Genomic DNA, 113988 nt, shown 5'->3' with positions numbered 1-113988 from the left:
CCCATGAAACACCTCCTCCCGAAAGTGAATCATAGAATACCGCTTTTGGGAATCCCGAAACCGATTCAGATCAAAAGAAAAACGCTTTAAAACTTCCTGCTTCGTTGGCATATAGCAGTTGAAAAAACGCGTTTTATTCAAAACAAGACCGTGAACTTGCCTTAAAAGAGCGTTACATTGGGCAATCAGAAAACGAACAAAGTTTCTCCTTACTCTATACACCTGCCCCAGACGCCCAGAAGAAAGAACAATCAGTCATATGTCACTCTCAACAGCTCTCCCCAAACCAGTAGTCCTCTGCATTCTGGATGGCTGGGGCTTCCGCAAGGAAGACGATCATAATGCCATCAACCTTGCCAAAACTCCGCTGGTGGACAGATTGAGTAAAGAAGTTCCCCTGGGATACCTTGCGACCTGTGGCCGGGATGTCGGCTTGCCCGACGGGCAAATGGGGAATTCCGAAGTCGGGCACATGAATATTGGCGCTGGCCGGGTTGTGATGCAGGATCTGCCGCTCATTGATACCGCAATCGAAGACGGCAGCTTCGCCCGGATCCCTGCCCTGCTGGATACCATCCGCAAGCTGGAAGACACAGGTGGCACAGCCCATGTACTTGGCGTGATTTCAAATGGGGGCGTTCACGGTCATCAGGCACAAACTTCGGCCCTGGTGCGTATTCTTCAGGCGGCCGGTATTCCCGTTGTTGTCCATGCCATTCTGGATGGCAGAGATACAGCACCACAAAGCGCCATTGAGTTTATCAAAACATTCGAAAGCTCAACCCCCGGCGTCGTTATCGGCACCGTCCTGGGACGGTACTATGCCATGGATCGCGACAACCGCTGGGAACGCGTAGAAAAGGCTTACGATGCCATTACCCTGGGGCAGGGCGAACAGGCATCCTCGCCAGAAACCGCTATTTCCCGCAGTTATGAACAAAAGATCTGGGATGAATTTGTTCTGCCCTGTGCCATTGCCGACTATCAGGGAATGAACGACGGTGACGCACTGATCATGACCAACTTCCGCGCGGACCGGGCCCGGCAAATCCTTCATGCTTTCATTGACAAGGATTTTGCGGGCTTTACACGTCAAAAACATCCCGCCTGCAGCGCTTACCTCGGCATGGTTGCCTATTCCGATGAACTTGCCCCGAAAATGGGGGTTATGTTCCCGCCCAAAGACCTGACAAAAACACTGGGAGAGATCGTCTCCGCCGCCGGTTTGTCCCAGTTCCGTATTGCTGAAACAGAAAAATATCCACACGTCACCTACTTCTTCAATGGTGGTCAGGAGCAACCTTTACCGGGCGAACACCGTGTCATGGTGCCCTCCCCTAAGGTCGCAACATATGACCTGCAGCCAGAAATGTCCGCCCGGGAAGTTTGTGACAAACTCTGCCAGGCAATAACCAGCGGTACCTATCAGCTGTTAATCTGCAATTTTGCCAATTGTGATATGGTCGGTCACACAGGCAGTCTTGAGGCTGCGATCAAAGCCGCAGAAACCGTTGATAATTGCCTGCAGGAGATTCACAAGGCAGTTCTTTCCGTTGGGGGCCGGTTGCTGATCACAGCCGATCATGGCAACGCTGAAGAAATGCTCGACCCCGTCACAGGACAGCCACATACAGCCCATACACTTAATCCTGTACCCATTTTATTAGTAAATGGCCCTGATAATGTTACCAGGATCGAGAACGGACGGCTGGCCGATATTGCGCCGACTATTCTTGATCTCCTTCATCTTGATCAGCCTTCTGAAATGGATGGCAGGTCATTGATACATCGTAACGATACCGAGTAGAGGAACATCTTGGCGCGTTCTTTTCCCCCAGAGTTCAAGAAAGATGACGTCTCCCTATGGCGGTCGCTCTTTCTTGCCTGTGCGGGTTTTGTGCTGTTCAGCCTTTTGTTCCAGCCTTTACCAGCCCGGGCACAGGATGTCGGTCAGGAACTGAAAAAACTTGAGCAAAAAGCCGCTCAAGGAAAAAAAGAAGCGGAAAAACTCTCTCAGACAGCAAAAAAACTGGATCGGGAACTCTCCGGTTTGCAGGGACAACTCATTGCAGCCGCCAGCAAAATCCAGAATTATGAAAGCGACCTCACAGCGATAGAAGAGACTCTTTTTTCTCTGGTGGAGGAAGAAACACTAAAAAGCAAAAAGCTGCTCCAGGACAAGGAAAGACTGAGCAGCACACTCTCTGCTTTGCAAAGAATCGCTCTCCTGCCTCCAGAAGCCCTTGCCGCGGCACCCGGCTCTCCCGTCGATACCGTCCGCAGTGCCATGTTGCTCCAGGTTGCTGTCCCGGAAATCGAGAAACGGGTTCTGAGCTTGCGGCAGGATCTGAACGAACTGACAGATCTGAGGCAGCGAATCGAAGAAGAACGCACGGCCCTGCTGACATCCCGTGAGGATCTCAATCGGGAACGCGACGGTTTGAATATTCTGATCAAGCGAAAACAAACTGTACAAAGCCAAACACTATCTTCGCAAAAATCGGTTGATGGGCGCGTCAAACAGCTGGCCCAGCAGGCAAAAGATATGAAAGATCTCGTCGCCAGGCTGGAAGAAGACAAAGCCCGACTTGCCGCCCTGGCCCCTCGCCCTAAAGCAAGGCCGGCCCCACCACCTGTGATCGAGGAATCTGCTCCCCCGTCCCAGGCTTCGGCTCAAGGCACTGACCAGATACAAACAGAAAAACCTGCTGAAGCAACAGGGGATTCTGTCCCCACGCAACTAGCGGCAATCCCTGACCCAACACAAATCCGGGACTTTCCTTCTCGCCAGAAACGTGTACTTTTACCCCCGGCTCGCGGAAAGATGATTAGCCTTTACGGGCAAAAAAAAGGGACAAATATAACATTCGACAAGGGTGTGGTGATTGCGACACGCCCCGCTGCCCAGGTTATTGCGCCTTATGATGGCCGCATCGCCTATGCCGGAGATTTTCGGGGCTACGGGAGAATCTTGATCATTGAACACTCGGGACGATATCATACACTCTTGGCCGGAGTAGAAAGGATTGATGTGGCTGTTGGACAATGGGTTCTTGCTGGTGAACCTGTCGCCCGTATGGGAGACGGAACGAACGAGCAGGCAGAAATCTATTTCGAACTGCGCAGCAGCGGACAGCCAATTAATCCCTCGCCCTGGTTATTATCAGACTCAAACACTTCTAATCTCAACAAGGTGAACGGTTGATGCTCAGTTTCAGAAAAGTGCTTTTAACAACGGCTTTTGCCCTTGCACTCCCCAGCGTTTCCATGGCGGACGAAACCGTCGATCCACGCCGTGACACCTATAGGCAACTGGAACTGTTTGGTGACGTTTTTGACCGTATCAGAGCCAACTATGTCGAAGAAGTTTCTGATGAAGAGCTGATCGAGTCAGCGATTCAGGGAATGCTGTCCAGACTGGATCCTCACTCCAGCTACCTGACACCTGATTCATTTCAGGACATGCGGGTTCAGACTCGTGGAGAATTTGGTGGTCTTGGTATCGAGGTCACAATGGAAAACGGCTTTGTAAAGGTTGTCTCACCCATTGATGACACCCCTGCTGATCGCGCCGGAATTCAGGCAGGAGATTTCATCACCCACCTTGATGGCGACCCCGTGCTTGGATTAACCCTGCAGGAAGCCGTCGATAAAATGCGCGGCAAGGTCGGGAGTGATCTGAAAATCACCATCAGCAGAGAAGGCCAGGACCCCTTTGACGTAACCTTGCAACGCGATGTTATCAAAGTACGCTCGGTTCGCCACCGGGTGGAGAACAACGTCGGGTATGTCCGGGTTTCCTCTTTCAACGAGCAGACAACTCCCGGCCTTGAAAAAGCTGTTGAGGAAATCAAAAAAGAACTCGGTGACAAGATGATCGGCCTTGTGCTTGACCTGCGTCTCAATCCCGGTGGTCTTCTAACCGAAGCAATCTCTGTCTCCGACGCTTTCCTCAACCAGGGTGAAATTGTTTCAACGCGTGGACGCGACAATTCAAACGCCCAACGGTTCAATGCCCGCGATGGCGATCTGATCAACGGGAAACCTCTGGTGGTCCTGATCAACAGTGGTTCGGCTTCAGCTTCAGAAATTGTTGCCGGAGCCCTGCAGGACCATCGTCGTGCAATTATCATGGGAACCAAATCTTTTGGTAAAGGGTCAGTCCAGACGATCATGCCCCTGCTCGGAAATGGTGCCATGCGCCTGACCACCAGCCGATACTACACGCCATCTGGTCGCTCCATTCAGGCAGAGGGGATCGTCCCGGATATCATTGTTGAGCAGTCCAAGCTAGAAACACTTGAACCCCAGAGCCAACGCCGGGAAGCTGATTTGCGAGGCGCGCTTGAGAACAAGGGTGGCACCAACAGCACAGGTGAAGCTGATGGAAGTGAAGCAGGTGAAGAAGAAAAAGCACCACAGGACTATCAGTTGCTGCGCGCCCTTGACCTGATCAATGGTATTAATCTTTACAGCGTCAACGCCAACGCAAGTAACTAGCAGATCACCGGGCCTAATCATCAACGATTGAGATCGCTGTGAACTGGAACAAAATACTGTTAACGCTAAGCTGGGTGGCACTGATCTCTCTGATCAGTGCCACAGCAGGCTATATGGTTTACGGACCCCATGTCCCCCTGCCTTACGTTTATCAGCCGGAAACTGCAACGCACGAGACAACTCAAAAACCAGAGGACGAACACTCTGGCGAACCGGAAGAGCCGACACATGAATCGCTCCTCAAGCCGGAAGCCCCCCCCCCGGAACAAGTAAATACTGATCAACACCCCACCCTAATACCACCTGACAATGCTCGGGAAACTGCTTCAGCAGAAACTCCGGCAGGGGCCGCGGCCCCCAGCCCGGATAATACAGTAACATCTCCTGAAAAGACGGCCCCTGACGCTGCATCAGAACATAAAGAAGAAGCGGCGCCCGAAAATCATTCGGCAGCCACCGCCCCGGAAGTTTCCCCAGAAATTTCCCCAGCAACTTCACCCGAAACATCCCAGGAAACACTGTCACAAACCAATAATCCTGAGCCTGCTGTGACCGGGCCGACAGAGACAACTGAAACGGCTGCGCTCTCACCAGCTCAGCCTGTGACGTCTTCTCCCGTACAGGAAAGATCTCCTGACCTTCACCAGCCGAACTGGCAGCGGTACAGCCAGCAGCAGCCGGCAGACGACGGGCGCCCCCGTATTGCAATTGTTCTCACTGGACTAGGCCTGTCCAGAGCGGCAACTGATGCGGCCATTCGCCAGCTCCCCGGGGCCATAACCCTCTCCTTTACCCCTTATGCCAAGGATCTTGATAGCTGGATTGCCCTCGCGCATTCCCACAATCATGAGGTCCTGATTGATCTTCCCATGGAACCCCTGACCTATCCATCGGATGACCCGGGCCCCCAGGCCTTGTTAACGGGGCGGGAACCAGAAGGAAACCTGAGGTATCTGGCCTGGATTGCCAATCGGGGATCAGGATATGTCGGGATGAGTGTTTATATGGGGGAACGATTTGTTACTTCCGAACGCCAGATGAAACCTGTTATGGAATATTTCAAAGATCAGGGTCTCCTCTTTTTAGACAATGGTCGAAATGAAGCCAGTTTAGCCCCGCGGATCGGAAGGGAGATGGGCTCCCCTGTTCTGGTCAACAACCGCGCTATCGACGAAGCCCAACTCAGCCGCGTTGCAATTGACTCCCGGCTGGCTCAAGTCGAACAGATCGCCCTTAGAAACGGGTATGCCATAGCGACAGGCCGCCCCTTCCCGGTCACTCTTGAGCGAATGGCCAGCTGGATTCAGGGACTTGACCAACGGGGCTATCAACTGGTGCCCCTGACCGCCGTCATCCCCCAGCCAGATGACCCTGCTTCGGCAAAGATGACCTCACCCAAGAATAAAAACAAACAAGCACCAAAAACAGGAGGCTGAGATCATGGCTAAAGTTCTTAACAACGCTCAGATTGAAGCGCTTCCCTATCGCCCCTGCGTTGGTATCATGTTGCTGAATCAGGAAAACAGAGTTTTTGTTGCGCAACGCATAGACAATCCTGGCGAAGCCTGGCAAATGCCACAGGGCGGCATAGATGATGGCGAAGAGCCCCTTGTCGCCGCCTTGCGCGAACTGGAAGAAGAAACCGGAACAGCAAAGGCCGAACTGCTTGCAGAAAGCAGCAGCTGGCTTACCTATGATCTGCCCCATGACCTCGTCCCAAAGATCTGGAAAGGTCGGTATCGGGGGCAAAAACAGAAATGGTATGCCTTCCGCTTTAAAGGCGAGAATTCAGATATCAATATCGAAACCGATATTCCCGAGTTCTCAGACTGGAAGTGGGTCGAAATGTCAGAACTGCCACAGCTTATCGTTCCCTTCAAGCGTGAGCTCTATCGCAAGATCGTCGCCGAGTTTTCCTACCTGACAGCCTAAAGCCGCCGACAATTCTTCTCAAGCGAGTCCCATCACCTCCGGGAGTGGCGCCAGCCTGTAACCTGCCTGCTCCAATCGTTCTTTGACACGGTGAGCAATGGCGACGGCCTCGGCAGTATCCCCGTGCACACAGATGCTGTGGATCGGCGTCTCAATGCCCTTGCCTGACGGTGTGATGATCTTGCCCGCCTGTACAAAAGAAAGAATCTGTTCAGCACTCTGTTCGGGGTCATGAATCACAGCATGGGGCAGGGATCGCGAGGTCAGGTTACCCTGTTCGTCGTAGGTTCGATCGGCAAATATCTCGCCAGCTGTCGGCAATCCCAATTCAATACCCGCCTTGCACAGGCATGACCCGGCTGTTGCCAACAGTATCAGACCAGGATCCACACTTCGAACTGCCCGGGCAATCGCCCGCGACATCTCCATGTCTTCTGCTGCCATGTTATTCAACGCCCCATGCGGCTTGACATGGCTAACCCGGCTTCCCTGGCTGGCTGCAACCGCCATGAGCGCACCGATCTGGTAGACCATCATCGCTTCCAGTTCGTCGAGTGGCAGAACCATTTTACGACGGCCAAAACCCTGCAAGTCAGGAAAAGCCGGATGCGCACCGATACTCACCCCTTTTTCCTTTGCCAGGCGGGCTGTCGCGGTCATTACAAGAGGATCCCCTGCATGATAGCCACAGGCTACATTTGCCGAACCGATAACCTCCAGCATGGCCGCATCGTTGCCGATTCCGTATTGACCATAGCCTTCCCCCATATCGGCGTTGAGATTAATCAGTTTCATGGGAACCTTCCTCCAGATGTCCGGGGAAATGCCCGGAGTTTTTAGCATTGACAACCCCGGCAATCAGATTGCTCTGATAAAGCGCCTTGAGATCCAGAAAGCCTTCGCCGAAATGTTCTGCAACCGAGTTTTCGACCTGCTGAATAAGTTGCTCTCGCTCATCCAGCGCTGCCCGGGCTTCCTCTGGTGTCACAACCTTGAAGCGGATCGTATTTCCGGGCGTCACTTGCCCCAGATGATGCAGATCAGCCGTAATAACGGTGGCGATCTTCGGATAACCGCCAATCGTCTGACAATCAACAAAGAGAACGATCGGCTGTCCGTTCCCGGGGATCTGGATTGCTCCCGGTACCAGCCCGTCAGAAATAAGGTCACTGCCTTTTTCTGGCAGAGGAGCAAGAGCTGTTCCCTCCAGACGGATACCCATACGGTCAACATCACTGCTGATCTGGTACTCAGAAGCTTCAAATATACCAAGGGTTTCTACAGAAAAATAATCATCCTGCGGCCCCAGCAGAACACGCAAGGGCTCTTCTCCAAATCTTGGTGGATGTTTGACAATCTTTTCAATCATCTCTCTGGGGTGATCAAGCCGGGCTGTGAGGCAATCACCCTGCTGCAGGTTTTTTCCATTCACCCCACCCAGGCCAGCTCTGGCATAGGTAGAGCAACTGCCCAGAACCGGCTCAAGATCAAAGCCCCCTTCAAGAGCCAGGTAACCAGTTGCCCCCTTGGACAGGGGCATCACGGATAGTATATCTCCCTCATCAAGCCTGACCGTCTGCCAGGGAGAGATTTTCACAGCCTCATCATTTTCACTTAGGAACAAATCCGCTGTCGCATCCCCCGCCAGCGCCAGTCGGACCGATCCCCTCTCGATCAGAATCTTTGGTCCTAGAAAACGGAACTCAATTGCCGTTTCAAAAGCATCATTCCCCAGCAGATGATTGCCTATGCGCAAACTGACAGGGTCAGCCGCACCACTGCGCGGGACACCATAGGCCCCGAAACCCAGCCGCCCGCGATCCTGGAGAGAAGAAAATACCCCTGGGGAAAGAATTTTAAGAACGGCTCCCATTTATCCCTCCCCTCCCTCGGCAACAAAGGAATGCGGATCAAGTTTACCACTGGCCAGATCTTGCTGTAACAGCAGCAGATCGTGAGAACTTACCGGTTCAAACTTCACCTTCGCCCCGGTATCAAGAAGACTGGGCCGCGCCCAGAGCGGGTTAAACAGCGGGACAGGACAACGGGCAAGAAGATGCCAGCCTCCCGGGCTCTCCCATGGATAGATCGCAGTTTGTGCATTCGCAATTCCAACAGAACCTGCAGGCACCCTTACCCGCGGGCTGGTTCGCCTGGGGAACCTCAGCCGCTCATCAATCTCTGCCAGAAACGGAAAGCCGGGCAGGAAGCCAATCTGCAACAGCTCGTATTCCCGATCGCTATGAAGCGTAATAACTTCCCGGGCAGTCATCCCCGATCGCGCGGCAACGTCTTCCAGATCAGGTCCATAGTCTCCCTCGTAACAGGCGGGGAGTCGCCAGAGCTGTGAAGCCCCCTTCGTCAGAGACAGTTTTTGTTTTGCCAATGCAGCAACAGCCGTTTGAAGATGTTTAAAATCACCGACAAAGGGATCGATGCAAATGGTAAGTGCGCGGGAGGCCGAGATGATATCCACAATTCCTGAAAGCTGTCCGGCTTTGATTTTCTCCTGCACACGACTGCGCAAGGCAGCAACCTGCCGGGCCCCCGAGACCCCTTCAAGGCCAGGGAATTCAATCGTAAAGGCTGCATCGCCTACGGTCAGTATCCGGATATCCAACTCTTGCCCTCTCAATTTTTGCTTATGAATTATTGCGTCAGGCAGATTACAATAATAAATCGTTATTGTTTTATTGATTATTTGTCAACAAAATGTCACAGTAAATTAATGCGTATTTGTTGGCGTACATTTTGCGGTTGGTCATCACGCAGTTTTTGCTCGTTCTACTCATAAAAAATCCAATGCGGTTTGCGAGCCAATAATATGTTTCGGGCAAAGCCCCTAATCCAGAAAAACCTTTGGGAGGTTTATCAGATGAAAGTACTTCGTAACTTCACCGCGGGTGTCGCTGCCCTTGCTATGGGCGCAACCATGTCCGCTCAGGCCGATACCTGGGACATGCCGACGCCTTATCCGGACAAGACATTCCACACCGAGAACATCATTGAATTCGCAAAGGACGTCGAGACCGCAACCAATGGTGCGCTGACCATCAAGGTTCATTCCGCCGGATCGCTGTTCAAGCACCCTGAAATCAAGAATGCTGTCCGCAGCGGCCAGGTACCAGTCGGTGAGTTCTTCCTTTCCCTACTGTCCAACGAGCATGAAGCCTTTGGCGCAGACTCCCTGCCTTTTCTTGCCACCAACTATGACGATGCAGAAAGACTCTGGGCCGCACAGAAACCTGTGATCACCAAGCTGCTTGACAAACAGGGCCTGATGCCACTCTATTCTGTTCCCTGGCCACCACAGGGCCTCTATACCAACAAAGAGATCAACTCTGTTGCCGATCTCAAGGGGCTCAAGTTCCGCGCCTATAACGCCACACTGGAAAAATTCGCCCAGCTGACAGGCGCGGCTCCAACACAGGTCGAAGTACCGGACATTCCACAAGCCTACACCACAGGCCGTGTCGAAGCCATGATCACCTCCCCCTCTACTGGCGCCAACAGCAAGGCCTGGGATTTTGTTTCCCACTATACCCATATTCAGGCCTGGGTTCCGAAGAACATTGTTGTGATCAACAAAAGCGCCTGGCGCAAACTGGATGAAGCAACACAGGCCGCGGTTCTTGATGCCGCTCAAAAAGCCGAACAACGCGGCTGGGCCATGAGCAAGGCTGAAACCGATGCCCAGATCCAGGTCATGCAGGACAATGGCGTGACCATTGTCAATCCTCCGTCCGAACAGCTGGTTCAAGACCTGAAAGCTGTCGGCGCAGAAATGCTCAAAGACTGGAAGACAGCAGCTGGCAGTGAAGGCGAAGAAATTCTGTCTGCCTACGGCAACTGATCTTTTCTCATCGGGGTGATCCGGGAAACCTGATCACCCCGGTTTTACAAGTGCCTGATCACATCAGGTATAATGGTTTCCTGCGCGTGCCCAGAGGCCCGCAGAATCGTCAACAGAGGGCGTGTAACCATGCGACAGATCCTCAATAAGCTCTATCAGGCCAGTGGCTGGGCAGCCGCCTTTTTCCTTCTGGCAATTTGCATTACGGTTATAGCCCAGGTTCTGCTTAATCTGATTGACCGTCTCAGCACAGCCATTACCGGCGAAGCAATTGGTTTGACCATCCCTTCCTATGGCGATTTTACCGGTTTTTTTCTGGCCGCGTCTTCTTTTCTCGCCCTGGCCTATACCCTGCGCGACGGCAGCCATATCAGGGTTTCGCTCCTGCTACAGAACCTGCCCCAGAACTTGCGTCGGGTGATCGAGATCTGGTGTCTTGTTGTCGCTGCGACGATGGCTCTCTTCTGTACTTACTACACCGGGCTGCTCGTCCATGAAGCCTTTACCTATAACGATCTCTCTACGGGAATGATCGCCGTGCCGATCTGGCTCCCCATGACCCCCATGTTGGTGGGACTGGGCATTTTGGCCATAGCGCTGCTTGATGAACTGGTTACTGTCCTGCGCGGCGGTGAAGCCAGCTATGAAGGCAAGGGAGAGAACCTCCTGCAACAAGATCACGCCGATCTCCACGCGGAATAGGGAAGCACCGTCAAATGTCCGAGATTTATCTTACCGTTTTGTTGTTGCTGACCCTCTTTGTTTTGCTGGGGTCAGGTGTCTGGGTTGCTTTTTCACTCTTTGGTGTCGGCATCTTCGGCATGGCGCTCTTCACGGACGCCCCCGTTGGCAGCGTGCTTGCCACCACCGTCTGGGGCTCCAGCAATTCCTGGGCCCTCGCCGCATTACCTCTCTTTATCTGGATGGGCGAAATTCTGTTTCGCTCCCGCCTTTCCCAGGACATGTTCAGCGGGCTTTCTCCCTGGGTCGGAAAAATTCCGGGCAAACTTCTCCATGTGAATATTATCGGTTGTGGCATCTTTGCCGCCGTCTCCGGCTCTTCTGCCGCAACCGCCGCGACCATTGGCAAAATGTCCATTCCCGAGCTGTCAAAACGCGGTTACCCCGAAAGCCTGATGATCGGCACTCTGGCAGGATCAGCAACCCTTGGTCTGCTGATTCCCCCTTCCATCATTCTCATTGTTTACGGCGTGGCCACCGAACAGTCGATTGCCCGTCTTTTTATTGCCGGGGTCATTCCCGGCCTGTTGCTGGTCGCTCTCTTTATCGGTTTTGTCGTCGTCTGGGCCCTGTTCAACAAAGACAAGCTCCCTGATGTGATCGAACAACTGTCCTTTCGCGAGAAAATCCGTCGGACTCGCAGCCTGCTCCCGGTTATCTTTCTCATCTCCGGGGTGATCGGCTCAATCTATCTTGGTATTGCCTCGCCAACCGATGCTGCGGCTGTTGGTGTTGTCCTTGCCCTGCTTCTCTCCTGGTGTACTGGTGGCTTGACCCGAGAGAGCTTTATGGAAGGGCTCATGGGGGCAACCAAGACCTCCTGCATGATTGCCTTCATTCTCGCAGGTGCTGCCTTTCTGACTGTCGCCATGGGCTTCACGGGTATTCCAAAACTCCTGGCCCTCTGGATCGGCAGCCTGGAACTCAGCCCCTATGCCCTGCTCGCGGCACTTACCGTATTTTTTGTCGTTCTCGGCTGTTTCCTCGATGGCATCAGTGTTGTCGTTCTGACCACCTCTGTCATTATGCCCATGGTCGAACAGGCTGGAATTGATCCTCTCTGGTTCGGAATCTACATCGTGATTGTTGTCGAGATGTCCCAAATCACACCACCCGTCGGCTTTAACCTTTTTGTTTTGCAATCCCTTACCGGACGAAACATCCTGACTGTTGCCAAGGCGGCTCTGCCTTTTTTCGCCCTGCTGTTATTCGCCCTGGGTATAATTATTGCCGTCCCTGAGCTCGTAACCTATCTTCCAAACAACATGTAGGGAATTCCTGTCAAACGCTCCATAGCCATCAGAGGTCTAGCCATGTCCGATCCCGTAGTTCCGCCGCAAGCCCCGCGCCCGATTGTTTCTTCAGAACACCTGGCCAGTGAACAAGGCTGGCAGATGAGCGAATTGGAATACGGGATGATTATTGCTTTCAACGGCTTTTCCCGCTGGATGGTCCGCTGTATGAATGCAACCGGCCTGCATGATTTCAACCCGCTGGATGTGCTGGTCTTACACAATGTTAATCATCGCAAGCGGGAAAAACGCCTCAATGACATCTGCTTTGTGCTCAACATCGAGGACCCGCATACGGTCAATTACTCGCTCAAGAAACTGATCAAGGGAAAGCTGGTCAAAGGCTCCAAAAGGGGGAAGGAGATCTTTTATTCGACCACCGAAGAAGGTATCAAGGCCTGTGCCGAATACCGCAAGATCCGTGACCTCTGCCTGATTGATCCCGCAGTCGCCACGGAAACCAAATTTGACGAGATTGCCAGAACAGCGCAAATCCTGCGCAGTGTATCCGGCCTCTACGATCAGGCTTCGCGGGCTGCCGCTTCCTTCTGAACCGTATAACGTTCCTGAACTAAAGACGAATTTTGATCACAAGTCCTGCGCCCCGGAGGCACTGTTACTCTTCTCCTGGTTGATGTAACTGTACTATGGCAGGTATCTGCATGTTAAGAGATACCTTGTCTGTCAGGATGCTTTGCAAAAGCATGTTCAGAGCACCCTTGGCAGGAAGAACACAGAAATTTCAAGGGAGATAAGAATGAGTGGATTGTTACCAGATGTGGATCCGGACGGACTTCTCGAATTTTCCGTGGTCTATACTGACCGCTCGCTCAATCACATGTCCCGGTCTTTCCAGACGGTGATGACCGATATTTCCCGGACCATGAAAAAAGTTTACAATGCCCATTCTGTCTCGCTGGTTCCTGGCGGCGGCACCTATGCAATGGAAGCGGTTGCCCGACAGTTCGCCACAGGCAAGAAGTGTCTCGTGATCCGGAATGGCTGGTTCAGCTACCGCTGGACCCAGATCTTTGAAGCCGGGAATATTCCAGCTACCTCAAAAGTGCTTAAGGCCCGACAGATCAGTCAAGGCCCACAAGCAGCCTTTGCCCCTGTTCCCATTGCCGAGGCCATCAGCACCATTCTGAGCGAAAAACCTGATCTTGTTTTTGCCCCGCATGTTGAAACTTCATCTGGCATGATCTTGCCCGACAACTACATGCAGCAGATTGCCGAAGCTGTGCATTCCGTGGGCGGTATGTTTGTCCTCGATTGCATTGCCTCTGGTACCGTCTGGGTTGATATGGAAGCCATCGGCGTAGATGTTCTGATTAGCGCGCCACAGAAAGGCTGGAGCGCTTCTCCCGGTTGCGGCCTGGTCATGATGAACAGCAAAGCGACTGAGACCATCGAGAAGACAGCAAGTACAAGCTTTGCCTGTGATCTGAAAAAATGGATGCAGATCATGCAAGCCTATGAAAAAGGCGGTCATGCCTATCATGCGACCATGCCGACCGATGGCCTTGCAGCATTCCGCGACGTTATTCTGGAAACCGAGCAGTATGGTTTTGATAAGGTACGCGACGAACAGTTACTACTGGGGAAAAAAGTCCGGGAGCTTCTGGAAAAGCACCAGTTCAAAAGTGTTGCTGCTGAAGGATATCAGGCACCGGGTGTTGTGGTCAGCTACACAACAGATCCGGACATACAGAACGGCAAGAAATTTGCTGCTCAGGGCGTACAGATCGCTGCGGGTGTTCCTCTACAATGTGATGAACCTTCTGACTTTCAGACCTTCCGCTTTGGACTCTTTGGCCTGGACAAGCTCCACAATATTGACCGGACTGTTGAGCAGCTCGCACAGGTTCTCGGCCAGATCAAATAGGCATCATTTCAGAAAGTTCTGATATTACTTTGAGTGAAGATGAAAAATTCCAGCTCCCGGCTCATTACGTCATGGGCGTATAAACTGGAATTTTTCTCTTTGCCCGATTAAGCGACAAGAGAAGTACTTCTATTTAAAATAGGCTTCTGCCAGATCAACAACCTCTACATTCAACAGGGCCTTGCCCTTTAGCTGCGACTGTTTCACAGCCAACACTGCTTCACCCAGAGCTTTCTTTTGCGCAACAGTCCGTCCCGGCAGCAACTTGATTGTTGTCGTAACAAAGTTCTGTTCCGTCGCACCGGTTTTGAAATACGCCACTTCAATTGCGCGAGCCTTGATGCTGGAAACATCAAACAGCCCGGACTCTGCTGTGGCTGTAAAAACAATATCGACAAGATCTTCAACGGATATTTTGTTTTTAAGAGGGGCAGCATATTCAATAATGCAATGTGGCATTGGTCTGCTCTTTCATGTTTAAAAGATAGAGAAATTCTGTCCAGTCGATCAGATGTCAGGGCTTCATCATTGCCAGGCGAGCGCCAAATCCGATAAAGACCACGCCGGTAATTCCCTTAAGCCAGCGTTGAAAACTCTCATTGCGCGCGGCACCGCTTAATCGGGCAAGAAACACAATCATGCCGGTGAACCAGACCGCATTGATCAGGGCATGAAGACTGACCAGCAGAAGCGAATTGCCAATTGCAGCCTCTCCAGGCGTGATAAATTGCGGGAAGGCTGCCAGATAAAACATCGAAACTTTCGGATTGAGTACGTTGGTCAGAAAGCCCTCGAGAAGTGCAGTAACAAGGGTCCGCCTCCTCGTTGCAGGTTTAATCGCTGGAGCAACCAGAGAGCCTTTCTTTTGCAGGCTCTGCCGTAAAGCCTTAACACCAAGCCAGATAAGGTAAATCGCCCCGACAATTTTAACCAGGGTGAAGAGCTCGGCCGATTTGACAAGTAACACAGAGATTCCGAGAACAGACAGAAGTCCATGCAGATAAAAGGCCGCAACAAATCCCCCGATGTTTGCAAAACCCGCCCCCTTGCCAGACAGGGGGACTGTTTTTGCTATCAGCACCCCGTTCGGTCCTGGCGATATCACCAGAAGAGAAGCCACCAGAACAAAAGAAAGAATTTCCGTGATCCCCATATCTCACGCCTTTAAAAGATGATTTATCGTCTTGTTTAATGGCAGCATGGGCAGATCCAATTGAATGGGCAACTATAAATAAAGTCGGGTTTTATCCACACCCTGACAATCTTGCGATCAAGAACTCCAACTCATCGGGCAGTATCTGACCCCCGCCGTAGTCTGCCACTCTCCCAGTTCCTTGAACCCCTGCTTCAAATAGAACGCATGCCCCCTGGACGAGGCATTGACATAAAGCTCTTTCAGAGCGAGCCCTTCACAGAGCTTTTCAAACAGACGGGTAGCCAAATTCAGACCCTGCGCCTTTTCTGATACGAAAAACAGCAGGATCTGGTTTCCGGAAACCTCGACATAGCCTGCCAGCCTGTCGTCCTCTCCCTGCAACACCAGCCCTTTTGAGCCCGTTGACAGACGGTACAGGAGCTGCTCCGAACTCAGATAATCCTGAAAATCCTCCCAGCCTGCCTCATCAAAATCTTCAATGATGCTGCGCCGGGCTTCTTGCAATACCAGCTTGGACACTTCTTCCAGATCATCAATACCACAGGGACGAATCACCCAGCCGTCGTTCAGAAGAGTGATTTCCATAAAGGGCATATGCAGTCTCCGGCAGAAATGAACACCATAATCTGGCTAGATTAACAGCGCCTATCACAGGGAAAAACCTTTTTTACACGTCGGCTCCTAGTGCTTGATCATGACATGCCGTACGGCAGTGTAGTCTTCCAGTGCATACATGGACATGTCCTTGCCATAACCAGACTGCTTTAACCCGCCGTGCGGCATTTCCGTTGTGAGCATAAAGTGGGTGTTCACCCAGGTGCAGCCGTAGCGAAGGCGCGCTGAAGTTTCCATCGCCCGTCCGACATCCTTGGTCCAGACAGAAGATGCCAGACCATAGTCACTATCATTCGCCCAGCTGACAGCATCATCAACATCCGAGAAACGGGTCACGGAAATCACCGGTCCAAAGACTTCCCGTTGAACAATTTCATCCTGTTGCAATGCACCGGCTATGACTGTTGGTTTGTAATAAAACCCGTTGTCACCATGGGTGTCTCCCCCTGCAGTCACCTCAATATGGCTGAGTTCTCGTGCCCGCTCGACAAAACTGGCGACCCGGTCTCTTTGGCGGCCGGAAATCAGGGGACCGATTTCGTTTTCCGTATCATCTTTCAAATCGTACTTGATTGCATCCGCCGCCGATGAAAGATCGGCAACCAGATTGTCATAGATCTTGTCACTCGCATAAACGCGGCACGCCGCCGTACAATCCTGCCCGGCATTGTAATAACCAAAGGCCTGCAGGCCCTCGACTACGTCAGACAAAGATGCGTCATCAAAGACGATAACGGGTGCCTTCCCGCCAAGCTCAAGGTGTGTCCGCTTTACGGAATAGGAAGCGGCCTGCAACATTTTTTTACCTGTTGCCACGTCACCAGTCAGGGAAATCATATCTACTTTCTTGTGGTTGATCAGCTGATTCCCAACTGTCGCTCCTCGCCCGGGAACAATATTCACCACCCCCTCAGGAAGCTCTTCCGCCAGAATTTTTGCCATCTTCAAAGCAGTTAATGGGGTTTGTTCCGAGGGTTTAAAGACCACTGTATTTCCCCCGGCAATGGCAGGGGCCAACTTCCAGGCCATCATCATCAAAGGATAATTCCAGGGAGCAATCGAGGCGACAACCCCGATGGGGTCACGACGAACCATTGAGGTGAACCCTGGAAGATATTCACCTGCGGCTGCCCCGGTGACACATCGTACCGCCCCGGCAAAAAAACGGTAGGTATCGACAACACCGGGGATTTCATCTTCCGTTACCCGGCTGATCGGCTTGCCGCAGTTCAGGGATTCCAGCAGAGCAAAGTTCACAGCTTCCGCCTCAATCCGTTCGGCAATTCGCAACAGGCATCCTGCTCTTTCCGCCGGGGAAGTCCGGGACCAACTGGCAAAAGCCTTGGCAGCGGAATCGACGGCCGCATCAACTTGCGAGGCCGAAGCCTCTGGCAATTCCAGGATGGTTTCTCCCGTTCTCGGGTTAAGCACCAACTCGGCAGTTTCCGTACCTTCCTCGAACCGGCCCCCAATCAACAGCTTTGTGTCCATGACAAGTATCTCCCTTAGAATTGGTTATTTTCCGGCTCCGGCCGTATCGGTTCCACTCCGGGTCAGGTAGTAGGCACCAAGAATGGGTAAAAAAGTGACCAGAACCACGACCATGGCCACAACGTTGGTTACCGGGCGTTGCCGCGGACGAACCAGTTCCTCCAGCATCCAGATCGGCAAGGTAGCCTGTTGGCCTGCGGTGAACGTCGTTACAATGACTTCATCGAAAGAAAGTGCGAAGGCCAGCATTCCCCCTGCAAGCATTGCCGTGGCGATATTTGGCAAAACGATATAGCGGAAGGTCTGAAAGCTGTTCGCCCCCAGATCCATCGACGCCTCAATCATCGAGGCCGAAAGCCGACGAAACCGGGCGACAGCATTGTTGTAGACAACCACCACACAAAAGGTGGCATGCCCGAGAATAATCGTCAGGGTCGAATAGGGTATATCCGCAAGATTGAAAGCCGAGCGCAAGGAAATCCCGGTTACAATCCCCGGCAGCGCAATAGGCAGGATAACCAGAAGTGAGATGGCTTCCCGTCCAAAAAACCGGGATCTGGATACTGCAGCAGCGCAAAGCGTACCCAAAACCAGCGCTATAACAGTTGAGATCGAGGCCACCTTGACTGACAGGCCCAAAGCTTCCCAGACATCAGCCCGATTCCAGGTCACCTCAAACCAGTCCAGTGTCAGGCCTGGGGGGGGAAACTGATAACTCGTCGCTTCGGTCGTAAAGGCGTAGAGGAAAATCAGTGCCAAAGGCAGATGCAAAAAGAGTAAACCCGCGATCGCCGCCAGCTTGAGCCACTTGGAGGAACGTTGATCAGAGCGCATCAAAAGCTCCCTTCCGTTTGGCCATCCAGAGATAAAAAGCCATGATAATAATAGGAACTACCGCAAAAGCTGCAGCGAGGGGGATATTACCTGCTGTCCCCTGATGGGCATACACAGCCTGCCCGATGAAGAGACGCGATGATCCGACAATCTGGGGAATAATGTAGTCACCAAGGGTCAGCGAGAAGGTAAAGATTGAACCTGCAACAATCCCGGGCAAGGCCAGAGGTAACACGACATATCTGAATGTTTGCCCCTGTGATGCCCCGAGGTCTCCGGATGCCTCGAGTAAATTCGCGGGCACCCGTTCCAGCGAAGCCTGAATAGGTAAAATCATGAAAGGCAGCCATACATAAAGGAAGACCAGAAAAGTACCGATATAACTGACAGACAGCGAGTTCCCCCCAATAACCGGAAGAGCCAGAACAGCCTCAAGTACCGGCATCAATCCCACTGAATCAAAAAACCACGACAAAATACCCTCTTTGGCCAAAATCAGTTTCCAGGCATAGACCTTGACCAGATAGCTCGACCAAAGCGGCAGCATCACCCCCAGATAGAATATCGCCTTCATGCGCCCCCGGGCATAACGGGCCGCAAAATAGGAAATCGGGAAAGCAATAACGACAGAGGCTAGCGTCACAGCCGCTGCCATAAGGGTTGTGCGCAAAATGATGTCATAGTTGGCAGGACGCAACAGTTCCCGATAGGTTTTCAGGGTGAATTCGTACTGTATCAATCCTGAAAACTCGTCGATGGAAAAGAAGCTCTGCAGGAGAAGCGAAAAGAGCGAACCCACATAAATAATACCGAGCCACAACAATGGCGGTGCCAGCATAAGCGCCAGCAACAGCTTTGGCCGCCGCCAGAAAAGATCCGACAATCGCCCTGCCACGCCCGTGTGCACAGAACCGGGTTGCACGGTGAAGGCCCTGCTCATGTGTTCTCTTCCATAGCATAAAGAGCCCCAGGTTTTACCTGCAAACCAACAAAATCACCCCTGGTCCAGTGATCTGCCGTGTTCGACAACAAAGCCGAAAGTTCGGTTTCACCAACCTGTATCATTACCCGGTTTGTCGCCCCAAGATACCTGATGCTTTTTACTGTGCCGACAACCTTCGCCCCCTCCTGCTTTGTCAGGGTTAAGGCTTCAGGCTTCAAACTGGACCAGCAAGACTGCCCGCCCAGGTCAAGACTGATCTGGGGCGGGACAAGGTTAGATGAGCCAACAAAATCGGCGACAAATTTTGTTCTCGGACGATGATAAACCTCTTCCGGTGTACCAATCTGGACAATGCCGCCGGCATTAAACACAGCTATTTTGTCCGCCATGGACAGAGCTTCCGTCTGATCATGTGTGACAAAGACAAAGGTAATACCCAGACGTTGTTGAAGCGCCTTGAGTTCCTCTTGCATCTGCTCGCGCAGTTTCAGATCCAGAGCGCCTAAAGGCTCATCCAGCAGCAGTACCCGTGGTTTGTTGACCAGAGCCCGAGCCAGGGCAACCCGTTGGCGTTGCCCCCCGGAAAGCTGGGCCGGCTTGCGATCACCAAAATTGTCCAGCTTCACCAGCGAGAGCATCTCGTCAGCTTCCTGATGCCGGAGATTTTTTCTCACCCCCCGAACCATCAATCCATAAGCAACATTGTCGCGAATACTCAGATGCGGGAACAAGGCATAGTCCTGAAACACGGTGTTTACTGGACGACGGTTTGGCGGCGCTGTTTCGCAGGCTTCTCCGAAAATATGTATCGATCCCGCTGAGGGTTGATCAAAACCTGATATCAGACGCAAACTGGTAGTCTTGCCAGATCCGGACGGGCCAAGCATGGCAAAAAAACTTCCCTCGTCGATTTTAAGATCAACCTCGTCAACAGCCTTCACAGCGCCAAAATGACGAGAGACTTTCTTAAATTCCACCGCAACAGTCATCGATTAACCAGTCAACTTTCTGGGTCCTGCCCGGCGTCACCGGGCAGGAGTTGTTCAAAGGATATCTGGAAAGGCTATTACCGCCCGCCAATCACACCGATATAATCAGAAACCCATCGGTAATAGGGAACGCATTCTCCCTGACTCTCGCACTTGGATACCGGGGTTTGCCAAAACTTGATCTGGTCAAAATCATCAAAACCGTTCGTGGAACATCCTTCTTTGGTCAACATGCCACTTCCATTGGTACAGGCGGCAGGGACCGATGGATTGGCCCCGAACCAAACCGCCAGATCACTCTGCAGGTTCGATGACAAAGTATGTTCCATCCATTTATAAGCACAGTTCGGATTGGCGGCTTCGCTGTGCATCATGGTTGTATCCGCCCAGCCTGTTGCCCCTTCTTTGGGAATGACGGATGCAACGGGTTGCCCCTCACTTGCAAGGATATTCACCTGAAACGGCCAGGATCCTGAAGCGACAACACCTTCGTTTTTAAAATCATCCATCTGGATAAAAGCATCATGCCAGTAACGTCCGACCAGCTTGCGCTGGTCACGCAAAAGGTTCAGCGCAGCATCATACTGCTCCTGGTTCAGTTCGTAGGGGCTTTTAATACCGAGTTCCGGCTTGTGGAACATAAGATAGTTTGCGGCATCCGCGATATGAATCGGGCCATCATAAGCCTGCACACGGCCGAGATTCGATTTGCCATCCGGTAAGGTCGTCTCTTCAAATACAATCGACCAGCTCTCCGGCGCGGCGGTGAAAACCTTGCTGTTATACATCAACACATTTGGTCCCCACATGTAGGGCGTCCCATAGTGTTTGCCGCCGACTGTATGCCAAGGTGCAGACTTCAGACGGTCATCGACTGTGGCCCAGCTTGGAATAAGATCTGTATCAATCTCCTGAACTCTTTTTCCCGCGATCAGCCTCAGGGAAGCATCCCCCGACGCTGTCACAAGATCAAAGCCACCCTCGTTCATCAGGGCAACCATCTCGTCAGAAGTATTCGCCGTTTTGACATTAACCTTACAGCCACTGGCTGTTTCGAATTTCGTCACCCAGTCAAAGGCTTTATCCGTCTCGCCCCGTTCGATATAGCCAGGCCATGCAACTATGTTTACCTGACCTTCGCTTTCACCGACCGACGCTGCAAAACCCGGACTTGTCGACAAAAGTGACAGAGCCATTACCCCGTATACAATCTTCCTGTTCATGTGAATTACTCCCGTTGAAACACGAATGACGGAGCTTGTGCTCCCATTTTATGATTCGTTTTTTTCCAGTCTCTGCTCACCGGGAATATTCGCAATCTCAAAATACAGATTAGTGATATCTGTTTTTCCGATATCACTAACAACTATTTGAAAGAAAGGGATGTTTGTGCCGTTCTGATAAAATCGCGACTGATATCGCTCAATGGCGCGCCCCGACGCCAGGCCAGGCCAACCTGTACAGCCGGAAGGTCTCCGGAAACATCTCGGATTTCAATGCGATCCCCTTCCAGAGACCAGGGTCTGTACACAAGGTTTGGCAGCAGAGCCACGCCGGCACCCGTTGCCACAAGGCTTCGAACAGCTTCGACTGAACGGGTTCTGAAGGCCACATTGGGGCGAGTCCCGAGAGAAGACAGCAAGGCAGAGGTACTTTCCTCAATCTCATCGACAGATAACATGATCAGGGGTTCAGCCGCGACGTCTTCGATTGAGATGGCTTCTTTACCTGCAAGCTCATGCCCCATAGGCAGCCACAGACGATAGGGAGAAACCTCGAGTGTTTCCACTTGCAGGGCACCGCGATTGTGCAGGCTTGATGTCACCAGAACGGCAACATCCAGCTCTCCACCGATCAGCAGATGTTCAAGATATTCTCCGTTGTCTTCGATTGCCGACACCTCTACCTGGGGGTAAGCCCGGCGAAACCGCGAGAGAATTTCAGAGAGAACATACCCGGCAACCAGAGAGGTGACGCCCAACGACAGCTTTCCGGTTTTTGATTTTGGATCAGCCTCGAACAACAATCGCGCATCAGAAACATCGGCAAGAATTTTCTGGGCATGCCGCAAAAACTGATGCCCCACATGCGTGATTTCCAAACTGCGCGATCGCCTCAGGAATAACTCCACTCCCAGATCTGCTTCCAGGGACTTTACGGCCTCCGTGACGGATGACTGTGAAATTGACAAGGCTCTTGCCGCCCCGGAGACCGTTCCTTCTTCAGACACTGCGACAAAGAACTGAAGCTGTCGTATTGTAAAAGCCATCACCGCCTCAATTTCTAATACGGGTGCAGGTACACCTATCCCCTTTGCCAGTTTTAGAGATCATACTGATATTGATAGAAACTTGGAACTCAAAACCCTTGCCCGGGGTTCGCAATTTCTCCTGATACCACCTCCTCGTTGTTCCACGGGGGAACGACTGTTATGGTGGCCGACTTTTTGTACAACCGATACTGTACACGTCCAACAATAAGAGTAAGTGATCGATGACGACTGAACAGGAATTACACGCACGTAGTGAAACAAAATGTGAGCTCTGCGGCGCTTCTGACAGCCTGACGGTCTACACCGTCCCCCCGACTTCGGATCATTCAGCCGAACAATCTGTTCTTGCCTGTGCCACCTGCCATGGACAAATCGAGAGCGATGATGCGCTTGATACCAACCACTGGCGCTGCCTCAATGACAGCATGTGGACCCCGGTTCCCGCCGTTCAGGTCGTGGCCTGGCGAATGTTGTCCCGTCTCAGCGATGAAGTCTGGGCTCAGGATCTTCTTGCCCAATTGTATCTGGATGATGAAACTCTGGCCTGGGCACAAGCCAATGGCAACAGTGGCGACAATGATACCGATGAAAAGCACCTCGATTCAAACGGCGCAGAACTTCTTTCCGGCGATACCGTCACCTTGATCAAGGACCTTAACGTCAAGGGTGCCAATTTCACGGCCAAACGCGGGACTGCTGTGCGGGGTATCTCGCTTGTACAGGGCAATCCCGAACAGATCGAAGGACGAGTCAGCGGGCAGCAGATCGTTATTCTGACCAAATTTGTCAAAAAATCCTGATCACGACAGAACATAGGGCACTCAAACATCAAACAAGAATCAAACAGGCCGCTGAAGCGGCCTGTTTGATTCTTGAAAGGTCAGGCTATTGTATCCAAGCGCTAGATTTACACTTTTTTGCGCCGTTTACGCGCGAACATATTGAGCATCTCGACAAAGGCAGAGAATGCCATTGCCGCATAGATATAACCTTTGGGCACATGTACGCCGAAACCATCGGCAATCAGCACCATACCGATCATCAGCAGGAACCCGAGCGCCAGCATAACAATCGTCGGGTTTGCTTCGATGAACTTGGCCAGCGGTGTCGCCGCAAATAACATCACGGCGACAGCAACAATCACCGCTATCACCATAATCGGCAAATGAGGCGTCATACCCACAGCCGTAATAATACTATCGATAGAAAACACCAGATCCAGCACCAGAATTTGTCCCAGTACAGCGGTCATTCCGCTCACCGCTTTTCCACCAAGACCATCATCCTTTTCTTCCGGGCTCATACTATGGTGTATTTCGTTTGTCGCTTTCCAGACCAGAAAAAGCCCCCCTGCAATCAGGATCAGATCGCGCCAGGAGAAGGCCTGTTCGAAGACAGTGAAAATAGGCTCTACAAGCTGAACAATAAACGCAATGGTGCCAAGCAATGCCAGGCGGAAAACCAGAGCCAGACTGAGCCCAAAAACCCGAGCTTTTTTACGCTGTTCTTGCGGAAGTTTATTGGTCAGGATCGAGACAAAGATAAGATTGTCGATCCCCAGAACAACTTCCATCACAATCAACGTGGCCAAGGCAATCCACGCCGCAGGATCGAGAAACAGTACCAGCAAGCTATCCATGAAAATTCCATTTGTTTGGCAACCTGTCAGAACAACAGATCGGGGTGAAGTGGATAACGCTCTCCAGGTCATTCAACTCCCGGACAACAAGCATAGAAAATATACAGCAAAGCTGAAAAATCGGCATAAAAAAAGCCCGAGCATCTCAGCCCGGGCTTTTCAAAATCATAATCGTCTTATCAGCCAGCAGCGTTTAGCATGGCCTCAGACAATCCGATCTGTTTTCTTGCGGCGTCACGAGCAGCATCATCCTTAGCATCGGAAAGATCTTCCTTTGCATCCTGGAGCTGCTGCTTGACTGCTGCCTTATCAATTTCCCCAACACGCAGGGCGATCTCGGCTAGAACAGTACAGCGTTCTCCCGTCACCTCGGCAAATCCGCCAGCAACGAAGATACGCTCACTGACCTCTTTACCAGAGTAGATAGCGATCACGCCCGGACGAACCGTGGAGATCATGGGTGCGTGACGCGGCAGCACACCAAAGTCCCCGTCTTCACCAGGGACGACAACCATGTCGACACTCTGGGAAAAAAGAAGCTTCTCTGGTGAAACGAGTTCGAATTCGACCTGCTCTTTGGCCATCAATCTCTTCCTGTTACCGGTCTAATAAAAGTTGACTTGCACAAACCTTAGGCAGCAGCAGCGGCCATTTTCTCGGCTTTGGCAATCGCTTCATCAATGGTACCAACCATGTAGAAAGCTGCTTCCGGCAGGTGATCGTAGTCACCAGCAAGAATGCCTTTAAAGCCGCGAATGGTTTCTTCAAGCGGAACCTGAACACCAGGAGAACCGGTGAAGACTTCAGCCACGTCGAATGGCTGAGACAGGAAGCGTTGGATCTTACGAGCACGCGCCACAGTCATTTTGTCGTCTTCAGAAAGTTCATCCATACCCAGAATAGCGATGATGTCCTGCAGGTCTTTGTAAGACTGAAGCACACGCTGTACGCCACGGGCAGTTTGATAGTGCTCATCACCGATTGCTGAAGGCTCAAGAATACGGCTGGTGGAGTCCAGTGGATCCACAGCAGGATAAATTCCAAGCTCGGCAATCTGACGGGACAGAACGGTTGTCGCATCAAGGTGGGAGAAGGTTGTCGCAGGCGCAGGGTCAGTCAAGTCATCCGCAGGAACGTAAACGGCCTGTACAGATGTAATGGAACCCTTCTTCGTGGAGGTAATACGCTCCTGCATGGCACCCATATCGGTACCAAGTGTTGGCTGATAACCAACCGCAGAAGGAATACGTCCCAGAAGCGCGGAAATTTCAGAACCGGCCTGTGTGAAACGGAAGATGTTATCCACGAAGAACAGAACGTCCTGGCCTTCTTCATCACGGAAGTATTCCGCCTGGGTCAGACCAGTCAGGGCAACACGTGCACGGGCCCCGGGAGGCTCGTTCATCTGGCCATAAACCAGCGCACACTTGCTGTCGCCTTCCAGCTTGATAACGCCGGATTCGATCATTTCATGATAAAGATCGTTCCCTTCACGGGTACGCTCGCCAACACCCGCAAACACAGAGTAACCACCGTGGGTTTTCGCGATGTTGTTGATCAGTTCCATGATTGTCACGGTTTTACCAACACCCGCACCACCGAACAGACCGATCTTACCACCTTTTGCATAAGGGCAGAGCAGATCGATAACCTTGATCCCTGTAACGAGGATTTCAGCATCTGTTGCCTGCTCGGAGAAAGCAGGAGCTGCGCGGTGAATTGGGAAGGTCTGTTTGTTGCCGATCGGGCCACGCTCGTCAATTGGCTCACCAATAACGTTCATGATACGACCCAGTGTTTCAGGACCAACAGGAACGTTGATCGAATCACCGGTACCAACAACTTCCTGACCACGTGTCAGGCCTTCGGTTGCATCCATGGCAATCGTACGAACAGTGTTCTCGCCGAGGTGCTGAGCAACCTCGAGAACAAGCCGCTTGCCGTCATTCTGTGTTTCAAGAGCATCCAGAATATCAGGCAGAGCACCTGAAAACTGAACGTCAACCACGGGTCCGAGAACCTGTGTAATTTTACCGATATGCTTTTCAGCCATTTGTCTAACTCCTTAGCCAGTGCGCTTGCCAGGGCTCTCTAAAAATCAGAGAGCTTCCTTGGCGGAGATAATTTCAATCAATTCGTTTGTGATGTTTGCCTGACGGGTTCTGTTATACTGAATCGACAGACGGTCAATCATCTCGCCGGCATTGCGTGTCGCGTTGTCCATAGCAGACATACGCGCACCGTGCTCACTGGCGTTGTTTTCAAGCATTGCCTTGAAAATCTGAACGGCAATGTTGCGGGGCAACAGGTCGCTCAGGATTTTCTCGTCAGAAGGCTCGTATTCATAGATACCACCTTCAGACAAAGCCGGTGCTTCTGCAGCGCCTTCCGCTTCGAACGGAATCAACTGTTGAGCCGTTGGAACCTGAGAAATTACAGATTTAAACTTGGCGTAAAAAACTGTGCAGACATCAAATTCCCCGGCTTTGAACATGGCCAGTACGCGATCTGCGACGGTAGAGGCCTTGTCAAAGCCCAGGCTTGGCTTTGCAACATCTTCAAGAGTACCAACGATGTTCTCTCTGAAGCTACGGCGCAACTGATCGCGAGACTTGCGACCAACACAGAAAATCTTGACTGTTTTTCCTGCGCGGATCAGAGCATTCGCCTTGTTGCGAGCTTCTTTGACAATGTTGGAATTGAAGCCACCACAAAGACCACGATCAGCAGCAGCAACAATCAGAAGATGAACGTCATCTTTACCCGTTCCGACAAGAAGAGGCGAAGCGCCGGGCTGTTTGCCAGCGGATGCAGCAAGAGAACCAAGCATCCGTTCCATACGCTCGGCGTATGGTCGGGATGCTTCAGCCTGTTCCTGTGCACGGCGCAGCTTGGCCGCGGCAACCATCTTCATGGCCGACGTGATCTTCTGCGTTGATTTAACGCTGGAGATCCTTAGTTTCAGGTCGTTCAAGTTTGGCATGTTGTTACTCGTTTCCCACAGCCATTATACTCTGGACAGCCAGTCTCTTATACAAAGGTCTTGGCGAAATTATCCATGAAAGCTTTCAGTTTGCCTTCTGTATCGGCAGACATGGCTTTCTCTTTACGGATCGTTTCCAGAATATCCTGGCCGGTGCCACGAACTTCAGACAGAAGCTTTGCCTCGAAACGGCTGACGTCTTTAACGTCAATCTTGTCGAGATAGCCCTTCACGCCGGAATAGATAACAACAACCTGCTCTTCAACTGTCTGTGGCTTGTACTGTGGCTGCTTGAGCAGCTCGACCAGACGTGAACCACGGGCCAGCAAACGCTGTGTTGCAGCATCAAGATCAGAAGCGAACTGAGAGAAAGCCTCCATCTCACGATACTGAGCCAACTCAAGCTTGATGCTACCAGCAACCTGCTTCATGGCCTTGATCTGCGCAGCAGAACCAACACGGGAAACCGACAGACCAACGTTGACCGCTGGGCGGATACCTTTGTTGAACAGGTTTGTTTCCAGGAAGATCTGACCATCGGTAATCGAAATCACGTTGGTCGGAATAAAGGCAGAAACGTCACCACCCTGTGTCTCGATCACAGGCAGAGCTGTCAGAGAGCCTGCGCCATGTTCGTCGTTGAGCTTACAAGAACGCTCAAGCAGACGGGAGTGAAGATAGAAAACGTCACCAGGATAAGCTTCACGGCCAGGAGGACGACGAAGCAGAAGAGACATCTGACGATAAGCAACAGCCTGCTTAGACAGATCGTCATAAACGATCACAGCATGCATGGCGTTATCACGGAAGTATTCGCCCATCGCGGCGCCGGTGTACGGTGCCAGGAACTGAAGCGGTGCAGGGTCAGAAGCCGTCGCAGCAACAACGATGGAATATTCCAGAGCGCCGTTTTCTTCGAGGGTTTTAACCAGACGAGCAACAGTAGAACGCTTCTGACCGACAGCAACATAGATACAGAACAGCTTTTCGCTTTCGCTTGCTGCTGCATCGTTGGTTACTTTCTGGTTCAGGATCGCATCCAGAGCAATCGCGGTCTTACCGGTCTGACGGTCACCAATGATCAGCTCACGCTGGCCACGACCAATCGGAATAAGACTGTCGATAGACTTGATACCGGTCTGCATCGGCTCGTGAACAGACTTACGTGGGATGATGCCTGGGGCTTTCACTTCCACACGAGAGCGTGTCACGTCCTTGAGAGGACCTTTACCGTCAATCGGCTCACCAAGACCATCGACAACGCGACCCAGCAGGCCTTTGCCTGTTGGTACGTCAACGATAGAACCTGTACGTTTGACTGTATCGCCTTCTTTAACGCCACGGTCATCACCAAAAAGAACGACACCAACGTTGTCGACTTCAAGGTTAAGGGCCATCCCCTTAATACCGTTTGCAAATTCAACCATCTCACCAGCCTGGACATTGTCCAGACCATAGATGCGAGCCACACCATCACCCACAGACAAAACCTGGCCGACTTCGGCCACATCGGCGTCAGTGCCAAAGTTTTCAATCTGATTTTTGAGGATGGTAGAGATTTCAGCGGCGCGGATATCCATTAGCCAACCCCTTTCATCACCAGTTCAAGTCTCTGTAATTTTGTTCTTAAGGAACTATCGACCATGCGGCTACCAACCTTCACGATCATGCCCCCGATTAGAGATTCATCGACTGTTACGTCAACTTCGACAGAGCCACCGACAGAAGATTTCAATGCGTCTGCAATGGCCTTCTGTTGTGTCTTTGTCAATTCATGTGCAGCAGTAACCTGCGCTCTGATTTCGCCGCGGCGACGCGTCAATTCCGCCAGGAAGGCGTCTGCCATGTCTGTCAGCACAGCCAGTCGGCGGTTCTCAGCAACGGTCAGAACAAAATTGCGTGTCACATCATTGACACCTGATTTGTCCAGAATTGCTGAAAGCCCCTTTACCTGCTGATCGCGAGTATAGAGCGGAGAGCTGAGTAAATTCTGTAGATCTTCGCTTTCAGAAACGATTTGTTTCAGTCCAGCAAGATCTGCAGCAACTGCATCCAGTGCAGTCTTTTCCTCGGCAATATCAAGCAACGCTAATGCATAGCGTCCTGCCAAGCCGTTCAAGCTAGTGTTTTCGCCTGCCAAGCCGGTTGCCCCCAAGATAAGCCAGAAACTGACCCTGCCTGTACAGGTCGCATTTCAGTGAAGCCGAAACTCAATAAGGTTAAGACAGTGTGCCGGGCACAACTCTCTTCAGGCGCGGGTTTGGTATCACAGTCATAACAGGGTTTCAAGCGAGTCCGACGAAAGATTACAGCTTTTAACGCAGTCTTTTTTTCAATAACGACAGAAAGCCCCCCTGATAACGTCAGCGAAGTCCCTGTTTCTCTTTAAAAATAAGTTATTTGGAAGAACATTTGCCGCATCAAGGGTCTGAAAAAAAACTTTCCTCGTCTTCCCCTACATCCGCCTCCCGGCTCCAGAAGACCTGCCAAACAATCAAAGGAAAGAGTAAGGATCAATATCAACGACCACGCGGACCCGCGAAGGAGACTTGAGGCCTTGTAACCAGCTACGTGCCACAGCTTGCGGAGCCACAGAGCGGCGCGTCATTACAAGGAATCGGCGGCGGAATTTCCCTCGCAACAAAGAAAGAGGCGCCGGAGCCGGGCCGAGAATCCGTGCTCCATCAATTGTCGGAATGGCCCGGGCCATGGTTGCACAGAAATTATCCAGCTCGGCTTCCTCTGGCCCCGAGACAATTACCGCAGCCAATCGCCCGAAAGGTGGCAACCCCCCTCGGGACCGGGTTTCGGCCTCGATCTCTAGAAACTTGTCCCGATCTCCGGCTTTGAGTGTCTGCATCACCGGATGCTGGGGATCAGAGGTCTGCAGGATTACTCTCCCCTTGTGCTCGGCTCGCCCCGCACGCCCGGCAACCTGATGTAACAGCTGAAAGGTTCTCTCGGCCGCCCGGAGATCTCCCCCGAACAACCCGAGATCCGCATCAACCACCCCAACCAGCGTCAGATAAGGAAAATGATATCCCTTGGCCACCACCTGCGTTCCGACCAGAAGGTTGACTTCCCTCTTTTCGATCCGCTCGATCATCTCTCGCGTTGCCGCAGGAGACGTCATCGTATCACTGGCCATCAATCCGATCCGGGCTTCGGGGAAAAGCTTCTTTGCCTCTTCCACGATCCGCTCCACTCCCGGACCACAAGGCACAAGAGATCCTTCCGCATCACAGGACGGACAGCTGTCAGGCAGGCGTGTACTGTAGCCGCAGTGATGACATTGCAATCTGGAAAACCGTCTGTGCTCAACCAGCCAGGCGGTGCAATGCGGACATTGCAAACGATGACCACAGGTCCGGCAAAGTGTCAGGGGGGCATATCCCCTGCGGTTCAGGAACAGCATTGCCTGTTCCCCTGCCTCCAGTGTCTGCCTGATTGCTCCGCGTAAAGCCTGAGACAACCATCCCTGCCCGCTATCCAGTCGCTCCGGCTTGTCGAATCGCAAATCAACCAGTTCAACATCCGGCATGCCCGCCCCACCGTGACGGCCGGACAAAACCAGGCGTTCATATCTGCCGTTCTGGACGTTGATCATGGTCTCCAGTGCCGGGGTTGCCGATGCCAGTACCACCGGACAATGACATCCCCTGGCCCGGACCACAGCCATATCCCTGGCGTGATAACAAACCCCTTCTTCCTGTTTGAAAGACGCCTCATGCTCTTCATCGACAATAATCAGACCTAACTTCTCATAGGGCAAAAACAGGGATGAACGGGCACCAACCACCACAGGGGCCTTGCCCTCGGACACAGCACGCCAGGTCTTTCGTCGCAGTGCAGGTGTCAGTTCAGAATGCCATTCCGCCGGGCGTACGCCGAATCGCTGTTCAAATCGGTCGAGCCACTGGCTGGAAAGGGCAATTTCAGGCAACAGCACCAGAATCTGTTGCCCCTCCCCCAGCGCAGCTTCTATGGCTTCGAAATAAACCTCGGTCTTGCCCGATCCCGTCACCCCGTCCAGAACAACCGCGGCAAAATTCCCGGCCCGAACCTTGTTGATCAGGTCATCCGCAGCGGCTCTCTGGTCTTCCGAAAGAACAGGCCCCTTGATACCAGAGGGCGGGAGGGGGAAAGAGAAATCCGGAACCTCAAGATACCCCTCAACAACCCCGGCCTGTTCAAGCCCCTTGATCACCGAGCCTGACACCCCTGCTTCTCTGGCCAGCTCAACGGCGGTCCACCCTCCACTTCCCGCAAGCAGGTCCAGTACTTTCTGCCGGGCTGGCGTTATCCGGAAGGATGTATCTTCGGTATCCGTATCTCCCTGACGATACAGCTTCTGACCTGCAACGGATTCAAGTGCCTGTGGAGCTGAAAGAACCATCTTCAGCACAGATCCTCGTGGAAAGAGCGTATAGGAAGCCACCCACTCAATGAATTGACGCAGTTCATCCTTTAGGGGAGGCAGATCAGTGATTGCTTCGATCTGCCGCAACTTTGCCTGCGGCACAGAGGTATCAGGTTCGCCCCCCCAGATCACACCAGGCAGAATCCGCTTTCCCACTGGCACCATGACAATCTGACCCAGCGGCAAGAACCGCTCCCCCTCATCGCCTCCATCTGGTGCCAGATAGTCATAGGGTCCCTCGACAGGCAAAATCACCTGGACGCGATAGCGGCAGCGTTCCGGTACCGTCTCTTCAAACAACATCAGATCGTCACCGATACCCACTACTGTCCCTAACTTCTTGATGTATTGGTTAATACGCAGGAGTAAGCTTTCTTGCGTCAGCCCTTCCATAGTTTTTGCTTTTACGGCACAGAAAAGCAACCATTTGCCGAACGAGGTGATAAAGTGATATCTGGTTTCTATGAAAACAGATCTGACAGCGTTCTGACAAGAAAGCACCGGACCACTGGCTGAACGGTGTAATCCTGCCCAGAATCAACCCAGAATCAACGAAGATCCGCCGCCAGCTCTACGGCAACAGTACAATCAACTAACGGGGTTATTGATGGAATTCTTTATCGACACAGCGGACATCAACGATATTCGCGAACTTGCAGCAACCGGTCTGGTGGACGGCGTTACAACCAATCCTTCCCTTATCGCCAAATCAGGACGGCAGTTTATTGAAGTCATCAAGGAAATCACCGAAATCGTTTCCGGCCCGATCAGTGCAGAAGTTACGTCTCTCGAATACGATGGCATGATGGCAGAGGGACGCAAACTGGCGGCCCTGGCTGATAACATCGTGGTTAAACTTCCGCTGACCCCTGATGGACTTAAAGCCTGCAAGACCTTCACCAGTGAGGGAATCGCGACCAACGTCACACTTTGTTTCTCCGCGGCCCAGGCCCTGCTTGCTGCCAAAGCTGGTGCAACCTACATCTCCCCCTTCATCGGACGTCTTGATGATCTGGGCCAGGATGGACTTGGACTGATTGCCGATATCGTCGAAATCTACAGCGCCTATCCAGAGCTTTCCACCAAAGTGCTGGTCGCTTCTGTACGAAGCCCGCTTCATGTGGTCGAAGCCGCCAAGATGGGTGCAGACACAGCAACGGTTCCACCATCCGTTCTGCGCGCCATGTTCAAGCACCCCCTCACGGACAAGGGACTCGACGCCTTCATGGCAGACTGGGCCAAAACCGGCCAGTCTATTCTCTGATAGCAGGATAAAGTAGCCAGACCATGAGCATTTCCTCCCAGGACAGCGAGACAACATCAACAGGAGAGCGCCTGATCACCGCCCGTGAAGTGGAAAAATATCTCCGCCAGCACACGGATTTTCTGGTGCAGAATCCCTCCCTGATCGATTCTCTCGAGATTCCCGGAAAAACCGAAGGCCGTGGTCTGGCTGACCTGCAACAGTATGTGATTGAAAAGTTGCGCCGGGAACTTGGCCAGATCACGCGAGAGCGCGACCTTGTCATCACCCGAAGCCACCACAACAAACTGACACAGGATCGGGCACATCGGGCTGTCACCGCCCTGATCTCCGCCCAGAATTTTGAACACCTGATCGATATCATCAGCAGTGAGCTCCCCCTGATAATGGGGTTGGATGCCATCGCGATCGGGGTTGAACAGCCCGTCGAGTCTGATATCGCCGCGCCAGTTGAAGGTATTTCCTGTATTTTTTCCGGAATGGTTGATGGCCTGATCGGCATTGGTCAGCCTGTTGTACTCCGTGACAACATTGTCGGCGATGTCTGCCTCTATGGCACCATGGCCCCTCTGATCCGCTCGGATGCCTTGCTGCGCCTGCACATATCCTCAACAACCCCGCCAGCCATGCTGGCCTTCGGCTCGCAACAGCCCGATCACTTTGAACCCGGACAGGGAACAGAACTGATCCGCTTTCTCGGATCCGTTGTAGAAAACACCATCAGGACATGGCTGAAACTACCGGAATAGATCTCTCAGCCACGCCATGGCAGGGCGATGTTCAGCAGGCCTTTGAAGGTTGGCTGATGTGGCACAGGGTCGAGAAACGTTCTGCAGACAAAACCATCGAAGCCTACCAGCGTGATCTCACATCCTTTCTCTGGTTTCTGACGAAACACAATTCAGAGACTGTTTCTCTGTCACAGTTGAACCAGCTTAAACCAAGAGATTTCCGTTCCTGGCTCGCGTCACGTGTCGCCAGAGATCTGAGCAATACCTCCAATGCACGGGCGCTCTCGGCCATACGTGGTTTTTTCAAATGGCTCAACCGCCAGGCCCTGATAAACAACCATGCTCTCGACCTGCTCCGCACTCCGAAACGGCCACACTCAGTCCCCAAGCCTTTGACCACCCATGAGGCCAACGACGTGATAGAGGAAAGCTTTTCCTGGCAGGAAGACGATTGGGTTGGTTTACGTGATAGAGCCGTTTTTCTACTTCTTTATGGCTGCGGCCTCAGGATTGCCGAAGCACTCTCGCTCAACCAAAAAGATGCCCCCAGCAAAAATCAGGAAATCCTGCGCATTACCGGCAAGGGGAACAAGGAGCGTCTGGTCCCCCTGCTTCCTGTGGTCCGCGACGCAATTGCAGCCTACCAACAAGCATGCCCTCTAATCCGTGATGCGAATGCCCCTTTATTTCTGGGCATAAAAGGGAAACGCCTCTCGGCCCGCATCATCCAGCTCCAGCTGGAAAAGCTTCGAGGGGCTTTAAATTTGCCAGACACAGCCACTCCCCATGCGCTGCGCCACAGTTTTGCTACTCATCTGCTTGCCAACGGCGGAGATCTTCGGGCGATTCAGGAACTTCTGGGACACGCTTCGCTTTCCAGCACCCAGCGCTATACCGATGTAGACACGGCTGAGTTGCTTAAAGTCTATGACAAGGCACATCCAAGCGCTCAAAAATAACCTATAGAAAAATTATATAAATCAGGATGCTATCTGATGCCAAAACACTGCTGTGCAGAAATGACAAAAAGAATATTGCTGGATTGCCAGACACATCATGATCCATTTGAATGCCCAGATGTTCTCATCAACTATATTGAGCGCTTTGAAGAGTATGGAATTATTATCCATGATGGTGGCAGCTCTTCGATCAGTATTTGCTATTGTCCTTGGTGTGGCACAAAGCTACCTAGCTCTAAACGTGACCTATGGTTTGATACCCTAGAAAATATGGGTTTTGACGACCCAGGAGAACAGGATATTCCAGAACAATTCAACAGCAATAAATGGTTGGCTGATCTCAAAGTTAATGTTTCATCCCCTTAGATAAAGGTTCTGTCCGCCCGAGATAACGGATAAAGACCGGACCAAGTAATACGCCGACACCCATGGTAGAGAAAGCCGCCACCCAGGCCAGAGTGTTTTCAGCACCCCCGGCCAAATCAAGGACTGCCCCAAAGACGATCGGCGAAAGAGATCCTGCAGCAAAACCGGCCAGAGACTGTAGCGCCATGGTTGCTCCCTTTCGTGCCGGATCAGAGTTGGCCACAACACCGGATGTCAGCGAAGAAGAATCAGCGGTTGCCGTGATGCCATAAAGGGTAAAGGCCGCGATCACCACAACAAATGGCAGACTGGCAGTAAAACCAATAGTAAAGCCGACAAGGGCTGAAACCCCCATTATCAGTGTCAACAGGCGTCTGCGACCAAAGCGAACAGAAAATTCATTTCCGATAACACTCGCAGGCAGGCCGAGCAGGAAGACCCATGACGCGATCTGGGTCGGGCTCCAGTCATATGCTGTATCCGGTTGTAACGAGAGTGAAAAAACAAAGAACGCGACCAACCAAGCCCGCAAGGCAAAAAGCTCCCACAGATGAGCGGCATAGGCGAGAATATACCCAAGCGCAGGCCTATTTGCGATAACTGGGCGAAAATCTATCAACTGGTGAAGCGGGATATGATGTGAAGGCCTATGCCCCTTTGCCACGAACAACAGAACGACAATCCAGGCAAAAAAGCTGCCGATCCCCGCAACCAGAAACGACCACTGCCACCCCAGGAGTTGCCACACCTCACCTGCGACAAAAACCGACACACCTGTACCGATCGCGAAATGCGCAGTGTAATAGGCCACGGCCCGGCTTTGCTGTTTTTTTTCAGAAATAAGATCTGTCAGAAGCTTCAGCCCGACCATATAGGTTCCAGCCAGACTGACCCCCGCGAATAACCTGAAGGCCATCGCCGACCAGAAGCCCCCGGCAAACCAGGCAAAGCCGACGGCGGCGAAGCCACCCAACGCCATACAGAACAGATAGATTCGTCTGGCGTCTTCCCGATCCGTCAAGGCCACAAGGAAAGGAACCGCGGCTGCATAGCCACCGTAATAAATCCCGCTGATCCAGCCAATTTCAGTATTGCTCAGGCTCCACTGTTTCTGGAACAGGACAATCAGGGCTGAAAAAGTGGCGTTGTCCAGCATTCCCAATACCTGGGACAAACACATGACTGCAATCAGCAGGGTCGCGCCTCTGCCTGTCTGGCCGTCCAGTGCCATCGCCGATTTCCTCCGCCACGGTTTTCAGGGAACGGCGATACTACCCGCCCCCCCTGTTTTGGAGCCAGTAATATTTTCCTGATTCTCTCTTCCCGGCCTGTAGATCGGACGCAAAAAAAGAGGCAGCCTTTCGGCTACCTCTTTTGAAATCCACAGGCATTAAGCCATTACATGTGAATCGCGCGACCTGCTACAGCCAGCGCTGCTTCCTTGACCGCTTCACTCAGACCAGGATGTGAATGGCATGTCCGGGCAATGTCTTCCGCCGAACCACCAAACTCCATCACCGCTACAGCTTCAGAGAGAAGCTCGCCAGCTGCCGGACCGATGATGTGTACCCCAAGGACCTTATCGGATGTGGCATCAGACAGAATCTTGACCTGGCCGTCAGATTCGCCCATGGCCCGGGCGCGACTGTTGGCACTGAAAGGAAACTTGCCAACCTTGTATTCGACACCGGCTTCCTTGAGCGCCTCTTCGCTTTTGCCAACACAGGCGATTTCCGGATGGGTGTAGACCACACCGGGTACCAGCGCATAGTTCACATGCCCCTTCTGTCCGGCAAGGGTCTCGACACAGGCCACACCATCTTCTTCTGCCTTGTGCGCCAACATCGGTCCAGGGATACAGTCGCCGATGGCATAGATCCCCGGGACAGAGGTCTGGAAGTGATCATCGACCTGGATAACACCCCGTTCCATCTTCACACCAAGTTCTTCAAGGCCAAGCCCCTTGGTATAGGCACGGCGTCCAATAGAGACCAGAACCGCATCGACTTCCAGCTCTTCGGTCGTGCCCTTTTTCACAGATTCCATGGTCAGCTTGACCTTGCCTTTGGATTTGGCTGCTCCTGTGACTTTCATGCCGAGCTTGAACTTGAGCCCCTGCTTCGTCAGAACCCGCTGTGCCAGCTTGGCGGTTTCACCATCCATACCCGGCAGCACACGATCAAGGAACTCGACCACAGTTACTGTCGCGCCCAGCCGGGACCAGACAGAACCGAGCTCAAGCCCGATCACACCAGCACCGATAACCACCAGATGCTCGGGCACTTTCTTGAAGGACAACGCGCCGGTAGAGGTAACGATCTGTTTCTCGTCGGTTTCGATACCGGGCAAAGGCGTAGATTCAGACCCGGTAGCGATCAGAATATTCTTGGCTTTGAGAGTCTGCTCGCCGCTTTCTCCTTTAACCAGGACTTCGCCTGTTTTGGGAATGGCACCCCAGCCCTTGATGTAATCAACTTTGTTTTTCTTGAGCAGAAACTCGACACCTTTGGTCAGGTCATCGACCACCTTGTCCTTGCGGGCAAGCATGGTATCGAGGTCAAGTTTGACATCTGCCTTGATGCCATGCGCTGCAAAATGCTTGCTGGCATCAACGAATTTTTCAGACGATTGCAACAGTGCCTTGGACGGCATGCAACCTACATTGAGACAGGTCCCCCCCAGGGTGCCCCTTCCTTCAACACAGGCAGTTTTGAGTCCCAACTGAGCTGCGCGGATTGCCGCGACGTAACCACCCGGACCACCCCCGATGATAACCAGATCGTAGAGAGCCTCACTCATTTTCAAAGATCCTTTCAGTGTCCAAGGGACCAATCCCATCGCCGTGACGTTTCATGCTGATGACTGGTCGGCAATGAGCTATTCGATTGAAGCAATCTGGATAGCATAGGAAACCTGACGGACCTAGTCTTGAAGCAAGAAAAAACGAGAAAAACACGAGCGGGAACATAACAATTCACAAACAAGCCAAGATTAGCTAATATTCCAATGGCAATCAAATATTTCTTATAGGAAACTTATTTCCCAAAGAACGATACAACAATGACGCCCCGTTCAAACAAATAACGACATCAACGGAGCAAAAGGGATGAACAGCAAGAACCCGACCCCGGCAGTCACTGCCAAAGCCACGATTTCCGGCGCGGAACAAAGTCTGGAGCCGCTCAAACTCGGCACACGTCTGAGACAATTCCGCAAACAGCGTGACTGGACCCTGGAAGAGGCCTCACGCAGGACAGGTCTTGCCCGTTCAACTCTATCCAAGATCGAAAATGACCAGATGTCCCCGACCTTCGATGTTGTCCAGAAGCTGGTTAAAGGACTCGAAATCGACATCCCTCAGCTCTTCACCAAGAGCAACCTTCCCCAAAACATTGGTCGTCGCGCCTTGACGCGTCATGGCGAAGGCACACCTCACCCGACTGCAACCTATGAACACGAGTTGCTGTGTACCGAAATCAGCAACAAGCGCATGATTCCTTTCAAAAGCGTAATCCGTGCCCGGGATATTACCGAGTTCGGTGAACTGGTACGCCACAATGGTGAAGAATTTCTCTACGTGCTCGAAGGGGCGATGACCTTCTATTCCGAGTTTTACGAACCCGTTAGCCTTTCAGCCGGAGACAGCCTCTATTATGATAGTGGCATGGGACACGCCTGTGTCTCCACCAGCCCGGAAGACGCCGTGATTATCTGGATTTCAACTCCGAATTCCCATTAAACAGGATTCTGTTTCATCAGGAGACTTTGCCCCGTGGATCATCCGGAACTCAACGCCGACACGGCCTCAATGCGTGGTAACTTCCTCAGGGCCAGTCTCTTCATCTGTGGCCTTACCTGAAGGCAGGTGGATAACAAAACCAGTACATTCCTGATCTGCATAGGGCTTGACCTTTGCAATCAGTCCCTGCTTCAGCAGCTCAACCAGATGTTGGCCTACAGGGCGAAACAGCGTTATACCCTGACCTGGTACCGGGGGATCAAGCCTGATCAACACACTCCGCGTTCCACGGCGGCGCCGTTGCCGGTCAATCATACGCCGGATCGATTCCAGCGTGTGTGCCAGATCCAATCCTGTCAGGTTAAGCTCATATTCAGCATGGCCGCTCCGATCAATCAGGTGATCAAAGTTTAAAGGTACTTCATCCATGCCGCTTCCCCATTTTCATAACTTTACAGAATACAGCCCGCTGTTTTTTGCTGCCTGTATTTTAGAATAGAAACTGTAAAAGCGCCAAATGAAAGCAGCGCTTTTCACAGAAAAGGGAGACCTGATGATATGCAGGTCTCCCTTTTTCACTTATTCAGCCAGACTGAATTACATGTTCAGCAACATCCGCTGGGGATCTTCCATGCATTCCTTGATACGGACCAGGAAGGTAACTGCTTCACGTCCATCAATCAGGCGATGGTCGTAACTCAGAGCCACATACATCATTGGCCGAATAACAACCTGACCGTTTTCTGCAACGGGGCGTTCTTCGATCTTGTGCAGACCGAGAATAGCGGCCTGGGGCATGTTCAGGATGGGTGTTGAAAGCAAAGACCCGAAAACACCACCATTGGTAATGGTGAAGCTGCCACCAGTCATGTCGTCCATGCCCAGCTTGCCATCCCGGCCTTTTTTCGCCAGCTCGCCCAGACTGCCTTCGATTTCGGCAAAGTTCTTCTTGTCGCAATCCCGGATCACCGGAACCATCAGGCCAGAAGGTGTCGAAACTGCCATACCGATATCAAAGAAACTGTTGTAAACAATATCTTCGCCATCAATACGGGCATTTACGGCAGGCACATCTTTCAGGGCCTCGACAACGGCCTTGGCAAAGAAGCTGTTGAAACCAAGGCGGACAGAATGCTTTTTCTCAAAATCGTCTTTGTACTGCTTACGGGTCGCCATTACCGCTGACATGTCAATCTCGTTGAAGGTCGTCAGCATGGCGGCCGTATTCTGGGCTTCCTTGAGACGGCGCGAGATTGTCTTGCGCATTTTCGACATCCGTTCGCGGGTCTCGCGTGGTGCGGATGCTGCTGCGGGAGCTGCCACGACAGATGCGGAAGCCGCAACAGCCGGAGCTGCTGCAGGTGCAGCTGGTGGATTTTTCAGATATTCCAGCACATCCCCCTTGGTCAGGGCACCATCTTTACCCGTACCCTTGATCTTGTGCGGGTTGAGATTGTTTTCGGCAATCAATTTGGCAACAGAAGGAGGCAAGGTCATTGCCGCAGAGGCCGTACTGGCTTCAAGAAAAGCCTGCAGATCGGATGCGCTGACTTTTCCACCGACGCCAGATCCCTTGATTTTGGCGGGATCCAGCCCCTCTCCTGCTGCAACGGACTTGGCGGGTGCTGGTGTGGCAGAGGCTGTCGCTGTTGCTTTTGCTGCGGGCGCAGTGGATACCGCCGCACCGCTTCCGCCTGGTGTGATAACACCAAGGACAGCACCAACCCCGACATCCGCTCCGGCTTCTGCCGCAATAGATGTAAGAACACCAGCAGCAGGCGCATTGACTTCAAGCGTCACCTTGTCGGTTTCCAGTTCGCAGATCGCTTCATCCAAAGCAACACTGTCACCAACTTTTTTCATCCATTGAGCAACTGTTGCCTCGGTCACAGACTCTCCAAGAGTCGGCACCGGAATATCAACCGGTGCTCCGTCGGTCTCCCCGCCCTTACTGGCAGGCGGTGTCGCAGCAGGTTCTTCTTTCACAACCTTGTCTTCAGTCGGCGCAGCTTTGGTCGTTGGCGCGGCAGGTGCTGTTGCAGCTCCGCCAGCAGTGATCGTACCCAGTAGTGCACCGACCTGTACGTCATCTCCTTCATTGGCAACAATTGCCTCAAGCACGCCGGCGGCGGCGGCATTGACCTCAAGCGTAACCTTGTCGGTTTCAAGCTCCACAATCGCCTCATCCAGAGCAACAGCGTCACCCGGTTGTTTCAACCATTTTGCAACGGTTGCCTCGCTGACAGATTCCCCTAGAACCGGAACTACAATTTCGGTGGCCATTTTTGTTCTCAATTTATCTTTATTGTCTGATCATGTTCAGGTGTGGATGGTACAGGTATAAACCATCCCGTGTCGAGAAAGGGTGACCCGGAATCGGGTCACCCTGGATATTACTCTCCGGCCTTAGCAACCGGGCGCATGCTTTCCACTTTCGCAGAGGCTGCATTCCGAGCCTCCAGCTCTTCTGCCTTGCGGGTCTGAATGCGGCTCATGGCTTTCTTGCCAATTGTCAAAGCATCATCCAGCAGGGCAGCCTGCTGCTCAACATGCTTTCTGGCTGACCCTGTTGCGGGAGAAGCCGCGGTTTTCCGTCCGGCATAGCGGGGCCGGAAGTTCTTGAAGCCCATCTCTTCAGCCACCTCTTCGATAAAGGTGGAGACAAAAGACCAGCCCCCCATGTTACGGGGTTCTTCCTGACACCAGACAAGATCACAATGTTCATAGCCTGCCAGATTCTGCGACAGAGCTTCTGCCGGGAAGGGGTAGAGCTGTTCCAGCCGGATGATGTGGATATTGTCAATACCACGGGTTTCTCGCTCTTCGAGCAAATCGTAGTAGACCTTTCCGCTACAAAGAACGACCTGTTTGACCTTGCTTGGCTCGGCAACATTAATCTCACAAGGCAGAACCCGGTGGAATGATGTCCCTGGCAGCATATCTTCCAGTTTGGACACACAGCTCTTGTGACGCAGCAGTGACTTTGGTGTCATAACGATCAAAGGTTTACGGAAACCGCGATGGATCTGACGACGTAACACATGGAAATAGTTCGCAGGGGTCGTACAGTTGACCACCTGGATATTGTCTTCCGCACAGGACTGCAAGAAGCGCTCGACCCGGCCAGAGGAATGCTCTGGTCCCTGCCCCTCATAACCATGCGGCAACAACATCACCAGGCCGCACATACGCAACCATTTTGATTCACCCGAAACGATAAACTGATCGATAATGATCTGTGCACCGTTCACAAAGTCACCAAACTGGGCTTCCCAGAGGACCAGTGCATCAGGCTCAGCCAGCGAATACCCATATTCAAAACCAAGAACCGCAAGCTCACTCAACGGACTGTTGATAATCTTGGCATGCGCCTGGCTTGGCCGGATGTTATTCAGCGGTTTGTATTCATCTTCATTTTTTTGATCGATCCAGGCTGCATGACGCTGAGAGAATGTCCCGCGGTTACAATCCTGGCCAGAAAGACGCACAGGATGTCCTTCGACCACCAGTGTTCCATAAGCCAGGGCTTCGGCTGTTGCCCAATCGATTCCTTCGCCGCTGTCGATCATCTTCTGTTTGGTTTTCAGCTGGCGGGCAATCTTGCGATGGATATTGAAACCTTCAGGAACCTTGCACAGAGCGTTGCCGACTTCCTTCAGCAGGTCGAGTTCAACCCCGGTGTTACCGCGACGGGCATCATATCCACGTGCCGCCCCCATATGAGACCAGACGCCACCGAACCAGTCGGCCTTGTTTGGCTTATAGCTTTCAGCTGCTTCAAATTCTTCTTCCAGCTTTTCCCACCAGGTTTTTGCCATCCCGTCAATGTCAGACTGGGTAACCGCACCTTCGGCAGAAAGACCTGCGGCATAGAGCTCGCGCACAGATTTCTGCTGGGCAATCTTTTTATACATCTGGGGCTGGGTAAAGGTCGGTTCGTCCCCTTCGTTATGGCCAAAGCGGCGATAACAGAACATGTCAATGACAATGTCCTTTTTGAAGGTCTGACGGAACTCGATCGCGATACGGGCCGCATGTACAACAGCTTCAGGATCATCACCATTGACGTGAATAATCGGTGCCTGAATGGCTTTGGCGACATCGGTACAATAAGGACCGGAGCGGGAGTCTACGGGGTCTGTCGTAAAGCCGATCTGGTTATTAACAATAAAGTGGATCGTGCCGCCGACCTGATAACCTTCAAGCTCGGAAAGATCCAGTGTCTCTGGCACCAGGCCCTGCCCGGCGAAAGCCGCATCCCCGTGGAGCAAAAGACCCATGGTCCGGGTAAAGTCATGATCACCCTTTTGGTCTTGCTTGGCCCGCACCTTGCCGACGACCACAGGGTCAACGGCTTCAAGATGGGAGGGGTTGGCTGTCAGCGAAAGATGCACGGTGTTTCCGTCAAATTCACGGTCTGATGACGTGCCCAGATGATATTTCACATCACCGGAACCACCTACATCTTCCGGGTTGGCTGCACCACCCTTGAATTCGTTAAAGATTGCCCTGAACGGTTTGCCCATCAGGTTTGCCAGAATGTTCAGGCGGCCTCGATGGGCTACGCCCAGAACAACCTCGTCAAGACCGAGTGCCGATCCCCTTTTGAGAATTTGCTCAAGGGCCGGAATCATGGTCTCGGCACCATCCAGGCCAAAACGTTTGGTTCCGGTATATTTTTTGCCAAGAAACTGTTCAAAGGTTTCCGCAGCCGTCAGGCGTTCAAGGATCGCCTGCTTGCCTTTGACGGTAAAATCTGTGCGGTTGTGGATGCCTTCAATGCGCTCCTGAATCCAGGCCTTCTGCTCTGGCTCCTGGATATGCATGAACTCAACACCGATCTTGCCGCAATAGGTCTTGCGTACCCGTTCTACGATCTGCCGCAGGGATGCTGTTTCCAGTCCCAGCACGCCGTTGATAAAAATCGGGCGATCCATATCGGCTTCAAGGAAGCCATAGGACAGGGGATCAAGTTCAGGATGGGGGTTGATCGGTTTGAGACCAAGCGGATCAAGATTAGCTTCCAGATGTCCCCGCACGCGGTAGGCCCGGATCAGCATCAATGCGCGAATGGAATCAAGTGTCGCCTTGCGGCTCTCATCTTCATTCATCGGCACAGAAGACTGTGTGGCAGCGGATACAGGGCTTGCACCCTGTATCCCGGCCAGAAGGTTTTTGGCATCGTCTTCAAGGTTGGAGAAAAACGACTGCCAGCCTGCATCCACAGATGCAGTGTCACGTAAAAACTGAGCGTAGAGCTCGGCCAGCTCTCCAGCTTTAGGGCCGAAATAACGGGCCTCATGCCCAGAAACGGTGTTCACCATCAAATATGCTACCGAGCTGGAGGGGTCCAGCCCGGCTCCCTCCAAATAAGGTTATCTATCCTTGAATCGCACGTAACATTGTACTGCCAAGGCTAGCAGGAGAATCAGCAACAAGGAAACCGGCAGATTTCATTGCTTCGATCTTGTCGTCTGCACCGCCCTTGCCACCAGCGATAATCGCACCAGCATGTCCCATACGACGACCTGGAGGTGCAGTCACACCGGCAATAAACCCGGCAATTGGTTTTTTGATTTTGGAAGAGGCAAAGAATTCAGCGGCCTCCTCTTCAGCACTTCCACCAATTTCACCGATCATGATGATGCCCTGCGTTTCCGGGTCAGCCAGGAAGAGGTCAAGGCAATCAATGAAGTTGGTTCCGTTCACAGGGTCACCACCGATCCCGATACAGGTTGACTGTCCAAGTCCGGCAGCCGTTGTCTGGGCGACGGCTTCATAGGTCAGCGTACCGGAACGTGAAACAATGCCGATTTTACCACGCTTATGGATATGACCGGGCATAATCCCGATCTTGCATTCATCCGGCGTGATAATGCCCGGGCAGTTTGGCCCGATAAGACGGGAATTAGAGCCGGCAAGCGCACGTTTGACCCGGACCATGTCCAGAACCGGAATGCCTTCGGTAATACAGATGATCAACTCGACACCAGCATCAACAGCTTCAAGAATTGCATCGGCAGCGAAGGGAGGTGGCACATAAATCACAGATGCGTTTGCTTCAGTAACATGGACAGCTTCATCAACCGTGTTGAAGACCGGCAGATCAAGATGGCGAGAACCACCTTTCCCCGGTGTTACGCCACCAACCATTTTTGTACCGTAAGCAAGGGCCTGCTCAGAGTGAAACGTTCCCTGCGCACCTGTAAAACCCTGACAGATAACGCGAGTATTCTTGTTTACTAGTACCGACATGTTACGCGGCCTCCTTCACGGCTTTGACCACTTTTTCCGCAGCATCAGCCAGGTCGTCCCCGGAGATGATTGGCAGGCCGGATTCCGCCATAATTTTTTTACCAAGCTCAACGTTCGTACCTTCAAGGCGAACGACCAGCGGCACATTAAGCGATACTTCGCGCGCAGCAGCAACCACACCTTCAGCAATCACATCACAACGCATGATTCCCCCAAAGATATTCACCAGAATGCCTTTGACGTTCGGATCAGAGAGAATGATCTTGAAAGCAACGGTAACCCGTTCTTTGGTTGCACCACCACCAACATCAAGGAAGTTGGCCGGCTCACTGCCATAGAGTTTGATAATGTCCATGGTCGCCATGGCCAGACCAGCGCCGTTGACCATACAGCCGATTTCACCATCGAGTGAAATATAGTTCAGCTCATGACGTGCCGCTTCCAGTTCCTTGGCATCTTCTTCGTCTTCATCGCGCATGCCCGCAACGTCTTTATGACGGAACAGCGCGTTGTCGTCGAAGTTCATCTTGGCATCAAGCGCGATAATATCCCCCGCACCAGTCACAACCAGCGGGTTGATTTCAACGATGCTGGCATCCAGATCCAGGAAAGCTTTGTACATGGTGGCCATAAATTTCACGGCTGCGCCTACCTGTTTGCCTTCCAGGCCGAGGCCAAAAGCAAGTTTCCGTCCGTGGTAAGGCATAAAACCTTCAACCGGATCAATCGCGACCTTGAGGATTTTTTCAGGAGTCGCCTCGGCAACTTCCTCGATCTCCATACCACCTTCTGTCGAGGCCATCACCGTCACACGGCTGGTGGCCCGGTCGATCAGCATCCCCAGATAAAGTTCGCGTTTGATATCGCAACCTTCTTCGATATAGAGACGCTTGACTTCCTTGCCGGCAGGACCTGTCTGCTTGGTCACCAGAACATGCCCCAGCATCTTGCGGGCATTTTCTTTCACGTCATCAAGCGTCTTGCAGAGGCGAACCCCGCCGTCGCCTTTGGGGTCGTCGGTAAAACGACCAGCACCGCGGCCACCCGCGTGAATCTGGGATTTGACCACCCAGATCGGACCGCCCAGTTCACGGGCTGCATTTTCTGCCTCTTCCGGTGTGAAAGCAACTGATCCGCGCGGAACAGCCACACCGTATTTTCTCAGCAGCTCTTTAGCTTGATATTCATGAATATTCATGGGACGCCACAAAGCCTCAATGGTTTTATTATTAAAATTGATAGGGGCAAACAGCCCTGAACACCCGAATCATGCTCCTGAATACTACAAGAGCATACGACCTGATGCTTAGCGATAGATTAACACTACGTGCCCGGAGCGCAACCGCACTGCAACAATTTTTGTCGGAAAAATGATAATAACTGCCGCTAATAGTCCGGATAAGTAAAGGCGTCGGGACAAGAGGTCCACAACGCCTTTATTTGTAAATCAATTAGCCTGATTTTTCATTGTGCATCGCACAAAAACACCTCAGGATTTTGACTGAATTTCCTTACAGGCCGCAACCAGGCCTTTTACAGATTCTACTGAACTGGCAAGCAGGGTCGATTCTGTTTTATCCAGCTCGATCTCGACAACGCGCTCAACTCCATTGGCGCCGAGAACAACTGGAACACCAACATAGAGACCGTCAACGCCATACTGTCCTTCAAGATAAGCTGCACAAGGCAGCACCCGGCGCTTGTCTTTCAGATAGCTTTCCGCCATCAAAATCGCGGAAGCAGCCGGCGCATAGAAAGCCGAGCCGGTTTTCAACAGCCCAACGATCTCGGCGCCGCCATTTTTGGTCCGCTCAACAATGGAATCAAGCTTGTCCTGGCTAATCCAGCCCATCTTGACCAGCTCAGGCAAAGCGATACCGGCCACTGTAGAATGGCGCACCATTGGTACCATTGTGTCCCCGTGCCCACCCAGGACAAAAGCCGTTACGTCTTCAACCGAAACATTCATCTCATCAGCAAGGAAATGGCGGAAGCGTGCAGAATCCAGGACGCCAGCCATACCAACAACCTTATTGGTTGGAAGACCACAAGCCTGTTGCAGCACCCAGACCATCGCGTCGAGCGGGTTGGTAATACAAATAACGAACGCATTCGGGCAGTTCTGTTTGATTCCCTCACCAACCGACTGCATAACCTTGATGTTGATGCCCAACAGATCATCACGGCTCATCCCCGGCTTGCGGGCAATACCAGCCGTAACGATAACAACGTCTGCATCCTTGATTTCAGCATAGTCATTTGCACCCTTGAGCGAAGCATCAAAGCCTTCTACCGGGGACAGCTGAGCCAGATCAAGCGCTTTGCCCTGGGGGACACCTTCAGCGATATCGAACAGCACGACATCACCCAAATCCTTCATTCCAGCAAGCAGAGCGAGTGTGCCACCAATGTTGCCAGCACCTACGAGCGCGATCTTTTTCCGTGCCATGATTATGTTCCTATTCGGATTTCTTCGGCCCGACTGGGCCCTCGATCAAAATTATCATCAAATTTGAATTACCCGTCAGCTTCTTGAATTTGAAACTTCTTCAGGCAAAAATTATAGCAGAATTCGTAGCGCGATTGGCCTTTCTGGGCAAGACGGATTGTTGCAATGCACACAAAACTGGTCGCTTTTGGCCCAAAAAATTCTTCTGACTGCCTGTTACAGAGATCTTCTCGATAGAGAACCTCATACAAAAGAGGTCATTTTGCGCAATTCACACAGGTCGTGGCATAGGGCAATGCACGTAACCTTGCCTCAGGAATATCTTCACCACAGCCGGAACAGACTCCATAACTCTCGTTTTCAATCCGGGTCAAAGCGGCACGAATCTGATTTATTTCATCGAGTCCGGCTTCCTCCAGACCTTCCAGCACCTGATCCCCTTCGCTCTCCGTCGCATTCTCGCCCCAGTCTTTACTGTGTGGCTCGCGGAGATCCTGCTCAATCTGATCAACACGTTCCCCAAGATCTTCCATACGGGCTCTCAGATCACTCTCGATTTTTTTCAGATTCAGCATAGGCATCTACTCCCTTCAGACATTACTATTGGGATGCGTCACACAAGCAGACAAAGAGAGGGGGCCAACTCCCGGGCCGACATCCTTGCCTTTTAATCAGGTGACGTGCGTGCGAGGTTTACCTCTGCTTTTAATTCTAGGACGGTTCAGGCAAAAAAGGAAGAGCTTCCTTGGCGCGGCCAATTGTCTCTTCCTCGATATTCACGCCATAAAATCAGCCGTATTCACCCCAAGTGGGGCAAGGCGATATACTCCTGGGAACGCATTTCCTGTAATCGGCTCGCTGTGCGCTCGAATTCAAATGCCCCGTCTCCAGAAGGATAAAGAGCTTCGGGTTCAGCCTCAGCAGACATGACGAGATTGCAACGATGCTCATAGAGCGCATCAATCAAAGACATGAAACGTCTGGCCCTGTCTCTATTCTCCGGCCCCAGAACCGGTACATCAGAAAGAACAAGCGTGTGATACCGTCCAGCAATCGCCAGATAATCCCCCGCCCCCAGAGCAGCGCCACACAACTCCTCAAACCCGCAGAGGGCAACCTTTCGTGCGGCCCGTCGGATAACCAGTTGCCGCCCCTTTACCGGAATAATCTCCTCTACAGCCTGAGCGCCTTCTGTCAGGGCCTCAAAAGCTGCATCCAGAGCCTTGTTGACCTCCTCCCCCGGCGGGGTGTGATAAACAGGCAGGTTCCGCATGCGTTCAAGTCGGTAATCCACCCCCGAGTCCAGCTGTAAAATATCCAGTCGCGCCTTTAAAACATCAATAAAGGGCAGGAAATTTTCCCGTTGCAGGCCATTTTCATAAAGCCGATCCGGCGGCCAGTTGGAGGTTGCAACCACAACAACACCATGCTCGAAAAGACTTTCGAACAACCGCGCCAGAATCATGGCATCTGCAATATTCACGACATGGAATTCATCAAAGCAGAGAAGCCAGGTCTCCTTCGCCAATTCAGCAGCAAGATCCGGCAGAGGATCAGCCTTTGTTCCTTTGTACTGTGCTCTCCAGCGGTGCAGTTTCTCCTGGACCTCCAGCATAAAGGCATGAAAGTGAACCCGCCTTTTTGCCTCTAGCGGTGCGACAGAGAAAAACATGTCCATCATCGTGGACTTGCCTGTACCGACCCCTCCAAAAAGATACAACCCCTGAGGAGGCGTTACTTTTCGACGCCCCAATCCCAAACGCTCTTTCCAACCGGAGAGCCCGGTCGAGGGCTCATAGTTCTTCAAAGCCTGGAAGAGGCTTTGAAGTTTCTCCGCCGCCAACTGCTGGGCCGGATCAGGGCGCAATTCACCCTGATTGCGCATTTCCCGATAGAGAAAAAGAGGACCTTCACTCATCCGTCTGGACACCACCTGTTATAGCTTCATCAACGCAGGACCTGCCTGTACATCTCCCGGCATGATCAGAATCATGTCATGGAGCATGCTTGCTCAATAAGATACTGTTTCAGGACAGAGCCATAACACAGTTGTCGCAATCCCTTCCAGCATCTCTCCATCTTGCGCTCAAGACGGCAATGTTGGATCATAAAAACCTGAATTGATTGAAATTTCAACAGACACATTCCCTCAGGGAAACTTTACACCCCAACCAACCCAAATCTGACCAGGAGACCACATATGAACGAAGACGCCCTCAACATGAGTATCCGCAAGTTGTTGAAAAAGGTTGGCATCACTTCTCAACGTGAAATCGAGATTGCCGTGCGAAAAGCCCTCGAAGAGGGCAAACTTGCGGGTAAATCATCCTTATCTGTCGCGGTTAAACTTCACCTTCCAGAACTGGATCTTGATCACGAAATCAAAGGAAAGATCGAACTGGAATAACTTTCTGATTTTTCTCCGACGGATTTGCTTTTGCCTCGCGTTAAGAGAGCACAAGACATTCACAACCGGAGAAATCTGATGGTCAGTAAAAAGACCCTGTCACTCGTCGGCGCAATCGCTTTTCTGGCTTCAACAGCAGCCTTTGCAGCAGGAAGCGGCAAGTGGGCCAAGGGGATGGAAATGCTGGATGGCAACAAGGATGGTCAGATCACGCTGGAAGAGCTGCAGAAATTTGAAGAAGAACGTTTCAAATTGATGGACAGTAACGGCGACGGTCAGATCAGCTTCGCGGAAATGGAAGCAGAAAAGGCTGCCAAACGCGCAGAAAGGATGAAGTCCCACTTTGACCGGATGGATCTTGATGCTTCTGGTAGCCTTTCAGCTGAAGAGCTGGCGGCACGAGGGAATAAAATGATGGAACGCCTCGACGAAAACAAGGACGGGATCATCACAGAAGACGAGTTTCCCCGTCACGCTGATCACAAAAACTGAGACGACCCCAGTCAAGCGTCATATCAATAATGAAGCGATCGGAACATAGCTTGGCCCTCGAACTGGCACGATCCCGAACCCTCGAAGAGGATGCCAAGCTCATGTCCCGGGTGGCACAAGGCGACCCTCTGGCCTGCCGCAACCTGGTTCAGCATCATACAGGCCCCTTGGTTGGACTTGCCCAGCGGATGACTGGCAACAGTCAGGAAGCTGAAGACATTGTTCAGGAGGCCTTCGTCAGGCTCTGGAAACAAAGTCCCGACTGGACACCTCAAGCGCGAATATCGACCTGGCTATACAGGGTCGTTCATAATCTGGCTATTGATGCAATTCGCCGTACCAAGCGCCAGAACACCATGTCGGACGAAAAGATGGAATTCATAGATCCCGCTCCTGACCAGCAACAGAAGATTCAGCATAAAGACCTGACGAAAAAGGTAGAAACTGCGATTTCGCAGCTACCCGAAAGGCAACGAACGGCCATCACTCTGGTGCATCATCGGGATATGAGCAATAAGGAAGCCGCCTCGGTTATGGAGATATCTGTTGATGCCCTTGAATCTCTGCTTGCCCGGGGCCGTCGAAGTTTAAAAATGTCACTGGAACAACACCGCCACGACCTATTGGGAGCCCAATCATGACAGACCAAACTCTCCTGTCAGCCCAGGACCGGGAAGAACTGACTTTTCTTCTCAACTGTTATGGCGGATATGAACACCACTGGCCGGAGGAAAGTCGCGCCTATTTTCTTGATTTGCTCGAGCGTTCAGAGGAAGCGCGACACCTGCGCCAACAGGCGCTCGAACTCGACTATCTGCTTGACCACGCCCCGGCAGAGCCAGCCTGTAGTCATTTGCAGACAAGGATTCTGGCCGATGCTCCGCGTTTGCCTATCAACCGCGACTGGTCTTTCAAGGGTATCTGGCGCCCTCTGTCTGCCCTGGCGACGGCAACGGCCTTTGGACTTTTTCTTGGAACCACAACCCCTGCCTGGCTTCATGAACAGGATACCAGCGAGTTACAAGAAGCCTACCTCGCCTTCAGCACCACGGACTTCACCGATAACTTCCTGGAAGGAGATCTGAACTGATGCAAGCCCCATCCAGAAAAACCCTGACATTCCTTCTTGTCGGCTCATTATTACTCAACCTGTTTTTGGCTGGTCTGATTACCTCTCATGTCTGGCACGCCCGTTCCTTTGGCCCTTCAGGCGGTCCGGGAGGATCTTACAGTCAAAAAAGTGGCTGGCGTAATCTTCCTGAAGAACAGCGAACACTTTTTCGTAAAATCTGGCGCGAACACAAGGACGAGATAAAAACCGGTTTTCAGGAGATGCGCGGTATCCACGAACGCCTCAGGGAAAACCTTGCCGGAAAAGTAGAACGGGATGAATTTGAAGCAGCCTACCGGGATTTTTTTAATGAGCAAACCACCGCGCAAAACAAGATGTTTGAACGGCTTCTCGATATTACCATGACTCTCCCGCCCGAACAGAGAAGCCAGTTCCTGTCGCTCTGGGGCATGGGACAGCACAGACACCGCTCAGGACATAAACCTGCCCCCGAACCAGTTACCGAGTAAAAAACATAAGGCCATACGGTTACGAAAATCAGTGATGCCGGGAGCTGAACAGGTCTTTTTGGCCATGCTCCAAAACCATCCTGCTCAAAGGCAAAGTAACCGATACTGTCGTCCCCTTGCCTTCTTCGCTGACCAGATCAAGCATACCGTCGTGGAGCAGACAGAGCTTGTTCGTGATCGACAACCCCAGTCCGGTACCCTGACTCTGGCGAGTCATGGAACTGTCCACCTGCCAGAAAGGTTTTGTGACTTCTGATAGCTTGTCCGCCGGAATGCCGATCCCGCTGTCAGCGACTTCTATTTTCACCCCCTGTGCCAGGGTCTTAAGCCGAACCGTTATCCGCCCGCCTCCCCGGGTAAATTTAACCGCATTTGAAAGAAGGTTGATCAGGATCTGCTTGATTCCCCGGGCATCGGCAAGTACAGGTCGCACTCCTTCTTCAAGTTCAAGGTCGAGGGAAAGTCCACTGCTCAGCAAGCGTGGCCGGATGATGATCAAAGACGAATGTATCATCTCTGCCAGGTCGACCGCCTCCTCATTGAGAACAAACTCCCCGGCTTCAATTTTTGACAGATCCAGAATATCGTTGATCAGATTGAGGAGATGATCCCCGCTATTGCGAATATCCGCGATATATTCAAGATACTTTTCCGAGCCCACAGGGCCAAAGACCTCGCGCTCGATCAGCTCTGAAAACCCTATAATTGCATTCAGAGGGGTCCGGAGTTCATGACTCATATTTGCCAGAAATTCAGACTTCGCACGGCTCGCAAGCTCGGCCCGTTCCTTTGCATCCATCAGCTGTGCTTCAGCAATCCGCTGCTGGGATATATCTTCTTTCGTGGCAACAAAATTTGTAATTCTGCCCGTTTCATCAACAACACTGGAAATTGAGGCCCGTTCCCAGAAAAGCTCCCCATTTTTTCGACGGTTCTGGAAGACACCGTGCCAGACCTTGCCGCTGGTGATGGTTTCCCACAGCTTTTTGTATTCTTCATCCTTTGTATGGCCTGACTTAAGAATACTCGGTTTTTTTCCTATAATCTCTTCCGCAGAATAGCCACTGACCGCACAGAAGGTGGGATTCACATATTCAATTCTCCCGGTTGGATCCGTGATTTCGATAGCGACCGGATTTTGTTCCACAGCGGTTGAGAGTTTTCGCAATGTACTCTCGGCCCGTTTACGGAGGGAAATATCATTGATGAAGGTGATACGGGAATTTTTCCCGTCGAGAATACTGTTTTTGGCACTGACATTGATTTCAAAACGTGATCCATCCCGGCGTAAAGCCGAAGCCTCATAAGAATCACTCTCTCCCCGTGTGATCCGCTCCTGAACCAGAGCGATATCTTCCGGGGCAATCAAATCCTCAACCCCAAGGACCAGCATTTCCTCATAGGAATAACCGAACATCCGCAAAGCTGCATGATTGCAGTCAATCATGCGTCCTTGAGAGTGTAAAAAAATGGCTTCATTTGACAGCTCTGACATCCGGCGAAATCGCTCTTCACTAATACGAAGTGCCGTTTCCACCCGCTTGCGAGCGGTAATATCCAGACTAACCCCGATCAGGCCAGCAACCTTCCCTTCGGCATCTCGAAAGCTTGCCTTGTGCATAAGAATGTTCACGACTTCGCCATCACCGCGCGTGATCGTGGTTTCCTGTTCCAGGATCCGGCCTTTTGCAAAAGCCTCCTGGTCAGTCTGCGTGAAAAAATCTGCCTGTTCTTTTGGCACAAGGTCATAGGCGGTTTTACCTAGCAATTCTTCCGAACTGCGCTGCATATTTTCTTGATACATTTTATTGGAACCGATGTACTCGCCCCTGGTATTTTTGAAAAAAACCTGCGCAGGGATCGCATCCATCAAATCCTGAAGAAAATGATTATGCCTTTCCACTTCGGCTTCCGCCTTCTCAAGGCGCACAAGCAGTTTTTCCCGCCCATGCCACAGGGATATTATTTTTCCTGTACCGATCAGCAGAAAGATCAGCCCCGCCAGATATCCACCCGTATGGATCCAGGGCATCAGCTCCTTAATGAACACGTTCTCTTCCACGAACAGGCGACCTGTTACGGTGACAAGACTTACAGCTGAAAAAAGGGCCACAGCTGTTACAAAAAACCGCCAAAGGGAATACACCTCCGGTTTGCTTGGCCGATGGTACAAAACAATTACGGTCAGGATACAGAGGACCACAGCCAATATTATCTCAGCAATTGCGCCCGACATCCGGAATTGTTTCCCCTCATCAAACCTAACCGCCTGCTGTCCTGTCAGGCAAAACGTAACAGACCGATACTGACCACCATAACAGGAAGGAGTAAAAAGAATATATACATCGCCAAAAGGAATAAAAAACAGCGAGTGGATGCAACATTGGAGATACAACAAAGGCCGACCCACGGGCCGGCCTTTGCCTGGATATTCTTTCGAAAATCCTGATCAGACTTTTCTTTCCACCATCAGTTTTTTAATCTCGGCAATTGCCTTGGCCGGATTAAGCCCCTTTGGACAGGTTTTGGTACAGTTCATAATCGTGTGACAACGATAGAGCCGGAAAGGATCTTCAAGATTATCCAGTCTGCTCCCCGTTTCTTCATCACGGCTATCCGCAATCCAGCGATAAGCCTGAAGAAGAATGGCAGGCCCCAGATAACGATCCCCGTTCCACCAGTAGCTCGGGCAGGATGTAGAACAGCAGAAACAGAGGATACATTCCCACAGGCCATCGAGCTTTTCCCTGTCTTCTGGTGTTTGTAGCCGTTCACGTTCAGGCGCAGCTGTGGTTGATTTCAACCAAGGTTCGATCGAGGTGTACTGGGCATAGACATGATTGAGATCAGGAACCAGATCCTTGACCACAGGCATATGCGGCAGCGGATAGATCTTGACCTCGTCACCCTCGGCAACATCAGCACAATACTTGGTACAAGCCAGCGTATTGGTGCCGTCAATATTCATGGCACAGGACCCGCAAACCCCTTCACGACAGGAACGGCGGAAAGTCAGGGATGGATCAATCTCGTTCTTGATCTTGATCAGAGCATCCAGAACCATCGGCCCGCAATTATCCATGTCCACTTCATAGACATCCTCACGCGGGTTCTGGCCGTCATCCGGGTTCCAGCGATAGACCCGGAAGGTCTTCGTCTTGCTTGCGCCAGCCGGGGCCGGGTACTTTTTCCCGTTTTTATTTATTTTTGAATTGGCCGGAAGTGCAAATTCTACCATTTTTTATTCTCTCCTTGACGCTTTTCCCACCACACGATCAGTAAACGCGTGCTTTGGGCGGGAAGGACTGCACTTCATCCGACAACGGCTGCAGGTTAACCGGCCGGTAGTCAAACGTTACAGTCCCGTCGGCGGCACATTTGGCCAGGGTATGTTTCATCCAGGTTTCGTCATTGCGATCCGGGAAATCTTCACGGGCATGCGCCCCGCGGCTTTCTTCCCGATTGGCCGCACCGGACATGGTCACCCGTGCCTGATACATCAGATTGTCGAGTTCCAGCGTCTCGACCAGATCCGAGTTCCAGACCATCGAGCGATCCGCCACAGAAATATCGTCTTTTTTGCTCCAGATCGAACCAAGAAGCTCAACACCTTCTTTGAGGCTCTCGCCTGTCCGGAAGACAGCAGCGTGATTCTGCATGGCTTTTTGCATCTCCAGACGCACTTCGGCCGTTTTCATGGTTCCCTTGGCATAGCGTGCCTTGTCCAGACGATCGAGAGAGTTATCCCCCGCCCCTTCCGGCAATGGCGCCTGCTTGGCCCCGGGTTTCACTGTCTCGATACAATGCAGTGCAGCGCCGCGACCAAAGACAACAAGATCAAGCAGTGAGTTTGATCCCAGGCGGTTCGCACCGTGCACAGATACACAAGCAGCTTCCCCAATCGCCATCAGGCCAGGAACTTCGGCATTAGGGTCCCCGTTCTTGCTCGTCACCACATCGCCCGTATATTTGCAGGGGATCCCCCCCATGTTGTAGTGACAGGTCGGGATTACCGGAATCGGTTCCTTGGACACGTCAACACCTGCAAAAATTCTTGCCGATTCAGCAATCCCTGGCAAACGCTTGTGGATCAGATCCGGGTCAAGATGTTCGATATGCAGATGAATATGATCGTTGCTGGCGCCAACGCCCCGGCCATCGCGAATTTCCATGGTCATGGCACGGCTCACAACATCGCGGCTGGCAAGGTCTTTGGCACTTGGGGCATAACGCTCCATAAAGCGTTCACCTTCAGAGTTGGTCAGATAACCACCCTCGCCACGAACCCCTTCAGTAATCAGACAACCCGCGCCATAGATGCCGGTTGGGTGAAACTGGACAAACTCCATATCCTGGCAATCAAGACCCGCGCGGAGCACCATACCGCCACCATCACCCGTACAGGTGTGGGCACCCGTGCAGGAGAAGTAAGCCCGGCCATAGCCACCCGTAGCCATAATAACCTTCTGAGCCCGGAAACGGTGTAGGGTACCGTCATCCAGATTCCAGGCGACGACACCCCGACAGGCACCATCTTCCATAATCAGATCGATCGCGAAATACTCAATGAAGAACTCGGCATTGCGACGCAAGCTCTGCTGATAGAGCGTGTGCAGCATGGCATGGCCGGTTCTGTCCGCCGCGGCACAGGTCCGCTGGGCAGTCCCCTCGCCATATCGGGTTGTCATTCCACCAAAGGGACGCTGATAGATCTTGCCATCCTCGGTTCGGCTGAACGGCATTCCGTAATGTTCAAGCTCGACAATCGCCGGAACAGCTTCACGGACCATGTATTCGATTGAATCCTGATCACCCAGCCAGTCTGACCCCTTGACGGTGTCATACATGTGCCAGCGCCAGTCATCTTCGCCCATGTTCCCCAGAGAAGCGGAAATGCCGCCCTGTGCTGCAACGGTGTGACTTCTGGTCGGAAAAACCTTGGTGATGCAAGCGGTTTTCAACCCCGCCTCGGCCAGCCCCAGTGTCGCGCGCAACCCGGCGCCACCAGCTCCGACAACAACCACATCATAGGTATGGTCAATAAATTCGTATGCTTTCTTGGAAGAAGCAGTGGTCATGGTTTTCCCTAGCCCCTGAAAAGAATCAACAAAACGGAAAGAACACCTGTCAGCCCCAACACAACATGGACAGACTGGCTCAGGAACAGGGCGACTACCTTGCAGAATTCGCCGTGAATATAATCTTCAATGACCACCTGCATCCCCTGGCTGGAATGCAGCAGCCCGACAGATATCAACAAGACCAGCAGACCAGCAACCACTGGCGAGCGAACCCAGTCGATAAACTCGACATAGTCAGCACCAGCCATCATGGCAACAGAGAAGACAAACCACAGGACCAGAGGCACCAGTGCCACGCTGGTCAAACGCTGGGCCCACCAGTGGGAAGATCCTTCCCGGGCAGAGCCAAGCCCGCGTACACGGGCAAGAGGAGAACGAAGAGACATATCAGGCTCCTCCTACACTATAAGCCAGAACCCAGAGGCCGAGGGTCAGCAAAAGACTGACAACAACCACGGCTTTTCCCGAAGCATGAACACTTGGCAAGTCCATTCCCTTGCCCGCATCCCAATAGAGGTGACGCACGCCATTACACAGGTGGTAAACCAGCGCAAGCGTCCAGCCAAAAAGCATCAGGCGGCCAAACCAGGAACCAAGGAAGGATTGAACCATCTCAAAATATTCAGCACCGCTTGCCGCAGCAACCAGCCACCAGATCAGCACCAGCGATCCGACAGAGGTGGCCACGCCCATGATACGAAAGAGGATGGAGAGGGAGGAAGTAAGTTGAGGACGATATACCTGCAGGTGAGGCGAAAGAGGTCTGTTACCCCTGGTCATATTTTCTTTCCCGATATCGCGCGCCGGTTCCACATTTGTGCTTCGCGCGCATTATATTTTGTAGAACCCAAAGATCCGTCGACGTTAAACCGCATCGCAACATTAGTCAATGCAAGGCGACAAAAACCAATTCAGAAACGACATGGAATAAAAAGTAAAATCAGTCTCGCCCGACAAGATTTTTTTACTTTTTATCTCCTATTAAATTTCAAATAAAACACCCCTGCTGCAGCGCAATAATTCATCAAAACACTACCCTGAAAATTTATTTTCCCAGTGGTTTTTTTCAACAGCAAACTTTTATTTGCAACTTATCCATCCCGGTTTTAACCTGGCTTACTTGTTATTCAACAAACAACCCGGCTGCAGGAATTTATTACTTTCCAGAAACTCTCAGCCCTCGGGAGCAAAGTCACCTCCACACGAGTTCGGCACCACCAGCAGGGGCTCACCTTGGCATCAAAACCGTATAATCCAGGTCAAGAACAACATCTGGATGACACCCCCCCTGCTCATCACGCAAGGGAAAATCACCACAGTCATTATTCTTCGCCGCTACCAGCCGAACACGAAGCGCACCAACATCACTGCGTCCTGACAATTCAATTTTCTCTAGCACTTCGCTCCAGGCATAGATTGTATCCCCGGCGAAAGTAGGCGCCACATGCGTCCCTCCATTAAGGGCAACAACCTTTACAGCATTTTCCATACCATTGAATGACAGGGAGCGGGCAAGCGAGATGATATGCCCACCATAGATCAGGCGACGCCCAAAGCGCCCCTGGCCTTCACTATGCTGGTTAAAATGTACCTTGGCGGTGTTTTGGTAGAGCCGGGTCGCCATCTGGTGTTCAGCTTCCTCAATTGTCATACCATCCACATGGGCAATCCGTTCCCCCACCTTGTAATCCCCCCAAAGATAAGGCGAACCGGACAAAACACTGTCAAAGCCCGCAAAGGTCATCTCTTCAGGAATCGTAAGGTCAGAAGTCTTAACACTGGCGAGTAAATCCGGAACCTCTGCTGCCTTCGTTGGACTTTTCCTCGGGGACAGAGCCAAAGCGGACATACGCACCATTACCCAACGCACATATTCAAGAACCATTTCACCATACTGGTTCCGACCTGTTGACCGGACATAGACCACACCGGTCTTGCCATTAGAATTTTCCTTGGTCCCGATCACTTCACTGGTCGTCGTCACCGTGTCTCCGGGAAACAAAGGCACCCCAAAACGGCCCTCTGCATAACCGAGGTTTGCAACAGCATTCAGGGAAATGTCTGGAACGGTTTTGCCAAACACAAGATGAAAAGCCAGGAAGTCATCGAGCGGCGCCTGCGCCAGACCAACTGAGCGGGCAAACTCGTCGGAAGAAGCAAGCACAAACCTTGATCCGTAAAGAGCCTGGTACAGAGCCTGATCACCAGCAGTTACTGTTCGGGGGGTCGCATGCTTCAAAGACATACCAACATGAAAATCCTCAAAGAAATTTCCCTTGTTGGTCTTGCTGCTCCCAAGGTTTTCATTTTTTGATGGCATTGCCTTACCCCTTATGGTTATCCCGGATATCATTCCGGACGGCATCGGCAACCTTTGATCAAGTCGTCACAACACCACGTCAGCATCCCTGTCAAACAGGGTTAATCAGGCACCCCAATAAGCCTCAAGCTCTCTGATCGCCTCAGCTGTCGCCAGAATGCGCTTCGCCTCGACGGCATGGAGATTTTCAATCAGTTTACCATCAAGGATGGCGACACCCTTGCCGTCTTTCAAAGCAGCATTATAGGCAACGACCACAGCCTGCGCCCATTCTATCGCTTCTTCAGAGGGACCAAATACTTTATTTGCCACATCGACAGTTTTGGGATGTATCAACGTCTTGCCATCAAAGCCCAGTTCACGTCCCTGGCGACAGGATTCCAGCAGGCCCTCATCGTCTTTCAGATCCAGATAGACACCATCAAGAATAGCCAGTTTGTAGGCCCTTGCGGCCAGAAGGCAGAGGCCAAGCGACGTCAGGACCGGCAACCGCATACCTGTATGTTGGGCCTGCAGATCCTTGACCAGATCCGATGTCCCCATCACCAGGCAGGAAATACGTTTCGATGCCCCGGCGATCTGCTTGGCACACAGCATCCCCATCGGCGTTTCCATCATGCACATGATAGACATTTCCCGAGGCGCGCCAGCACCAACCATCATGGCCTCCAGAGCAATCACCTGCTCTGCTGTCTCCACCTTGGGCAAAAGTATGGCATCAGCTTTTGTTTTCGAAATGGTACGGACATCTTCCATCCCCCATTCCGTATCCAGCGGGTTCACCCGGACAATAATTTCCCGGCTGCCATAACCGCCCTTCTTGATCGCCCGGACAACCTCATTGCGGGCTTCAGGTTTTTTGTCCCCCGCCACAGCGTCTTCCAGATCAAGAATCAACGCATCAGCGGCAACAGATCTTCCCTTTTCAAGCGCCCGGGGATTGGAACCCGGCATATAAAGCACGGATCGGCGTGGCCGGTGAGATTCGGTCATTCTAGCCTCCTGGAGTTCAAAAGCCTGTTATTTTCCCACCACTTTTGGGCGGCTAACAGTTATTATTGCAGTGCAGCATATTGCTTTTTCTTCATCGTTACTATTGCCAAACAGAAATAGCACCTGTTCCAAAATGGAACCAGCGAGGCAAAATCAACAACCAGCACAAACAAGAAAAGCCTGCTCCTCGACAAAGAAGCAGGCTTTTCCAACAGCAATCCAGGTCTAGACGATGATCAACAAGTACTCATCGCGTCTGATACTTGACGACCTGCTGATCAATCCGGCCAAAAATTGACTGACCGTTCTTGTCCTGCATCTCGATTGCGACACGATCGCCGAATTTCATAAAGGGCGTAACTGGGGCCCCCTGGGCAATGGTCTCGATCATACGGATTTCAGCCAGACAGGAATAACCAAGTCCCCCCTGAGAAACCGGCTTGCCAGGTCCGCCATCCAGTTTATTGGATACCGTTCCCGAACCGACAATCGCTCCCGCCCCCAATGGCCGGGTTTTTGCGGCATGCGCAACGATTTCCGGAAAACTGAATGTCATGTCCACACCCGCTTCCGGCTTGCCGAACAGCTCCCCATTCAACCAGGACTGCAACGGCAGATGGACCTTGCCACCTGTCCATGACGCCCCCAGTTCATCCGGCGTCACCGCCACGGGAGAAAAGGCACTGGAGGGTTTCGACTGAAAGAAGCCAAAGCCCTTTGCCAGCTCTGCTGGAATCAGGCCACGCAGCGAGACATCGTTTACCAGCATCAGTAATTTGATGTGATCCGCCGCGGCTGCCGCGCTTACCCCCATCGGGGTGTCATCAGTGATGACCGCGATCTCGGCTTCGAAATCAATCCCCCAGTCTTCCGAAGCCAGCGGGATATCCTCTCGCGGTCCAATAAAGCTGTCCGACCCGCCCTGATACATCAATGGATCACTCCAGAAACTCTCGGGCAGTTCGGCACCCCGCGCCTTGCGCACCAGTTCCACATGATTGACGTAAGCAGAACCATCGGCCCACTGATACGAACGTGGCAAAGGAGACTCACAAGCCTCCTGATCAAAGATCATCGCGCCCGCAAGCTCGGCTCCTTTGCGATTAAGATCCTGATAAATCTGACCCAGCGTCAGAGCGGCCTGTTCCCAGTTATCCAATGCAGATTGCAGGGTTGGCGCAATATCTCCTGCGGGGATACAGAGTTCAAGATCACGGCTGACAACAACCAGCAGGCCATCACGTGTGCCGTTTTTATATGTTGCGAGTTTCATCTATAGATTACCTGCCTTAAGAGCTACGTGCTTTTTCATGCATCCAGTCCGCATGCTTTGGTGCCCGCTTGGTTTTTGACCACTCTTCCAGCATTTCCCATTTCACGGCATCGAGCTTCTTGTTCATCTCAGGGGTTCCGACATTCACGGCCAGTTCAATCCGGTGTCCACTGGGGTCAAAGAAATAGATCGACTTGAACAGCGTATGATCCGTTGGTCCCAGGACATTAATACCATCAGCTTCCAGCTTGGCTTTGACCGACATCATCTCGTCCATCGTAGCAACGCTCAATGCCAGGTGCTGCACCCATTCCGGTGTATTCGGATCACGGCCCATCGGGGGTGAATTGGGAATTTCGAAAAATGCTAGAATGCTGCCTTTTCCTGCATCAAGAAAGATATGCATATAGGGATCTTTTGCCTTGGTCGAGGGAACCTCGTCTTCAGCAATCGCAAGAATAAAATCCATATTCAGGTACTTTCCGTACCATTCGACCGTTTCCTTGGCATCCTTACAGCGATAAGCAACGTGGTGTATCTGTTCGATTTTCATCTTCAACCTCATAGGCATGAGGCCATACGGGACCCCGTACAACCGATTTATGACGCATCAATACAATCTGGCCAGAGCAACTCTGGCGAACTGTACAAACACACAGTTAAGACGTTCGAGATTAGTTACAAATGAAACTAATTCAAGGAATATCGTAAATTTCACCATACCACACTACGAATAATTTTCATTGATTTAAATTATATTGTTATAATTCAATAAATTAACTGAACCATAAATTTACCCAAAAAATTAATTGCCAATTTGTTTCATATGAAACTATTATGATCAACCAGCCAATTATGGATTACAAATAGCAAATCCACTGGCTTGATAAAGAGCGACGCTCACTCGCAAATTGGCCTGAACAAACAGGCCACCGCCGTACAGGAAGGCTATTGATCCATGAAACACATACTACTTGCCGCTGCCGCAACACTGGCAACATCACTGGCGACAGCCACGTTAACTCCTGCCCTTGCAGAAACCATCGAGCTCAAACTCAGCCACTTTCTGCCAGCATCACACCCGACGCATACAGATTTCCTTGAGCCTTGGGCCAAAGAACTGGAAGAGCAGACAAACGGACAGGTAAAGGTCACAATTTTTCCCGCCGGATCCGCTTTTGGACATGTCGCCAAGCAATACGATCAGGTCCGTGCCGGTGTTGTCGATATCGCTCACGGCCTGACCGGCTTTCCCCGTGGCCGCCTCCCGCGCACCCTGATTATGGATCTGCCTTTTCTTACCAAGTCAGCCGACGCAGCGTCCCGGGCTCTCTGGGATCTTTATCCTGAATATCTGGCCGAAGAATACGACGGGCTTAAGGTTCTGGCTCTCCATGCCCACAATCCTGGCCTGATCCATACCCGCGACAAACAGGTAAAAACCATGGCTGATCTGGAAGGGTTGCGTCTGCGCACCCCAAGCCTGGCAACATCCATGATGCTTGAACAGCTCAATGCAACGCCTGTCGGCCTGCCTCCGACCCAGGTTTATGAAAACCTGCAAAAGGGTGTGATCGACGGCAACCTGTTCCCGTATGACGGCGTACATGGCTTCAAGCTTGCCGAAGTTCTCGACTACCACCTTGATGCCAAGGCCTACACCACCAGCTTCTATTTCGTTATGAACGAGAAAAAATATAACGCCCTGCCCGAAGATATCCGTGCGGCCATTGATGCCATCAGCGGAGACACTCTGGTCGCGAAGTTCGGTCCCTGGTGGAACAAATGGGATGAGCCCGGCATTGCTGATGTGAAGGCCAAAGGCAATTCCGTTTTGACACTTTCTGACAGCGAACGGGCGGAATGGCGCACAGCCCTTCAGCCCACCACAGAAAAATACCTCAAAAGCATCGAGGAATCTGGTGTGGCAAACGCCCGCGAAATCTATGAGGCGGCTGTAAAAACCATCGCCAAATACGAATAATCCGGCGCCCCGGCTGATTGGAACAAGAACAGTCAGCCGGGTTTTCCCGAAAATTAATACGCCAGAACAACAGGCACAAGCATGATCAAACAGTCCCACAGGATACTCGGCAGCGTGACAAAATACACCGCTGGACTTGGCATGCTTTTCCTGCTTGGAGCCATGCTGATAACCACGTCGGATGTCATTTTGCGCAAGATGGATGGGGCAGGTATCTATGGCACAATTGACTTGATCCAGCTCATGATCCTTTCGGCTGCCTATCTTTCTATTCCCCAGACCTTTATGAGCGGGAGCCATGTGGCAGTCTCCATCATCACGGACCGTTTGCCCTTGCGGCCTGCCGCGCTGTTCCAACTGATCGGGGCCCTGCTCAGTTGCTGTTTCATGTTCGCCATCATGGTTTTTTCCTTTACCCAAGCCCAAATGCAGAACGAGTACGGTGATATCTCCATGACCCTCGGGCTTCCCATGATCTACTACTGGATCCCCCTTGTCATCGGATCCGCCCTCTCGGTTCTGGTTGCGCTTCATCTGTGCATTGCCAGCTTCTATACCCTCGTCACTCAACGGGATGTCCTGTCCCTGCACAAGCCATAGGGCCCAGAACCATGTCTCCGGAAATAATCGGCCTCATCTCCTTTGTCGTTCTGTTGGGTCTAATTGCTTTTCGCATTCCCATCGCCATTGCCATGGGAATGGTTGGGGCCATCGGCGGGCTGATCGTCAACGGATATGATTCCGTTGCCTTTATCATGGGCTCTATCCCTTTTGAGTCTGTCTTCCCTTACTCTCTCTCGGTCATTCCGCTGTTTATTCTGATGGGGGCTTTCTCGGCCCGGGCCGGACTATCCCGCGCGCTCTATGACGGCGTTCATGCCTTTATCGGCCACTATCGGGGCGGCCTCGCCATGGCAACAGTCGGCGCCTGCGCCGCCTTTGGGGCCATCTGCGGATCATCGCTGGCAACCGCCGCGACCATGTGCCGGGTCGCAATGCCTGAAATGCGTCGTCGCAACTATGATGATGGTCTTGCCAGCGCCACCATCGCTGCTGGCGGCACATTGGGTGTGCTGATCCCTCCCAGTGTCATCATGATCATCTACGCCATTCTGACCGAGCAGTCGATCGGGCGCCTTTTCGCTGCCGCGCTGATCCCCGGTCTCCTGGCTACCGGGCTCTACATGCTGGCCATCTGGATCAAGACCGCCAGAAACCCCGCATTCGGCCCGGCTGACACCCGGGTAGAATGGCCTCAAAGATTCTCGGCTCTCTTCAGTGTCTGGCCTGTCATTCTTCTGTTTGGCGTTGTGATCGGTGGAATCTACGCAGGCTGGTTTTCCCCGACCGAGGCAGCAGCTATCGGTGCCATCGGTGCTTTTCTTCTGGCGCTCGCCAAGCGCCAGCTCAATCTGCGCAGCTTCTGGGAAAGCCTGAACGAGACCGCCAACACCACGGGAATGATTTTTCTTATTCTCGTCGGCACTGCTGTATTCAATTATTTCATTGAAACCACAGGCCTGCCTCAGTCATTGGTTTCCTTTGTCACGGAACTGGGTTGGGATCGCTATATGATCCTGATTCTGCTGGTTATCTTTTATATAATCCTGGGGTGCTTCATGGATGCCCTCTCCATGATCCTCCTCACCCTGCCGTTTATCTATCCCCTGATTACCTCACTCGGTTTCGATCCGATCTGGTTTGGTGTGATTATGGTGTCTGTGGTTGAAGTCGGGCTGATCACTCCCCCCGTAGGCATGAACCTCTTTATCATCATGGCTGGCACCCCCGGCCTGACCCTGCAAACAATCAGCCGGGGCGTCGTGGCCTTTCTTTTTGCCGATGTTGCCCGCCTTGCCTTGCTCATACTTTTTCCGGCCCTCTCTCTGTGGCTTCCGGCTATGATTATGGATTAGACCAGACTTTAACCAACAAACTGCACAGCCAAACAAGACCAACCGCAATGATGACACCAGATAACAGGCCCATAACATATGACCCCGCGTAACAACGAGATCGATAGCCTCAATCTCAAGGACTTCTTCCCATACGAAGTCCGGATCTTTTACCGGGCGATCAGTCAATCCGTGGCCACGATCTACACCCACGCCTATGGGCTGACGGTGTACCAATGGCGGGTTATGGTCGTACTGGGGAATTATCCCCCGCTTTCAGCCAGCGAAGTCGTCGACCATTCCAGTCTGGACAAGGTCCAGGTCAGCCGGGCGATCAAAGGATTGCTCAAGGCCGGATATCTGGAACGGGGTGTCAGCAGTGCCGATAAACGTCGGGTCAATCTTTTTCTGACCCGAGAGGGTCGCCGGATATTGAGCGAACTGATCCCCCAGGTCAGGGCGCGGGAACAGGAAATTCTGGCAGGACTTTCTCCTGAAGAAGAACGCATATTGCGCTCCCTTATGACACGCGTTCGAACAAATGCCGAAAAATGCCTGAACACAGAAACCCCTGAAACCCTGTGAAAGTCTAGCCATGGACCTCTATACCTACTGGCGCTCAACAGCTGCCTACAGGGTGCGGATCGCCTTCAATCTCAAGAACCTCCCTTACCAGAGCAGCCCACTCCACCTGGTCAGGGATGGCGGGCAACAGCTGGGAGAGGCTTATCAGCAGATCAACCCTCAAAAGCTGGTCCCCGCCCTTCGTGTTGAAAAGGGGGAAATCCTGACCCAGTCTCTCGCGATTATCGAGTACCTGGAAGAACAGTACCCTGATCCCGCCCTTTTGCCTGCCACAACAATCGAGCGTGCACATGTCCGGGCTCTGGCCCAGAATATTGCCTGTGATATTCATCCCCTGAACAACCTCAGGGTTCTGAAATACCTTACCGGCCCTTGTGGCCTTTCCAAAGAGCAGCAGACTCAGTGGTATCGTCACTGGATTGATGAAGGCTTTGTTGCCCTTGAAGCAACTCTGTCCCAAAATTCTTCTGCTGGCGACTTCTGCCATGGCGACAACCCTGGTCTCGCAGATTGCTGCCTCGTCCCCCAGATCTATAACGCCCGGCGTTTTTCCATTCCGCTCGAGAATTACCCGACCCTCTGCCGGATCGAGAAAAACTGTCTGGCCCTGACGGCCTTTGACAAGGCCCGCCCAGAAAAACAGCCGGATGCAGAAACTGCCAGCTAATTTAAGCGGTGACTTTTCTCCTATGAAACAGTCGCGGGGATAACATCAGGATCCAGTACTGTTTCGTCTTCCGCTTGATCGCACCCGGACTGCATCAGGGTTGTTCTGTGGCAATCCAGCACCAGTTCATCTTTGTTGCGAAAACAGAAATGCTGAAAAGTGACGACCTCCCAGTCCGGGCGACTGCGTGAGCTCCTGACATGAAGGATACGGGTCATAAAATTCAAGGTGTCCCCGATCTGTACCGGTGCATGATAATGCACGTCGTCGATTGAAAGATTTCCGATCAAGCCTTCCATTGTCAGATCATAGACCGAAACCCCCAGCGTCAGGCTCAGGGTGTACATACCGTTGACCAACACACCAGAAAAGCCACTTTCCCGGGCTTTCTCTACATTGATATGCAGAGGTTGAGGATTCCAGGTCAATGAGCAAAAGAGGCTGTGATCCCCCTCATTGACTGTTTTGGTAAAGCGGTGCCGAATCTCCATTCCTGTTACAAATTTCATAATAGCCATTCTCCTGATTGACAATTATTACGGTTTTATATTATTAATATATACACGCATTAGTTGCAATTCATATTTATGGAGGACACTATGCAGCTTATAGACTGGCCGATCTGCCCTCACTACAGCCGGGCGTTTTTTAAAAGCAGACTTGTTGCCCTGGAAAACGAGATCAAAGCCCTGGGCCTCTCCGTGGAAATTTCTACGGATTTTGATCACTACCAGGACATATCCAATGCCATGCCGGATACCAAATATGTAAATCCGGCCTTTGATCCCGCGTTGAATACACTGACACCCGACCGCTGTTTCTGGATCAACGTTTATCTTCAGCAGCCGGATAATTGTGTCAGCTACATCTCTGCCAAGCTTTTGCCCTATACCAGCTTGCGCGAGTCATTGGAGAACCTGCGGTTTTGGTATGAACAGGGTAAAATCCCCGATGGCACAACCATTCGTGAGCTCTCGGTTGATCGAGAAAAAACAGTTCGCGGAAAACTGTCCTATAGCGGGCGCCTCTATACCCGACCGGATTGGCGACGCAAGGGCCTCAGCAGGATATTGCCACATCTGACCCGAAGCCTGATCCTCAGCCGTTTTGATGTGGATTATCACTTCGGGGTTATGAACCATATCCTGCATGAAAAAGGGCAAAATCGGCACTACGGTTTTGCCCATCTCGAAAAGTGGCTGCACCTCGACTTCAGATATCGGCAGGACGTCCCTGTGGATTTACGCCTCTATGTACTCTATATGTCCCGCCACAACATTATCGAGGAAATCAGAGCCGCCGGATCACCACCTGTATCCGATCTCACCGAAGCAGCTATCCCGAGGGTCCCGGAGTTTGTTTTCTGACCCGGTTTTTACGGAAAGGCGATACATGAAAAATCAGAGTATCACCCCTGCTCTGGCAATTCTGATCCCGGAAAGGTCATCCGTCTTTTCAAGACATAAAGTAAAACCAGTGCCAGAAAAACCATCGGGAAAGCAGCCAGTGCAACGGCTCCCCAATCAAAGGTCGAGATCAGCACACCTGACCCAAAAGAAGCCAAAGTCGCGACAAGAGCAACCAGGGTATCATTTGCTCCCTGCACAAGAGCCCGTTCAGCTGGCAGAAGATTCTCGGACAGCATGTTGGTCGCCCCGATAAAGCCAAAGTTCCATCCCAGTCCCAGAAGGATCAAAGAGATATAAAAGTATTCAAGCTCAATTCCGGTCGCGGCCATTCCCCCCGCAAGGCCAAGCAGGAATAGCCCGCAAGCAACAATTCGGGCAGACCCATAGCGGGATATCAGACTTCCGGTAAAAAAGCTGGGGGCAAACATGGCAATAACATGCCAGCGAATGACATCACTCGCTTGAGTTTCACTAAAACCACAGCTCACCATGGCCAACGGTGTCGGCGCCATCAAGAGAACCATCACACCAAAAGATACCGCGGCACAGATGACAGCTGTATAGACTGGCTGACGGCAGAGTATCTTTCCTATCGGGGCCTTTGTCGTGGTTATCTTCGTATTGAGACCAGGCGCTTTTGGGAAAGATAGCGCAATAATCGGCAAGCAACCGATCAGGGATATGACCGAGATTGCGCCGTACCCGCCTGCAAAGGGTACAGGCGTAAAATAATCCCTGGTATAGACAAAAATCTCAGGACCGATAATGGCCGCCACCAAGCCTGAACCAAGCGTGATCGAAATAGCCGTTGGCCGCCAGGATTCAGAAACAACCTCTGCTGCGGCAAAACGAAAGAAGCCGAAACAACTCAAGGCTGCCCCCAGCATCGCGTGCGCCATACACAACAGCAGAAAATTTGAAACAAACAGGCTGTAGGCACCCAGAAAACCACCAAGCCCGGCGCATAGCGCCCCAAGCAAAAAGCCACTTTTTCGACCATACCGTCCCATTAACACTGACATGGGCATGGCAGAAAGCATTCCGGCCAAAAGCTGTAGCGAAACTGGCAAGATAGCCAATTCCGGGGTCGGCGCGAGCATCACCCCGGCCAGGCCGCCCAGAATGATCAACATGGGCATTGGCGCCCCCAGGATCGCATTTCCCAACAAGATCAGGACAAAATTACAGTTCATTCGACTCTTCTCCTGCCTTGCTGTCACAACCTTGTACTCCTTGCCAAATTCATCTCTACAGCAGTTTTATCCCAAACAGATCTTGTCGAAAATGTAATTTCAGCATCATATATTGCCAAACCACCTATTCTTTTTATGCGACCAAGGACCAGACTGATGCCTCAGCAAAGACAGATTGATGTGTTTGTTTTTGAGAATGTGAACCTGCTGGATATCAGCGGCCCGGTTCAGGCATTTCACAGCGCATCTGCCCCTGACCATGTTTTCTATACACACCGTTTTATCAGCCCGGATGGCAAAAATGTCCGAACTTCCTGCGGCATGGAAATTGTTGCACAGGGCAGTATCCAAAACATAAATCCCGTTGCTGATCTCCTCATTCCCGGTGGCGACGGTATTGATGCCTTCCTTGAAGACAGGGAAATATCTACAGCGATCAGGGCCTTTGCCAGCCAAACGAAGAATCAACGCCTGATTTCAATCTGTTCAGGTGCGCTGTTACTGGCAGCAGCAGGTGTTCTTGACGGCAGACGCGCGACAACTCACTGGTCCCGAGCTCAAATAGTCAAAAGCCGCTATCCCAGGGTTTTATGGGAACTGGATACGATCTATACAAAATCCGACCGGATATATACATCAGCGGGCGTATCCACCGGCATTGATCTCGCCCTCGCTATCATCGAGGAAGACTGCGGCAGAACCCTGTCCCTGGAAGTTGCCCAGGAACTGGTGGTTTACCTGAAACGCAGCGGTGGGCAACGCCAGTTCTCTCAACTGCTTCAGGCACAGCAACAGGCTGAACCAGATCTGATCAAACTCATCGACAAAATTTCCGGCAATCCAGCTTACAACTGGACACTCAGTGAACTGGCAAAAGCATCAAACATGAGTCCCCGGACACTGGATAGGAAATTTAATCAATCCCTGGGCATTTCACCTGTCCAGTTTGTCGAGTTGACCAGACTGGAACAGGCAAAAATACTTCTGGCCAAAGGCAGGTCAATGAAGCAGGTCGCGAGCCTTTGCGGCTTTGGCGACCTCCAGAAAATGCGGCGCTGTTTTTCCCGCCATCTGGGTGTAACCACGTCCGAGTACCTGCAACATTTTGGTCGGGAATGAGGCTCAGACTTTCTTCAACACCCGCCCCAGACTTCCGTCAACTTCAAGAAACTCACCATCAGCAATACGTTGTAACGCGCCGGGAATGTTAACAACGGTCGGCAGACCCAACTCACGGGCCACAATGACGCCATGCGACATGGTGCCACCGATTTCCATCACCAACGCCCCGGCCCTTAGAAACAAGGGCGTCCAGGAAGGATCGGTGAAGGGGGCAACCATAATATCACCCTGCATCATACGCCCGCCATCATCCGGAGACCGCAAAACCCTTGCCGTGCCCTGATATCTTCCGGGAAAAGCCCCAAAGCCGACCAGCTCAGCACCGGTGAGGTTCTCTGTGATCTCAAGCGCCCGGGCCTGGCCCTGTTCTTCGATATAGACATCAGAGACACTTTCTCCGGCCCAGGCCGCATGCCGGGCACGCCTGTCACAGACCAGCTGCTTCAACCCCTTGCCATTCCAGCGTCCCGCTAGCAATGCCATGAATTCCTGAAAGGTTATCCAGCAAAGATCATCTGCTTGCTGTAACTGCCCATCGCGGACCATACGACGACCTTTTTCCAGCAACAGACGGCGGACAGGCTCCATCGCCGCAACAATCGCTGACTTGACCCGTTCCCGCAGCGCCATTCCGCCACGGGCCGCTTCTGCAGCCCGTAACAGGGCCTTGCGGTGCCGCCCCGGTAACCGCTCCAACAGCCTGTCCAGATCAGTGTTCACAGAAGCTTGCTCAACCGTTCTTGATTCCTGTGTCATCAGAAAACGGATCTGTTCAAACAAAAAGCGGGGATCTTCACTCCAACGGGGATAAACCATGTCCAGTTCCCCCACCCCTCTGTGACCGTATTGATCAAGATAATGCCGCAGTGCCGTTTCAAAAGCTCCCTCACCTCGTTTTACTGGCAATCCCTCACCTTCCAGAATACGCAGAGCCTCCTTGTCTTCTCTTGCCAGCTCAGCAATGTGGCGCAGGCTGACAGCATGTTCTGCACTATCCATCTGGCCACCCCCGCTCAAAAGAGCATGTGCGATCTTTCTGTCCGTATCATTCCTGAGCTTTCCAACCTGCTGTTCGAACAGGAACAGCTTGATCCCACAGCTGTTCGCTCCCTTGGCAAAGTCGGGCATAAAGCTTCTTGTCACTGACAGCCAACGCCACATTTCCTCAACCAGTTCCCTGTCATCAAGGGCAGCAAGATCCGTTGCTCGAAAAGCCCGGACATCGCTAAAGATCGCCGCACAGGACTGCTCCAGTTTTGCCTCCACCCCTTTCATGAGTTTCATGACCTTCAAACCGCGCCCGAGACGCCGCAACCTGACAAGCCAGTTGGTTTTTTCAGGAATGGTTATGACAGGTTGATGGCCGCCAATGCTGCGATTGGAATCACCCGGATTTTGTCCGAAGCCATCGTACCAGAGCCATTGCAACCCTGATAAATCGCCATAACACCGCCCTTTTATGCGCTTTATAGGGCGAATGCCTGCCGGGATTGGATAACCCGCTGTCCGGGGCAAAACATGCATCAGCTCGGGTATTCCCGTCTCGATAAAGCCCCAGCTTATCGGGCAGGGAATCTCGGCAAGAACTTCTTTCAGGTTCGCGTTACTCCATATGATCGGGGCATTTGAAACCTCTGGGAAAGTGCAGTGCGGCATGGCCGTGACCGGGCGTGCCTGGACAAAAACAATCCGGGTTCCGTCAAACAGCCATTCCGTGTCGTAGGGGATATCACCATCCCCGAGTGACCAGTGTAACCGCACCAGCTCCTGCCCCAGAAGAACAAGCTGGCTGTCGCTCAAAGGCCCCTCTTTCGCCTGGGCTGTCGCAACCTGGTCTCTCGGAATTTCATAGCGGCACCCCTGGACCTGGCCGCTGACAAGATCATCCGCCAGGCCTTCCACGGCCTCGACAACCATAATATCGCGGCGCCCGCTAACCGGGTCAGCTGTAAAGGCAACACCCGAGCGCATTTCTGCGGCGCCCTCAACCATCTCACACAGCGTGATTCCCATGGAAACACCTGTCAGGTCAAAGCCCATATGCAGCCGATAGGCAACAGCCCCTGCTGTCCAGAGAGACGCAAGACATTCCCTGACAGCTGAAAGCAGCTCTTCAGAACCGGTTACCGAGAGCACAGAGCGGTGCTGCCCGGCAAAAGACGCAGCGACCCCGTCCTCTCCGACAGCTGACGATCTGACAGCAAGGTTTGCTCCCTTCAGCCCGGCCTCACGCAGGTTGCTGTCCAGTTCCTGAATAAAGGCCACGGGGATATCTGCTGCAAGAATTGCCCTGTGCAATTCATCAATCAACAGCGGATCGTCCGGATTACATTGCAGACGCTTCAAGCTTGCGGCAACAAGGGGTTGCTTCAGAATTTCCCGATATAGTTCCGTGCCCAGAGCCAGTGTTTTCGGAATTGTAAAGCCATAGCGTGCCAATCTGGCGAGCCCCCAGCTTTTTCCGCCGACGATTTCAGCACCCAGATCAAAAGCTTCTTCCAGTGTGAAAACAAAACGCGTCATGATTTTACGCCCTCCAGAAAAAGTGACACTGTTTGTTCAGCCCAAAGAGGAAGATCTGTTTCCGGTCGCAAAAACCACATGAACAATCCCTGAAACAGCATTCCGATAAACATCAAAGACAAGCTCATGGGGTCGATATCGCTCCGGATTTCTCCCTTTGCCTGACACCTGGAAAAGATCTGGGCCAAAAACCCGCGGAAAGACTGCTGATCTTCCGGGTTAGGTGGAATTGGCAAACCCTTGTCATCATAGGCACTGCTCAAAACAGCCCGTCCCAGATTTGGATAAAGTCGGTTCCAGTTTACAATACCCTGAGCCAGATCTGACAGAACCTCTGCCAGCGGGGTATCCTCGGCCATCCGCTCTTTTGCCCTTGTAACCATTGGCTGCGCTGCCCGGCGTGCCAAAGCATGAACAACGGCATTCTTGCTTGGGAAGTTATAATAGAAGGTGCCTCGGGCAACCCCGGATTGTTCAATTACGGCATCGATCGTGGCAGCGTCATACCCATTCTCATTCAGAATTCTCTCCATCGCATCCATAATCAGATCACGGGATTTAGGGCGATGGGCTGGCTTTGTTGACGTAGTCATGGGACAGAAAACTCCTTTTAGACTTCAGTTCAATTTTGGACTTAAGTCTAAAATGAGTCAAGGGCATCAATGATACTGCCTGAACCCGACTGTGAAGAGATACCAATCTGACAGCCATTGGCCCAAAAAAAGGGGTGTGGAGAATTTCTCTCCACACCCGGCAAGTGCGACAGGGAAGATAAAGGGCCTCTTCGGCTGAAACAGCCTACTTGTTGAGGTGATCCTTTATCAGCAGTTCAGCAATCTGAACCGCATTAAGGGCCGCGCCCTTACGCAGGTTGTCAGCGACAACCCACAAACTCAGACCATGATCAACTGTCGGGTCAGTACGAATACGGCTAACAAAGGTCGGATCTTCACCTGCAGCTTCCTGTGGTGTGACATAACCCTCGTCCTGACGGTGATCGATAACGGAAATACCCGGGGTGTCTTTCAGGGCCTTGCGAGCCTGTTCAACCGTGACTTCCTTTTCAAACTCGATGCTGACGGCTTCCGCATGACCGATAAAGACCGGCACGCGCACACAGGTCGCCGTAACCTTGATTTTCGGATCGAGAATTTTCTTGGTCTCGACCATCATTTTCCATTCTTCCTTGGTGTAACCGTCATCCATGAAGACATCGATATGCGGGATCACGTTGAAAGCGATCTGCTTGGTAAAGCATTCTTTCTTGATCGGATCGTTGACAAAGATTCCACGTGTCTGGTTGAACAGCTCATCCATGGCATCCTTGCCTGCCCCGGAAACCGCCTGATAGGTCGACACCACCACACGCTTGACCACACCCAGCTCATGCAATGGCTTGAGGACATGCACCATCTGGATGGTCGAACAGTTCGGGTTGGCAATGATATTGCGTTTTTTGTACCCGGCCAGTGCTTCAGGGTTTACTTCCGGTACGATCAACGGCACATCCGGATCCATGCGGAAATGGGATGTATTGTCGATAACCACAGCACCTGCCGCGGCTGCCTTGGGAGAGTACTCAGCTGAAACCGAGCCTCCTGGTGAGGAGAGAACAATGTCGGTGCCCTTGAAATCAAAGGTCGCCAGGTTCTGCACGGTCAGTTCACCCACTTCGCCATAAGAGACTTTGGTTCCTGTGGAACGGCTGGACGCCAGAACGGTGATGTCCTTGATATCAAAACCACGCTCGGAAAGCGTTGTCAGGATTTCGCGACCGACGGCGCCTGTTGCGCCCATAACTGCAATCTTGTGACCCATACTCTCGCCTATACTCTTTCAGTTTCTGGCCCAACCGGACCGATTAAAATTCCGTTTCTTTACCGCCATCCAGCGGCTCTGAAGCCCTAAAGAAAAAGGGCCGCCCCTCAATGGGACGGCCCTTAAATCAGCCTTTATTCCCGAGAGGATCTACCTGCAACCGCCCATCTTCACCTTCATGGTGGTGACAGGGGTGGTAATGGTGGTCCAGGTGGTTGTCACGGTTACAACTGGACGCGCAGCAACAAACGCACGGCGAAGAGATTTCGCAGTGTGGGCAGCGCGCTGGGCCAGATATGAACCGGAATTAGACATACAACCTGTTCCACTCGGGGTTAATTCGGAGCTCACCGTAATCAGCTTTATTATGACGGTCAACCGCGAAATAAGCATTTTAACGGATTCGGCCCGGCAAAGACTATTGTACCAGGACAACTTTTTCTCTGACAACTCGGACTCCTCAGAAATTTGACACCTCCTGACAGGTTGTGCCCACATCCACAGGCGCGAGAACTGCTCCATTGATCCGAAGTTCCTGAGCCCCGCTTTGAGTGAGATTTGCCGCCATCCACTTTGAACGTCCACAGGCGGTCGCCGTATCCGTTATCCTGATATCACCCTGAATGTCACTGACATCACCCATCATCCAGAAACCGGCATTTTGCGCATTGCTGATCTGAACATTATCAAATTCGAGATTCTCAACATCTCGCATCATTCTCATCACCTGGATGCCAATGATATCAACATTGCTGATTTCAATATTGTTAAAACTTGAATCTCTGATTTCCTGAAGCATCATGCCGCTGTTTGACGCATTACTTATCTTCAGATTATCAAAATTATAGTTTTTGTTTTCTGTCGAACCGACAATGATCGTTCCATCACTGGAAAAGCCGCTTATATTTACACCACTATAATTACCGAGCTTGTTCATAGCGCCAAGATTGGTGAGAGATGAGTTCCGGTAAGACACATCAGCAGAAACTATAAAAGCCGCACCATCAGCACCCGTTTTATCAATCTCTACGTTATCAAAAGATGCATCGTGCAGATAATGATGCACCATACCTTCTTTCCTCGTCCGTGAAATTGTCGAGTTCGTAACCTTCAGGTCCCGAACATTATTGGACAAAATACCGGTACCAAGATAGTCAGCGTGATATCCGTCCACTTCAACGCCCGTAGAGCTGATAATGCGCAACCCTACCCCCGTTACAGTATTGTTGGGATTGGCATTGGAAAATCCATCCGCATTATCAAAATCCAGATTTGAAACATCCAGTCTGGAAATTTTTAAATTGGTACCGCCTTCAAAATTGACACCAGCTTCTCGCGTGGCACTAATCTGGATATCACTGAGGGTTACGTTGTTTTTACCACTGGAGTGCACCCCGTGGTAACCTCCGGAAATTACCACCCCAGACAGAGATGAATTATCATTCATTGCAAAGACATGCTTCGTTGCATCCGTTCCATGGACACTTGTATTTCCAAAGTTCATCTCACGTCCGGTCGTCGGATGCTTTACCCTGAAATTACCTCGGACTCTCTGTCCTGCTTGTAAAGTAATCGTATCATCGATGTTTAGGACTTGCCCCTTACTGTTAACAAACGCCACTTTTGTCGCTTCAGCCGTTTCAATTCCGGTTTTCAGTTCACTTCCGGTTTTGGCATCAATAACGTTCAGATCCACCAAAGCCTTTCCCGTTTCCATATCAATCGCGGGGACTTCCTCACCAAAGGCCCCTGCTTGCGCAACGACATCAACATCCCGCACGACTGTTTCGGTCATTCTTTTCTCTAACCGCGAAAGTCTGGATTGGCCCCGAGCAGTATCTGGTTGCAGGGGAATACGGAATTTCAGACCAACAAATCCCTGCCGGCCACGGGGACTATCATGCTGAAGCTCCCCATTCAGGCTAATTCTGCTCCCTTCAATAAAAACATCATTCATTCGATACTCTGCTCTGACACGAGGTCCCGTGACATTATCCACCCCTTCTTCCCAAAAATGATATCCACCAAGGTAGACACGCATTTCATCCGATTTATCCGGCATCAGGGACAGGACAGGAAGAGTATGGCCAACCTCACCGTCAAAGCCCTTCAAAGCCCTCTCCTGTCCCTCTTGCATTGTGATCGAGCTGCCGTTGAGTTGAACACTGTCAAACTTGCTTGACGTTTTGGTCGTATCGCCAAATGGCAAATAACCGTTCACCCGCAAGTCCAGGTTTTCGGTTAGGGCTTCTGCCCCAAAGGTCATCTGGTTAAAGTCGTTTCCTTCGGGTGAATGTCGGCGGTCATAGAACCCATATCCACCAACAAGCCAGTCTTCATTGACTATTTGTCGATATCCTAAGCCCACATTGGCTTCTCGGGACTGGTTATTATCCAGTTTCCCCCTTAGGTCGAGGAACACCATACTGTCCTCGTTCTGAAACAGGGGCACAAACAAGATACTTTCCCCGATATGCCGATCAGTTCCGTACTTCCCTTCCACTTCTATGTGTGCCCCCCATTTATCGGTGCTCACATTTTGCTGCTCCTTCACTTCTTCAGCCGAAAGAGAAATTGTTGTGAAAGGTAAATACGCGGTAATCCCCAGAAACAGGGCAACATGAGCGGCCCCTCTTTGTAACAGATGTTTAGCAGGCATTTTACAAACTCTTTTTTGATAATTATCCGATAATGATTCTCATTATCATTTATTTGTTATACTGACAAAAAATGTAAAATGCCAGAGAGAACCTGTTAATTATTTGAAAAGACTATGTTTACGGAGAACACCACCATTTCTCAGATAAAAAAAAGAGGGGCGGCAAAATTGATTTGCCACCCCTCTTAAAAAAACAAGAAAGTCTCTGTAGTTATCTTCAGGCCGCCTGTTCATCCAGCGCCCGCAGCAGGGCATCGCCCATGCCTTTGGTCGAGACAGCTTCACAGCCAGCAGCCATGATATCCCCGGTACGCTTGCCCGAGGCCAGAACCCTGTCGACGCCTTTTTCGATCAGGTCAGCTTCATCACCCATGTCGAAGGAATAGCGCAGCGCCATGGCAAACGACAGAAGTGTCGCCAGCGGATTGGCCTTGTTCTGGCCGGAAATGTCCGGTGCAGATCCGTGGACGGGTTCGTACATGGCTTTGCGGCGCCCCGTGGCATCTGTTGCCCCCAACGACGCGGATGGCAGCATGCCCAGTGAGCCGGTCAGCATCGCCGCGGTATCAGACAGCATGTCCCCGAAGAGGTTATCAGTCAGGATCACATCAAACTGTTTTGGTGCGCGGACCAGCTGCATTGAACAGTTATCAGCATACATGTGCGACAGCTCGATATCATCAAAGCCCTCACCGTGCATTTTGGTGACTTCCTCGCGCCAGAGAAGACCTGATTCCATGACATTGGCCTTTTCAACCGAACAGACCCGGCTGCCACGTTTGCGCGCCAGATCAAAGGCGACCTCGGTCACACGGCGGATTTCCGACGTTGTATAAACCTGGGTGTTGATCCCGCGACGCTCCCCGTTTGGCAGGGTTTCAATGCCACGCGGCTCGCCGAAGTAAACCCCGCCGGTCAGCTCGCGCACGATCATGATGTCCAGACCGGCAATCAGTTCAGGCTTGAGCGAAGAAGCGGCAACCAACGCATCAAAGCACAGCGCCGGACGCAGGTTGGCAAAAAGTTCCATTTCCTTGCGCAAACGCAGCAGGCCGCGCTCTGGCTTGATCGAAAAATCAAGATTATCCCACTTGGGTCCCCCGACAGCCCCCAGCAAAACCGCATCGGCTTCCTGTGCCAGATCCATTGTTTCATCCGCCAGCGGCACACCGTGCTTGTCAATCGCGGCGCCCCCCACAAGGTCTTCGGTAATGTCAAAGCTGACAGCCCGGCGCTTGTCCATCCACTCGACAACACGACGGACTTCGCCCATCACTTCAGGACCGATCCCGTCACCGGGGAGAATCAACAGATTTTTGTTAGATGCCATGTCTTGTCTTCTTCCGAACTATTCCACAAACAAGGGCAGACCATGAGCCACCCCAAATTAAGATCGTCTTACTCTTATGCTTTGGCCATCCCAGCAGGACCCAAAAACGAAGAGGACCTGTTGGTCCCCTTCACATTGCAACGCAAAATTGCTGTTACAGCCAGGGCTGAGTTGCCTTGCGTTTGGCTTCGAACTGGTCGATATGCTCGGCTTTTTCAAAAGTCAGACCAATATCATCCAGACCGTTCAGCAAACAGTGTTTGCGGTGCGCATCCACCTCAAACGTGATCGTGCCCCCATCAGGCCCCTTGATTTCCTGGTTTTCCAGATCAACCGAGACGACTGCATTTGACCCCCGACGGGCATCATCCATCAGCATGTCGACCTGCTCCTGCGGCAAGGCAATCGGCAGAATGCCGTTCTTGAAGCAGTTGTTGTAGAAGATATCGGCAAAACTTGGCGCGATAACACAACGAATGCCCTGATCCAGCAGTGCCCAAGGTGCGTGCTCACGGGATGAACCGCAGCCGAAATTATCCCCGGTCACAAGAATTTTGGCATCCTTGTAGGCTGGCTCATCCAGAACAAAGTCTTTGGGATTGCCCTGCTCGTCCGTGCGCAACTCATAAAACAGTCCGGCTTTCAGACCCGTGCGTTTCACGGTCTTGAGGAACTGTTTGGGGATAATCATATCCGTATCGATATTCACCAGTGGCAGCGGCGCTGCCACAGAAGTGAGTGAGGTAAATTTTTCCATAACCCTGTCTTCCCTTCAGCGCTTATTCGTAGTCGCGGACATCGGCGAGATGTCCCGCAATTGCTGCAGCTGCAGCCATGGCAGGGCTCAGCAGATGGGTACGCCCACCACGGCCCTGGCGACCTTCGAAGTTACGGTTCGAGGTTGACGCACAGCGCTCGCCCGGTGACAGACGATCCGCGTTCATCGCCAGACACATGGAACAACCGGGTTCGCGCCAGTCGAATCCTGCCTCGATAAAGATCTCGTCCAGCCCCTCTTCCTCGGCCTGCAACTTGACCAGTCCCGAGCCGGGAACGATCATCGCATAGACACTTTCGGCAACCTTGCGGCCCTTGGCAATCCGTGCCACTTCGCGCAGATCTTCAATCCGGCCATTGGTACAGGACCCGATAAAGACCTTGTCGATGATAATATCCTGAACCCGCTGGCCTGCCTTGAGACCCATGTAATCAAGCGAACGTTCAATGGCAGATTTTTTGTTCGCATCACGCCCATCAGAGGGCGCAGGAACAAAAGCGGAAATGCCAACCACGTCTTCAGGTGACGTACCCCAGGTCACCTGTGGTTCGATATCCGCTGCCTGAACAACGATTTCCTTGTCGTATTTCGCACCCGCATCAGATGGCAGGGTTTTCCAGTAGGCAACAGCCTGTTCCCAGTTACCGGCTTTTGGTGCCAGAGGACGGCCTTTGATGTACTCGAAGGTTGTTTCATCCGGGGCAATCAGGCCAGCACGGGCGCCGGCTTCGATTGACATGTTGCAGATGGTCATCCGGCCTTCCATGGAAAGCTTGCGCATGGCTTCTCCGGCATACTCGATCACATATCCGGTCCCGCCAGCAGTCCCGATCACACCGATAATATGCAGGATCATGTCCTTCGCGGTTACGCCCGGCAAAAGATCACCTTCAACCGTGATCCGCATGTTCTTGGCAGGTTTCTGGATCAGGGTCTGGGTTGCAAGCACATGCTCGACCTCGGATGTTCCGATACCAAAAGCCAGTGAGCCAAAGGCGCCATGAGTCGCCGTATGGCTGTCACCACACACGATTGTCATTCCCGGTAGCGTGAATCCCTGCTCCGGACCAATGATATGCACCACACCCTGACGGATATCGTTCATCCCAAACAGCTGAACACCAAACTCTTCGCAATTGCGAGAAAGCGTTTCAACCTGAATACGACTTTCTTCATCAGCAATGCCCTGGGCCCGACCGGATGTCGGAACGTTATGATCGGGAACAGCAAGAGTGTTTTCCGGGCGACGCACTTTGCGACCGGTCATCCGGAGTCCTTCAAATGCCTGGGGACTGGTAACTTCATGGACCAGATGGCGGTCAATATACAACAGACAGGTGCCGTCATCCTGACGATGGACAACATGATTATCCCAGATCTTGTCGAAAAGGGTGCGCGGGTTACTCATCCTAACTCAATCCTCGTTTTTTTTCAGCGGCTGTTCCCCACCTCTTCGGTTCTGCCAGATGCAAGACCTCAAACAGCGGCCAACGACCATACTACAAGTTCGCGCGGAGCATAACGCTTCCGCATTGCGGCGAAAAGTCTTTTAGAACGAATAATTCCATTTTTTACACTCCGACGATAAGAAAATTACGCCGCATCACATCAACACATTTTTATTCCTGCGCAATCATCGCGAAATGACCTCTGACCACCTCAGATGACGTCATCAATTTTCTGCTCGAAAATGAAACAAAATCAAAATGTTAAAAAACCAATCACAGGATATCCCATTTTGGCCACAGGATTGTTACCAGACGATCACTCACAAAATGGCCCTGTTCTGTCCATATTACCGTTAAAGACATCCGCCATAAATGCCCAATAGCCAAATATTCAATTGGCGCAGCTGTAAGTTACTTTCAAGGAGCCCCCATGACTCGCCTTTTCCGCCGAGCCTCAATAATCCTCGTCGTGGCTGCAGGCTTTCTTGTTGCCGGGATCTCGTCTTTTGAGGCCCTGCTGGCACCAAGCGCCGAACTCCTGCCCCACTGGACCGAGGCCAACTCCGAGAATGATGAAACCATCCCCCACCAAAGCTGGACTCGGTTTCTCGAAAAGTATCGTGAGAGCCACTACGATGGCATTGCCCGCCTGGCCTATCATCGCGTTACAGAAGACGATCAGCAGAAGCTGGCAAGGTACATTAACAAGCTGCAGACGATGCCCGTCAGCACCTTAAACCGGAATGAACAGTTTGCATTCTGGGTCAATCTCTACAACGCCGTGACTGTTCAGTTGATACTTCAGCATCAGCCCGTCGAGAGCATCAAGGAGATCAACATTTCCCCCGGTCTCTTTGCATCAGGTCCCTGGGAAAAGAAGCTCTTGCGTATCGAAGGGGAAAAGCTCTCGCTCAACGATATAGCGCACGGCATCCTGCGCCCGATCTGGAAAGATCCCCGTGTGCACTATGTACTGAATTGCGCTTCTCTCGGCTGCCCGGATATTCCTGCCAGGGCACTGGAAAGCAGCTCTGATCTGGATTTACAGCTTGATCAGGCAGCCCGGAAATTTGTCGACCATCCTCGGGCTGTAAGTATTTCAAAAGACAATGACGCGGTCATTTCCAGCATCTATGTCTGGTTCAAAGAAGATTTTGGCAACAGTGACGCCGCGATTCTTGAACATCTGCGCAGTCATGCCTCCAAAGAAAAACGTGACCAGCTGATGCAGGTCCGAGATCTCACCGATCACCGGTATGACTGGAACCTCAACAGCGTGCCCGTCGTTACCACGGCGTCTTCCGGCTCCTGAAGCTACCCAAGAAAAAGTATCAAGCAACACAAAAAGGGCACCCATGAAGGTGCCCTTTTTGATTCAAACGCTTTTCCGCTGAGGAAATTAAGCTTTTGCAGCAGCTTTGATAGCTGCTTTTTCAGCGCGATCAGTCGCAGCAGCTTTACCAGCAGCACCGGTGGTTTTTTCTGCAATACGTGCAGACTTACCACGACGGCCACGCAGGTAATAAAGCTTGGCGCGACGGACATCACCACGGCGAACCAGCTCAATGGAGTCCAGACGCGGGCTGTAAAGCGGGAAAATACGCTCAACGCCTTCACCGTAGGAGATTTTACGAACAGTGAAAGAAGAGTTCAGGCCAGCATTCTTGCGGGCGATACAGACACCTTCAAAGGCCTGGATACGCTCACGTGTACCTTCAACAACTTTAACATTCACACGGATGGTGTCACCAGCGGAGAACTCGGGGTTGCTCTTGCCTTCGACAAGTTTGGCAACCTGATCAGCTTCCAGCTTCTCGATTACGTTCATGTTTCTATCCTCTACCATTCTTTCGGGGCCACAGACCCGTATAGGTTAAAACGGACCTAACGGCCCAGCTTGGTATCGTTACGTTTTACCAGGTACTCGGCCCATAAATCCGGGCGTCTTTCCCTGGTGATTTCTTCCGCCTGTTCCTGGCGCCACTGTTTTATCTTCTCATGGTGACCCGAGGTCAGAACCTCTGGTACCTTACGCCCCTGCCATTCAGCAGGACGCGTGTAGAGCGGATATTCCAGCAACCCAAGTTCAAACGATTCCTCGTCTGCGGATTCCCTGTTACCCATAACCCCCGGCAACAAACGAATAACGGCATCCATCAGGATCAGTGCCGCCGGTTCGCCACCGGAAAGGATGTAGTCACCAACCGAAACCTCTATCACCTCGCGAGCCTCGAGGACCCGCTGATCAATCCCTTCGTAACGCCCGCAAAGGAGAGTTACCCCGGGTCCTGCCGCCAGCTTCTTGACCAGATCCTGATCGAGTAGCCGTCCGCGCGGCGAGAGATAGATTACCGGACTGCCATTGTCAGCCACGGAGTTTAACGCTGCATCGACAACATCAGGACGCATCACCAACCCGGCGCCTCCCCCGAAAGGGATGGCGTCAACAGTCCGGTGTTTATCATCCGCAAAATCGCGAATGTCCACCTTTTCCAGCTCCCACGTGCCTTTTTCAAGAGCGCGCCCTGCCAGGGACAACCCCAGAGAGCCCGGAAACATATCCGGGTGAAGCGTTAGAACTGTTGCTTTCCAGCTTGCTGCCACTTTATCCAACATCCTGTCTAGCAACCCGGTTTGAAAAACTGATGCCCAGACCTTTCAGTCTGATTTTCAGTCTTCCCGACCCAGAACAACTTCGGGCAGTGCAACAACAATGCGACGCCCTTCGAGGTCCACAACCGGAACAGTGCTTTCAGTAAAGCTGACCATTTCCGGCCGCCCGCCTGCACTGGTGAATTCGAGAATATCTCCGGCTCCAAAATTGAAAACGCCTTTTACAGTACCCAGAACCTCACCTTGGGGGTTCTCGACCTGCAGGCCAACAAGATCAGAGTAGTAATATTCGCCATCATCATTCAGCTTGGGCAGAAGATCACGGTTTACATACAATTTTGTTCCCCGCATTTCCTGGGCGCGATCACGATCGGTCACCCCCTTGAGCTGCGTCAGAACAGTACCCTTGGCCTGTCCGGTGATCTTGATATCGAAAGAGTTTCCGAGATCATCACTCACCGGGCCATAAGAAGCCACATCAACCGGATTTTCCGTATAGCTTTTGATCTTCACCTGGCCACGCACACCGTGCGCACCAGCGATCACCCCTACACAAATCCAGTTATCGCGGTCCAAAGCCATGGGACAAGGTATCCTCAAAATTACTCGGCTGCAGATTCTTCAGAAGCAGCCGCGGCAGCTTCAGCAGCGGCTTCAGCAGCCTGACGCTTTTCTTCCAGACGCTCTTTGGCTTTCGCCTTCATCTGGCTTTTCTTGGTCTGCTCTGGAATAGCGCGTTTCTCGACCAGGCCGAGATCACCAAGGAAACGTGCAACACGATCCGTCGGCTGAGCACCGGTAGAGAGCCAATGCTTTGCACGCTCTTCGCGTAGAACAAGGCGCTCAGGATGATCCTTAGGCACCATTGGATTATAAGCGCCAATCTTTTCGATAAAGCGACCGTCACGTGGAGCACGAGCATCCGCTACTACGATCGAGTAGTATGGACGCTTCTTGGCGCCGCCGCGGGCGAGGCGAATTTTAACAGCCATTTCAGTTCCTCTTGTTATAACTAAACGTAGTACTCTAGATTTTCAGAAGCATTCTATTCCGGTGTCCCCTTTATTTAGGGAAGCCACCCATCCCAGGAGGCATCAGGTTTTGCAACCCGCCCCGCATCATGCCCTTTTTGCCCATCTTCTGGACTTTCTTCATCATGCGGGCCGCTTCCTGGTGTTGCTTGAGAAGCTTGTTCACCTCCTGGACCGAAGTTCCAGAGCCGCCAGCAATGCGGGTGCGCCGCTTTGCCTTGATGACTTCCGGTTTTTCCCGTTCCAGAGGGGTCATTGATGAAAGAATTGCCAGCTGACGCTTGATAATACTGTCATCAAGCTTGGCATCTTTCAGTTTCTTCATCTGCCCGGCATTCATGCCTGGCAGCATATTCATCAGACTGGACAGACCGCCCATCTTCTGCATTTGCTTGAGCTGGCTTCCCAGATCGTTCAGGTCAAACTTGCCTTTCTGGATCTTGGCCGCGAGCTTTTCAGCTTCTTCCAGCTCAAAATTCTCGGACGCCTTCTCGACCAGCGACACGATATCGCCCATCCCGAGAATACGGGAAGCAACACGTGAAGGGTGAAAATCTTCCAGTTCGTCAAGTTTCTCGCCAACCCCCATCAGCTTGATCGGGCAACCGGTTACCGCACGCATGGACAGGGTCGCACCACCGCGCGCATCACCATCCATACGGGTCATGACAATCCCGGTCAGACCAACTTTCTGATTAAAGGTATCAGCAACATTTACCGCATCCTGCCCGGTCATCGCATCGGCGACCAGCAGCGTCTCCGCAGGTTTTGCCGCATCCCGAACCGCGGCGACTTCGGCCATCAGCTCTTCGTCAATCGCCAGGCGACCGGCAGTATCGAGCATAACAACATCGAAACCTTCCAGCGCAGCGGTCTGAACCGCGCGCTTGGCGATTGCAACAGGCTGTTCGCCTGGAACGATGTTCAGGGTCCGGACAGCGATCTGTTCGCCCAACACCCGCAACTGCTCCTGCGCAGCAGGACGGCGCACATCAAGCGACGCCATCAGGACTTTCTTGCGTTCTTTTTCGGTCAGGCGTTTGGAGATCTTGGCTGTCGAAGTGGTTTTACCCGACCCCTGCAAACCGACCATCATGATCACTGCAGGCGGCGTAACCTGAAGGTTCAGTCCGACATGATCCGCACCCAGCATGGCAGCCAGCTGATCATTAACAATTTTGATCACCATCTGGCCCGGCGTGACAGACTTCAGAACATTCTGCCCGACGGCTTCGACCTTGACCTTCTCAACGAAGTCTTTAACCACAGGAAGGGCGACGTCAGCTTCAAGCAGCGCAACACGCACTTCACGCAGCGCAGCTGTAACATCAGCTTCGCTCAGCGCACCGCGGCGTTTCAGCTTGTCAAAGACGGAACCAAGACGTTCCTGAAGGCTATCGAACATATGTTTCTCTTAACTCTCAATTACCGTTCCGGTCAGAGGAGGATCCCCGGACAAAATCAGCAAAAACAGTGACCAAATGCAATTGTCGCCAGTGCGCGATACTCGCGGACTGGCGGAGCTCCTTGGAGCCGGATACATTGATCCCTGACTGATAATTGTGTGGAACCTATTAAAAGCAGGCTCTCAGGTCAAGTCCTTTCAGGATTCGCATGAAACATGCCGCATGACCTACTGGATTCGCCCGTATAAAAGCTGATCAAACCTCACTTTCATTAAGGTTGACCAACATACTTGTTGCTGACCACCAAATAACGGGAAAACTTCTTACTTCAAGATGTTACACAACAGGAACTCTTGCAGAAAGCCTGTTCCCCTAGCAGGCCCGTACAAGATCCCTCTGATCTCCGGAGAAAACCTGTATACTTATACAGTAGACATGATCCCTTACCAAAAGCCCGATTACGTAAAGGCTTGAATATCGCGCCAGGATATCACTCTTTGTTCAAAGGCTATCCCCTTGCCGGGTTCTCTGACATCACTACTAGAGGATACTGAGACAGGGAAATGCTTGATGTAACCTTCAGAACCCGAACCGTAAAACTGGCCTATCAGTACTGGCTGAGCAAATGTCCTGTTGGCCTGATCCCTGGGCGACCACATATCGATCCCCTGGAAATGGTGGCCTTTCTTCCCCACATCATCTTGCTGGATGTACAGCACAATCCTCCTGATTTTCGCTACAGGCTGATCGGCACAAAAGTCGTCCCGCTTCTCAACAGAGATTACACCTCGGAGTGGATGAGCGATATTCCCAACCAGAAATCCCCGAGTACTGTCTGGGCGAATTGCCGAGCAGCGGTTGAAACAATCGAGCCCATATACGCCTACACGCCTTATGTTGGCCCGAAAAAGGATGTCCTTGATGTCGAGGACCTGATTATGCCGCTTGCCGTTGACGGGAAAACAGTTGATATGCTCTTCATCATTCTGGCCTACACCAAGAAGTCCAAGCTGCTCTAACTCTTCAAATTTAATAGACTCTTCCCCCACTCGCCCTTTATAAATTCAGAGACACCGATCACGGCGGCGGGTCGCGCAAAACTATTCAGATAACTTTCGGCAGATGAGCACCCAGAAATGAACGGCAGAGCCTTTATCAAAATGCACGGTCTCGGCAACGACTTTGTCGTCATTGATGCCCGTCAAGAGCCATTCAACCCGACAGAAAAGCAATCTCGGCTGATCGCGGATCGCAGATTCGGGATCGGTTGTGACCAGTTCATCATTATCGAACCTGCAGTTCACCAGGATGCAGATATCTTTATGCGTATCCGGAATGCTGACGGGGGAGAGGTTGGAGCTTGTGGTAACGCCACCCGTTGTATCGCATCACTCATCATGCAGGAAACAGCACGTGATCATGTCACGATCGAAACTCTTGCAGGTCTCCTTCACGCCAGACAATCCCACAAAAATCTGGTCACTGTAGATATGGGCCCCGCTCGGCTTGAATGGCAGGAGATCCCTCTGGCCGAAGAAAGAGATACGCTCAATATCGGCATCAAGCTTCCGCCACTGAAAAATCCTGTCGGCGTCAATATGGGCAACCCCCACGCCGTCTTTTTCGTGGAAGATGCTGAAGCCATTGAACTGGATGCCTTGGGACCACGGCTGGAGCATCACCCGCTCTTTCCAGAACGAGCCAACATTGGCGTCGCGACACTGATTGGCAAAAATCATTTGCGCCTCCGCGTTTTTGAACGGGGCGTCGGCATTACTTCAGCCTGCGGTACCGGCGCCTGTGCTGCCGCTGTAGCAGCCGCCCGCCGAGGTCTTACCGATCGGGAGGTCCAGGTCGACCTTGATGGTGGCAGCCTACATATAAATTGGCTGGACAGCGGCCAGGTACTTATGACCGGCCCGGTATCGATCGCCTTCAGGGGCGAGATTGCCCCCGAGCTTCTCAACGAAAGTTGAACCGCCGTAAAAAGGGTCTCCGGAAAAACGGGTAGGTTTTTTAGAACAGTGCACAAAGTCTTTTTCCTTCTTATCTCTGCCTTGCTACTTGGCGCCTGCCAGACCGTCAGTCAGGCTGAGATCAAAAACCCGCATGGCGCTTTTGCCATTGGCGACAGCTTTAATTATGTGCAGCGGGATAAATTTGCTTCGGACCTGGGGCGCTACATCTCAAAGCCGAAAGAAACGGTACTCTTTATCTATAATCACGGCACAGAAAACAGTGGCATTGGACAGGAATGCTATCCGGATCAGATTCCCTCCTATGCCCGTGCAATCGTCCGCCAGCACACCCAGACGGTCCTTTACTATCTCTGCTCTCAGGAAATCGGTGTCAGCAGCGGAGGAGACCCCAAACAACAGCGCTATTTTCGCCGCAGCGCTGAAATCGCACGAATTCTTGAACTATTCAGAGCCCACGGCATCTCGGCAGATCGTACCTTCCTGCTTGGACATTCAGGAGGCGCCTCGACAACGCTTGTTGCCGCTGCCGATATCCCGGATGCTTTCAATGGCTTTATTGTTACCGCTCCGGGATACGGTTTTGCCCATACCGGCAAGAGCCGAGAAACGAAAGAACTCGCTCCCCATTACAACACATGGAAAGAAGCTGTCGAAAAAGCCAGGGGAAAATCCGGTTTGGTTTATGCTTTTACCGGCGACACCTTTGCTCCCCCGACTGATCTCTACTTCATGACGGGAATGACAAACCTCCAACTCATCATCCAGTCCCCGAAACCCTGTGGAATCTCTGACTTCCACGGTTACCCCTGGAGCCGCTGCTTCAGAACGGAAGAAACGCCAAAAATCTGGAACTATATTCAGAAACAGCTGGCTGAAGGCAGCCAGCAGGCTGTTTATGCGCAATAAGACACAACTGACTGGTGCCAGGAGAAGCCCTTTACAAGACCTCATAGCAGGCTTGCAAAGCCGCTTCTGGACAAGAACAATCCGATAGGTCATAACAGCCGCATGACTAAGCAGCTGACTGACCCGAAGATTGTTACTTTTGGTTGCCGCCTCAACACATACGAGTCTGAGGTGATGCGTCAGCATGCGCGCGAGGCAGGCCTGTCTGATACGATTATCTTTAACACCTGTGCTGTGACCACCGAAGCAGAGAGACAGGCGCGCCAGAGTATCCGCAAAGCCCGCCGCGACAATCCCGATGCAAAAATTATCGTCACAGGCTGTGCTGCACAGATCAACCCCGAGGCCTATGCCTCGATGCAAGAAGTTGATCACGTCCTTGGTAACGAGGAAAAGCTGAAGCGGGAAAGCTTTGATCTTGAAGGCAGTGCCCGTGTCGCGGTCAATGACATTATGGAAGCCGAAGAAACCGCAGCTCATCTGGTTCACGGCTTTGAAGAACACACCCGTGCCTTTGTCCAGATTCAGCAAGGCTGCAATCACCGCTGTACGTTCTGTATCATCCCCTTTGGCCGGGGCAATAACCGTTCCGTTCCCATTGGGGCCATAACCGAACAGGTCAGAACCCTGGTTGATAACGGGGTAAAGGAAGTTGTTCTCACTGGTGTGGATATCACAGACTATGGTCTGGATCTGCCCGGCAAACCAACACTGGGGCAGATGACCCGTCGCCTGCTTGCCCTTGTTCCCGGCCTGAAGCGCTTGCGCCTTTCCTCTCTGGATCCGGTCGAAATCGACGAGGACACCTATCGCCTGATTGCCGAGGAACCCCGTCTCATGCCGCATCTGCACATCTCGCTGCAGGCTGGTGATGACATGGTGCTCAAGCGCATGAAACGCCGTCACCTGCGCCAGGATGTTGTCGAGATGGTCAACCGGGCCCGCGCCCTGCGCCCCGACGTGGTTTTTGGCGCTGATATCATTGCCGGCTTCCCGACCGAGAGTGATGAGATGTTTGAGAATACCTTCCGTCTTGTCGAAGAGCTTGGCCTCACCTATCTGCATGTTTTCCCGTATTCGGAAAGACCAGGCACCCCGGCTGCAAAGATGCCCCAGGTCCCTGGAAACCTGCGAAAAGAACGCGCGGCGCGCCTGCGCTCCGCTGGCGAAGCCGCGGAACAGCTCTTTCTGCACAGCCGGGTCGGGAAAACGGCCCAGGTGCTGGTGGAAAAGAACGGCTTTGGCCGTTGTGAACACTACGCTCCTATCCAGATTGAAGAGCTGGAAGGTGATGCCTCGGGAGAAATCGTTCCGGTGTATATTGCAGGAATTCATAACAACAGGCTTCTCGCCTATCCTCTTGGCAGCCCTGCAGCAAAAGCAGCCCAGAACGTAATCGCCGCCCAATAATAGAAAACAACACGAAAAACAAACAGTGATGACCCAGCTATGAGTGACGAAACCAAAAAAACCGGGTGGTTCTCCCGCCTCAAAGCTGGCCTGAGCCGTTCATCGTCCAAGCTGGGTGATGGCATCGGCAGTATTTTTACCAAGCGAAAACTCGATGACGAAAGTATCGAAGAACTCGAAGAGCTTCTGATCACTTCAGACCTGGGTGTTGCCACCTCGGCACGACTGGCCACCAGCCTGGCAAAGACACGCTTCGACAAGGACGTTGACCCTCTTGAAGTTCGAGAGAGCCTTGCGGCTGAAATTGAAAAGATACTTGAGCCTGTCGCACTTCCCCTTGAACCCGACAGGTCAAATGCTCCGCATGTTATCTTGATGGTCGGCGTCAACGGCAGCGGCAAAACCACAACCATTGGCAAGCTGGCCAGCCACTATAAATCCCAGGGCCTGAAAGTCATGATGGCAGCTGGTGATACCTTCCGCGCCGCTGCGATTGAACAATTGCAGATTTGGGGAGAAAGAACCGGTTGCCCGGTCGTTGCAAAAGCAACAGGTGCCGATGCTGCCGGGCTGGCATATGAAGCCATTGAACGTGCCCGCTCTGAAAAGGCTGACGTGCTGCTGATTGATACTGCCGGGCGCTTGCACAACAAATCTGACCTGATGGCAGAACTGCAGAAAGTTCTTCGGGTTATTCGAAAGCTGGATGCCACAGCGCCCCACGACATTGTTCTGGTGCTTGATGCAACGACAGGACAAAACGCCCTGTCCCAGATCGGCACCTTCAAGGAACTTGTCGATATTAGCGGCCTTGTTGTCACAAAGCTGGACGGTTCTGCCAGAGGCGGAATTCTTGTTGCCCTTGCCGAGAAGTACGGTCTTCCCGTCCACGCCATCGGCGTTGGTGAATCCGCCGAAGATCTTCGTCCCTTTACAGCTCGCGATTTTTCTCGCTCCCTCATGGGTCTGAACAATAACTGAGCCAGAACAGGACAAGCCGATGCCTCCTCATCGTTCTCCACTGAAGCCTTTCTCTGTTCAGCTCAGCCATGCTTGCCTGACGCTGCTTGGCTTGCTTGTTCTTATCATCGGAACAACGATGCAATCCCATGCAGAAGAGACAAAGAAATTCAATCAGAATGAGGTAATAGAGCACTACGGGAAAATCGCGACCGGACTGGCCCTGGAAGAACGTTGCAACCTCCTCCCCCCCCAGGATCGTCAGGAATATTATTGGCAGCAGTATCAACTGGAGGTCACCCTCAACCAGATTTTTACCAATGCACCTGTTTTGCCAATGATCCGAAGCAGTGCTCTTCAGGTAGCACAGGGAGACACCTTTACCTGTGACCAGAAATCTGGGGACTTCATTCGCTTTTCTCTGCTGAAGGCGGGCGAATTAACCTATGACCTGACCGGACAGACCTATGCTCCCGGTGAAAGTGATCTGGTGTTTAATCAGGACAGATTGCTGGTTGTCGCCGATGCTGCTGGCACCAATATTCTCTGCCAACACCTTTTGCCTGAATATGCAGAACAACTTTCGGTCGGCTATAAGGCTTTGCGTCAGACTTATCTGGACCGCTACCCAGATAAGGCTGACCCCGCGGATATGGATGATGCCTTCGAAAGTGCCAGGACAAATCCTGCCTCCAGCTGTAACGAAGATACCCGCCGGATCAGCCTCCAGGGCTGGCAATTAACCCGGATGATCATGTCCCAGCTTCAGCTTTCTTTTGAAGCAAAATAACTTCGAGAAGCTGTCCCTTCTTTTCAAGTAAGCTTAACCGTTTCTCTGCCTGCAACGCGCCTGCGACAGTACACAGATCAGCTCGAACATCAGATTAACACCAACAATTGCTGTGCCACCAGACTGGTCAAAGGGCGGGGAAACTTCCACCAGATCGGCCCCGATCAGATTCAGATCTCCCAGACTGCGGATCATGACCTGCGCATCAAATGGTGTATAGCCCCCAATCTCCGGCGTCCCTGTGCCTGGGGCATAGCTGGGATCCAGGGCATCAATATCAAAGGTTACATAGGTTTCTCCCTGCCCCACAACCCGATGTATTTCGGCAATAACCTGTTTTATTCCCAGATCATAATATTCCTCGATTGTAATAACCCTGATACCGACTTCCTTGGCATATTCTTCATCTGAACGGTCATACCGCGAGCCACGGATGCCGATCTGGACCACCCTCTCAGGATCAAGCAGATTTTCTTCGATTGCCCGGCGAAACGGCGTACCATGCGTAAATTTGCTGCCGCCAAAATAGCTATCATTCACATCCATATGAGCATCAAAGTGTACCATTCCGACAGGGCCGCGTCCGGAAACCAGTCCCCGCAAGACAGGCAGGCTGATCATATGGTCCCCCCCTGCCACCATCGGCATAACGCCAGCCTTGCGTACAGACGAGATAAAATCTCTTACCCGCTCCATGGTCACTTCCATATCAACCGGGTTGATCTTCACATCCCCGAAATCCGCAATTCGACAATCGTCGAAAGGCGCAACCCAGGTTGCCCCGTTATACCGCCGGATCAGGCTCGACATATCGCGTAACTGTCGGGGGCCATGGCGTGTTCCCGGGCGATTGGTTACTCCTGCATCCCACGGAATTCCAATAATCCCAATGTCGTACCCTGAAAAATCGCTCACATGTGGCAGGCGCATGAAGGTGGCGATGCCGCTAAATCTGGGCATATCCAGTCCATCAGGTGGCAGCTGGGTTGTATCGCTCATCAGATCTCTCCTCATTGTATTTTTCTGGGTGTATTTTCCGGATTTGAATTTTCCCGGGGCTTGGTCCCAATCAAAGCTGAAAAGAGTATCCCTCGCGCCAACACTTCTATAAATTACGAAATAACAAAATAAACTTTGGTAATAATCTAACTATCATGCAGCTTGATACCGTTGATCTCCGGCTCCTCAGGGTTTTCATCACCGTTGCAGATTGCCGGGGCTTTTCCGCTGCACAAGCAGAACTGAATACCAGCGTCTCAACCATCAGCTCGCAGATATCTGATCTGGAAACCCGACTGGGATTGCGTCTTTGTCAGAGAGGACGTACCGGGTTCTCCCTGACGAGCGAAGGCGAGAATATCTACAAGGCCGCTCAAACCCTGTTTCATCAGATTGGCGGCTTCAAAAGTGTCGTCTCTGATTTGAAAAAAGAACTCAGTGGCAGGCTATCCCTGGGTTTTGCTGACAACCTGATAACGCACCCCTCTGCCCCAATGACAGAAGCCCTGCAGAGCTTTCTGGAACCCAAAGCAGATATCGAGATCGTTTTGACTGTGTTATCGCCCAATCAGCTGGAGCGTGAACTCCTTGAACAACGACTGGACATCATCATCGGTGCCTTTCCCAGACATCTTCCCGGCATAAACTACAGCACCTTGTTTGATGAACATCAGAATCTCTATTGCGGCAAAGGTCATCCCCTGTTTGAAGCGGACGACCAGGCGATTGCCGAAGTCGATATAACCGTCCATCGACAGGCCCAGAGAGGCTATACAGCTGGACGCCCCCACCCCTCAAACCTGGGCATCGGGACCTGTAACGCAACATCGTACCATATGGAGGGGCTGGTCTACCTGATCATGACCGGTCATTTCCTCGGCCACCTGCCAGATCACTATGCGCAGCGCTGGGTCGAGAAGGGCCTGCTACGTTGCCTCTGCCCCGCCCGTTTCGGCTACACATCGGTTTTTGAACTGGGCACCCGCGCGGGGACCCACCTCTCGCCTGTTGTCAGGGGTTTTATCCAAGAGATTCAAACCTGGGCAAATCAGCCTTAAGCGGCCATTGCCCCTGGCTATTCAGGTCAAGCGCTCCTGATTTCATGGATGAAATTGTCGACCTGAACATTCAGCATCTCGGCTTGCTGCGACAGTTCGGAAGCTGCCGCCAGAACGTCTTGAGCAGAACGACCGGTCTCTTCGACACCACCGGTAACATCCGAAATGGTTGTAGTAACCTCGCTGGTCGCCGCAGCAGCCTCCTGGACATTCCGGGAGATTTCCTGGGTCGCGGCACCCTGCTCTTCAACAGCCGCGGCAACGGAAGCGGTGATCTCGTTAATCTGCTTGATGGTTCCGGTAATTTTCCCGATCGCATCAGCAGCCGTATCCGTGGCCCCTTGAATCCCGGTAATCTGCAACGATATTTCTTCAGTGGCTTTTGCCGTTTGTGTCGCCAGACTCTTGACCTCGCTGGCCACCACGGCAAAGCCCTTGCCCGCATCCCCCGCTCTTGCCGCTTCAATGGTCGCATTGAGGGCAAGAAGGTTGGTTTGCTCTGCAATATCAGAGATCAGCTTGATCACTTCCCCGATTTTGGTCGAAGCTGCCAACAGCCCTGTAACCTGTTGATTTGCATCATCAGCCCGGTCGACCGCATCACCGGCTATTGTGGTAGACTGGCTCACTTGGCGGCTGATCTCATTGATAGAGCTGGAAAGCTCCTCCGCCGCTGCCGCAACAGTCTGAACGTTGCCAGAGGCGTGTTCGGACGCCGAGGTAACAGCCACAGCCTGTTGGGAAGTGTTCCCTGCTGTTACCTGCATACTCTCGGCTGTGCTGCGCATTTCTGTTGCCGCAGCAGAAACTGTCTGGACAATCCCTTTGACCTCGTTTTCAAAACGATCTGCCAGTTCGACCATTGCCTGACGCTTTTCCGTTTCAGCGCGCCGTTCAGTTTCTTCACGCTCCAGCCCAAGGCGTTTGACCTCCAGGGCATTATCGCGGAAAACAAGCACTGCCCTCGCCATATCGGCAACTTCATCCTGTCGGTCAGCCCCGGTGATCTCAACATCCAGATTGCCATCAACAAGTTCCTGCATCGACTCTGTAATCAACTTCAGAGGCAGGATTACACGCACAGCAACAATCCAGAAGGAAACCAGGCCAGCCGCCACACCAATGGAAAGGATGATCGCCCGAATAACCAAGCGGTTCCAGCTTTCTGCCGCAGCAATGTTTGCCAGTTCCACGGACTTCGCGTTGGTCAGATCAACCAGATCCCAGATATAGCTGATCGCGCTTTCTGATCTTTTTGACCAACCCGCTTCGTCAACGGGATAGTCGTCCCCATCAATACCCTTTTTATAAACATCCTCCCGCAGGCCCTCAAACCCCGCCTCACTGAAAAAGCTGCTCTCCATTTCAGTAATGACCGCTGTAATCGCCGGCAGAGCATCAGGCTGATGTCCATAGGCAACAAATTCGCTCCAGGCGACTTCTAGACGCCCGCGGTCCATAAAAAAGTTTTTGAGGCGCGTTCCCCTTAACTTGACCTTTTTCGAAATAGCATAAGCGATACCAGCCTTTTCCCGGCTGGCATATTCGCTCATCACCCAGGCACTGTTCTTCAACTGTTGGATCGTGTTGAATTCCGCCCCTGATTCGATCGGGCGAAACGCACTGCGATCGCGTAGAATCTTTGACGCCATGATCATTCCGGTAATCGTAGGTTCGGCAGCGTCTCCAACTTTACGATCCCGTTGGAATTTGGGCACAGAAATATAGGTATCGACTCCCGGACGAAGCTCCTGCAGCGCAGCAAAGGCGGTTTGGGCTTCCTCCAGTACAACTTGTTTATTGGCAAAATCTCCCTCGGCACCCAGCCATTCAACGGCGAGAAGGTAATTCTCATCCGCTTTTTCCCTTGCGGCCTTCAAAGCCTGTTTTCCTGCGTCGGAAATGACCTGGCTGTCCGCAATGGCCACGTTGGAAAGAGACCTTTCCTCGGCCCAGTATTTTGCAGCAGTTATCAACTGTCCTTCAACCCGGTTTGATTCGAGCGTTGCCTGCGCACTCTGGTAATCTTGCCAGTCCCGCAACGCTGATGTCGCAGCCTGATAAATAACAAGACCTGTCAAAATCAATGCCACAGCATAAAGACTGTTACGGATTGTAAGGGCTCTGGACAGCATCGGGTAACTCCCTGATTGAATATCATCTTCTGGACAATATGAACGCTAGGCACGATCCTTTAACATTACACTAATATTTGCCACAGAAATCAGACAAAAAGAGAGAAAAATAAATAATTCTCACTAGAAATGTTATATATATACGACAAAACCGACATATTATTGTTTCAATCGATGTAACACATCACTTCAATCTATAAATTCATGTCTTCTCTCTTCACGGACAAAAAAAGGAACACCCTGCTGTGTGTTCCTTTTTTAAAACCCCAAAGCGCAAAACAGCACTTCATCCCGCCCTTCACCGGCTCGAGAGGTGAATACCTGCCAGCATACAACGTACAGATCCCCCGGCTTTTTCGATCGAAGGAATATTCAGGGGAACCAGGGGTATGTAGTTTTCGATGTTTCGAATCTGGGCACTGTCCAACACGTCATACGTAGTCTGTGACAACGCCAGAATCCGCCCGTCCTTGCCACGGATTTCCATCATATTCCCCGCAAAATGAGCAATCTGTTCTTCCGAAAGGTCAATAATCTCACGCCCGGATTCCTCCAGGCGCCGGGCAATTTCAGCTCTTCGTTTTGTATCTGCCACCATGGCCAGTGAAATCGCGGCAAAATCGGTGGCGATGCACATCAGGACATTGGTGTGGTACACAGCAACCCCCTTACGGTCCCGCGCTTCAAAAACCATCGGCTCATAATTGAACTGTGTGCAGAACCGTTCAAGCAACACTGGATCAGTCCGGTTAGAGCGGATGGCATAGGCTATTCGTTCAATATGATCGAGCACCATTGCTCCCGTGCCCTCCAGAAAGAGGCCATCCGGCTCAAGCCCGGAGTAATCAATAACTTCCTGTACTCTGTATTTCTGCTTGAGCATTTCAATGACATCATACCGCCGTTCTTTTCGCCGGTTCGCTGCAAACATCGGATAGATCGCGACATGCCCGCCTGGATGCGTTGAAAACCAGTTATTGGGAAAGACAGAGTCAGGTGTCTGGTCGGTTTCATCTTCAAAAACATGCACCCGGACGCCCCGGGCTTCCAGCGTAGTGATTACGTCACTTGCTTCCTGGAAGGCAGCCCGGGCAACGGCTTGGGGACTGGAGCCTGCTTCATTCACCTGAAAGCTGTTATCAACAGCAGTTTGTGGATTTGGGAAGAAATGATGGGGGCGGATCAACACCACGGCGGATGGCGCCTGTACACTGTGACTTTTCATCTTGAACCTCGGATCATCCCTGACAGCGGGACAGTATAAAGCATCAGGCAATCAAGCCGCAGACTTGCGAGAGTTCTGCAGCATCCCAAAAAGATTTCTGGGGTCCTCAGGTTCGGCGATCATGTCCAGCAATTGATAGTGCCCGGTCTTGAGCAACAGATCCTTAACGTAACGCAAGGCGGAAAAATCTTCGATGGCGAACCCGACACTGTCGAAGAGAATCACATTTTTCCCTCCTTTTTTCCAATCGGATTTACCCTGGATAATTTCCCACAGCTCGATGACCGGATGATCCGGATCCAGTTGTTGAATTTCACCTTCTATGCGGGTTTGAGGCAGGTACTCCGCAAAAATATCTGCCCGTAGAAGAATATCCCGATGCAGTTCAGTCTTGCCCGGGCAGTCTCCCCCAACCGCATTTATATAAACGCCTGCACCAACCATGTTATCCGTCAGGATTGTTGCGTTCTGCTTATCTGCAGTCACGGTTGTAATAATATCCGCACCGAGAACAACTTCATCCACAGAACCACAACTGACAATCTGAAAGCCCAATTTTTCAAGGTTTTCTGCACATTTCCGCGTTGCAGTCTTATCAATATCGTAAAGCCGCAGCTTTTCTACGCCGAGAATTGCTCTGAATCCCAACGCCTGGAATTCGGACTGGGCACCATTTCCAATCAGCGCCATCGTCAGAGAAGACCCTTTTTTTTCCTCGCCTCCGAGTACCAGATGTTTTGCGGCAAGGGCAGAAGTCGCCGCTGTCCTCAAAGCTGTCAGAATTGTCATTTCTGATAAAAGTACGGGATAGCCGCTATCAACATCCGAAAGCGCCCCAAAGGCCGTGACGGTTTGCAACCCCTTTTTACTGTTCTTGGGGTGCCCGTTCACATACTTGAAGCTGTAGATTTCCCCATCACTGGTCGGCATCAGCTCCACAACCCCTTCTTGCGAATGTGAGGCGACCCGGGGAGTTTTGTCAAAAAGCATCCAGCGCTTGTAATCTTCTTCTATGTAATCGGTTAACTCTGACAAAAATGTTTCGACCCCTTGGGCGAGAACAATGCTTGTCATGTGTTCTACGCTGACAAAGGGAACCTGGTTTTGTTGCCCCGGGGATAGCTGTTTCATTTTATATGCCTGTCTGGTTGAGTGAAATCTGGATGCCTGAGGCACCTTTTTTAGGGTTGAGGCACACAGGTTATCCAGACAGGCTGTTGCATTAAATGTCACAACAATACAAATTTGTGCAGAGAATACGTCAAAATGCCAGTTGATATTGACATATTGGCAGAGCCCTAGCAGTGACTAAAGAAAGATCCTTAATGAATACAAAAGACCCCCTGTACAAATTCGACGATCTGGACAGAGAGTTGATCACAGTATTACGCAGAGATGGCCGGGCCTCTATTTCGAAACTTGCGCAGATCTTGAAAGTATCCAGAGGAACAATACAGAATCGTATAGATAGACTTCTGGAAACAGGTGCTCTCCTCGGCTTCACAATTCGGGTCAGAGAGGATAGTCAGCCCGGGTTGATCAAGGCGATCATGACCATTGAGGTTGCCGGGCGCTCAACAACGCAGGTTATTCGGAAACTCCGAGGCCTTCCAGAACTCCACACCCTGCACACAACAAATGGCAGCTGGGATCTCATTGCTGAAATCAGGGCACAAAGCCTTCATGATTTTGACCGGATTTTGCGGGAAGTCAGAATGATCGAAGGAATCCTGAATAGCGAAACCAGCATTCTGCTCAGTTCGGTGTAGACAACACTTCAAACTCACGGTTACAAAGTCTTCGGAAAGAAATGCAAGAAACTACACGACAATATTCAGGAATGAACCCCGTGGCATAATCCGTCCGGACTCTGCTGCCATCCGGGCTGCCTCAAAGAGTTCCCGTAGAATTTCACCAATACCGCCCGCCCTGAGATCCCCCTTGAAGGGTTTTAGTGTTTTTAGGGATCGCAAGCGATCAGCTTGATGGACTCCGCCATCAACACCAGAGGATTTTCCTGCATTTTCCCGGGGGGTGCCCGGTGTAATGCTGATATCAGAACGAGTGGGAATTTTCATAAATCTAGTGTGCCTTCTGGTGGTAAAAATATACTTAACATCCTCCCTGAGCACATCAGCCCCAAGTCAACAAGACTTAATTCCCAATAAAGATCATCCTTTCACCTGAAAAAACCGAAAAGTATACACTTTAAATGGAGGTTCCAGATCGATTCTCGCTCTAATTATTAGATTTGAATCTTTCCAAACAAGGCCATCCAGGTTTTAGAAAGGCATATAAATAGTGATAAGAAGACAACTTCAACTCTATATTTAGTATATTGAAGAAATCATTTCTGCCATACTTGGCCCTGTCATAAAAAATTAAGACTCTCTTTATTAATTTTGGTGTAATTGTTTTTACTGTGAGACCCTGCCCTTAGGCCTGTTCTCTCAGATAATAGATAAAAATAGTGCCTTAAGATGAGGCATAAATCGCGCAAGTAGCGCAATCGGGGTTAGAAAAGAAAGCGGGGGTTCCTTTGCCAGAGAACCAAAACCAAAACCTGCAAAAACTGCTTGCTATGGCTCTGGACCGTTCGGTCAAGGGGCGAGAAACCCTTGCGCGCACCATTGGCAGCCTCTTTTCAAACGAAGAAAAAGCCCTTTCCGAACTGGAAAGAGCCCTTATGACCGATATCCTGGGCAAGCTGATCAGTGATGTAGAGATCCTCGTTCGCAAGGCATTAAGCGATGAACTGTCCTCAGCCAACACGGTCCCGCACGAGCTTATCCTGATGCTTGCCAATGACGAAATTGAAGTCGCGCGCCCCATTTTAATGGACAGCCCTATTATTGAAGATGAGGACCTGGTCGACATTATCAAAACCAGAACCCATCAGCATCAGCTCTCGATCGCAATGCGCAAGGATATCAGTTCAGAGGTTTCCGATGCGCTGATCAATACAGGACAAAAGGATGTCATCAAGACATTACTTGAAAACCATTCCGCAGAGATTACGACATTGACGCTCGAATACCTGAGCGAGCAGTCCAGGCGGATTGATGACTTTCAGGAACCCCTGATTAATCGGCGAGATCTTCCTCTTTATCTGGCAGAGAGAATGTACTGGTGGGTTTCTGCAGCCCTGCGATCCCATATTCTCAGAAATTTCCCTGTGGACATTCAGGATCTCGACAACCGGATTCAATCAGGTGTCCACAAACTTATCGATCGGGATCGCCTGACAGCTCCACAGGAAAAACCCGCGACGACTCTCGCCCGTAAACTCAACAAAGACAAAAAGCTGACTACTGCCACCCTGATTCAGTCTCTGCGACAGGGGGAAATCGAACTGTTCGAGGCTATGTTCTGTGAGATGAGTGGTTTCCGTCAGGATGGTCTTCGCAAGGCACTGTACGAAACCAAGGGCGAAGGTGTTGCCATTCTTTGCCTTGCCATGGGCATTCCCAAGCAGATGTTCGCTACGATCTTTCTCCTCAGCCGCAAGGGCCACCCGGAAGGGCAGACAACGGATCCAAGAGACTTGTCCCGTGCCATGTTGATCTATGATAAGGTTAGTGTCGATGATGCAAAGCTGATAGCAGATAGCTGGCGTATGGACCCTTCTTACCAGAATGCTCTATCCAAGCTGTCTCCCCCACCTGACGTGCAAAAAATTACAGGTGGGGCACAAGCAACATCATGACACGAGGAAGCAGGGGTCGCATTGTCAAGATGCCGAAAGACCGTGACCAACTTAAAAAAGGGAACGGCCTGCCGCACAATTTGAGCGGGGCATTCGAAGCCATTTCAGCACTGAAAAACGACATCGTTCACAACGGGCCACCTACCTGTGTGATCAACAGCGATGGACAGATTATCTTTGCCAATGCTGCCTATGAAGAGATCGCCGACGAAATCGCCCGCACCAATCTACTAGAGAATGCAATTTCCCCTCCCTATACCGCAGGGGAAATCGAGGCCATCAAACTTGCGGGGGGCCAGGATCCCGACGAATACATAATCATACAGAACGGTAAATCCGCGCACTATCTCGCTTCCTACCATCACCTTGACCATAGCTCCAACACGACCGGTGCGACGGCAGTCGTTCTTCGGCCAAACGATGAAATCACCCAGATAAAACAGGCACTGGCGACCGTTACCGACCGTCTGAACGATATGGCACGTCTGGTTTCTGACTGGACCTGGGAAACAGACAGTCAGCTCAACCTTACCTATGTCTCGCCACAGGTGCAGAAAATTCTCGGCTATCACCCCAGCGAACTCCTGGGCAAGAACATCAAGGAACTCTCCCTTACAGCAACACGGGTCTTTGATGACCCTAGAGGCAGAGGTATCCACAAGCCTTTTCGGGATGAGCAATTAAAAATCGAGACCAGAAACAAGGACGAACGGCTGTTTCTGGTTAGCGGCCTGCCTTTTTACACCCGGAACGGCGGGGAGTATGCCGGTTATCGGGGCAGTGCGCGGGATATCACCGAGCAACAGCACCAGCAGAGTGCCCTGCAGGTTGCCAAGGAAACAGCGGAAGTCGCCAACCGGGCCAAGTCAGAGTTTCTGGCAAACATGAGCCATGAGTTGCGCACGCCTTTGAATGCCATTATCGGATTTTCCGAAATGATGTCTTCCCAGTTACTCGGTCCGCTTGGTAACAAGCAGTATCATGAATATTCCCACGACATTCATTTCTCGGCGCGCCATCTTCTCAGTGTGATCAATGATATCCTTGATGTGGCAAAGATCGAAGCAGGCAAACTTGAACTGCTCGAAGACACCATGGATCCTCTGAAGCTGGCCGTCTCGGTTCAGCGGTTAATGATTGAACGTGCAGAAAATGCCGGTCTCAAGCTCAAGCTGTCGCTGCCGTCGAAATTGCCCATGCTCTATGCCGATCAGCGTAAGCTGAAGCAGGTTCTCATCAATATTCTCGCCAACGCAGTTAAATTCACACCTGCTGGCGGCATTGTGGAACTCTCGGGCGGCATCAATGATGAAGGCAATTTTGAATTTGTTGTCACCGATTCAGGGATCGGCATTGCCGAAGCGGATATCCCCAAGGCCTTTGAACCCTTTTCCCAGATTGACAGTACGCTCAGCCGACAGTTCGATGGCACAGGGCTAGGTTTGCCCCTTGCTCTCGGCCTTGTGCGTCTGCATGGGGGCGAACTTTCCATGACAAGCCAGCCTGAAAAAGGGACAACGGTAACCTGCATGTTACCTGCGTCACGAATTATGGCCGATGCTGGAAATCAGGCCTGAAGGGCAAAGAGACGCGCCCCTTGATATTGCATCGCAATATTTTTACCGCATAGCAGCAAGAAAATACCCTGCAGCCTCTATGCTGTGATAGCCTTTATCTCCCTGAAACTATGCCCGGAGTCTCTCCCGGATATGAAAAGTTCCCCACCCCGGGATTTTGGCTCGGTGCGTCTTGCCTATATTAATGGCTGCAAGGATGCCTTTGGCATTCCGGCCATTATCCTCGGCAGTACCTATATGGGTTTTGGTGCCCTGGTCAGTGAAACTGGTCTCGAGATCTGGCACGCCTTGTTATCCTCTGGCATTAATTGGGCCATTCCCGGCCAGATAGCCACGATGGAACTCTATGCCGTCGATGCCTCCCTTTTTGCCATCGCGGCGGCAGTTGCCCTGATCAACTGCCGTTTGCTTCCCATGACCATTGTTCTCATGCCCCATATCAGGAACAAAACCACTCCAAAAATCGCTTATTATTTTATGAGTAATTTTATAGCAGTTACCGGTTGGGCCGCGGCCATGCGACAATGCCCTCTCTTGCCCGAGGAACAGAGGTTTCCCTATTTTATCGGCTTTGTTATTCCCCTGTGGAGCATCTGTATGCTGTCCACAGCAGTTGGCTATTACCTGCCGGGAATACTGCCCGGTGAAATCACCATGGGGCTGGTCTTCCTCAATCCGGTTTATTTCATGCTGGTTTTTGTCGCCGATTTCACCCAACCAGGCCGTCCAACAGCCTTGATCCTTGGGGCCATTCTAGGCCCCCTTACCTTCCTCTTGAGTCCGGACTGGAATCTGCTGATTACTGGCCTGATCGGAGGAACCATCGCCTTTTACATAGCTGAGCGACAGACCAGAAGAAAGATCAGGAAGGTCAAAACGGAATGACAGAACTATCTTCAGGCTTTCTGACACCAGAGTTCCTTGCGCCCCTTGCCGCGTTGGGTGCTGCTGCCATAGTCACGTATTTCTGGCGGGCACTTGGCGTTGCTGTTTCCGGAAAGGTAGACAAGGACAGCTCTCTGTTCCGTTGGGTCACCTGTGTCGCCTATGCCCTGCTTGCCGGACTGATATCGCGTATGATCCTGCTTCCAATCGGGCCTCTCGCTGAGCTGGGGATAGAACAGCGAGCAGGGGCAACTGTTATCTCGCTCGCAGTCTTTTTCCTCACCCGCAAGAACCTGCTCATCGGGGTTGCCTCTGGAGCAATCGCCCTGGTGTTAATGGCAAAACTGGGCCCTCTCTAGAGAGGACCCAGCTTACACTTGCCATTATGCGAACCGCTGACGCCTCAGGCAACGTCCTGCAACACCTGAACCCCCGGCAGGGTTTTTCCCTCGAGCCATTCGAGGAAAGCGCCACCCGCTGTGGAAATATAGGAAAAATCCTGTTCCACACCAGCATGTATCAGCGCAGAAACCGTATCGCCGCCACCTGCAACTGTCAGCAGGTGACCAGATTTGGTCAAAGCGGCCGCTGCCTGGGCAACCTGGTTCGTTGCCTGATCAAAAGGTTTTGTTTCAAAACAACCCAAAGGCCCGTTCCAGACAAGGGTTTTACAGTTTTTAAGTTCGGCAGCGATCTCCTGGGCAGAGGCAGGGCCTGCATCCAGGATCATTTGGTTTTCTGGAACCGCCGTTGCCGCGACGACTGAAGTCGCAACCCCTGCGCTCAATCCTGTAGCAACAACAACATCCGAAGGCAGGATGACCTTGCATCCTCTTTTTTCTGCCTCCTCAAGGATGGTCCGTGCCGTATCCGCCATTTCATGTTCACAAAGCGAGCGCCCAACAGCAATCCCTTGCGCATTGAGGAAGGTGTTCGCCATTCCACCACCGATCACCAGGACGTCTACCTTGCCAACCAGATTTCCAAGAAGATCGAGTTTGGTCGAAACCTTCGCCCCCCCAACCAGGGCCGCTACCGGGCGCTTGGGGTGTCCCAACGCCTGTTCAAGATGCTCCAGCTCCATCTGCATCAGACGGCCTGCCGCTGCCGGTAAAAGCCGGGCAAGGGCTTCCGTCGAGGCATGCGCGCGGTGGGCTGCAGAAAAAGCATCGTTGATGTATAGATCGCCCAGCTTGGCCAATTCGGCAGCAAAGGCAGGATCATTGGCCTCTTCTCCGGCGTGAAACCGCAGGTTTTCCAGCAACAGGATCTCTCCTTCGCCCAAAGCCTCGACCTTTGCCGCAGCCTCGGACCCGATACAGTCTGGGGCAAAGGAGATTTTTTCTCCTCCCAAAGCTTCTGAAAGCCCGGCAACCACTGGCAAAAGAGTCATCTCAGGAACTGCTTTGCCTTTCGGACGTCCAAAGTGGGCCATAAGGATAATTTTGGCACCCTTGGCTTTCAGGTCTTTCAGGGTTGGAATAACCCGGACGATCCGGCTGTTATCTGAAATCTTTCCATCTACAACGGGGACGTTAAAGTCTACTCGAACCAAAACCCGTTTACCGCTCAAGTCGAAATTGTCGATAGTTTTAAACTGGCTCATCATTACTTCCTGTGATTCTTGTACGAAATCTGTCGTCCAGGCCGCTTTTTAATTAGCCAAATTGGTACAGAGTCCCCCCGCCCAGTTCAAGAAGGAAATGGTTACACGCCCCCACCTCTCAACAAACTTGTCCGCAAGATATCTTCTTGAGCAAAGAATTCTGCGTCTCAGCACCAACAGGAAAAATCGGTATCAGCGGGATTGCATTACAACGAACCGCGGTCAACAATCTGAAACATATCTAAAAATTGGCTTCAATCTGATACTGACCAGTTAAATCTGTCACAAAGCGCTTCAGTCATCCGGAATAAGAATGAACAACACCACAGAAAAACCCGCCGGGAACCTCTCTGATTATGCTTACGCTCAAATCGAGACAGCTATTATTCACGGCAAACTCGATTTTGGAGAGCCTCTTTCTGAAAATGGTCTGGCTCAGGCTTTGAAAATCAGCCGCGCACCAATCAGAACAGCTCTGTCAGAATTAAAGATAAAAGGACTGGTTGAAATCATTCCCCAATCGGGCTGCTATGTCGTTAATCCAAGCAACGAAAGCATAGAACAGCTCCTGGAGTTCAGATCCCTTCTAGAGACACGAGCACTCGTGCTGGCTATGGAAAACAATCCTGAACAACTGATCGAGAATCTTTCTTTCCTGCTCGAGCAAATGCTGGATGCCTTCAAACATCACGACTGGAAAGAATGCCAGATAAAAGATGCGGCTTTTCATCGATGTCTGTTTGACTATGCCGGGAATGATTTTCTCAGCAAAAGTTACGACAGCCTGGCCCCGCTTGTGACGGCCCTTATGTTTCGATTTTTACGCACGCAGGCCGAAAAAAACAAATCCTATGCCGACCATGGAGAGATTTTGACTCTGTTAAAAGCGCGCCGCGTCACTGCCGCAGAGAAACTTTTGGCAAAGCATATCGATCGGACCAAAATGACCCACGCCAATCAGTCATGGCCCAAAGGCAGGTCGCGCCGCAAAGATTACAGCTTCAGGAATTACGAGGAAATTTTTCAAAGTTAGCCATGAAGGTGTTGCAACTCCCAGAAACAGGACTCTTTTGTGAACCAGAACTTCACCCCCGAAATGGAACGCCGGGTCCGACATGTCCTTGAGACTATCGCGCGGCAACAAACGATTATCAGCTATCGACAGCTGGCCCTTGAGGCCGAAATCCCCGGGCCACAGGTGATCCATCGCCTGACCCAGATACTGGAAAGCATTCTCCGACAGGACCATGCAGAAGGCGAAATATCATTCGCCTCTCTGGCTGTCAGCCGGGGAGATCCCGCCATTCCCAGAGCAGGCTTCTTTCTGCTGCTTAAAGAACTCGGCCAATATCAGGGCAGTGATCAGGGTGAAGATGCGAAAGCGCACCACCACAAGCTGGTGGCACTGGCATATAAAAAAGCAACCACCCGCCCATAGAAAACGGCAGGATTTTACAATCCCGCCGTTTGCAATTCGTCTTGTTTCAAATCGCCGGAGAACAATCAGTTCCCGCAGGTCAGCTCCTTGAAACCATCACAGTTATAGCTGGAACAGATTGTTTTTGAACCCATGTTCATGGTTGGGTAGAGCGAGCCGATGTTGTTATCACGCACCCAGGCCAGGGCCTTTGTAAAGCCTTTCTTGCTGCACCACTCTGTTGCCGCGGCTTCACCACAGTTTGTCCCTGGTGTCAGGCAATAGTTCAGGCGATAGGCATCGAAAACCGGAAACTCAAAAGGTGTCCCCCCTGCCGGGCGGATCGCGACCTGTTCCGCCGCTTCTGTCGGCAAGGTCCCCTGGCCCGATGATCCAGAAGTCCCCAGAGGCTCACTGGCCACAGGTGTATTCGGCTGACCTTCAAACAACTGGTACGAAGGTGTAAAGAGAGAGTTTTCCGGCTCGGTCGCAATGGTTTGCCGCTGAGGGACGCCCGCTTCAGGTGCGATTGTCGGCACAGGAACCAAAGCATCATCCCTCGCTGCTGTAATCCCTGCCGCGGCAAGATCACCACTTGCATCTGGATAGGCCGCTGGTGGTGGAGCAATTGGCGTAGCTGCAGCCGATGGTGTAGTAACTGGCGTTACAGTTTGTGTCGTCGGCGCAGTGGCAGGAGCAAGGCTTCTGGTCGCTGGCTGTGGCACAACAGCGGACGACGGTGCAGGAACGGCTGCCTGCTGAGACTGTACAGCTGCTTGAGGGACTGCAGGATTTTTCACAGAAGCAGAAGCCGAAGGCACAGCTTGCGGAACTGATGGCGCAACAGTCTGTGTGGTGACAGGTGCAGCAGCAACTGCCAGAGACGAGATCCCCGCAGCAGGCCCAGAGACATACTCGACCTTTACCGAGCGCGCCCGCCCTTTATAGCCATAATCAGCAAGATTGAATTTGTGGATGCTCTCTGCCTTAAAGGGGAAAGTCACATGATTTCCCTGACAATCCGGAAAATCATAGAGCGTAGAACGAACCCGGTGCTTTACAGTCCGGTAGCCCTGATCCATTGATTCCGGATGCATGAAAATCAACTGGTCACTGTCATTGAAACGGAATGTACTTCTGGCGCCGGCATAACTGGTCGGGCCAACAAGATTCTGGCAGTAGCCGGTTTTCCCGTTATCCCAGGCAGGGATAAACACCCGTCGATAATTAAGCTGGTCGAGCACGTTGCCACAGCCACGGCTATAGCTGTTAAGACGCTGTAACATCAAGACGCCGGGAGGCGGCCCAACGTCTCGCCGATAGATAATCATCGAAGCATAGGCATTGTCCTGGGGGACGGGCATCGCAAGTGGAATATTCGAACTTGGGCGGGGCGGCAGCAGGTCTGCCGTTGCACCTTTCCACAGCAGGTGCGGCTCTTCGCGTGTTCCGATAATCGGTGCACAGGAATTATCCGTCGTCTGAAACAGCTCTTCCCGGAAAAGAATCACGCCAACCTGGTCACCCAGCTTGATCGAGGAAATCTTTCCGGAGAAATCTTCCAGAGACGGAATAAACGAGTAGAGCTGACCATCTGGCAGGTTAAACAGCTTCCCGGCGCCACTGTAATCCGCACCATCAAAAGCCAGAACCTGATTCGCTGCAGGGTCCTGTATTGCCTGCTGCGCCAGAGCTTGCCCAGATAATGAGCCGACGCCAGATACAAAGGCTACCACGATCCCTGCGATCCGTCGCAATGCTCTCATACTCTTCTTTCTCCGTACCAACCCGAAGCTCCCTGGAGGAAGCCTGAAAAATTCCTAGGCAAAATAACAGGAACCCTCGGGAAAGGAAACATCGATGATACATTCTCTGCTTCAAAAAAACGAAAGAGCGGCCAGGAAATCCGGGCCGCTCCGCTTTCTGATCATTCATGCTGTTCTCAGGCCTGTATTACCCGGACAGAGGCCAGCAACCAGACCGTTTCAGGATGCCGCTGCGAAGCGCTGTGCAACATAATCCCAGTTTACCAGATTATCGACAAACGCCTTCACGTAATCCGGGCGGGCATTGCGATAATCGATGTAGTAGGAATGTTCCCAGACATCACAACCGAGCAGTGCGTGACCGCCGGTGACCAGCGGGTTCTCGCCATTGGCCGTTTTGGTCACAGCCAGCTTACCGTTGCTGTTCAGGACCAACCAGCACCAGCCGGAACCAAACTGGGTAACACCGGCATTGATGAAATCAGCCTTGAACTGATCCACACTGCCGAAGTCCTCTACGATTTTCTTTTCCAGTTCACCAGGAATGGCACCGCCACCGTTTGGCTTCATCATGTTCCAGAATTCGATGTGGTTCCAGTGCTGTGCAGCATTGTTGAAGATGCCGGCCTTTGACGCGTCACCAAAAGAGCCCTTAACGATTTCTTCAAGCGACTTTCCTTCCAGATCAGTTCCGGCCAGAAGCTTGTTGCCGTTCACGACATAGGCATTGTGGTGCTTGTCGTGATGAAACTCGAGTGTCTCAGCTGACATATATGGGCCAAGAGAGTCGTATGCATATGGAAGAGCTGGTAATTCAAGAGCCATTGGTCATTCCCCAGTTTGTCTAATTTCAAATAATGAGTATCAAAATTTCAGCGGCACTTTAGCGCTTTTCACCCCCGGTACAAAAGCGAAAAACCTGATAAGATGATTTTCATTTTCAATCTTTTGGACCCGGGAACAAACAGTACGCCACGCGGCACTCCCCGGAGAGCTTGCTGCCCGCCTTTGCAAAGGTTTCCAAAACATTTCAGAGCCGGATATCAGATTTCAATCTTGCCCGTGAGCGCCGAGAGACAATCAAGTGTCTCGTCACTGACATGGTGTTCGATTCCCTCGGCGTCAATCTCTGCCGTTTCAGGGCTCACCCCTGCGGCTTTGAGAAACTTTACAACAATCTCGTGACGACGCCGGGCTTCAACAGCCATTTCCCGGCCTTCATCCGTTAAAAAGATCGAACGATAGGGGCGAGAAACCACCAGTCCTTCACGCTGCAACCGCCCGACAATCTTGTTAACTGTGGCATGGCTCACGCCCATGCGCTCCGCCAGTTCAACAACACGGGCTTCACCATTAACGTTGATCAGATCATCTATCAGTTCAACATAATCCTCGGCAACTTCGGTTTTATGAGCCTCACGGACTCGTTCGAACTTGGCTGCTTGCAGCGCTGCATTTTCCAGTTCAGAACTAGATGTCATTGACCCTTGAAACCTTTCACAATCCGCTTGAAGCCCTTTACTACCCGAAAGAAAACCGCAAGTACAAGAAGAGATCAAGCCTTTCGGTTAGAGAACAAGAATCCTTGACCTCTCTCGCTTCGTCCCAAGCACAAGGCAATCCTGCAATAAAGCTTGCTGATTCAGACAAATCCAATCCGATTACAACAGCTCATTCAAATATATTTCCTGTTCAAAATTGCCATTGACAATAAATGTAGCCATGGCTACAAATTCAGACACGGGCGACATAACCAAGATAGCACAACATCGAATCAGGAACCAAGGTATGAACAGCTTCACTCTAAAAGCAAAACTATCTGTTACAGGTGTCGTTCTGCTTATTCTGGCTCTCTGCACCCCTGCACAAGCCGAGAAACCTGTTGTTGTGACAACCATTGCCCAGATAGCTGATGTCGTGAGCCATATCACCGGGGATAAAATGGAAGTCTCCAGCCTGATGGGCGAAGGTGTTGACCCCCACACCTATCGGATGAACCGCAAGGACATTGCTGCCCTCACCCGGGCTGACATTATCCTGTACAACGGCCTCTATCTCGAAGCCCAGATGGAAGACGCGCTGGAGCGCATGGCCCAGAACAAGCCTGTTGTCCCTCTTGCCGCGGCAATTGATCAAACCCTGCTGCTCTCCAGCCAGAGTTATGAAAACAAGCACGACCCCCACGTATGGATGGATGTTCAAAAGTGGATGGCGGTCACCCGTAAAGCACTTGAAGTCATTATCGCTTTTGATCCTGGCAATCAGGCTTTTTATACAGAGAACGCCACTGCCTATCTTGCGCAGCTCGAACAGCTCAACAGCTATGTAACCCGTGTCCTCGCATCAGTTCCCGAGAACGAACGCGTTGTGATCTCGGCCCATGATGCCTTTAACTATTTTGGACAGGCCTACGATTTTGAAGTCATTGGAATTCAGGGTCTGAGTACGGCCAGCGAAGCCGGATTAAAAAAGATCGAAGAGCTCGTCGCTCTTATTGTCGAGCGGAAAATCAAGGCCGTATTTGTTGAAAGCTCGGTTGCAGACAGAAATGTTCGCGCCCTGATCGAGGGAGCCGCAGCCAGAGGACACCCGGTCCAGATCGGCGGCACGCTTTTCTCTGATGCTATGGGACCTCTTGGCAGTTACGAAGGGACCTATATCGGGATGCTGGATCACAATGCCACCGTTATCAGTCGGGCACTCGGAGGGAATGCAACAACCAGCGGCATGCAGGAAATGCTGACCCTCAGCCAGAACACCCCCAACTAGTCCCGAGGATATATTTATGATCGCCAAGCTCCTCCGATTACAACCCCGACACAGCCTCTCGACAGATGAGGCCCGATCCGCCCCTCTGGCGATAGAAGGACTTTCTGTTGCCTATCACCACAAGCCTGTGGTCTGGGACCTCTCCTTTGTCGCCCCGGCACAGGGACTGGTTGCCGTGGTTGGCCCCAATGGCGCGGGAAAATCAACCTTTATCAAAGCCGCCCTGGGGCTGATTCCCAAGCTTTCCGGAGAAATAACCGTCTATGGAAAATCGGTTGCCAGCCAGCGCCATCTTATCGGTTACGTCCCTCAACGCGGCAGTGTTGACTGGGACTTCCCCGCCTCAGCACTGGATGTCGTCACGATGGGACTCTATGGTAAAATCGGATGGTTGCGTCCGGTGCGCAAGGCTCATCGCGCCACAGCCATGGGGTATCTGGAACAAGTCGGCATGGCAGACTTCGCCGATCGGCAAATCGGCCAGCTTTCCGGGGGCCAGCAACAACGGGTTTTCCTTGCCCGTGCCTTGGCCCAGGATGCAGCTCTCTATTTTATGGATGAACCTTTTGTCGGTGTTGATGCTGCAACCGAGCGCGCCATTGTCAACGTGCTGAAGGACCTGAAAGATCAGGGCAAAACAGTTATCTGCGTTCACCATGACCTGCAATCGGCCCCCGATTATTTTGATCACGCCCTGATTTTGAATATCCGACCTGTCGCAAGTGGTCCTATGGCAGAGACCTTCACCGCTGAAAACCTTCAGCATGCCTACGGTGGGCGTCTGGCACCTTCAGAACTTTCCGGTCTTATTCCCCTTGCCGGACAATAACCGGGCTAGAAATCACTACACTCATTCTTGCATGACAGCCAGAACGGACACAAAGGTTACTCCTTGTTAACAGAGCTTCTTGATATCCTGAGTTTTCAGGGCGGTTACAACACCAGCGTTGTGTTGCTTGGCTCAGCACTTCTTGGCATGGCAGGCGGCGTGATCGGGGTATTTTCCCTTCTGCGCAAACGCGCCCTGATCAGTGACGCCATCAGCCACGCAACCCTGCCTGGGATTACCCTGGGATTTCTTGTTGCCCTTGCCCTGACTGGTACCGGGAAAAGTCTGCCCTTCCTGATGGCAGGGGCGACCATCAGCGGCATCCTCGGGGTTTTGCTTGTTCAGTGGATCAAGGATAATACCCGCTTGCCGGAAGACTCTGCGATCGGCACTGTTCTCAGCTCGTTTTTCGGGCTTGGTGTCGTCCTGATGAGCTACATCCAGACGCTGAGAGACGGCAGCCAGGCCGGACTGGAAAGTTATCTTTTGGGATCAACCGCCAGCATGCTCCAGAGCGAGGCCGAGATGATTGCCATTTTCGCCCTAGTTATCACTCTGGCGGCGATCATTTTCCTCAAGGAATTTGGTCTGGTCTGTTTCGATCCTGACTACGCAGCTTCCAGAGGATGGTCTGTCAGTAAACTTGATCTTCTGATGATGGCGCTTCTTCTGGCTGTCGTCGTCATCGGCCTGAAAACAGTCGGCCTTATTCTCATCATTGCTCTGGTTATCATTCCTCCAGTCACGGCCCGCTTCTGGACGGACCGCCTTGGGTTGATGGTCGGTATTTCTGCCTTCACAGGGGGAATCAGTTGCTTCCTTGGGGCCGGGCTCTCTGCTCTGACACCCGACTTCCCTTCTGGCGCCACCATTGTCCTTACCGCAACAACACTTTTCCTGCTGTCTTTGTTTCTCGCTCCACGGCGTGGTGTTCTCGCTACAGGACTTCAGCAGATTTTCTTTCGCTACCGTATCAGCCGGCGACGTGCCCTGCTCGACCTTGGCCAGGGACGCCCCTTGTTTTCCCCCCTGCTGGTTCTGTCGCTCAAACGCGAAGGTACCCTCGACAGTCACGGGCATATCACAAAATCCGGTCACCAGAAGATCAAACAGATGATGCGGGACCAGGATCTCTGGAACCAGTATCTCACTGATTACCCTGAAGAAGCTTTTGCCCAGAAAGACTGGTCCCTTGCCATGATCAGTGACGTGCTCTCCCCAGACCTGATTAACGAGCTCGAAGAACGCCTTCAACGACAGCAAAAGGTGACCGTCTAATGGATCTGCCTCTGGCCGACTTTCTTCAGATTGACCTTCCTGCCTTACTGGTTGCCGTACTCGCAGGCCTTTGCTGTGGTTTACCCGGAAATTTTCTGGTTTTGCGTCGACAAAGCCTGATCGGCGATGCCATGAGCCATGTCGTCTTGCCCGGTATCGTTGTTGGCTACCTGCTCTCAGGCACGCTTGATACACTTCCCATGTTGCTAGGCGCTCTATCCGCAGCCCTGATTTCTGCTGTTCTGATTGAAGGCATCAAACGCCTTGGCAAGATCGAAGCCGGTGCAGCCATGGGCGTGGTTTTCACCTCCATGTTTGCTCTTGGCGTCCTTATCCTTGAACAGACAGGAGCATCCGGCGTACATCTGGATGTTGAACACGCCCTCTATGGCAATCTGGAATCCACGCTCTGGCTTGGTCTAAATAACTGGCAGGATCTGGTTTCACCATCAGGCCTGGAACAGATGCCCAACAGCTTGCAACGACTTCTCGGGGTTTGCCTGCTGGTTATCCTGCTCACGGTCGCCTTTTTCAAAGAACTCAAAATCTCGACCTTTGACCCTGAAATGGCGAGCTCTCTCGGCTTTAGCGCCCGCCTGATCAGTATCGGGCTGGTGATCATAACGGCTTTATCAGCTGTCGCAGCCTTTGATGCAGTGGGGTCTATTCTTGTGATCGCCATGTTTATCTGCCCGGCTGCGACTGCCCGCATGTGGACAGATTGCCTGAGCAGGCAACTCTGGCTCTCGGCTTTTTTCGCAACACTCTCCGGAATTA

At 52.0% G+C, this 113988-nt stretch carries 109 protein-coding genes (1 of these 109 cut by a window edge); 47 read left to right on the top strand and 62 right to left on the bottom strand.

Translation table 11 applies throughout. The features are described from left to right. The first annotated feature begins 259 nt into the window (after positions 1-259). Genes gpmI through O4H49_RS16915 form a run of 5 tightly spaced genes read left to right on the top strand, consistent with a single transcriptional unit; the run spans position 260 to position 6432 of the window. Positions 260-1807 (top strand): 2,3-bisphosphoglycerate-independent phosphoglycerate mutase, encoded by a 1548-nt coding sequence (gpmI, locus tag O4H49_RS16935; RefSeq protein WP_269424623.1) that lies wholly within the window; start codon positions 260-262, stop codon positions 1805-1807. Positions 1808-1816: 9 nt separating this feature from the next. Further along, on the top strand, positions 1817-3205 hold the full coding sequence (locus O4H49_RS16930; protein WP_269424622.1) for a murein hydrolase activator EnvC family protein: 1389 nt from the start codon (positions 1817-1819) through the stop codon (positions 3203-3205). Beyond that, positions 3205-4500, top strand: coding sequence for a S41 family peptidase (locus O4H49_RS16925; protein ID WP_419715235.1), 1296 nt, complete (start codon positions 3205-3207; stop codon positions 4498-4500). The genes O4H49_RS16930 and O4H49_RS16925 overlap by 1 nt, the downstream gene beginning before the upstream one ends. Before the next feature lie 38 nt (positions 4501-4538). After that, a complete protein-coding gene (locus tag O4H49_RS16920; RefSeq protein WP_269424621.1) occupies positions 4539-5936 on the top strand; it encodes a divergent polysaccharide deacetylase family protein in 1398 nt (465 codons plus the stop codon). Between the two features lie 4 nt (positions 5937-5940). Beyond that, entirely contained in the window at positions 5941-6432 is a 492-nt protein-coding gene (locus O4H49_RS16915) for an RNA pyrophosphohydrolase (protein WP_269424620.1), read from the top strand. An 18-nt stretch (positions 6433-6450) separates the two neighbouring features. Here O4H49_RS16915 and O4H49_RS16910 read toward each other — a convergent pair whose 3' ends face one another. The 3 genes from O4H49_RS16910 to pxpB are packed head-to-tail and all read right to left on the bottom strand — an operon-like array spanning position 6451 to position 9052. Beyond that, complete coding sequence (locus O4H49_RS16910; protein ID WP_269424619.1) at positions 6451-7227, bottom strand: LamB/YcsF family protein; 777 nt, start codon at positions 7225-7227, stop codon at positions 6451-6453. Then, on the bottom strand, positions 7214-8305 hold the full coding sequence (locus O4H49_RS16905) for a biotin-dependent carboxyltransferase family protein (protein WP_269424618.1): 1092 nt from the start codon (positions 8303-8305) through the stop codon (positions 7214-7216). Before O4H49_RS16905 ends, O4H49_RS16910 begins: the two co-directional genes overlap by 14 nt. Continuing rightward, on the bottom strand, positions 8306-9052 hold the full coding sequence (gene pxpB, locus O4H49_RS16900) for a 5-oxoprolinase subunit PxpB (protein WP_269424617.1): 747 nt from the start codon (positions 9050-9052) through the stop codon (positions 8306-8308). It lies immediately after the preceding gene. Between the two features lie 255 nt (positions 9053-9307). Between pxpB and O4H49_RS16895 the strand changes: the two genes are divergently transcribed. The 5 genes from O4H49_RS16895 (at position 9308) to O4H49_RS16875 (ending at position 14203) form a co-directional block, all read left to right on the top strand. Further along, complete coding sequence (locus O4H49_RS16895) at positions 9308-10285, top strand: TRAP transporter substrate-binding protein (RefSeq protein ID WP_269424616.1); 978 nt, start codon at positions 9308-9310, stop codon at positions 10283-10285. 129 nt (positions 10286-10414) lie between these two features. Further along, positions 10415-10987 (top strand): TRAP transporter small permease, encoded by a 573-nt coding sequence (locus tag O4H49_RS16890; RefSeq protein WP_269424615.1) that lies wholly within the window; start codon positions 10415-10417, stop codon positions 10985-10987. 14 nt (positions 10988-11001) lie between these two features. Next, positions 11002-12297 (top strand): TRAP transporter large permease, encoded by a 1296-nt coding sequence (locus O4H49_RS16885; RefSeq protein ID WP_269424614.1) that lies wholly within the window; start codon positions 11002-11004, stop codon positions 12295-12297. A gap of 42 nt (positions 12298-12339) precedes the next feature. After that, on the top strand, positions 12340-12870 hold the full coding sequence (locus tag O4H49_RS16880; protein WP_020593030.1) for a winged helix DNA-binding protein: 531 nt from the start codon (positions 12340-12342) through the stop codon (positions 12868-12870). Positions 12871-13075: 205 nt separating this feature from the next. Next, positions 13076-14203, top strand: a complete 1128-nt coding sequence (locus O4H49_RS16875; RefSeq protein WP_269424613.1) for an aminotransferase class V-fold PLP-dependent enzyme — start codon at positions 13076-13078, stop codon at positions 14201-14203. A 129-nt stretch (positions 14204-14332) separates the two neighbouring features. Here O4H49_RS16875 and O4H49_RS16870 read toward each other — a convergent pair whose 3' ends face one another. The 9 genes from O4H49_RS16870 to O4H49_RS16830 form a co-directional block, all read right to left on the bottom strand. After that, positions 14333-14662, bottom strand: a complete 330-nt coding sequence (locus O4H49_RS16870; protein WP_269424612.1) for a 5-carboxymethyl-2-hydroxymuconate Delta-isomerase — start codon at positions 14660-14662, stop codon at positions 14333-14335. Positions 14663-14717: 55 nt separating this feature from the next. Further along, complete coding sequence (locus tag O4H49_RS16865) at positions 14718-15356, bottom strand: LysE family translocator (protein ID WP_269424611.1); 639 nt, start codon at positions 15354-15356, stop codon at positions 14718-14720. A gap of 117 nt (positions 15357-15473) precedes the next feature. Continuing rightward, positions 15474-15953, bottom strand: a complete 480-nt coding sequence (locus tag O4H49_RS16860) for a GNAT family N-acetyltransferase (protein WP_269424610.1) — start codon at positions 15951-15953, stop codon at positions 15474-15476. 87 nt (positions 15954-16040) lie between these two features. Beyond that, positions 16041-17465 carry a gamma-aminobutyraldehyde dehydrogenase gene (locus O4H49_RS16855; protein WP_269424609.1) on the bottom strand — a complete coding sequence of 475 codons (1425 nt, stop codon included), beginning with the start codon at positions 17463-17465 and terminating at the stop codon, positions 16041-16043. A gap of 24 nt (positions 17466-17489) precedes the next feature. Beyond that, positions 17490-18299, bottom strand: a complete 810-nt coding sequence (locus tag O4H49_RS16850; RefSeq protein WP_269424608.1) for an ABC transporter permease — start codon at positions 18297-18299, stop codon at positions 17490-17492. Next, a complete protein-coding gene (locus tag O4H49_RS16845) occupies positions 18289-19239 on the bottom strand; it encodes an ABC transporter permease (RefSeq protein ID WP_269424607.1) in 951 nt (316 codons plus the stop codon). Before O4H49_RS16845 ends, O4H49_RS16850 begins: the two co-directional genes overlap by 11 nt. Beyond that, the gene (locus tag O4H49_RS16840; protein WP_269424606.1) at positions 19236-20231 is read right to left on the bottom strand and encodes an ABC transporter ATP-binding protein; all 996 of its coding nucleotides are present in this window, start codon (positions 20229-20231) and stop codon (positions 19236-19238) included. The genes O4H49_RS16845 and O4H49_RS16840 overlap by 4 nt, the downstream gene beginning before the upstream one ends. 77 nt (positions 20232-20308) lie before the next feature. After that, a complete protein-coding gene (locus O4H49_RS16835) occupies positions 20309-21454 on the bottom strand; it encodes an ABC transporter substrate-binding protein (protein WP_269424605.1) in 1146 nt (381 codons plus the stop codon). Between the two features lie 143 nt (positions 21455-21597). After that, a complete protein-coding gene (locus O4H49_RS16830) occupies positions 21598-22500 on the bottom strand; it encodes a LysR family transcriptional regulator (RefSeq protein WP_269424604.1) in 903 nt (300 codons plus the stop codon). Positions 22501-22724: 224 nt separating this feature from the next. On the opposite strand from O4H49_RS16830, the gene O4H49_RS16825 reads away from it, so the two are divergent. Further along, positions 22725-23303 (top strand): alkylphosphonate utilization protein, encoded by a 579-nt coding sequence (locus tag O4H49_RS16825; RefSeq protein WP_269424603.1) that lies wholly within the window; start codon positions 22725-22727, stop codon positions 23301-23303. 107 nt (positions 23304-23410) lie between these two features. Here O4H49_RS16825 and O4H49_RS16820 read toward each other — a convergent pair whose 3' ends face one another. The 7 genes from O4H49_RS16820 to O4H49_RS16790 form a co-directional block, all read right to left on the bottom strand. Further along, entirely contained in the window at positions 23411-24142 is a 732-nt protein-coding gene (locus tag O4H49_RS16820) for a TerC family protein (protein ID WP_269424602.1), read from the bottom strand. Between the two features lie 179 nt (positions 24143-24321). Then, positions 24322-24726 (bottom strand): F0F1 ATP synthase subunit epsilon, encoded by a 405-nt coding sequence (locus O4H49_RS16815; protein WP_020593016.1) that lies wholly within the window; start codon positions 24724-24726, stop codon positions 24322-24324. Positions 24727-24773: 47 nt separating this feature from the next. Next, positions 24774-26195, bottom strand: a complete 1422-nt coding sequence (gene atpD, locus O4H49_RS16810) for a F0F1 ATP synthase subunit beta (protein ID WP_269424601.1) — start codon at positions 26193-26195, stop codon at positions 24774-24776. A gap of 45 nt (positions 26196-26240) precedes the next feature. Further along, positions 26241-27125: a F0F1 ATP synthase subunit gamma gene (locus tag O4H49_RS16805; RefSeq protein WP_269424600.1), complete on the bottom strand. Its 885-nt coding sequence runs from the start codon at positions 27123-27125 to the stop codon at positions 26241-26243. A 47-nt stretch (positions 27126-27172) separates the two neighbouring features. After that, a complete protein-coding gene (gene atpA, locus O4H49_RS16800) occupies positions 27173-28705 on the bottom strand; it encodes a F0F1 ATP synthase subunit alpha (RefSeq protein WP_269424599.1) in 1533 nt (510 codons plus the stop codon). Further along, entirely contained in the window at positions 28705-29244 is a 540-nt protein-coding gene (locus O4H49_RS16795; protein ID WP_269424598.1) for a F0F1 ATP synthase subunit delta, read from the bottom strand. Before O4H49_RS16795 ends, atpA begins: the two co-directional genes overlap by 1 nt. Before the next feature lie 375 nt (positions 29245-29619). Further along, the gene (locus O4H49_RS16790; RefSeq protein ID WP_269424597.1) at positions 29620-31869 is read right to left on the bottom strand and encodes a primosomal protein N'; all 2250 of its coding nucleotides are present in this window, start codon (positions 31867-31869) and stop codon (positions 29620-29622) included. A gap of 283 nt (positions 31870-32152) precedes the next feature. Between O4H49_RS16790 and fsa the strand changes: the two genes are divergently transcribed. The 4 genes from fsa to O4H49_RS16770 are packed head-to-tail and all read left to right on the top strand — an operon-like array spanning position 32153 to position 34865. After that, entirely contained in the window at positions 32153-32809 is a 657-nt protein-coding gene (gene fsa / locus O4H49_RS16785; protein WP_020593009.1) for a fructose-6-phosphate aldolase, read from the top strand. 23 nt (positions 32810-32832) lie between these two features. Continuing rightward, positions 32833-33558, top strand: coding sequence for a DUF484 family protein (locus O4H49_RS16780; RefSeq protein WP_269424596.1), 726 nt, complete (start codon positions 32833-32835; stop codon positions 33556-33558). Continuing rightward, positions 33537-34499: a tyrosine recombinase XerC gene (locus tag O4H49_RS16775; RefSeq protein ID WP_269424595.1), complete on the top strand. Its 963-nt coding sequence runs from the start codon at positions 33537-33539 to the stop codon at positions 34497-34499. Before O4H49_RS16780 ends, O4H49_RS16775 begins: the two co-directional genes overlap by 22 nt. Before the next feature lie 36 nt (positions 34500-34535). Next, complete coding sequence (locus O4H49_RS16770; protein WP_269424594.1) at positions 34536-34865, top strand: DUF6980 family protein; 330 nt, start codon at positions 34536-34538, stop codon at positions 34863-34865. Here the strand turns inward: O4H49_RS16770 and O4H49_RS16765 are convergent. Together O4H49_RS16765 and lpdA are read right to left on the bottom strand one after the other, a co-directional pair. Next, positions 34846-36096 carry an MFS transporter gene (locus O4H49_RS16765; protein WP_269424593.1) on the bottom strand — a complete coding sequence of 417 codons (1251 nt, stop codon included), beginning with the start codon at positions 36094-36096 and terminating at the stop codon, positions 34846-34848. The genes O4H49_RS16770 and O4H49_RS16765 overlap by 20 nt on opposite strands. 167 nt (positions 36097-36263) lie before the next feature. After that, positions 36264-37664 (bottom strand): dihydrolipoyl dehydrogenase, encoded by a 1401-nt coding sequence (gene lpdA / locus O4H49_RS16760; RefSeq protein WP_269424592.1) that lies wholly within the window; start codon positions 37662-37664, stop codon positions 36264-36266. A 307-nt stretch (positions 37665-37971) separates the two neighbouring features. Here lpdA and O4H49_RS16755 point away from each other — a divergent pair, with 307 nt between their 5' ends. Next, the gene (locus O4H49_RS16755) at positions 37972-38604 is read left to right on the top strand and encodes a helix-turn-helix domain-containing protein (RefSeq protein WP_269424591.1); all 633 of its coding nucleotides are present in this window, start codon (positions 37972-37974) and stop codon (positions 38602-38604) included. 66 nt (positions 38605-38670) lie between these two features. Here O4H49_RS16755 and O4H49_RS16750 read toward each other — a convergent pair whose 3' ends face one another. The 8 genes from O4H49_RS16750 to zapE all read right to left on the bottom strand — a co-directional run bounded on the left by O4H49_RS16750 (position 38671) and on the right by zapE (position 49226). After that, positions 38671-39033 carry a hypothetical protein gene (locus tag O4H49_RS16750; protein WP_269424590.1) on the bottom strand — a complete coding sequence of 121 codons (363 nt, stop codon included), beginning with the start codon at positions 39031-39033 and terminating at the stop codon, positions 38671-38673. A gap of 168 nt (positions 39034-39201) precedes the next feature. Further along, entirely contained in the window at positions 39202-40887 is a 1686-nt protein-coding gene (gene odhB / locus O4H49_RS16745) for a 2-oxoglutarate dehydrogenase complex dihydrolipoyllysine-residue succinyltransferase (RefSeq protein WP_331283770.1), read from the bottom strand. A gap of 110 nt (positions 40888-40997) precedes the next feature. Further along, positions 40998-43928 carry a 2-oxoglutarate dehydrogenase E1 component gene (locus O4H49_RS16735; RefSeq protein WP_269424589.1) on the bottom strand — a complete coding sequence of 977 codons (2931 nt, stop codon included), beginning with the start codon at positions 43926-43928 and terminating at the stop codon, positions 40998-41000. 55 nt (positions 43929-43983) lie between these two features. Then, the gene (gene sucD, locus O4H49_RS16730; protein ID WP_269424588.1) at positions 43984-44859 is read right to left on the bottom strand and encodes a succinate--CoA ligase subunit alpha; all 876 of its coding nucleotides are present in this window, start codon (positions 44857-44859) and stop codon (positions 43984-43986) included. Between the two features lies 1 nt (position 44860). Then, positions 44861-46057 carry an ADP-forming succinate--CoA ligase subunit beta gene (gene sucC / locus O4H49_RS16725; protein WP_020592999.1) on the bottom strand — a complete coding sequence of 399 codons (1197 nt, stop codon included), beginning with the start codon at positions 46055-46057 and terminating at the stop codon, positions 44861-44863. Positions 46058-46348: 291 nt separating this feature from the next. Continuing rightward, entirely contained in the window at positions 46349-47308 is a 960-nt protein-coding gene (gene mdh / locus O4H49_RS16720; protein ID WP_269424587.1) for a malate dehydrogenase, read from the bottom strand. Between the two features lie 257 nt (positions 47309-47565). After that, positions 47566-47883 (bottom strand): TraR/DksA family transcriptional regulator, encoded by a 318-nt coding sequence (locus tag O4H49_RS16715; RefSeq protein ID WP_020592997.1) that lies wholly within the window; start codon positions 47881-47883, stop codon positions 47566-47568. 224 nt (positions 47884-48107) lie between these two features. Beyond that, positions 48108-49226 (bottom strand): cell division protein ZapE, encoded by a 1119-nt coding sequence (gene zapE, locus O4H49_RS16710; RefSeq protein WP_269424586.1) that lies wholly within the window; start codon positions 49224-49226, stop codon positions 48108-48110. A 282-nt stretch (positions 49227-49508) separates the two neighbouring features. Between zapE and O4H49_RS16705 the strand changes: the two genes are divergently transcribed. The 5 genes from O4H49_RS16705 (at position 49509) to O4H49_RS16685 (ending at position 51788) form a co-directional block, all read left to right on the top strand. Next, positions 49509-49715: a DUF6494 family protein gene (locus tag O4H49_RS16705; protein ID WP_269424585.1), complete on the top strand. Its 207-nt coding sequence runs from the start codon at positions 49509-49511 to the stop codon at positions 49713-49715. Between the two features lie 78 nt (positions 49716-49793). Further along, entirely contained in the window at positions 49794-50207 is a 414-nt protein-coding gene (locus O4H49_RS16700) for an EF-hand domain-containing protein (protein WP_269424584.1), read from the top strand. 29 nt (positions 50208-50236) lie between these two features. Then, positions 50237-50848, top strand: a complete 612-nt coding sequence (locus tag O4H49_RS16695; RefSeq protein ID WP_269424583.1) for an RNA polymerase sigma factor — start codon at positions 50237-50239, stop codon at positions 50846-50848. Beyond that, the gene (locus tag O4H49_RS16690) at positions 50845-51297 is read left to right on the top strand and encodes a hypothetical protein (protein ID WP_269424582.1); all 453 of its coding nucleotides are present in this window, start codon (positions 50845-50847) and stop codon (positions 51295-51297) included. The genes O4H49_RS16695 and O4H49_RS16690 overlap by 4 nt, the downstream gene beginning before the upstream one ends. Beyond that, positions 51297-51788, top strand: a complete 492-nt coding sequence (locus O4H49_RS16685) for a Spy/CpxP family protein refolding chaperone (protein WP_269424581.1) — start codon at positions 51297-51299, stop codon at positions 51786-51788. The genes O4H49_RS16690 and O4H49_RS16685 overlap by 1 nt, the downstream gene beginning before the upstream one ends. 28 nt (positions 51789-51816) lie before the next feature. On the opposite strand, the gene O4H49_RS16680 is transcribed toward O4H49_RS16685, so the two are convergent. The 9 genes from O4H49_RS16680 to O4H49_RS16640 form a co-directional block, all read right to left on the bottom strand. Beyond that, entirely contained in the window at positions 51817-53820 is a 2004-nt protein-coding gene (locus tag O4H49_RS16680) for a PAS domain-containing sensor histidine kinase (RefSeq protein ID WP_269424580.1), read from the bottom strand. Positions 53821-54237: 417 nt separating this feature from the next. Next, positions 54238-55026, bottom strand: coding sequence for a succinate dehydrogenase iron-sulfur subunit (locus O4H49_RS16675; protein WP_269424579.1), 789 nt, complete (start codon positions 55024-55026; stop codon positions 54238-54240). Between the two features lie 37 nt (positions 55027-55063). Further along, entirely contained in the window at positions 55064-56866 is a 1803-nt protein-coding gene (sdhA, locus tag O4H49_RS16670) for a succinate dehydrogenase flavoprotein subunit (RefSeq protein WP_269424578.1), read from the bottom strand. An 8-nt stretch (positions 56867-56874) separates the two neighbouring features. Then, positions 56875-57255, bottom strand: coding sequence for a succinate dehydrogenase, hydrophobic membrane anchor protein (gene sdhD / locus O4H49_RS16665; protein ID WP_269424577.1), 381 nt, complete (start codon positions 57253-57255; stop codon positions 56875-56877). A 1-nt stretch (position 57256) separates the two neighbouring features. Continuing rightward, positions 57257-57649 carry a succinate dehydrogenase, cytochrome b556 subunit gene (gene sdhC, locus O4H49_RS16660; protein ID WP_269424576.1) on the bottom strand — a complete coding sequence of 131 codons (393 nt, stop codon included), beginning with the start codon at positions 57647-57649 and terminating at the stop codon, positions 57257-57259. 448 nt (positions 57650-58097) lie between these two features. Beyond that, positions 58098-59189, bottom strand: coding sequence for a MaoC family dehydratase (locus tag O4H49_RS16655; protein ID WP_269424575.1), 1092 nt, complete (start codon positions 59187-59189; stop codon positions 58098-58100). Positions 59190-59294: 105 nt separating this feature from the next. Continuing rightward, on the bottom strand, positions 59295-60182 hold the full coding sequence (locus O4H49_RS16650; RefSeq protein ID WP_269424574.1) for an HpcH/HpaI aldolase/citrate lyase family protein: 888 nt from the start codon (positions 60180-60182) through the stop codon (positions 59295-59297). A 247-nt stretch (positions 60183-60429) separates the two neighbouring features. Further along, positions 60430-61455 carry a fumarylacetoacetate hydrolase family protein gene (locus tag O4H49_RS16645; protein WP_269424573.1) on the bottom strand — a complete coding sequence of 342 codons (1026 nt, stop codon included), beginning with the start codon at positions 61453-61455 and terminating at the stop codon, positions 60430-60432. Positions 61456-61471: 16 nt separating this feature from the next. Beyond that, positions 61472-62008, bottom strand: a complete 537-nt coding sequence (locus O4H49_RS16640; RefSeq protein ID WP_269424572.1) for a VOC family protein — start codon at positions 62006-62008, stop codon at positions 61472-61474. Positions 62009-62413: 405 nt separating this feature from the next. Here O4H49_RS16640 and O4H49_RS16635 point away from each other — a divergent pair, with 405 nt between their 5' ends. The 5 genes from O4H49_RS16635 (at position 62414) to maiA (ending at position 66586) form a co-directional block, all read left to right on the top strand. Then, on the top strand, positions 62414-63439 hold the full coding sequence (locus tag O4H49_RS16635; protein ID WP_269424571.1) for a TRAP transporter substrate-binding protein: 1026 nt from the start codon (positions 62414-62416) through the stop codon (positions 63437-63439). Between the two features lie 81 nt (positions 63440-63520). Then, entirely contained in the window at positions 63521-64039 is a 519-nt protein-coding gene (locus O4H49_RS16630) for a TRAP transporter small permease (protein ID WP_269424570.1), read from the top strand. Positions 64040-64050: 11 nt separating this feature from the next. Beyond that, the gene (locus O4H49_RS16625; protein ID WP_269424569.1) at positions 64051-65355 is read left to right on the top strand and encodes a TRAP transporter large permease; all 1305 of its coding nucleotides are present in this window, start codon (positions 64051-64053) and stop codon (positions 65353-65355) included. 78 nt (positions 65356-65433) lie between these two features. Beyond that, positions 65434-65919, top strand: a complete 486-nt coding sequence (locus tag O4H49_RS16620; RefSeq protein WP_269424568.1) for a MarR family winged helix-turn-helix transcriptional regulator — start codon at positions 65434-65436, stop codon at positions 65917-65919. 10 nt (positions 65920-65929) lie between these two features. Next, on the top strand, positions 65930-66586 hold the full coding sequence (maiA, locus tag O4H49_RS16615; RefSeq protein WP_269424567.1) for a maleylacetoacetate isomerase: 657 nt from the start codon (positions 65930-65932) through the stop codon (positions 66584-66586). Between the two features lie 20 nt (positions 66587-66606). Here the strand turns inward: maiA and O4H49_RS16610 are convergent, their stop codons facing one another. After that, positions 66607-67095 carry a MaoC family dehydratase gene (locus O4H49_RS16610; RefSeq protein WP_269424566.1) on the bottom strand — a complete coding sequence of 163 codons (489 nt, stop codon included), beginning with the start codon at positions 67093-67095 and terminating at the stop codon, positions 66607-66609. Positions 67096-67185: 90 nt separating this feature from the next. Here O4H49_RS16610 and O4H49_RS16605 point away from each other — a divergent pair, with 90 nt between their 5' ends. Next, a complete protein-coding gene (locus O4H49_RS16605) occupies positions 67186-67953 on the top strand; it encodes a hypothetical protein (RefSeq protein WP_269424565.1) in 768 nt (255 codons plus the stop codon). 41 nt (positions 67954-67994) lie between these two features. On the opposite strand, the gene O4H49_RS16600 is transcribed toward O4H49_RS16605, so the two are convergent. Continuing rightward, positions 67995-69188 carry an MFS transporter gene (locus O4H49_RS16600; protein WP_269424564.1) on the bottom strand — a complete coding sequence of 398 codons (1194 nt, stop codon included), beginning with the start codon at positions 69186-69188 and terminating at the stop codon, positions 67995-67997. Positions 69189-69344: 156 nt separating this feature from the next. On the opposite strand from O4H49_RS16600, the gene O4H49_RS16595 reads away from it, so the two are divergent. Next, a complete protein-coding gene (locus O4H49_RS16595) occupies positions 69345-70307 on the top strand; it encodes a GlxA family transcriptional regulator (RefSeq protein ID WP_269424563.1) in 963 nt (320 codons plus the stop codon). 3 nt (positions 70308-70310) lie between these two features. Here O4H49_RS16595 and O4H49_RS16590 read toward each other — a convergent pair whose 3' ends face one another. The 8 genes from O4H49_RS16590 to leuC form a co-directional block, all read right to left on the bottom strand. Next, a complete protein-coding gene (locus tag O4H49_RS16590; protein ID WP_269424562.1) occupies positions 70311-72833 on the bottom strand; it encodes a PEP/pyruvate-binding domain-containing protein in 2523 nt (840 codons plus the stop codon). Beyond that, positions 72830-73426, bottom strand: coding sequence for a TetR/AcrR family transcriptional regulator (locus tag O4H49_RS16585; RefSeq protein WP_269424561.1), 597 nt, complete (start codon positions 73424-73426; stop codon positions 72830-72832). The genes O4H49_RS16590 and O4H49_RS16585 overlap by 4 nt, the downstream gene beginning before the upstream one ends. Before the next feature lie 205 nt (positions 73427-73631). After that, positions 73632-74651 (bottom strand): aspartate-semialdehyde dehydrogenase, encoded by a 1020-nt coding sequence (locus O4H49_RS16580; protein ID WP_269424560.1) that lies wholly within the window; start codon positions 74649-74651, stop codon positions 73632-73634. Positions 74652-74801: 150 nt separating this feature from the next. After that, complete coding sequence (locus O4H49_RS16575; protein WP_269424559.1) at positions 74802-74966, bottom strand: hypothetical protein; 165 nt, start codon at positions 74964-74966, stop codon at positions 74802-74804. Positions 74967-75111: 145 nt separating this feature from the next. After that, positions 75112-77310 carry an inverse autotransporter beta domain-containing protein gene (locus O4H49_RS16570; protein ID WP_269424558.1) on the bottom strand — a complete coding sequence of 733 codons (2199 nt, stop codon included), beginning with the start codon at positions 77308-77310 and terminating at the stop codon, positions 75112-75114. 217 nt (positions 77311-77527) lie between these two features. Further along, entirely contained in the window at positions 77528-78640 is a 1113-nt protein-coding gene (gene leuB, locus O4H49_RS16565; RefSeq protein WP_269424557.1) for a 3-isopropylmalate dehydrogenase, read from the bottom strand. A gap of 154 nt (positions 78641-78794) precedes the next feature. Next, positions 78795-79397, bottom strand: a complete 603-nt coding sequence (gene leuD / locus O4H49_RS16560; protein WP_269424556.1) for a 3-isopropylmalate dehydratase small subunit — start codon at positions 79395-79397, stop codon at positions 78795-78797. Positions 79398-79419: 22 nt separating this feature from the next. Further along, positions 79420-80826: a 3-isopropylmalate dehydratase large subunit gene (gene leuC, locus O4H49_RS16555; protein ID WP_269424555.1), complete on the bottom strand. Its 1407-nt coding sequence runs from the start codon at positions 80824-80826 to the stop codon at positions 79420-79422. A 470-nt stretch (positions 80827-81296) separates the two neighbouring features. Here leuC and O4H49_RS16550 point away from each other — a divergent pair, with 470 nt between their 5' ends. Further along, entirely contained in the window at positions 81297-82178 is an 882-nt protein-coding gene (locus O4H49_RS16550) for a DUF547 domain-containing protein (protein WP_269424554.1), read from the top strand. Positions 82179-82265: 87 nt separating this feature from the next. Here O4H49_RS16550 and rplS read toward each other — a convergent pair whose 3' ends face one another. The 5 genes from rplS to ffh form a co-directional block, all read right to left on the bottom strand. Beyond that, entirely contained in the window at positions 82266-82694 is a 429-nt protein-coding gene (gene rplS, locus O4H49_RS16545) for a 50S ribosomal protein L19 (protein WP_020592965.1), read from the bottom strand. 56 nt (positions 82695-82750) lie between these two features. Then, positions 82751-83482: a tRNA (guanosine(37)-N1)-methyltransferase TrmD gene (trmD, locus tag O4H49_RS16540; protein ID WP_269424553.1), complete on the bottom strand. Its 732-nt coding sequence runs from the start codon at positions 83480-83482 to the stop codon at positions 82751-82753. Between the two features lie 54 nt (positions 83483-83536). Further along, a complete protein-coding gene (gene rimM, locus O4H49_RS16535) occupies positions 83537-84061 on the bottom strand; it encodes a ribosome maturation factor RimM (RefSeq protein WP_269424552.1) in 525 nt (174 codons plus the stop codon). A 20-nt stretch (positions 84062-84081) separates the two neighbouring features. Further along, positions 84082-84471, bottom strand: coding sequence for a 30S ribosomal protein S16 (rpsP, locus tag O4H49_RS16530; protein ID WP_269424551.1), 390 nt, complete (start codon positions 84469-84471; stop codon positions 84082-84084). Between the two features lie 70 nt (positions 84472-84541). Further along, the gene (ffh, locus tag O4H49_RS16525) at positions 84542-85915 is read right to left on the bottom strand and encodes a signal recognition particle protein (protein WP_269424550.1); all 1374 of its coding nucleotides are present in this window, start codon (positions 85913-85915) and stop codon (positions 84542-84544) included. A gap of 564 nt (positions 85916-86479) precedes the next feature. Here ffh and O4H49_RS16520 point away from each other — a divergent pair. The 6 genes from O4H49_RS16520 to O4H49_RS16495 all read left to right on the top strand — a co-directional run bounded on the left by O4H49_RS16520 (position 86480) and on the right by O4H49_RS16495 (position 91961). Continuing rightward, positions 86480-86935 carry a PAS domain-containing protein gene (locus O4H49_RS16520; protein WP_269424549.1) on the top strand — a complete coding sequence of 152 codons (456 nt, stop codon included), beginning with the start codon at positions 86480-86482 and terminating at the stop codon, positions 86933-86935. Between the two features lie 117 nt (positions 86936-87052). After that, positions 87053-87892, top strand: a complete 840-nt coding sequence (dapF, locus tag O4H49_RS16515) for a diaminopimelate epimerase (RefSeq protein ID WP_269424548.1) — start codon at positions 87053-87055, stop codon at positions 87890-87892. 48 nt (positions 87893-87940) lie between these two features. Next, positions 87941-88801, top strand: coding sequence for an alpha/beta hydrolase (locus O4H49_RS16510; RefSeq protein ID WP_269424547.1), 861 nt, complete (start codon positions 87941-87943; stop codon positions 88799-88801). A gap of 102 nt (positions 88802-88903) precedes the next feature. Further along, positions 88904-90211 carry a tRNA (N(6)-L-threonylcarbamoyladenosine(37)-C(2))-methylthiotransferase MtaB gene (gene mtaB / locus O4H49_RS16505; protein WP_269424546.1) on the top strand — a complete coding sequence of 436 codons (1308 nt, stop codon included), beginning with the start codon at positions 88904-88906 and terminating at the stop codon, positions 90209-90211. Positions 90212-90250: 39 nt separating this feature from the next. Next, complete coding sequence (gene ftsY, locus O4H49_RS16500) at positions 90251-91192, top strand: signal recognition particle-docking protein FtsY (RefSeq protein WP_269424545.1); 942 nt, start codon at positions 90251-90253, stop codon at positions 91190-91192. A 19-nt stretch (positions 91193-91211) separates the two neighbouring features. Continuing rightward, entirely contained in the window at positions 91212-91961 is a 750-nt protein-coding gene (locus O4H49_RS16495; RefSeq protein WP_269424544.1) for a hypothetical protein, read from the top strand. A 33-nt stretch (positions 91962-91994) separates the two neighbouring features. Here the strand turns inward: O4H49_RS16495 and speB are convergent, their stop codons facing one another. Continuing rightward, the gene (gene speB, locus O4H49_RS16490; protein WP_269424543.1) at positions 91995-92960 is read right to left on the bottom strand and encodes an agmatinase; all 966 of its coding nucleotides are present in this window, start codon (positions 92958-92960) and stop codon (positions 91995-91997) included. Positions 92961-93115: 155 nt separating this feature from the next. Between speB and O4H49_RS16485 the strand changes: the two genes are divergently transcribed. Next, complete coding sequence (locus tag O4H49_RS16485) at positions 93116-94018, top strand: LysR family transcriptional regulator (protein WP_269424542.1); 903 nt, start codon at positions 93116-93118, stop codon at positions 94016-94018. A 26-nt stretch (positions 94019-94044) separates the two neighbouring features. Here O4H49_RS16485 and O4H49_RS16480 read toward each other — a convergent pair whose 3' ends face one another. The 3 genes from O4H49_RS16480 to O4H49_RS16470 all read right to left on the bottom strand — a co-directional run bounded on the left by O4H49_RS16480 (position 94045) and on the right by O4H49_RS16470 (position 98509). Next, complete coding sequence (locus O4H49_RS16480) at positions 94045-96153, bottom strand: methyl-accepting chemotaxis protein (RefSeq protein ID WP_269424541.1); 2109 nt, start codon at positions 96151-96153, stop codon at positions 94045-94047. A 298-nt stretch (positions 96154-96451) separates the two neighbouring features. Further along, a complete protein-coding gene (gene ctlX / locus O4H49_RS16475; RefSeq protein ID WP_269424540.1) occupies positions 96452-97378 on the bottom strand; it encodes a citrulline utilization hydrolase CtlX in 927 nt (308 codons plus the stop codon). A 51-nt stretch (positions 97379-97429) separates the two neighbouring features. Further along, positions 97430-98509, bottom strand: coding sequence for an ornithine cyclodeaminase (locus O4H49_RS16470; RefSeq protein ID WP_269424539.1), 1080 nt, complete (start codon positions 98507-98509; stop codon positions 97430-97432). Between the two features lie 194 nt (positions 98510-98703). Between O4H49_RS16470 and O4H49_RS16465 the strand changes: the two genes are divergently transcribed. Further along, entirely contained in the window at positions 98704-99147 is a 444-nt protein-coding gene (locus tag O4H49_RS16465) for an Lrp/AsnC family transcriptional regulator (protein ID WP_269424538.1), read from the top strand. A 51-nt stretch (positions 99148-99198) separates the two neighbouring features. On the opposite strand, the gene O4H49_RS16460 is transcribed toward O4H49_RS16465, so the two are convergent. Then, entirely contained in the window at positions 99199-99456 is a 258-nt protein-coding gene (locus O4H49_RS16460; protein ID WP_269424537.1) for a hypothetical protein, read from the bottom strand. A gap of 461 nt (positions 99457-99917) precedes the next feature. Between O4H49_RS16460 and O4H49_RS16455 the strand changes: the two genes are divergently transcribed. The 4 genes from O4H49_RS16455 to O4H49_RS16440 all read left to right on the top strand — a co-directional run bounded on the left by O4H49_RS16455 (position 99918) and on the right by O4H49_RS16440 (position 103905). Beyond that, positions 99918-101084 carry a DUF2336 domain-containing protein gene (locus O4H49_RS16455; RefSeq protein ID WP_269424536.1) on the top strand — a complete coding sequence of 389 codons (1167 nt, stop codon included), beginning with the start codon at positions 99918-99920 and terminating at the stop codon, positions 101082-101084. A 29-nt stretch (positions 101085-101113) separates the two neighbouring features. Continuing rightward, positions 101114-102661, top strand: a complete 1548-nt coding sequence (locus tag O4H49_RS16450; RefSeq protein WP_269424535.1) for a PAS domain-containing sensor histidine kinase — start codon at positions 101114-101116, stop codon at positions 102659-102661. Between the two features lie 132 nt (positions 102662-102793). Continuing rightward, positions 102794-103546: an AzlC family ABC transporter permease gene (locus tag O4H49_RS16445; protein ID WP_269424534.1), complete on the top strand. Its 753-nt coding sequence runs from the start codon at positions 102794-102796 to the stop codon at positions 103544-103546. Beyond that, complete coding sequence (locus tag O4H49_RS16440; RefSeq protein WP_269424533.1) at positions 103543-103905, top strand: AzlD domain-containing protein; 363 nt, start codon at positions 103543-103545, stop codon at positions 103903-103905. The genes O4H49_RS16445 and O4H49_RS16440 overlap by 4 nt, the downstream gene beginning before the upstream one ends. A 44-nt stretch (positions 103906-103949) precedes the next feature. Here the strand turns inward: O4H49_RS16440 and O4H49_RS16435 are convergent, their stop codons facing one another. Beyond that, on the bottom strand, positions 103950-105152 hold the full coding sequence (locus tag O4H49_RS16435; protein ID WP_269424532.1) for a phosphoglycerate kinase: 1203 nt from the start codon (positions 105150-105152) through the stop codon (positions 103950-103952). 313 nt (positions 105153-105465) lie between these two features. Between O4H49_RS16435 and O4H49_RS16430 the strand changes: the two genes are divergently transcribed. Beyond that, entirely contained in the window at positions 105466-106185 is a 720-nt protein-coding gene (locus O4H49_RS16430; protein WP_269424531.1) for a GntR family transcriptional regulator, read from the top strand. Positions 106186-106224: 39 nt separating this feature from the next. Continuing rightward, positions 106225-106590 (top strand): hypothetical protein, encoded by a 366-nt coding sequence (locus O4H49_RS16425; RefSeq protein WP_269424530.1) that lies wholly within the window; start codon positions 106225-106227, stop codon positions 106588-106590. Between the two features lie 65 nt (positions 106591-106655). Here the strand turns inward: O4H49_RS16425 and O4H49_RS16420 are convergent, their stop codons facing one another. The 3 genes from O4H49_RS16420 to mntR all read right to left on the bottom strand — a co-directional run bounded on the left by O4H49_RS16420 (position 106656) and on the right by mntR (position 109816). Beyond that, positions 106656-108335 (bottom strand): hypothetical protein, encoded by a 1680-nt coding sequence (locus tag O4H49_RS16420; protein WP_269424529.1) that lies wholly within the window; start codon positions 108333-108335, stop codon positions 106656-106658. 219 nt (positions 108336-108554) lie between these two features. Beyond that, positions 108555-109160, bottom strand: coding sequence for a superoxide dismutase (locus O4H49_RS16415; RefSeq protein WP_269424528.1), 606 nt, complete (start codon positions 109158-109160; stop codon positions 108555-108557). A gap of 218 nt (positions 109161-109378) precedes the next feature. After that, the gene (gene mntR / locus O4H49_RS16410) at positions 109379-109816 is read right to left on the bottom strand and encodes a manganese-binding transcriptional regulator MntR (protein ID WP_269424527.1); all 438 of its coding nucleotides are present in this window, start codon (positions 109814-109816) and stop codon (positions 109379-109381) included. Between the two features lie 307 nt (positions 109817-110123). Between mntR and O4H49_RS16405 the strand changes: the two genes are divergently transcribed. From O4H49_RS16405 to O4H49_RS16390, 4 genes are all read left to right on the top strand, one after another. Beyond that, positions 110124-111104 carry a metal ABC transporter solute-binding protein, Zn/Mn family gene (locus tag O4H49_RS16405; protein ID WP_269424526.1) on the top strand — a complete coding sequence of 327 codons (981 nt, stop codon included), beginning with the start codon at positions 110124-110126 and terminating at the stop codon, positions 111102-111104. A gap of 16 nt (positions 111105-111120) precedes the next feature. Beyond that, positions 111121-111933 (top strand): metal ABC transporter ATP-binding protein, encoded by an 813-nt coding sequence (locus O4H49_RS16400; RefSeq protein WP_269424525.1) that lies wholly within the window; start codon positions 111121-111123, stop codon positions 111931-111933. 63 nt (positions 111934-111996) lie between these two features. Beyond that, positions 111997-113211, top strand: coding sequence for a metal ABC transporter permease (locus tag O4H49_RS16395; RefSeq protein ID WP_269424524.1), 1215 nt, complete (start codon positions 111997-111999; stop codon positions 113209-113211). Next, a protein-coding gene (locus O4H49_RS16390) for a metal ABC transporter permease (protein WP_269424523.1) crosses the window boundary here: on the top strand, positions 113211-113988 show its 5' portion. Its footprint extends 191 nt past the window's final position; 778 of the gene's 969 nt are visible here — the first part of the coding sequence; its start codon is at positions 113211-113213; the stop codon falls past the right edge of the window. The genes O4H49_RS16395 and O4H49_RS16390 overlap by 1 nt, the downstream gene beginning before the upstream one ends.

It is taken from the genome of Kiloniella laminariae (assembly GCF_027214005.1).
Classification (GTDB): domain Bacteria; phylum Pseudomonadota; class Alphaproteobacteria; order Kiloniellales; family Kiloniellaceae; genus Kiloniella; species Kiloniella laminariae_A.
Note: the sequence above shows the minus strand (reverse complement) of the source record. Positions and strands in the feature narration are given on the sequence as shown.

Bases quoted from the DNA above. Each gene is read 5' to 3' on its own strand.
- gpmI (WP_269424623.1), top strand. From the start codon at position 260: ATGTCACTCTCAACAGCTCTCCCCAAACCAGTAGTCCTCTGCATTCTG.
- O4H49_RS16925 (WP_419715235.1), top strand. From the start codon at position 3,205: ATGCTCAGTTTCAGAAAAGTGCTTTTAACAACGGCTTTTGCCCTTGCA.
- O4H49_RS16915 (WP_269424620.1), top strand. From the start codon at position 5,941: ATGGCTAAAGTTCTTAACAACGCTCAGATTGAAGCGCTTCCCTATCGC.
- O4H49_RS16910 (WP_269424619.1), bottom strand. From the start codon at position 7,227: ATGAAACTGATTAATCTCAACGCCGATATGGGGGAAGGCTATGGTCAA.
- O4H49_RS16905 (WP_269424618.1), bottom strand. From the start codon at position 8,305: ATGGGAGCCGTTCTTAAAATTCTTTCCCCAGGGGTATTTTCTTCTCTC.
- O4H49_RS16895 (WP_269424616.1), top strand. From the start codon at position 9,308: ATGAAAGTACTTCGTAACTTCACCGCGGGTGTCGCTGCCCTTGCTATG.
- O4H49_RS16890 (WP_269424615.1), top strand. From the start codon at position 10,415: ATGCGACAGATCCTCAATAAGCTCTATCAGGCCAGTGGCTGGGCAGCC.
- O4H49_RS16885 (WP_269424614.1), top strand. From the start codon at position 11,002: ATGTCCGAGATTTATCTTACCGTTTTGTTGTTGCTGACCCTCTTTGTT.
- O4H49_RS16880 (WP_020593030.1), top strand. From the start codon at position 12,340: ATGTCCGATCCCGTAGTTCCGCCGCAAGCCCCGCGCCCGATTGTTTCT.
- O4H49_RS16875 (WP_269424613.1), top strand. From the start codon at position 13,076: ATGAGTGGATTGTTACCAGATGTGGATCCGGACGGACTTCTCGAATTT.
- O4H49_RS16870 (WP_269424612.1), bottom strand. From the start codon at position 14,662: ATGCCACATTGCATTATTGAATATGCTGCCCCTCTTAAAAACAAAATA.
- O4H49_RS16865 (WP_269424611.1), bottom strand. From the start codon at position 15,356: ATGGGGATCACGGAAATTCTTTCTTTTGTTCTGGTGGCTTCTCTTCTG.
- O4H49_RS16860 (WP_269424610.1), bottom strand. From the start codon at position 15,953: ATGCCCTTTATGGAAATCACTCTTCTGAACGACGGCTGGGTGATTCGT.
- O4H49_RS16855 (WP_269424609.1), bottom strand. From the start codon at position 17,465: ATGGACACAAAGCTGTTGATTGGGGGCCGGTTCGAGGAAGGTACGGAA.
- O4H49_RS16850 (WP_269424608.1), bottom strand. From the start codon at position 18,299: ATGCGCTCTGATCAACGTTCCTCCAAGTGGCTCAAGCTGGCGGCGATC.
- O4H49_RS16845 (WP_269424607.1), bottom strand. From the start codon at position 19,239: ATGAGCAGGGCCTTCACCGTGCAACCCGGTTCTGTGCACACGGGCGTG.
- O4H49_RS16840 (WP_269424606.1), bottom strand. From the start codon at position 20,231: ATGACTGTTGCGGTGGAATTTAAGAAAGTCTCTCGTCATTTTGGCGCT.
- O4H49_RS16835 (WP_269424605.1), bottom strand. From the start codon at position 21,454: ATGAACAGGAAGATTGTATACGGGGTAATGGCTCTGTCACTTTTGTCG.
- O4H49_RS16830 (WP_269424604.1), bottom strand. From the start codon at position 22,500: ATGGCTTTTACAATACGACAGCTTCAGTTCTTTGTCGCAGTGTCTGAA.
- O4H49_RS16825 (WP_269424603.1), top strand. From the start codon at position 22,725: ATGACGACTGAACAGGAATTACACGCACGTAGTGAAACAAAATGTGAG.
- O4H49_RS16820 (WP_269424602.1), bottom strand. From the start codon at position 24,142: ATGGATAGCTTGCTGGTACTGTTTCTCGATCCTGCGGCGTGGATTGCC.
- O4H49_RS16815 (WP_020593016.1), bottom strand. From the start codon at position 24,726: ATGGCCAAAGAGCAGGTCGAATTCGAACTCGTTTCACCAGAGAAGCTT.
- atpD (WP_269424601.1), bottom strand. From the start codon at position 26,195: ATGGCTGAAAAGCATATCGGTAAAATTACACAGGTTCTCGGACCCGTG.
- O4H49_RS16805 (WP_269424600.1), bottom strand. From the start codon at position 27,125: ATGCCAAACTTGAACGACCTGAAACTAAGGATCTCCAGCGTTAAATCA.
- atpA (WP_269424599.1), bottom strand. From the start codon at position 28,705: ATGGATATCCGCGCCGCTGAAATCTCTACCATCCTCAAAAATCAGATT.
- fsa (WP_020593009.1), top strand. From the start codon at position 32,153: ATGGAATTCTTTATCGACACAGCGGACATCAACGATATTCGCGAACTT.
- O4H49_RS16780 (WP_269424596.1), top strand. From the start codon at position 32,833: ATGAGCATTTCCTCCCAGGACAGCGAGACAACATCAACAGGAGAGCGC.
- O4H49_RS16775 (WP_269424595.1), top strand. From the start codon at position 33,537: ATGGCTGAAACTACCGGAATAGATCTCTCAGCCACGCCATGGCAGGGC.
- O4H49_RS16770 (WP_269424594.1), top strand. From the start codon at position 34,536: ATGCCAAAACACTGCTGTGCAGAAATGACAAAAAGAATATTGCTGGAT.
- O4H49_RS16765 (WP_269424593.1), bottom strand. From the start codon at position 36,096: ATGGCACTGGACGGCCAGACAGGCAGAGGCGCGACCCTGCTGATTGCA.
- lpdA (WP_269424592.1), bottom strand. From the start codon at position 37,664: ATGAGTGAGGCTCTCTACGATCTGGTTATCATCGGGGGTGGTCCGGGT.
- O4H49_RS16755 (WP_269424591.1), top strand. From the start codon at position 37,972: ATGAACAGCAAGAACCCGACCCCGGCAGTCACTGCCAAAGCCACGATT.
- O4H49_RS16750 (WP_269424590.1), bottom strand. From the start codon at position 39,033: ATGGATGAAGTACCTTTAAACTTTGATCACCTGATTGATCGGAGCGGC.
- odhB (WP_331283770.1), bottom strand. From the start codon at position 40,887: ATGGCCACCGAAATTGTAGTTCCGGTTCTAGGGGAATCTGTCAGCGAG.
- O4H49_RS16735 (WP_269424589.1), bottom strand. From the start codon at position 43,928: ATGGTGAACACCGTTTCTGGGCATGAGGCCCGTTATTTCGGCCCTAAA.
- sucD (WP_269424588.1), bottom strand. From the start codon at position 44,859: ATGTCGGTACTAGTAAACAAGAATACTCGCGTTATCTGTCAGGGTTTT.
- sucC (WP_020592999.1), bottom strand. From the start codon at position 46,057: ATGAATATTCATGAATATCAAGCTAAAGAGCTGCTGAGAAAATACGGT.
- mdh (WP_269424587.1), bottom strand. From the start codon at position 47,308: ATGGCACGGAAAAAGATCGCGCTCGTAGGTGCTGGCAACATTGGTGGC.
- O4H49_RS16715 (WP_020592997.1), bottom strand. From the start codon at position 47,883: ATGCTGAATCTGAAAAAAATCGAGAGTGATCTGAGAGCCCGTATGGAA.
- zapE (WP_269424586.1), bottom strand. From the start codon at position 49,226: ATGAGTGAAGGTCCTCTTTTTCTCTATCGGGAAATGCGCAATCAGGGT.
- O4H49_RS16705 (WP_269424585.1), top strand. From the start codon at position 49,509: ATGAACGAAGACGCCCTCAACATGAGTATCCGCAAGTTGTTGAAAAAG.
- O4H49_RS16700 (WP_269424584.1), top strand. From the start codon at position 49,794: ATGGTCAGTAAAAAGACCCTGTCACTCGTCGGCGCAATCGCTTTTCTG.
- O4H49_RS16695 (WP_269424583.1), top strand. From the start codon at position 50,237: ATGAAGCGATCGGAACATAGCTTGGCCCTCGAACTGGCACGATCCCGA.
- O4H49_RS16690 (WP_269424582.1), top strand. From the start codon at position 50,845: ATGACAGACCAAACTCTCCTGTCAGCCCAGGACCGGGAAGAACTGACT.
- O4H49_RS16685 (WP_269424581.1), top strand. From the start codon at position 51,297: ATGCAAGCCCCATCCAGAAAAACCCTGACATTCCTTCTTGTCGGCTCA.
- O4H49_RS16680 (WP_269424580.1), bottom strand. From the start codon at position 53,820: ATGCCCTGGATCCATACGGGTGGATATCTGGCGGGGCTGATCTTTCTG.
- O4H49_RS16675 (WP_269424579.1), bottom strand. From the start codon at position 55,026: ATGGTAGAATTTGCACTTCCGGCCAATTCAAAAATAAATAAAAACGGG.
- sdhA (WP_269424578.1), bottom strand. From the start codon at position 56,866: ATGACCACTGCTTCTTCCAAGAAAGCATACGAATTTATTGACCATACC.
- sdhD (WP_269424577.1), bottom strand. From the start codon at position 57,255: ATGTCTCTTCGTTCTCCTCTTGCCCGTGTACGCGGGCTTGGCTCTGCC.
- sdhC (WP_269424576.1), bottom strand. From the start codon at position 57,649: ATGACCAGGGGTAACAGACCTCTTTCGCCTCACCTGCAGGTATATCGT.
- O4H49_RS16655 (WP_269424575.1), bottom strand. From the start codon at position 59,189: ATGCCATCAAAAAATGAAAACCTTGGGAGCAGCAAGACCAACAAGGGA.
- O4H49_RS16650 (WP_269424574.1), bottom strand. From the start codon at position 60,182: ATGACCGAATCTCACCGGCCACGCCGATCCGTGCTTTATATGCCGGGT.
- O4H49_RS16645 (WP_269424573.1), bottom strand. From the start codon at position 61,455: ATGAAACTCGCAACATATAAAAACGGCACACGTGATGGCCTGCTGGTT.
- O4H49_RS16640 (WP_269424572.1), bottom strand. From the start codon at position 62,008: ATGAAAATCGAACAGATACACCACGTTGCTTATCGCTGTAAGGATGCC.
- O4H49_RS16635 (WP_269424571.1), top strand. From the start codon at position 62,414: ATGAAACACATACTACTTGCCGCTGCCGCAACACTGGCAACATCACTG.
- O4H49_RS16630 (WP_269424570.1), top strand. From the start codon at position 63,521: ATGATCAAACAGTCCCACAGGATACTCGGCAGCGTGACAAAATACACC.
- O4H49_RS16625 (WP_269424569.1), top strand. From the start codon at position 64,051: ATGTCTCCGGAAATAATCGGCCTCATCTCCTTTGTCGTTCTGTTGGGT.
- O4H49_RS16620 (WP_269424568.1), top strand. From the start codon at position 65,434: ATGACCCCGCGTAACAACGAGATCGATAGCCTCAATCTCAAGGACTTC.
- maiA (WP_269424567.1), top strand. From the start codon at position 65,930: ATGGACCTCTATACCTACTGGCGCTCAACAGCTGCCTACAGGGTGCGG.
- O4H49_RS16610 (WP_269424566.1), bottom strand. From the start codon at position 67,095: ATGAAATTTGTAACAGGAATGGAGATTCGGCACCGCTTTACCAAAACA.
- O4H49_RS16605 (WP_269424565.1), top strand. From the start codon at position 67,186: ATGCAGCTTATAGACTGGCCGATCTGCCCTCACTACAGCCGGGCGTTT.
- O4H49_RS16600 (WP_269424564.1), bottom strand. From the start codon at position 69,188: ATGAACTGTAATTTTGTCCTGATCTTGTTGGGAAATGCGATCCTGGGG.
- O4H49_RS16595 (WP_269424563.1), top strand. From the start codon at position 69,345: ATGCCTCAGCAAAGACAGATTGATGTGTTTGTTTTTGAGAATGTGAAC.
- O4H49_RS16590 (WP_269424562.1), bottom strand. From the start codon at position 72,833: ATGACGCGTTTTGTTTTCACACTGGAAGAAGCTTTTGATCTGGGTGCT.
- O4H49_RS16585 (WP_269424561.1), bottom strand. From the start codon at position 73,426: ATGACTACGTCAACAAAGCCAGCCCATCGCCCTAAATCCCGTGATCTG.
- O4H49_RS16580 (WP_269424560.1), bottom strand. From the start codon at position 74,651: ATGGGTCACAAGATTGCAGTTATGGGCGCAACAGGCGCCGTCGGTCGC.
- O4H49_RS16575 (WP_269424559.1), bottom strand. From the start codon at position 74,966: ATGTCTAATTCCGGTTCATATCTGGCCCAGCGCGCTGCCCACACTGCG.
- O4H49_RS16570 (WP_269424558.1), bottom strand. From the start codon at position 77,310: ATGCCTGCTAAACATCTGTTACAAAGAGGGGCCGCTCATGTTGCCCTG.
- leuB (WP_269424557.1), bottom strand. From the start codon at position 78,640: ATGGCATCTAACAAAAATCTGTTGATTCTCCCCGGTGACGGGATCGGT.
- leuD (WP_269424556.1), bottom strand. From the start codon at position 79,397: ATGGAAAAATTTACCTCACTCACTTCTGTGGCAGCGCCGCTGCCACTG.
- leuC (WP_269424555.1), bottom strand. From the start codon at position 80,826: ATGAGTAACCCGCGCACCCTTTTCGACAAGATCTGGGATAATCATGTT.
- O4H49_RS16550 (WP_269424554.1), top strand. From the start codon at position 81,297: ATGACTCGCCTTTTCCGCCGAGCCTCAATAATCCTCGTCGTGGCTGCA.
- rplS (WP_020592965.1), bottom strand. From the start codon at position 82,694: ATGAACGTAATCGAGAAGCTGGAAGCTGATCAGGTTGCCAAACTTGTC.
- trmD (WP_269424553.1), bottom strand. From the start codon at position 83,482: ATGTTGGATAAAGTGGCAGCAAGCTGGAAAGCAACAGTTCTAACGCTT.
- rimM (WP_269424552.1), bottom strand. From the start codon at position 84,061: ATGGCTTTGGACCGCGATAACTGGATTTGTGTAGGGGTGATCGCTGGT.
- rpsP (WP_269424551.1), bottom strand. From the start codon at position 84,471: ATGGCTGTTAAAATTCGCCTCGCCCGCGGCGGCGCCAAGAAGCGTCCA.
- ffh (WP_269424550.1), bottom strand. From the start codon at position 85,915: ATGTTCGATAGCCTTCAGGAACGTCTTGGTTCCGTCTTTGACAAGCTG.
- O4H49_RS16520 (WP_269424549.1), top strand. From the start codon at position 86,480: ATGCTTGATGTAACCTTCAGAACCCGAACCGTAAAACTGGCCTATCAG.
- dapF (WP_269424548.1), top strand. From the start codon at position 87,053: ATGAACGGCAGAGCCTTTATCAAAATGCACGGTCTCGGCAACGACTTT.
- mtaB (WP_269424546.1), top strand. From the start codon at position 88,904: ATGACTAAGCAGCTGACTGACCCGAAGATTGTTACTTTTGGTTGCCGC.
- ftsY (WP_269424545.1), top strand. From the start codon at position 90,251: ATGAGTGACGAAACCAAAAAAACCGGGTGGTTCTCCCGCCTCAAAGCT.
- O4H49_RS16495 (WP_269424544.1), top strand. From the start codon at position 91,212: ATGCCTCCTCATCGTTCTCCACTGAAGCCTTTCTCTGTTCAGCTCAGC.
- speB (WP_269424543.1), bottom strand. From the start codon at position 92,960: ATGAGCGATACAACCCAGCTGCCACCTGATGGACTGGATATGCCCAGA.
- O4H49_RS16485 (WP_269424542.1), top strand. From the start codon at position 93,116: ATGCAGCTTGATACCGTTGATCTCCGGCTCCTCAGGGTTTTCATCACC.
- O4H49_RS16480 (WP_269424541.1), bottom strand. From the start codon at position 96,153: ATGCTGTCCAGAGCCCTTACAATCCGTAACAGTCTTTATGCTGTGGCA.
- ctlX (WP_269424540.1), bottom strand. From the start codon at position 97,378: ATGAAAAGTCACAGTGTACAGGCGCCATCCGCCGTGGTGTTGATCCGC.
- O4H49_RS16470 (WP_269424539.1), bottom strand. From the start codon at position 98,509: ATGAAACAGCTATCCCCGGGGCAACAAAACCAGGTTCCCTTTGTCAGC.
- O4H49_RS16465 (WP_269424538.1), top strand. From the start codon at position 98,704: ATGAATACAAAAGACCCCCTGTACAAATTCGACGATCTGGACAGAGAG.
- O4H49_RS16460 (WP_269424537.1), bottom strand. From the start codon at position 99,456: ATGAAAATTCCCACTCGTTCTGATATCAGCATTACACCGGGCACCCCC.
- O4H49_RS16450 (WP_269424535.1), top strand. From the start codon at position 101,114: ATGCCGAAAGACCGTGACCAACTTAAAAAAGGGAACGGCCTGCCGCAC.
- O4H49_RS16445 (WP_269424534.1), top strand. From the start codon at position 102,794: ATGAAAAGTTCCCCACCCCGGGATTTTGGCTCGGTGCGTCTTGCCTAT.
- O4H49_RS16440 (WP_269424533.1), top strand. From the start codon at position 103,543: ATGACAGAACTATCTTCAGGCTTTCTGACACCAGAGTTCCTTGCGCCC.
- O4H49_RS16435 (WP_269424532.1), bottom strand. From the start codon at position 105,152: ATGAGCCAGTTTAAAACTATCGACAATTTCGACTTGAGCGGTAAACGG.
- O4H49_RS16430 (WP_269424531.1), top strand. From the start codon at position 105,466: ATGAACAACACCACAGAAAAACCCGCCGGGAACCTCTCTGATTATGCT.
- O4H49_RS16420 (WP_269424529.1), bottom strand. From the start codon at position 108,335: ATGAGAGCATTGCGACGGATCGCAGGGATCGTGGTAGCCTTTGTATCT.
- O4H49_RS16415 (WP_269424528.1), bottom strand. From the start codon at position 109,160: ATGGCTCTTGAATTACCAGCTCTTCCATATGCATACGACTCTCTTGGC.
- mntR (WP_269424527.1), bottom strand. From the start codon at position 109,816: ATGACATCTAGTTCTGAACTGGAAAATGCAGCGCTGCAAGCAGCCAAG.
- O4H49_RS16405 (WP_269424526.1), top strand. From the start codon at position 110,124: ATGAACAGCTTCACTCTAAAAGCAAAACTATCTGTTACAGGTGTCGTT.
- O4H49_RS16400 (WP_269424525.1), top strand. From the start codon at position 111,121: ATGATCGCCAAGCTCCTCCGATTACAACCCCGACACAGCCTCTCGACA.